At 36.6% G+C, this 114,300-nt stretch carries 127 protein-coding genes, 1 tRNA gene and 1 riboswitch (2 of these 129 cut by a window edge); of the genes, 39 read left to right on the forward strand and 89 right to left on the reverse strand.

Annotation, left to right across the window (positions count from 1 at the left end; genetic code table 11):
• The 6 genes from moaC to modA form a co-directional block, all read right to left on the reverse strand.
• Positions 1 to 354, reverse strand: partial view of a cyclic pyranopterin monophosphate synthase MoaC gene (moaC, locus tag AC4PG0_RS03195; RefSeq protein ID WP_003761589.1) — the 5' portion only. The gene continues 129 nt to the left of window position 1, outside the view; only the first 354 of its 483 coding nucleotides appear in the window; it begins with the start codon at positions 352 to 354; its stop codon lies off the left edge, out of view.
• Between the two features lie 12 nt (positions 355 to 366).
• Entirely contained in the window at positions 367 to 615 is a 249-nt protein-coding gene (gene moaD, locus AC4PG0_RS03200; RefSeq protein WP_003761587.1) for a molybdopterin converting factor subunit 1, read from the reverse strand.
• A complete protein-coding gene (locus AC4PG0_RS03205) occupies positions 599 to 1,021 on the reverse strand; it encodes a molybdenum cofactor biosynthesis protein MoaE (RefSeq protein ID WP_003761585.1) in 423 nt (140 codons plus the stop codon). The genes moaD and AC4PG0_RS03205 overlap by 17 nt, the downstream gene beginning before the upstream one ends.
• Complete coding sequence (gene mobB / locus AC4PG0_RS03210) at positions 1,018 to 1,503, reverse strand: molybdopterin-guanine dinucleotide biosynthesis protein B (RefSeq protein WP_492167441.1); 486 nt, start codon at positions 1,501 to 1,503, stop codon at positions 1,018 to 1,020. The genes AC4PG0_RS03205 and mobB overlap by 4 nt, the downstream gene beginning before the upstream one ends.
• Positions 1,482 to 2,705, reverse strand: a complete 1,224-nt coding sequence (locus tag AC4PG0_RS03215; RefSeq protein ID WP_492167440.1) for a molybdopterin molybdotransferase MoeA — start codon at positions 2,703 to 2,705, stop codon at positions 1,482 to 1,484. Before AC4PG0_RS03215 ends, mobB begins: the two co-directional genes overlap by 22 nt.
• Positions 2,706 to 2,799: 94 nt before the next feature.
• Positions 2,800 to 3,570, reverse strand: coding sequence for a molybdate ABC transporter substrate-binding protein (gene modA / locus AC4PG0_RS03220; RefSeq protein ID WP_492167439.1), 771 nt, complete (start codon positions 3,568 to 3,570; stop codon positions 2,800 to 2,802).
• A gap of 107 nt (positions 3,571 to 3,677) precedes the next feature.
• Between modA and AC4PG0_RS03225 the strand changes: the two genes are divergently transcribed.
• The 4 genes from AC4PG0_RS03225 to AC4PG0_RS03240 all read left to right on the forward strand — a co-directional run bounded on the left by AC4PG0_RS03225 (position 3,678) and on the right by AC4PG0_RS03240 (position 6,446).
• Entirely contained in the window at positions 3,678 to 4,349 is a 672-nt protein-coding gene (locus tag AC4PG0_RS03225) for a molybdate ABC transporter permease subunit (protein ID WP_003761575.1), read from the forward strand.
• 2 nt (positions 4,350 to 4,351) lie between these two features.
• On the forward strand, positions 4,352 to 5,014 hold the full coding sequence (locus tag AC4PG0_RS03230; RefSeq protein WP_003771289.1) for an ATP-binding cassette domain-containing protein: 663 nt from the start codon (positions 4,352 to 4,354) through the stop codon (positions 5,012 to 5,014).
• The gene (locus AC4PG0_RS03235) at positions 4,995 to 5,576 is read left to right on the forward strand and encodes a molybdenum cofactor guanylyltransferase (protein WP_492167438.1); all 582 of its coding nucleotides are present in this window, start codon (positions 4,995 to 4,997) and stop codon (positions 5,574 to 5,576) included. Before AC4PG0_RS03230 ends, AC4PG0_RS03235 begins: the two co-directional genes overlap by 20 nt.
• A gap of 66 nt (positions 5,577 to 5,642) precedes the next feature.
• Entirely contained in the window at positions 5,643 to 6,446 is an 804-nt protein-coding gene (locus tag AC4PG0_RS03240; RefSeq protein ID WP_045554621.1) for a DUF817 domain-containing protein, read from the forward strand.
• Between the two features lie 16 nt (positions 6,447 to 6,462).
• Here AC4PG0_RS03240 and AC4PG0_RS03245 read toward each other — a convergent pair whose 3' ends face one another.
• Complete coding sequence (locus AC4PG0_RS03245; protein WP_003771285.1) at positions 6,463 to 7,233, reverse strand: Cof-type HAD-IIB family hydrolase; 771 nt, start codon at positions 7,231 to 7,233, stop codon at positions 6,463 to 6,465.
• A 494-nt stretch (positions 7,234 to 7,727) separates the two neighbouring features.
• On the opposite strand from AC4PG0_RS03245, the gene AC4PG0_RS03250 reads away from it, so the two are divergent.
• The 3 genes from AC4PG0_RS03250 (at position 7,728) to AC4PG0_RS03260 (ending at position 10,685) form a co-directional block, all read left to right on the forward strand.
• Positions 7,728 to 7,937 carry a DNA-dependent RNA polymerase subunit epsilon gene (locus AC4PG0_RS03250; protein WP_003722652.1) on the forward strand — a complete coding sequence of 70 codons (210 nt, stop codon included), beginning with the start codon at positions 7,728 to 7,730 and terminating at the stop codon, positions 7,935 to 7,937.
• 6 nt (positions 7,938 to 7,943) lie between these two features.
• Complete coding sequence (rnjA, locus tag AC4PG0_RS03255) at positions 7,944 to 9,611, forward strand: ribonuclease J1 (protein ID WP_003722651.1); 1,668 nt, start codon at positions 7,944 to 7,946, stop codon at positions 9,609 to 9,611.
• Positions 9,612 to 9,719: 108 nt separating this feature from the next.
• A complete protein-coding gene (locus AC4PG0_RS03260) occupies positions 9,720 to 10,685 on the forward strand; it encodes an LCP family glycopolymer transferase (RefSeq protein WP_492167437.1) in 966 nt (321 codons plus the stop codon).
• A gap of 43 nt (positions 10,686 to 10,728) precedes the next feature.
• Here AC4PG0_RS03260 and AC4PG0_RS03265 read toward each other — a convergent pair whose 3' ends face one another.
• The 12 genes from AC4PG0_RS03265 to AC4PG0_RS03320 form a co-directional block, all read right to left on the reverse strand.
• Positions 10,729 to 11,580 (reverse strand): FUSC family protein, encoded by an 852-nt coding sequence (locus AC4PG0_RS03265; protein ID WP_045553418.1) that lies wholly within the window; start codon positions 11,578 to 11,580, stop codon positions 10,729 to 10,731.
• A complete protein-coding gene (locus AC4PG0_RS03270; protein ID WP_003771281.1) occupies positions 11,577 to 12,497 on the reverse strand; it encodes a hypothetical protein in 921 nt (306 codons plus the stop codon). Before AC4PG0_RS03270 ends, AC4PG0_RS03265 begins: the two co-directional genes overlap by 4 nt.
• A gap of 144 nt (positions 12,498 to 12,641) precedes the next feature.
• The gene (locus tag AC4PG0_RS03275; protein ID WP_003719245.1) at positions 12,642 to 13,301 is read right to left on the reverse strand and encodes a potassium channel family protein; all 660 of its coding nucleotides are present in this window, start codon (positions 13,299 to 13,301) and stop codon (positions 12,642 to 12,644) included.
• An 18-nt stretch (positions 13,302 to 13,319) separates the two neighbouring features.
• Positions 13,320 to 13,958 (reverse strand): response regulator, encoded by a 639-nt coding sequence (locus tag AC4PG0_RS03280; protein ID WP_003736192.1) that lies wholly within the window; start codon positions 13,956 to 13,958, stop codon positions 13,320 to 13,322.
• On the reverse strand, positions 13,955 to 15,013 hold the full coding sequence (locus AC4PG0_RS03285; RefSeq protein WP_003766331.1) for a sensor histidine kinase: 1,059 nt from the start codon (positions 15,011 to 15,013) through the stop codon (positions 13,955 to 13,957). The genes AC4PG0_RS03280 and AC4PG0_RS03285 overlap by 4 nt, the downstream gene beginning before the upstream one ends.
• On the reverse strand, positions 15,010 to 15,723 hold the full coding sequence (gene liaF / locus AC4PG0_RS03290) for a cell wall-active antibiotics response protein LiaF (RefSeq protein WP_003766328.1): 714 nt from the start codon (positions 15,721 to 15,723) through the stop codon (positions 15,010 to 15,012). The genes AC4PG0_RS03285 and liaF overlap by 4 nt, the downstream gene beginning before the upstream one ends.
• Before the next feature lie 135 nt (positions 15,724 to 15,858).
• The gene (locus AC4PG0_RS03295; RefSeq protein WP_492167436.1) at positions 15,859 to 16,731 is read right to left on the reverse strand and encodes a CvfB family protein; all 873 of its coding nucleotides are present in this window, start codon (positions 16,729 to 16,731) and stop codon (positions 15,859 to 15,861) included.
• A 79-nt stretch (positions 16,732 to 16,810) separates the two neighbouring features.
• Positions 16,811 to 17,506: a copper homeostasis protein CutC gene (locus AC4PG0_RS03300; protein ID WP_003761560.1), complete on the reverse strand. Its 696-nt coding sequence runs from the start codon at positions 17,504 to 17,506 to the stop codon at positions 16,811 to 16,813.
• A 112-nt stretch (positions 17,507 to 17,618) separates the two neighbouring features.
• Complete coding sequence (locus AC4PG0_RS03305) at positions 17,619 to 18,110, reverse strand: PTS sugar transporter subunit IIA (protein WP_045553421.1); 492 nt, start codon at positions 18,108 to 18,110, stop codon at positions 17,619 to 17,621.
• A 114-nt stretch (positions 18,111 to 18,224) separates the two neighbouring features.
• Entirely contained in the window at positions 18,225 to 19,127 is a 903-nt protein-coding gene (locus AC4PG0_RS03310) for a glycine betaine ABC transporter substrate-binding protein (protein ID WP_070753356.1), read from the reverse strand.
• A gap of 13 nt (positions 19,128 to 19,140) precedes the next feature.
• Positions 19,141 to 19,989 (reverse strand): ABC transporter permease, encoded by an 849-nt coding sequence (locus AC4PG0_RS03315; protein WP_003771275.1) that lies wholly within the window; start codon positions 19,987 to 19,989, stop codon positions 19,141 to 19,143.
• Positions 19,982 to 21,175 carry a quaternary amine ABC transporter ATP-binding protein gene (locus AC4PG0_RS03320; protein WP_010990716.1) on the reverse strand — a complete coding sequence of 398 codons (1,194 nt, stop codon included), beginning with the start codon at positions 21,173 to 21,175 and terminating at the stop codon, positions 19,982 to 19,984. The genes AC4PG0_RS03315 and AC4PG0_RS03320 overlap by 8 nt, the downstream gene beginning before the upstream one ends.
• Before the next feature lie 370 nt (positions 21,176 to 21,545).
• On the opposite strand from AC4PG0_RS03320, the gene AC4PG0_RS03325 reads away from it, so the two are divergent.
• Positions 21,546 to 22,391: a mechanosensitive ion channel family protein gene (locus AC4PG0_RS03325; RefSeq protein ID WP_003740536.1), complete on the forward strand. Its 846-nt coding sequence runs from the start codon at positions 21,546 to 21,548 to the stop codon at positions 22,389 to 22,391.
• 44 nt (positions 22,392 to 22,435) lie between these two features.
• Here the strand turns inward: AC4PG0_RS03325 and AC4PG0_RS03330 are convergent, their stop codons facing one another.
• The 6 genes from AC4PG0_RS03330 to AC4PG0_RS03355 all read right to left on the reverse strand — a co-directional run bounded on the left by AC4PG0_RS03330 (position 22,436) and on the right by AC4PG0_RS03355 (position 26,683).
• A complete protein-coding gene (locus AC4PG0_RS03330; RefSeq protein ID WP_003771273.1) occupies positions 22,436 to 23,551 on the reverse strand; it encodes an N-acetyldiaminopimelate deacetylase in 1,116 nt (371 codons plus the stop codon).
• Between the two features lie 62 nt (positions 23,552 to 23,613).
• Positions 23,614 to 24,324 (reverse strand): 2,3,4,5-tetrahydropyridine-2,6-dicarboxylate N-acetyltransferase, encoded by a 711-nt coding sequence (gene dapD, locus AC4PG0_RS03335; protein ID WP_003729819.1) that lies wholly within the window; start codon positions 24,322 to 24,324, stop codon positions 23,614 to 23,616.
• A gap of 47 nt (positions 24,325 to 24,371) precedes the next feature.
• Positions 24,372 to 25,250: a transcriptional regulator CcpC gene (gene ccpC, locus AC4PG0_RS03340; protein ID WP_003761543.1), complete on the reverse strand. Its 879-nt coding sequence runs from the start codon at positions 25,248 to 25,250 to the stop codon at positions 24,372 to 24,374.
• Positions 25,247 to 25,699 carry a cyclic-di-AMP-binding protein CbpB gene (gene cbpB, locus AC4PG0_RS03345; protein WP_003761542.1) on the reverse strand — a complete coding sequence of 151 codons (453 nt, stop codon included), beginning with the start codon at positions 25,697 to 25,699 and terminating at the stop codon, positions 25,247 to 25,249. Before cbpB ends, ccpC begins: the two co-directional genes overlap by 4 nt.
• Before the next feature lie 216 nt (positions 25,700 to 25,915).
• A complete protein-coding gene (locus AC4PG0_RS03350; protein WP_003719227.1) occupies positions 25,916 to 26,149 on the reverse strand; it encodes a YkuJ family protein in 234 nt (77 codons plus the stop codon).
• Between the two features lie 312 nt (positions 26,150 to 26,461).
• On the reverse strand, positions 26,462 to 26,683 hold the full coding sequence (locus AC4PG0_RS03355) for a hypothetical protein (protein ID WP_003726553.1): 222 nt from the start codon (positions 26,681 to 26,683) through the stop codon (positions 26,462 to 26,464).
• Positions 26,684 to 26,902: 219 nt separating this feature from the next.
• Here AC4PG0_RS03355 and AC4PG0_RS03360 point away from each other — a divergent pair, with 219 nt between their 5' ends.
• A complete protein-coding gene (locus AC4PG0_RS03360; protein WP_194319919.1) occupies positions 26,903 to 28,048 on the forward strand; it encodes an aminotransferase class I/II-fold pyridoxal phosphate-dependent enzyme in 1,146 nt (381 codons plus the stop codon).
• 38 nt (positions 28,049 to 28,086) lie between these two features.
• On the opposite strand, the gene AC4PG0_RS03365 is transcribed toward AC4PG0_RS03360, so the two are convergent.
• From AC4PG0_RS03365 to AC4PG0_RS03380, 4 genes are all read right to left on the reverse strand, one after another.
• Positions 28,087 to 28,947: an NAD(P)-dependent oxidoreductase gene (locus AC4PG0_RS03365; RefSeq protein WP_492167435.1), complete on the reverse strand. Its 861-nt coding sequence runs from the start codon at positions 28,945 to 28,947 to the stop codon at positions 28,087 to 28,089.
• 12 nt (positions 28,948 to 28,959) lie between these two features.
• Positions 28,960 to 29,994, reverse strand: a complete 1,035-nt coding sequence (locus AC4PG0_RS03370) for a YdcF family protein (protein WP_003761536.1) — start codon at positions 29,992 to 29,994, stop codon at positions 28,960 to 28,962.
• A gap of 112 nt (positions 29,995 to 30,106) precedes the next feature.
• A complete protein-coding gene (ptsP, locus tag AC4PG0_RS03375) occupies positions 30,107 to 31,825 on the reverse strand; it encodes a phosphoenolpyruvate--protein phosphotransferase (RefSeq protein ID WP_003761534.1) in 1,719 nt (572 codons plus the stop codon).
• Entirely contained in the window at positions 31,825 to 32,091 is a 267-nt protein-coding gene (locus AC4PG0_RS03380; protein ID WP_003719221.1) for a phosphocarrier protein HPr, read from the reverse strand. Before AC4PG0_RS03380 ends, ptsP begins: the two co-directional genes overlap by 1 nt.
• Before the next feature lie 308 nt (positions 32,092 to 32,399).
• On the opposite strand from AC4PG0_RS03380, the gene AC4PG0_RS03385 reads away from it, so the two are divergent.
• Both AC4PG0_RS03385 and AC4PG0_RS03390 read left to right on the forward strand, forming a co-directional pair.
• A complete protein-coding gene (locus AC4PG0_RS03385; protein ID WP_003771254.1) occupies positions 32,400 to 32,669 on the forward strand; it encodes a YkvS family protein in 270 nt (89 codons plus the stop codon).
• 103 nt (positions 32,670 to 32,772) lie between these two features.
• Entirely contained in the window at positions 32,773 to 34,239 is a 1,467-nt protein-coding gene (locus AC4PG0_RS03390) for a phytoene desaturase family protein (RefSeq protein ID WP_003771252.1), read from the forward strand.
• A 12-nt stretch (positions 34,240 to 34,251) separates the two neighbouring features.
• Here the strand turns inward: AC4PG0_RS03390 and AC4PG0_RS03395 are convergent, their stop codons facing one another.
• A complete protein-coding gene (locus tag AC4PG0_RS03395; protein WP_010990713.1) occupies positions 34,252 to 35,043 on the reverse strand; it encodes a membrane protein in 792 nt (263 codons plus the stop codon).
• 144 nt (positions 35,044 to 35,187) lie between these two features.
• Between AC4PG0_RS03395 and AC4PG0_RS03400 the strand changes: the two genes are divergently transcribed.
• Both AC4PG0_RS03400 and AC4PG0_RS03405 read left to right on the forward strand, forming a co-directional pair.
• Entirely contained in the window at positions 35,188 to 35,799 is a 612-nt protein-coding gene (locus tag AC4PG0_RS03400) for a CPBP family intramembrane glutamic endopeptidase (protein WP_003761525.1), read from the forward strand.
• 163 nt (positions 35,800 to 35,962) lie between these two features.
• A complete protein-coding gene (locus AC4PG0_RS03405) occupies positions 35,963 to 38,137 on the forward strand; it encodes an ATP-dependent Clp protease ATP-binding subunit (protein WP_112119738.1) in 2,175 nt (724 codons plus the stop codon).
• 15 nt (positions 38,138 to 38,152) lie between these two features.
• On the opposite strand, the gene AC4PG0_RS03410 is transcribed toward AC4PG0_RS03405, so the two are convergent.
• Positions 38,153 to 38,632, reverse strand: a complete 480-nt coding sequence (locus AC4PG0_RS03410; protein WP_010990711.1) for a methylated-DNA--[protein]-cysteine S-methyltransferase — start codon at positions 38,630 to 38,632, stop codon at positions 38,153 to 38,155.
• 186 nt (positions 38,633 to 38,818) lie between these two features.
• Between AC4PG0_RS03410 and AC4PG0_RS03415 the strand changes: the two genes are divergently transcribed.
• Positions 38,819 to 39,850: an acyltransferase family protein gene (locus AC4PG0_RS03415; protein ID WP_492167434.1), complete on the forward strand. Its 1,032-nt coding sequence runs from the start codon at positions 38,819 to 38,821 to the stop codon at positions 39,848 to 39,850.
• Positions 39,851 to 39,879: 29 nt separating this feature from the next.
• Entirely contained in the window at positions 39,880 to 40,248 is a 369-nt protein-coding gene (locus AC4PG0_RS03420; RefSeq protein WP_003761515.1) for a DUF4064 domain-containing protein, read from the forward strand.
• Between the two features lie 80 nt (positions 40,249 to 40,328).
• On the opposite strand, the gene AC4PG0_RS03425 is transcribed toward AC4PG0_RS03420, so the two are convergent.
• From AC4PG0_RS03425 to AC4PG0_RS03480, 12 genes are all read right to left on the reverse strand, one after another.
• Positions 40,329 to 41,654 carry a TrkH family potassium uptake protein gene (locus AC4PG0_RS03425; RefSeq protein WP_072218577.1) on the reverse strand — a complete coding sequence of 442 codons (1,326 nt, stop codon included), beginning with the start codon at positions 41,652 to 41,654 and terminating at the stop codon, positions 40,329 to 40,331.
• Between the two features lie 52 nt (positions 41,655 to 41,706).
• Positions 41,707 to 42,474, reverse strand: coding sequence for a TerC family protein (locus tag AC4PG0_RS03430; protein ID WP_033533196.1), 768 nt, complete (start codon positions 42,472 to 42,474; stop codon positions 41,707 to 41,709).
• Between the two features lie 101 nt (positions 42,475 to 42,575).
• Positions 42,576 to 43,343 carry a TerC family protein gene (locus tag AC4PG0_RS03435; protein ID WP_003761503.1) on the reverse strand — a complete coding sequence of 256 codons (768 nt, stop codon included), beginning with the start codon at positions 43,341 to 43,343 and terminating at the stop codon, positions 42,576 to 42,578.
• Between the two features lie 97 nt (positions 43,344 to 43,440).
• Positions 43,441 to 43,544, reverse strand: a riboswitch (yybP-ykoY riboswitch).
• Between the two features lie 79 nt (positions 43,545 to 43,623).
• Positions 43,624 to 44,985, reverse strand: coding sequence for an MATE family efflux transporter (locus AC4PG0_RS03440; RefSeq protein ID WP_492167433.1), 1,362 nt, complete (start codon positions 44,983 to 44,985; stop codon positions 43,624 to 43,626).
• A 52-nt stretch (positions 44,986 to 45,037) separates the two neighbouring features.
• Entirely contained in the window at positions 45,038 to 45,463 is a 426-nt protein-coding gene (locus tag AC4PG0_RS03445) for a MarR family winged helix-turn-helix transcriptional regulator (protein ID WP_003761496.1), read from the reverse strand.
• A gap of 107 nt (positions 45,464 to 45,570) precedes the next feature.
• On the reverse strand, positions 45,571 to 47,139 hold the full coding sequence (locus AC4PG0_RS03450) for a peptide chain release factor 3 (RefSeq protein WP_003727054.1): 1,569 nt from the start codon (positions 47,137 to 47,139) through the stop codon (positions 45,571 to 45,573).
• A gap of 81 nt (positions 47,140 to 47,220) precedes the next feature.
• Positions 47,221 to 48,075, reverse strand: a complete 855-nt coding sequence (locus AC4PG0_RS03455) for an ABC transporter permease (protein ID WP_194322352.1) — start codon at positions 48,073 to 48,075, stop codon at positions 47,221 to 47,223.
• Positions 48,068 to 48,979 carry an ABC transporter ATP-binding protein gene (locus AC4PG0_RS03460; protein WP_492167432.1) on the reverse strand — a complete coding sequence of 304 codons (912 nt, stop codon included), beginning with the start codon at positions 48,977 to 48,979 and terminating at the stop codon, positions 48,068 to 48,070. Before AC4PG0_RS03460 ends, AC4PG0_RS03455 begins: the two co-directional genes overlap by 8 nt.
• Positions 48,976 to 49,404, reverse strand: coding sequence for a DUF3021 family protein (locus AC4PG0_RS03465; RefSeq protein ID WP_045554610.1), 429 nt, complete (start codon positions 49,402 to 49,404; stop codon positions 48,976 to 48,978). The genes AC4PG0_RS03460 and AC4PG0_RS03465 overlap by 4 nt, the downstream gene beginning before the upstream one ends.
• Positions 49,401 to 49,856 carry a LytTR family DNA-binding domain-containing protein gene (locus AC4PG0_RS03470; protein ID WP_185324903.1) on the reverse strand — a complete coding sequence of 152 codons (456 nt, stop codon included), beginning with the start codon at positions 49,854 to 49,856 and terminating at the stop codon, positions 49,401 to 49,403. The genes AC4PG0_RS03465 and AC4PG0_RS03470 overlap by 4 nt, the downstream gene beginning before the upstream one ends.
• 136 nt (positions 49,857 to 49,992) lie before the next feature.
• The gene (locus AC4PG0_RS03475) at positions 49,993 to 50,469 is read right to left on the reverse strand and encodes a glutathione peroxidase (protein WP_003761481.1); all 477 of its coding nucleotides are present in this window, start codon (positions 50,467 to 50,469) and stop codon (positions 49,993 to 49,995) included.
• Positions 50,470 to 50,481: 12 nt separating this feature from the next.
• Positions 50,482 to 51,534, reverse strand: coding sequence for a M42 family metallopeptidase (locus tag AC4PG0_RS03480; RefSeq protein WP_010990702.1), 1,053 nt, complete (start codon positions 51,532 to 51,534; stop codon positions 50,482 to 50,484).
• A gap of 139 nt (positions 51,535 to 51,673) precedes the next feature.
• Between AC4PG0_RS03480 and AC4PG0_RS03485 the strand changes: the two genes are divergently transcribed.
• On the forward strand, positions 51,674 to 53,149 hold the full coding sequence (locus AC4PG0_RS03485) for an LM6179_1298 family efflux MFS transporter (RefSeq protein ID WP_003771221.1): 1,476 nt from the start codon (positions 51,674 to 51,676) through the stop codon (positions 53,147 to 53,149).
• A 36-nt stretch (positions 53,150 to 53,185) separates the two neighbouring features.
• Here the strand turns inward: AC4PG0_RS03485 and AC4PG0_RS03490 are convergent, their stop codons facing one another.
• The 3 genes from AC4PG0_RS03490 to AC4PG0_RS03500 form a co-directional block, all read right to left on the reverse strand.
• Positions 53,186 to 53,938, reverse strand: coding sequence for an ABC transporter permease (locus tag AC4PG0_RS03490; RefSeq protein WP_003761478.1), 753 nt, complete (start codon positions 53,936 to 53,938; stop codon positions 53,186 to 53,188).
• Entirely contained in the window at positions 53,935 to 54,699 is a 765-nt protein-coding gene (locus AC4PG0_RS03495; RefSeq protein ID WP_045553428.1) for an ABC transporter ATP-binding protein, read from the reverse strand. The genes AC4PG0_RS03490 and AC4PG0_RS03495 overlap by 4 nt, the downstream gene beginning before the upstream one ends.
• A 194-nt stretch (positions 54,700 to 54,893) precedes the next feature.
• Complete coding sequence (locus tag AC4PG0_RS03500; protein WP_003761476.1) at positions 54,894 to 55,913, reverse strand: branched-chain amino acid aminotransferase; 1,020 nt, start codon at positions 55,911 to 55,913, stop codon at positions 54,894 to 54,896.
• Between the two features lie 218 nt (positions 55,914 to 56,131).
• Between AC4PG0_RS03500 and AC4PG0_RS03505 the strand changes: the two genes are divergently transcribed.
• Both AC4PG0_RS03505 and AC4PG0_RS03510 read left to right on the forward strand, forming a co-directional pair.
• Positions 56,132 to 56,881 carry an alpha/beta hydrolase gene (locus tag AC4PG0_RS03505; protein WP_003761475.1) on the forward strand — a complete coding sequence of 250 codons (750 nt, stop codon included), beginning with the start codon at positions 56,132 to 56,134 and terminating at the stop codon, positions 56,879 to 56,881.
• Positions 56,882 to 56,897: 16 nt separating this feature from the next.
• Positions 56,898 to 57,335: a GNAT family N-acetyltransferase gene (locus tag AC4PG0_RS03510; RefSeq protein WP_003761473.1), complete on the forward strand. Its 438-nt coding sequence runs from the start codon at positions 56,898 to 56,900 to the stop codon at positions 57,333 to 57,335.
• Between the two features lie 35 nt (positions 57,336 to 57,370).
• On the opposite strand, the gene rpiA is transcribed toward AC4PG0_RS03510, so the two are convergent.
• A complete protein-coding gene (gene rpiA / locus AC4PG0_RS03515) occupies positions 57,371 to 58,045 on the reverse strand; it encodes a ribose 5-phosphate isomerase A (RefSeq protein WP_003761471.1) in 675 nt (224 codons plus the stop codon).
• A gap of 207 nt (positions 58,046 to 58,252) precedes the next feature.
• Between rpiA and AC4PG0_RS03520 the strand changes: the two genes are divergently transcribed.
• The 5 genes from AC4PG0_RS03520 to dltD are packed head-to-tail and all read left to right on the forward strand — an operon-like array spanning position 58,253 to position 62,685.
• A complete protein-coding gene (locus AC4PG0_RS03520) occupies positions 58,253 to 58,399 on the forward strand; it encodes a teichoic acid D-Ala incorporation-associated protein DltX (RefSeq protein ID WP_003761469.1) in 147 nt (48 codons plus the stop codon).
• Between the two features lie 37 nt (positions 58,400 to 58,436).
• Positions 58,437 to 59,969, forward strand: coding sequence for a D-alanine--poly(phosphoribitol) ligase subunit DltA (gene dltA, locus AC4PG0_RS03525; RefSeq protein WP_070753372.1), 1,533 nt, complete (start codon positions 58,437 to 58,439; stop codon positions 59,967 to 59,969).
• Entirely contained in the window at positions 59,966 to 61,150 is a 1,185-nt protein-coding gene (gene dltB, locus AC4PG0_RS03530; RefSeq protein WP_003771212.1) for a D-alanyl-lipoteichoic acid biosynthesis protein DltB, read from the forward strand. Before dltA ends, dltB begins: the two co-directional genes overlap by 4 nt.
• A 24-nt stretch (positions 61,151 to 61,174) precedes the next feature.
• Complete coding sequence (gene dltC / locus AC4PG0_RS03535) at positions 61,175 to 61,411, forward strand: D-alanine--poly(phosphoribitol) ligase subunit DltC (RefSeq protein ID WP_003761466.1); 237 nt, start codon at positions 61,175 to 61,177, stop codon at positions 61,409 to 61,411.
• Complete coding sequence (gene dltD / locus AC4PG0_RS03540; RefSeq protein ID WP_045553431.1) at positions 61,411 to 62,685, forward strand: D-alanyl-lipoteichoic acid biosynthesis protein DltD; 1,275 nt, start codon at positions 61,411 to 61,413, stop codon at positions 62,683 to 62,685. Before dltC ends, dltD begins: the two co-directional genes overlap by 1 nt.
• 31 nt (positions 62,686 to 62,716) lie before the next feature.
• Here dltD and fabI read toward each other — a convergent pair whose 3' ends face one another.
• The 4 genes from fabI to yjbM form a co-directional block, all read right to left on the reverse strand.
• Complete coding sequence (gene fabI / locus AC4PG0_RS03545; protein WP_003761461.1) at positions 62,717 to 63,505, reverse strand: enoyl-ACP reductase FabI; 789 nt, start codon at positions 63,503 to 63,505, stop codon at positions 62,717 to 62,719.
• 77 nt (positions 63,506 to 63,582) lie between these two features.
• On the reverse strand, positions 63,583 to 64,473 hold the full coding sequence (locus AC4PG0_RS03550; protein ID WP_003761458.1) for an RluA family pseudouridine synthase: 891 nt from the start codon (positions 64,471 to 64,473) through the stop codon (positions 63,583 to 63,585).
• Positions 64,474 to 64,491: 18 nt separating this feature from the next.
• Entirely contained in the window at positions 64,492 to 65,286 is a 795-nt protein-coding gene (locus AC4PG0_RS03555; RefSeq protein WP_003766243.1) for an NAD kinase, read from the reverse strand.
• A 31-nt stretch (positions 65,287 to 65,317) separates the two neighbouring features.
• Complete coding sequence (yjbM, locus tag AC4PG0_RS03560) at positions 65,318 to 65,986, reverse strand: GTP diphosphokinase (protein WP_003722788.1); 669 nt, start codon at positions 65,984 to 65,986, stop codon at positions 65,318 to 65,320.
• Between the two features lie 158 nt (positions 65,987 to 66,144).
• On the opposite strand from yjbM, the gene AC4PG0_RS03565 reads away from it, so the two are divergent.
• The 3 genes from AC4PG0_RS03565 (at position 66,145) to yjbH (ending at position 68,277) form a co-directional block, all read left to right on the forward strand.
• Complete coding sequence (locus AC4PG0_RS03565; protein ID WP_045553433.1) at positions 66,145 to 66,612, forward strand: tetratricopeptide repeat protein; 468 nt, start codon at positions 66,145 to 66,147, stop codon at positions 66,610 to 66,612.
• Between the two features lie 16 nt (positions 66,613 to 66,628).
• On the forward strand, positions 66,629 to 67,213 hold the full coding sequence (locus AC4PG0_RS03570; protein WP_003771206.1) for a CYTH domain-containing protein: 585 nt from the start codon (positions 66,629 to 66,631) through the stop codon (positions 67,211 to 67,213).
• 245 nt (positions 67,214 to 67,458) lie between these two features.
• Positions 67,459 to 68,277 (forward strand): protease adaptor protein YjbH, encoded by an 819-nt coding sequence (gene yjbH / locus AC4PG0_RS03575; protein WP_003761444.1) that lies wholly within the window; start codon positions 67,459 to 67,461, stop codon positions 68,275 to 68,277.
• Positions 68,278 to 68,318: 41 nt separating this feature from the next.
• Here yjbH and htpX read toward each other — a convergent pair whose 3' ends face one another.
• The 12 genes from htpX to AC4PG0_RS03635 form a co-directional block, all read right to left on the reverse strand.
• A complete protein-coding gene (gene htpX / locus AC4PG0_RS03580; protein WP_492167431.1) occupies positions 68,319 to 69,233 on the reverse strand; it encodes a zinc metalloprotease HtpX in 915 nt (304 codons plus the stop codon).
• A gap of 22 nt (positions 69,234 to 69,255) precedes the next feature.
• Positions 69,256 to 69,813, reverse strand: a complete 558-nt coding sequence (locus AC4PG0_RS03585) for a LemA family protein (RefSeq protein ID WP_003766234.1) — start codon at positions 69,811 to 69,813, stop codon at positions 69,256 to 69,258.
• Between the two features lie 82 nt (positions 69,814 to 69,895).
• Positions 69,896 to 71,122, reverse strand: a complete 1,227-nt coding sequence (locus AC4PG0_RS03590; protein WP_003771203.1) for a peptidase U32 family protein — start codon at positions 71,120 to 71,122, stop codon at positions 69,896 to 69,898.
• 13 nt (positions 71,123 to 71,135) lie between these two features.
• The gene (locus tag AC4PG0_RS03595; protein WP_003761437.1) at positions 71,136 to 72,044 is read right to left on the reverse strand and encodes a peptidase U32 family protein; all 909 of its coding nucleotides are present in this window, start codon (positions 72,042 to 72,044) and stop codon (positions 71,136 to 71,138) included.
• Positions 72,045 to 72,157: 113 nt separating this feature from the next.
• The gene (locus AC4PG0_RS03600; protein WP_003761435.1) at positions 72,158 to 73,213 is read right to left on the reverse strand and encodes a glycosyltransferase family 4 protein; all 1,056 of its coding nucleotides are present in this window, start codon (positions 73,211 to 73,213) and stop codon (positions 72,158 to 72,160) included.
• A gap of 134 nt (positions 73,214 to 73,347) precedes the next feature.
• Positions 73,348 to 74,070 carry a GntR family transcriptional regulator gene (locus AC4PG0_RS03605; protein ID WP_003771201.1) on the reverse strand — a complete coding sequence of 241 codons (723 nt, stop codon included), beginning with the start codon at positions 74,068 to 74,070 and terminating at the stop codon, positions 73,348 to 73,350.
• Positions 74,071 to 74,085: 15 nt separating this feature from the next.
• Positions 74,086 to 74,790, reverse strand: coding sequence for a glucosamine-6-phosphate deaminase (locus tag AC4PG0_RS03610; protein WP_492167430.1), 705 nt, complete (start codon positions 74,788 to 74,790; stop codon positions 74,086 to 74,088).
• Between the two features lie 15 nt (positions 74,791 to 74,805).
• Positions 74,806 to 75,939, reverse strand: a complete 1,134-nt coding sequence (gene nagA, locus AC4PG0_RS03615) for an N-acetylglucosamine-6-phosphate deacetylase (protein ID WP_003761429.1) — start codon at positions 75,937 to 75,939, stop codon at positions 74,806 to 74,808.
• A 187-nt stretch (positions 75,940 to 76,126) separates the two neighbouring features.
• On the reverse strand, positions 76,127 to 76,972 hold the full coding sequence (locus tag AC4PG0_RS03620; protein ID WP_112119725.1) for a PspA/IM30 family protein: 846 nt from the start codon (positions 76,970 to 76,972) through the stop codon (positions 76,127 to 76,129).
• A 15-nt stretch (positions 76,973 to 76,987) separates the two neighbouring features.
• Positions 76,988 to 77,302 (reverse strand): lmo0954 family membrane protein, encoded by a 315-nt coding sequence (locus tag AC4PG0_RS03625; RefSeq protein WP_003761425.1) that lies wholly within the window; start codon positions 77,300 to 77,302, stop codon positions 76,988 to 76,990.
• Positions 77,303 to 77,520: 218 nt separating this feature from the next.
• Entirely contained in the window at positions 77,521 to 77,745 is a 225-nt protein-coding gene (locus tag AC4PG0_RS03630) for a hypothetical protein (protein ID WP_003761424.1), read from the reverse strand.
• Positions 77,746 to 77,839: 94 nt separating this feature from the next.
• Positions 77,840 to 78,298 carry a DUF4064 domain-containing protein gene (locus AC4PG0_RS03635; protein ID WP_003761421.1) on the reverse strand — a complete coding sequence of 153 codons (459 nt, stop codon included), beginning with the start codon at positions 78,296 to 78,298 and terminating at the stop codon, positions 77,840 to 77,842.
• Between the two features lie 157 nt (positions 78,299 to 78,455).
• On the opposite strand from AC4PG0_RS03635, the gene AC4PG0_RS03640 reads away from it, so the two are divergent.
• Together AC4PG0_RS03640 and AC4PG0_RS03645 are read left to right on the forward strand one after the other, a co-directional pair.
• Complete coding sequence (locus AC4PG0_RS03640) at positions 78,456 to 79,277, forward strand: alpha/beta hydrolase (protein ID WP_185324908.1); 822 nt, start codon at positions 78,456 to 78,458, stop codon at positions 79,275 to 79,277.
• A gap of 19 nt (positions 79,278 to 79,296) precedes the next feature.
• Positions 79,297 to 80,199, forward strand: coding sequence for an alpha/beta hydrolase (locus tag AC4PG0_RS03645; protein ID WP_033533209.1), 903 nt, complete (start codon positions 79,297 to 79,299; stop codon positions 80,197 to 80,199).
• A gap of 9 nt (positions 80,200 to 80,208) precedes the next feature.
• Here the strand turns inward: AC4PG0_RS03645 and AC4PG0_RS03650 are convergent, their stop codons facing one another.
• Positions 80,209 to 81,255 (reverse strand): AI-2E family transporter, encoded by a 1,047-nt coding sequence (locus AC4PG0_RS03650; protein WP_160464014.1) that lies wholly within the window; start codon positions 81,253 to 81,255, stop codon positions 80,209 to 80,211.
• 121 nt (positions 81,256 to 81,376) lie between these two features.
• On the opposite strand from AC4PG0_RS03650, the gene AC4PG0_RS03655 reads away from it, so the two are divergent.
• Both AC4PG0_RS03655 and AC4PG0_RS03660 read left to right on the forward strand, forming a co-directional pair.
• Entirely contained in the window at positions 81,377 to 82,066 is a 690-nt protein-coding gene (locus AC4PG0_RS03655) for a FadR/GntR family transcriptional regulator (RefSeq protein WP_492167972.1), read from the forward strand.
• The gene (locus AC4PG0_RS03660) at positions 82,063 to 83,280 is read left to right on the forward strand and encodes a CynX/NimT family MFS transporter (protein WP_033533210.1); all 1,218 of its coding nucleotides are present in this window, start codon (positions 82,063 to 82,065) and stop codon (positions 83,278 to 83,280) included. Before AC4PG0_RS03655 ends, AC4PG0_RS03660 begins: the two co-directional genes overlap by 4 nt.
• A gap of 198 nt (positions 83,281 to 83,478) precedes the next feature.
• Here AC4PG0_RS03660 and AC4PG0_RS03665 read toward each other — a convergent pair whose 3' ends face one another.
• From AC4PG0_RS03665 to fri, 4 genes are all read right to left on the reverse strand, one after another.
• The gene (locus AC4PG0_RS03665) at positions 83,479 to 83,706 is read right to left on the reverse strand and encodes a DUF3006 domain-containing protein (protein ID WP_003761410.1); all 228 of its coding nucleotides are present in this window, start codon (positions 83,704 to 83,706) and stop codon (positions 83,479 to 83,481) included.
• A 9-nt stretch (positions 83,707 to 83,715) separates the two neighbouring features.
• Positions 83,716 to 84,846, reverse strand: coding sequence for an MBL fold metallo-hydrolase (locus tag AC4PG0_RS03670; RefSeq protein WP_045553438.1), 1,131 nt, complete (start codon positions 84,844 to 84,846; stop codon positions 83,716 to 83,718).
• Between the two features lie 114 nt (positions 84,847 to 84,960).
• On the reverse strand, positions 84,961 to 85,263 hold the full coding sequence (locus tag AC4PG0_RS03675; protein ID WP_003761406.1) for a HesB/YadR/YfhF family protein: 303 nt from the start codon (positions 85,261 to 85,263) through the stop codon (positions 84,961 to 84,963).
• A gap of 234 nt (positions 85,264 to 85,497) precedes the next feature.
• Positions 85,498 to 85,968 (reverse strand): non-heme iron-binding ferritin Fri, encoded by a 471-nt coding sequence (gene fri / locus AC4PG0_RS03680; protein WP_003761404.1) that lies wholly within the window; start codon positions 85,966 to 85,968, stop codon positions 85,498 to 85,500.
• 201 nt (positions 85,969 to 86,169) lie between these two features.
• Here fri and AC4PG0_RS03685 point away from each other — a divergent pair, with 201 nt between their 5' ends.
• The 5 genes from AC4PG0_RS03685 (at position 86,170) to AC4PG0_RS03705 (ending at position 90,503) form a co-directional block, all read left to right on the forward strand.
• Positions 86,170 to 87,975, forward strand: a complete 1,806-nt coding sequence (locus AC4PG0_RS03685) for an HSP90 family protein (protein WP_492167429.1) — start codon at positions 86,170 to 86,172, stop codon at positions 87,973 to 87,975.
• Between the two features lie 10 nt (positions 87,976 to 87,985).
• Positions 87,986 to 88,948 (forward strand): hypothetical protein, encoded by a 963-nt coding sequence (locus tag AC4PG0_RS03690; protein ID WP_492167428.1) that lies wholly within the window; start codon positions 87,986 to 87,988, stop codon positions 88,946 to 88,948.
• Positions 88,949 to 89,038: 90 nt separating this feature from the next.
• On the forward strand, positions 89,039 to 89,785 hold the full coding sequence (locus AC4PG0_RS03695) for an SMI1/KNR4 family protein (protein WP_492167427.1): 747 nt from the start codon (positions 89,039 to 89,041) through the stop codon (positions 89,783 to 89,785).
• Positions 89,786 to 89,797: 12 nt separating this feature from the next.
• Positions 89,798 to 90,256, forward strand: a complete 459-nt coding sequence (locus AC4PG0_RS03700) for a low molecular weight protein-tyrosine-phosphatase (RefSeq protein ID WP_010990686.1) — start codon at positions 89,798 to 89,800, stop codon at positions 90,254 to 90,256.
• Positions 90,257 to 90,341: 85 nt separating this feature from the next.
• Positions 90,342 to 90,503, forward strand: a complete 162-nt coding sequence (locus AC4PG0_RS03705) for a lmo0937 family membrane protein (RefSeq protein ID WP_003761398.1) — start codon at positions 90,342 to 90,344, stop codon at positions 90,501 to 90,503.
• A gap of 51 nt (positions 90,504 to 90,554) precedes the next feature.
• On the opposite strand, the gene nfsA is transcribed toward AC4PG0_RS03705, so the two are convergent.
• The 4 genes from nfsA to AC4PG0_RS03725 form a co-directional block, all read right to left on the reverse strand.
• Positions 90,555 to 91,295: an oxygen-insensitive NADPH nitroreductase gene (nfsA, locus tag AC4PG0_RS03710; RefSeq protein WP_003761397.1), complete on the reverse strand. Its 741-nt coding sequence runs from the start codon at positions 91,293 to 91,295 to the stop codon at positions 90,555 to 90,557.
• A gap of 12 nt (positions 91,296 to 91,307) precedes the next feature.
• Positions 91,308 to 91,817: a tRNA (uridine(34)/cytosine(34)/5-carboxymethylaminomethyluridine(34)-2'-O)-methyltransferase TrmL gene (trmL, locus tag AC4PG0_RS03715; RefSeq protein ID WP_003766193.1), complete on the reverse strand. Its 510-nt coding sequence runs from the start codon at positions 91,815 to 91,817 to the stop codon at positions 91,308 to 91,310.
• A gap of 20 nt (positions 91,818 to 91,837) precedes the next feature.
• On the reverse strand, positions 91,838 to 92,977 hold the full coding sequence (gene queG / locus AC4PG0_RS03720; RefSeq protein WP_003761394.1) for a tRNA epoxyqueuosine(34) reductase QueG: 1,140 nt from the start codon (positions 92,975 to 92,977) through the stop codon (positions 91,838 to 91,840).
• Between the two features lie 100 nt (positions 92,978 to 93,077).
• Positions 93,078 to 93,148, reverse strand: a tRNA-Gly gene (locus tag AC4PG0_RS03725).
• Between the two features lie 222 nt (positions 93,149 to 93,370).
• Here AC4PG0_RS03725 and AC4PG0_RS03730 point away from each other — a divergent pair.
• The 3 genes from AC4PG0_RS03730 to AC4PG0_RS03740 all read left to right on the forward strand — a co-directional run bounded on the left by AC4PG0_RS03730 (position 93,371) and on the right by AC4PG0_RS03740 (position 95,205).
• Positions 93,371 to 93,514: a hypothetical protein gene (locus tag AC4PG0_RS03730; RefSeq protein ID WP_171821150.1), complete on the forward strand. Its 144-nt coding sequence runs from the start codon at positions 93,371 to 93,373 to the stop codon at positions 93,512 to 93,514.
• A 13-nt stretch (positions 93,515 to 93,527) separates the two neighbouring features.
• Positions 93,528 to 94,475, forward strand: a complete 948-nt coding sequence (gltA, locus tag AC4PG0_RS03735) for a glycosyltransferase GltA (RefSeq protein WP_194316866.1) — start codon at positions 93,528 to 93,530, stop codon at positions 94,473 to 94,475.
• Positions 94,476 to 94,599: 124 nt separating this feature from the next.
• The gene (locus AC4PG0_RS03740) at positions 94,600 to 95,205 is read left to right on the forward strand and encodes a TVP38/TMEM64 family protein (protein WP_003761391.1); all 606 of its coding nucleotides are present in this window, start codon (positions 94,600 to 94,602) and stop codon (positions 95,203 to 95,205) included.
• A gap of 34 nt (positions 95,206 to 95,239) precedes the next feature.
• Here AC4PG0_RS03740 and lplA1 read toward each other — a convergent pair whose 3' ends face one another.
• From lplA1 to AC4PG0_RS03760, 4 genes are all read right to left on the reverse strand, one after another.
• On the reverse strand, positions 95,240 to 96,235 hold the full coding sequence (lplA1, locus tag AC4PG0_RS03745) for a lipoate protein ligase LplA1 (RefSeq protein WP_492167426.1): 996 nt from the start codon (positions 96,233 to 96,235) through the stop codon (positions 95,240 to 95,242).
• Between the two features lie 24 nt (positions 96,236 to 96,259).
• Positions 96,260 to 96,991, reverse strand: a complete 732-nt coding sequence (locus AC4PG0_RS03750) for an MBL fold metallo-hydrolase (protein WP_003761386.1) — start codon at positions 96,989 to 96,991, stop codon at positions 96,260 to 96,262.
• 119 nt (positions 96,992 to 97,110) lie between these two features.
• The gene (locus AC4PG0_RS03755) at positions 97,111 to 97,779 is read right to left on the reverse strand and encodes a class A sortase (protein WP_003766182.1); all 669 of its coding nucleotides are present in this window, start codon (positions 97,777 to 97,779) and stop codon (positions 97,111 to 97,113) included.
• Between the two features lie 107 nt (positions 97,780 to 97,886).
• Positions 97,887 to 98,510, reverse strand: coding sequence for a DNA-3-methyladenine glycosylase (locus AC4PG0_RS03760; protein ID WP_003771177.1), 624 nt, complete (start codon positions 98,508 to 98,510; stop codon positions 97,887 to 97,889).
• A 257-nt stretch (positions 98,511 to 98,767) separates the two neighbouring features.
• Between AC4PG0_RS03760 and ltaS the strand changes: the two genes are divergently transcribed.
• Positions 98,768 to 100,729 carry a lipoteichoic acid synthase LtaS gene (gene ltaS / locus AC4PG0_RS03765; RefSeq protein ID WP_003761379.1) on the forward strand — a complete coding sequence of 654 codons (1,962 nt, stop codon included), beginning with the start codon at positions 98,768 to 98,770 and terminating at the stop codon, positions 100,727 to 100,729.
• A gap of 30 nt (positions 100,730 to 100,759) precedes the next feature.
• Here ltaS and AC4PG0_RS03770 read toward each other — a convergent pair whose 3' ends face one another.
• From AC4PG0_RS03770 to AC4PG0_RS03830, 13 genes are all read right to left on the reverse strand, one after another.
• Positions 100,760 to 101,416 (reverse strand): TetR/AcrR family transcriptional regulator, encoded by a 657-nt coding sequence (locus AC4PG0_RS03770; protein WP_003761377.1) that lies wholly within the window; start codon positions 101,414 to 101,416, stop codon positions 100,760 to 100,762.
• A 19-nt stretch (positions 101,417 to 101,435) separates the two neighbouring features.
• Positions 101,436 to 102,551 carry an ABC transporter permease gene (locus AC4PG0_RS03775; protein ID WP_492167425.1) on the reverse strand — a complete coding sequence of 372 codons (1,116 nt, stop codon included), beginning with the start codon at positions 102,549 to 102,551 and terminating at the stop codon, positions 101,436 to 101,438.
• Positions 102,551 to 103,273 carry an ABC transporter ATP-binding protein gene (locus tag AC4PG0_RS03780; protein WP_010990681.1) on the reverse strand — a complete coding sequence of 241 codons (723 nt, stop codon included), beginning with the start codon at positions 103,271 to 103,273 and terminating at the stop codon, positions 102,551 to 102,553. The genes AC4PG0_RS03775 and AC4PG0_RS03780 overlap by 1 nt, the downstream gene beginning before the upstream one ends.
• Positions 103,274 to 103,388: 115 nt before the next feature.
• The gene (gene coaA, locus AC4PG0_RS03785) at positions 103,389 to 104,309 is read right to left on the reverse strand and encodes a type I pantothenate kinase (RefSeq protein WP_003761370.1); all 921 of its coding nucleotides are present in this window, start codon (positions 104,307 to 104,309) and stop codon (positions 103,389 to 103,391) included.
• Between the two features lie 88 nt (positions 104,310 to 104,397).
• Positions 104,398 to 105,237: a TIGR03943 family putative permease subunit gene (locus AC4PG0_RS03790; RefSeq protein WP_203575852.1), complete on the reverse strand. Its 840-nt coding sequence runs from the start codon at positions 105,235 to 105,237 to the stop codon at positions 104,398 to 104,400.
• An 18-nt stretch (positions 105,238 to 105,255) separates the two neighbouring features.
• Positions 105,256 to 106,296, reverse strand: a complete 1,041-nt coding sequence (locus tag AC4PG0_RS03795; protein WP_010990680.1) for a permease — start codon at positions 106,294 to 106,296, stop codon at positions 105,256 to 105,258.
• 121 nt (positions 106,297 to 106,417) lie between these two features.
• On the reverse strand, positions 106,418 to 107,989 hold the full coding sequence (locus AC4PG0_RS03800; protein ID WP_045553442.1) for a Vga family ABC-F type ribosomal protection protein: 1,572 nt from the start codon (positions 107,987 to 107,989) through the stop codon (positions 106,418 to 106,420).
• A gap of 290 nt (positions 107,990 to 108,279) precedes the next feature.
• On the reverse strand, positions 108,280 to 110,178 hold the full coding sequence (locus tag AC4PG0_RS03805) for a BglG family transcription antiterminator (protein ID WP_492167424.1): 1,899 nt from the start codon (positions 110,176 to 110,178) through the stop codon (positions 108,280 to 108,282).
• A 72-nt stretch (positions 110,179 to 110,250) separates the two neighbouring features.
• Entirely contained in the window at positions 110,251 to 111,702 is a 1,452-nt protein-coding gene (locus tag AC4PG0_RS03810) for a glycoside hydrolase family 1 protein (protein WP_203573692.1), read from the reverse strand.
• A gap of 11 nt (positions 111,703 to 111,713) precedes the next feature.
• Entirely contained in the window at positions 111,714 to 112,064 is a 351-nt protein-coding gene (locus AC4PG0_RS03815) for a PTS lactose/cellobiose transporter subunit IIA (protein ID WP_003761354.1), read from the reverse strand.
• 14 nt (positions 112,065 to 112,078) lie between these two features.
• Positions 112,079 to 113,347 carry a PTS sugar transporter subunit IIC gene (locus tag AC4PG0_RS03820; protein ID WP_045554592.1) on the reverse strand — a complete coding sequence of 423 codons (1,269 nt, stop codon included), beginning with the start codon at positions 113,345 to 113,347 and terminating at the stop codon, positions 112,079 to 112,081.
• Between the two features lie 4 nt (positions 113,348 to 113,351).
• Positions 113,352 to 113,657, reverse strand: coding sequence for a PTS sugar transporter subunit IIB (locus AC4PG0_RS03825; protein WP_003761350.1), 306 nt, complete (start codon positions 113,655 to 113,657; stop codon positions 113,352 to 113,354).
• 142 nt (positions 113,658 to 113,799) lie between these two features.
• Positions 113,800 to 114,300 carry the final stretch of an NAD-dependent succinate-semialdehyde dehydrogenase gene (locus tag AC4PG0_RS03830; RefSeq protein WP_267667663.1) on the reverse strand. Its footprint extends 966 nt past the window's final position, so 501 of the gene's 1,467 nt are visible here — the last part of the coding sequence; its start codon lies beyond the right edge, outside the window; the stop codon is at positions 113,800 to 113,802.

Consider the following 114,300-nt stretch of genomic DNA (forward strand, 5'->3'; position numbering starts at 1 on the left):
GGTCAGTGCTTCCATTTCTACCCCTGTTTTTCCAACAGTCACTACTTCTGATGTGATCGTTAATGCCGTCTTTCCATCATCATCAAAAGAAATATCGGCTTTGGTTGTCATGATTGGATGACACATCGGGATAAGTTCGCTCGTTTTTTTCGCGGCCATGATGCCAGCCACTTGTGCAACAGCCAAAACGTCTCCTTTAGCAATTTTACCAGCATGAATACGCGCTAAGGTTTCTTCGTTCATATGTATGGTAGCTCTAGCGATTGCACGTCGTTTCGTTTCTGATTTGCTCGTGACATCGACCATTTTCGCACGTTTTTCATCATTAAAATGGGTTAAATCGTCTTTATCCATCTAGTATCCTCCTTATCCACCGCTAACTGGTGGAATTACCGCGATTTCTGTTATTTCATTTGGCAAAATATCTTGATCGTGTTGAAATTCCATATTAACTGCCAACATACACGTTGCCAAATCCACAGCGATTTCAGGAAATTCACTACTAATGACTTCCCGAACTTCACCAACTGTTTCGCATTGCTGTAAATTTAACTTTACTTCTGTTTGCTTTGTTTTCTCAGCTAAAAAAGCGAAAAACTTAACCGTTGTGAGCATCTATGCCACCCCACCTTATTTGATCGACATCTTTTTCTTCTTTCCATATTGGTACTCGTTCTTTTAAACGTTCAATAATATATCTGGATCCTTCATAACAAGCAGCCCGGTGTGGTGTTGATACGCCGATAAACACTGCTATATCAGTTATTTCTAAAAGTCCTAATCGGTGGACGATGACTACATCTGCACCCCACTTAGTTTCTACTTCTGTGGCTAATTTATTTAACTCTTTTAACGCCATTGCTTCATAAGCAGTGTAGCGAATTTCTTCTGTTTGAATATCGCCAGTCCATTCGCGAATTGTGCCGACAAACAGATTAATTCCGCCGTGATTTTTATTGATTAGTTTTTCAGAAAGTGGTCCGATTTCAATTTTTTCGTGTTGTAAAGCTACATATTTCATTGTAAAAACTCCTTGATTAACGTTTCAGCAAACATGTTTAAAGCTTCTTCTTCTCCGATAAAAATTGCCTCTTCTTTTAAAGCTGGATTGTGCGTAGCGATTTTATGAACGGCTTTGCTATTTTTTAAAAGCTCGATTTCTGCTTTTTCTCGAATTAAAATGATTTTTGGAAAAGGTCCTTCTTTATAGCCTTCTATGAGAACAATATCTGAGTCCGGTAGTTTTTGGATGGCAGTTTTTAAATCGATGCCAGTTTGTTCCATGACAGCATATTGTCTAGAATTCGCAATCACAACAGCTTCCGCACCACTTTCTCGAAAAGAATACGAATCTGTTCCAGCGTGATCAACAGAAAAGTCATGCGCATCGTGTTTAATGGCAGAAACCGTATAATTTTCTTTGCGGCTAGCCCGAATTAGCGCGTTAAGCAAGGTTGTTTTTCCGCTATTTTTAAAACCGATTATTTGGAGGATAGTAGCCATGCTTCGACCTCTTCTCCTTGATATTTTCCAACCTTACCGCGTGGAATTTTAAATAAACAGGTTGTTAAATGAAGGTTTCCTAGCGCACTCGACATATCACTTCCTACCAATTCAACCAAATACTCTCCTTCTTCTGATAGATGATAGGTTCCTCGTAAAAATCGGTCAAAGCCATTATTCTTCGTGTAATCGCTCGCCATTTTTGCGCAGACTTTAGTAGTTGCCGTATTATCTTTTCCCATAAAGGTTGCGAGTACGGGTTCTACTAATAAATAAAAACCTGTGAAACATGCACCAGGGTTACCCGAAAGCGCGATAATAAGTGTCTTATTCAACCACATTCCAGTAGTCGGACTACCAGGTCTCATTTGAATTTTATTAAAAAGTAATTCGGCCTCATGTTTTGCAATATCCGCCATAAAATCATAATCTCCAACTGAAACACCACCAGTAGTGACAATTAAGTCCGCAATTTCCGTCAGCTCAAATAAACGGGCTTTTGTATCTTCATAGTTATCTGGTAGTTGTTCAGCCGCGCAGATTTCTGCATGGTGCACTGTTAGAAGATTTTCAAGTAGTGGTTGATTACTATTATAAATTTTGCCATCCGGAAGCGAATTTCCAGCAGGAACAAGTTCACTTCCTGTAGATAAAATAGCAACTTTTGGCTTTCTAATTACTTGGACTTCCGAAATACCAAATGATGATAGTAAACTTATCGAGCCTGCATTTAAAGTGTGTCCGCGGTCTAGGAGCAAATCACCTTTCGCAAATTCGGCACCGATTTCCGTAATATTACTAGATTTTTGCGTATTTATAAGAACAATATCATTTTTATTTTCAGCTTCTCTTGATTGTTCGAGCATAATAATTTTTGAGGCGTTATCAGGTACTTTTGCTCCTGTCATGATCCTCACTGTTTCGCCTGGTTTTAGTGGTTTATCATATGTTTTACCACAAGGAACCTCTGCTACGACATGTAAAGTAATCGGATAATTACCGTCATCTTCTTCTGTAATTGCAAACCCATCATAACCAGAACGTCTAAAATACGGCGCGGGAAACGGCGCAAAAATCGGTTCTTGTAAAACTTGATTTAACGCTTCCGTGACGTTTTTTCGTTCGACTGGAAGATGCGTTATTTGGTTACATAATACTTCTCTCGCTTGTTCCATTCTAATGGTGTTTCTTTTTTCAATCATCTGGGCGCACTTCCCTTCTATAAATCATGTATGCGTTTTCTTTAGTACCAATATACAGGAGTTTTACCGTTTTAAAAAGTAAAGCGACTTCTAATTAATCCGCTGCTTTAAATCCGTATTTTTCAAGTATTTTTTGTGCTTCTGATTTATTCATAAAGTCGAGGAATGTTGTGGTAGGTTCTTTTTTCTCTGAATCAGTTACTTGTGCGCTATAGTAGGCAATTGGGTCATGAAGTTTTGCATCAATTTTCGCTTTCACTTGTACTTTTTTACTTAAAATCGCATCCGTTTGGTAAACGAAGCCAGCATCTGCATTTCCCGCTTCGACATATGATAAAACTTGGCGAACATCTGTCGCAAGAACGAGTTTTGCTTTTTCAGTATTATAAAGATTTAAATTTTCAAGTGTTTGCTTAGCATAAGCGCCTGCTGGGACAGATTCCGGATCTCCAATGGCAATTTTATCGGCATTATCCAGTAATTGTTCTAAACTTAATTCTTCCTTCTGATCAGCATTTTTCGGTTCAATTAACACAAGGTCATTTCCGGCAAATTCTTTCATGTTCTCGGCTAATTTTTGTTTACTTAACGTATCTGCATCTTTTTTACTTGCTAAAAGGACACCATCAATTGGCGCACCACTTTCCACGCGTTCACGAATTTGACCAGAACCACCAAAGTCAAAAGATAATTTAATAGATGGATATGCTTTTTCGAAAAGTGGTTTTACGTCATCCATCGTATCTTTTAAGCTTGCCGCTGCTGAAATATGTATAGTTGTTGTTTTTATTTTCTCTGGGGTATTCGCGCAGGCACCCACAAGTAATAAGAATAAGCAGCTTATAAGTAACGCTATTTTTTTCATCGTTCATCCCCCTTTTTTATTTAGTTACATTGTACTTAAGTTTGACATTTTATACCAGAGAGAACGATAATAATAGAAGTACTAGAGGGTTATTCAGGAGGAGTTTTATGTTTACATCTGTTTGGCATACACTACTTGTTGCCACAATTTCTACGTTTCTCGCATTTATGACGATGTTACCACTGAGTTATTATTTTGCTGGTCGAAAATCACGCTTTCAGTTACTTGTGGAGATTTTAATTTTACTTCCGCTTGTTTTACCGCCAACTGTGGTCGGTTTAGTATTACTGAATGTGCTTGGCCGCAATGATTTTATTGGTGGTGTGCTTTGGGATACATTTGATTTTAGTTTTATCTTTTCCCTTAGTGGTGCTATCGTTGCGACGACGATTATTATTTTACCAATTATGTATCAAGGGCTTAAATCAGCATTTTTATCGATTGATCACGAACTTGTATGGGCAGCAGAGACTCTTTCAGCGAATAAAAAACAGATTTTCACAAAAATTATTTTACCGAACTGCTGGCAACCAATTTTAGCAGGAGTTTTGCTTAGTTTTTGCCGGGCGATGGGTGAATTTGGCGCAAGTTTGATGGTGGCCGGATACATAGAAGGAAAAACCGATACAATAGCTTCAAGCATCTATTTTATGGTTCAACAAGGCGACATGCGTACTGCGATTTACCTTGGACTAATTAACGTCATTATCGGCGTATTTGCGCTACTTGTCATTCATGTTTTGACCGTACGCCAAAGTAATTTAACGAGGGGGATGTAATTATGCTGAGATTACAATTTCATAAAAAACTTCCTTTTCATGATTTAAATATTGATTATACGTTTGAAAAACCAGTAACTGCGATGATGGGCGCAAGTGGTTCTGGAAAATCAACGTTATTCCAATGCGTGAGTGGATTAAAGAGCATCGACGGCGGGATTATCGAGTTTGATGGGACACCGTGGGATGATTCGAATATTTCCTTACACCTTCCAGTAACGGAACGAAAAGTCGGTTACTTATTCCAAAATCTAGCTTTATTTCCAAATATGAATGTTTATGAAAATATCGCGTTTGGCTTAAAAGTGAAAAAAAAGAAGAAAAAAGAACAAGCAGAAATCCAACAACAAGTAAGAAAAATGAGTGATTATCTGCAAATTTCGCACCTACTATATTCTTCTGTTCAAAAACTTTCTGGCGGTGAGAAACAACGGGTTGCGATGGCACGAGCGATGATTACTGAGCCGAAATTACTGTTACTTGATGAACCTTTCAACGGGCTAGATGAAGAAACACGTTTAATTTGTATGAAATTAGTTGGTCAGATGGCCAAAGATTTCCATATACCAGTTATTTTTGTAACGCATTATGCCTCGGAAGCAGAAATGATGACGGAAGAAATTTTAGTTATGAGAGATGGTCGACTTGAAAAACGCAAAAGTTAATGTGGGTATTGTATTAGCTGGTGGGAAGTCTAGCCGTTTTGGCAAGTCAAAAGCCCTTTTCCAGAATGAGGCGACTGGGAAAACATGGGTGGAGCTCACTGTTAATAAATTGAAACCATTTTGCGAAATGGTTTTTGTATCCGCAAATCAAGAAAATTATCAAAAATTAGTTGCGCTTTTTTATGAGGACTCATCTATTCAAATTATTCCCGACCAACTTGCATATAAAGATTTCGGGCCGCTTGGTGGAATTTACGCTATCATGACTCATAAAAATGCCTACCCCGAAGCTAACTACCTGATACTTCCTGTCGATATGCCTTTTTTAACTTCCAGCGAAATTAGTCGATTAGCTGCATTTCCAAATCACTTTGCAAAAACAGCAGAGGAAAATCACTATTTGGTTTTGAACATTCCCTACTCGCGTGAAATCTTACATAATTTATTGCAAAAAGAACAACATCGTGTTCGCGGCTTACTTGAAAAACTACAAACTAAGCCGTTAGAATTTGAAAATGAAGCACCATTTAGGAATATCAACCGCCAAAATGAACTTTTTTAACCTTTTCTTATGCTTTTCTTTAGTTATGTTTGGTAAACTAGAGAAAAGCATGAGAGAGGTTTTTTTATGAAATTTTTTCGCTTACTGTGGGTATTTACTTGGAAACAAGCACTTTGTTGTCTTTTTCCGGGCATTATTTTCATTTCACTCGCCCTTACAAAACTAATTGAAATTCCTTTTATTGCGCGCTATGACTTACTTTTAATCATTTGCCTCGTCACACAAATTGTCCTGATAAAGTTTGGGTTAGAAACTTGGGATGAACTTAAAGTTATCATGATTTTTCACTTGATTGGTCTGGGGCTTGAAATTTATAAAGTACATATGGGATCTTGGAGTTATCCAGAACCTGGTTTAATGAAACTCTTCGGCGTACCACTGTATAGCGGATTTATGTATTCAAGCGTGGCAAGTTATATTTGTCAGGCCTGGAAGAGATTTGATCTTAAAATGACAAATTGGCCAAATATTTGGTTAGTAAGTAGTCTTTGCATAGCGATTTACGCCAATTTTTTCACGCACCATTTTATAATGGATTTTCGGTGGATTTTGATTATTTTAGTTCTCCTACTATTCCGAAAAACATATGTTTATTTTAAAGTTAGCGCTACTCAGCTCAAAATGCCTTTATCTTTTTCATTTTTGTGTATTGCATTTTTTATCTATCTCGCGGAAAATATTGCTAGTTTTTACGGTGCTTGGGCGTATCCTGATCAGCTTGTTGCTTGGCGGCCAGTGCATGTCTCAAAAATAACGAGTTGGTACTTACTTGTGATTATTAGTATTATTATCGTCGCGCAACTTAAATTCATTAAACAGAAATGGGAACAGGAGCAAATAACAACAAAAAGCGAGGCTACACTGAAATAGTGGCCTCGCTTTTGATTTAAATTAGTTTTAGATGCTGAAGCGCTTTATAAACGCCATCTTCATCCACATGGTCAGTAACATAATCCGCAACTGCTTTCACTTCGTCGCGACCATTTCCCATTGCAACACCGGTGCCAACAGCTTGTAGCATCGCGATGTCGTTAAGTCCGTCGCCAAATGCATAAGTATCTTCCATCGAAAAGCCAAGTTTTTTGATCATCTGCTTAATACCTTCCGCCTTGGAACCGTCTGCTGGACAAACATCTACTGAAACATCATGCCAACGTAAGAAACCATATTGTTTAAATTCTTTGCGGTAATAAGCATCATACGACTCATCACAAAACAGTAAGCACTGATAAATATCTCGACCTTTGTAATAATTAGCATCTACTTTAGGGTAATCTCTTTTAATAGAATTCATTCCGATTGTAATTCGGTCATGATCTGGTAAATTCGCACGCATGGAATCTTTTCCAGAAAAAACAATTGGATGCTCATGCTCCGATGCCACCGTAATTAGTCGTTCTAATGACTCGGTTGGTAATGGTTTAGCGTAGATTTCTTTCCCTTCAAAAATAACATATTGTCCGTTATAACAAATGTAGGAATTAATATCTAGTTCTTTTCTTATTTCATCTAACATAAATGGGCCGCGACCCGTTGCAATAGCGACATAAACGCCATTTTCTTTCAATTTAGCAATCGCTTGTTTTGCTGAAGCTGGAATTTCTTTTGTTTCACCTACAAGCGTACCATCTACATCGAAAAATACAATTTTACTCATCAATTAAACGCCTCAATCCTCTATCCATTTTAAAATCACTTAGCTTAAATTATAGCAGAAAGCGACCAAAAAATCACAAACTGTCGGGCTTTGGCAAAATTAATTATACTTTCTAGTAGCAATTATCTGGATTTATGGTATATTAGAAAGAAGGATATAGATCGGATGAACATTTATAGAACAACAATGGAACGTGAAAAAAAGTTTATAATTACATCTTTTACTCGGAAATTTGTTTCAAATTCCCAAAATAAAGGTATGCAATTATAACGGATAAGAAAATTGTTATACGTGCACAGCTATTTTTATACATTAGTCTGTGGTAATTTTTCTTTGTCTTTTTTATGCCTAATTGTTAGTATCTCGTGCACCCATATCCGCTTGCTACTAAGTCCACAACTGAAAGCAAGCCAATTATTACTGAATAATTATTAGATTTTCGACCAGAGAATCTATTTTTAAAAACTAAACTTAAAATTTAAGGAGAGAAAAACATGATTTTTAAAGTATTTTATCAAGAAACACTTACAGAAACACCCGTACGCGAAAAAACACAATCTTTATATGTAGAAGCGGAAAGCGAAGTAAAAGTACGCCAACTTTTAAAAGATGAGCCTTTCCACATCGAATTTGTCGAAAAAATTAGTGACGCGCACTTAGCTTACGAAAAGGAAAACCCAGACTTCGCGCTCTGGGAAAAATAAGCCTATATGAAATTTGTAAAAAATAATGAGACAGCTGTTTTCGCCCTCGGTGGACTAGGCGAAATCGGTAAAAACACATATGGCGTACAATTTCAAGACGAAATTATTTTAATTGATGCAGGAATCAAGTTCCCAGAAGACGAACTTCTTGGGATTGACTATGTTATTCCTGACTACAGTTATCTAGTAAAAAATAAAGATAAGATTAAAGGACTTTTTATCACCCATGGTCATGAAGATCACATCGGTGGCGTTCCTTACTTACTTCGCGATCTTAATATCCCAATTTATGCTGGGAAGCTTGCGAGTGCTCTTATTCGCAACAAATTAGAAGAACATGGTTTGCTTCGTCAAACTAAAATTTATGAATATGAAGAAGATGACGTTTTTAAATTCAGAAAAACTAGCATCTCATTCTTCCGTACAACACATAGTATTCCTGATACGTATGGTATTGTTGTCAAAACTCCATCAGGTAACATCGTTCACACTGGTGACTTCAAATTTGATTTCACACCAGTTGGTGAACCTGCTAACCTGACAAAAATGGCTGAAATTGGTAAAGAAGGCGTCCTTTGTTTACTATCAGATAGTACAAACGCTGAGGTACCAAATTTCACAATGAGTGAACGCGTCGTTGGTGAAAGTATTAAAAACATTTTCCGCGACGTTGAAGGACGAATTATCTTCGCTACCTTCGCATCCAATATTTACCGTTTACAACAAGTAGTTGAATCCTCTATCGAAACTGGCCGTAAAATCGCTGTTTTCGGTCGTAGTATGGAATCAGCTATGGAAATCGGTAAGCAATTAGGTTATATTCAAGCTCCAAAAGATACATTTATTGATGTGCATCAACTTAATAAAACACCAGCAGGAAATGTGACGATCCTTTGTACAGGAAGTCAAGGTGAACCAATGGCTGCTCTTTCAAGAATTGCTAATGGTACTCACCGTCAAATCCAAATTCAACCAGGTGATACGGTAGTCTTCTCGTCTTCCCCTATTCCTGGTAATACGACAAGTGTTAACCGCACAATCAATTTACTTTATCAAGCTGGTGCAGAAGTTATTCATGGTAAAGTAAATAATATCCATACTTCTGGTCACGGTGGTCAACAAGAGCAAAAACTTATGCTACGTCTTATGAAACCTAAATTCTTTATGCCAATTCACGGTGAATTCAGAATGCAAAAAATTCATGCTGAATCTGCCGAAGAGTGTGGCGTACCAGAAGAAAATAGTTTCATTATGGCAAACGGTGATGTCCTTGCGTTAACAAGTGAGACAGCTCATGTTGCTGGTAAAATCCATGCAGCTAGTGTCTATATTGATGGTAGCGGAATTGGGGATATTGGTAATATCGTCCTGCGCGATCGTCGCATTCTTTCTGAAGAAGGACTTGTTATTGTCGTCGTTTCAATTGATATGAAAAACTCACGTGTCATGGCTGGTCCTGACATCATTTCTCGCGGATTTATTTATATGCGTGAATCCGGTAATTTAATCGGAGAAGCTCAAGGTCTTCTTACACGTCACTTAAATAAAGTAATGGAGCAAAAAACAACGCAATGGTCTGAAATCAAGAACGAAATTACAGATACTTTGCAACCTTTCTTGTACGAAAAAACAAAACGACGTCCAATGATTTTACCTATAATCATGGAAGTATAGTTTTAAAGACGATAAATGGTTTCAAAATCATTTATCGTTTTTTGTTGATTTCTCAGAAAGACGATGGTATGTTTAAACAAACTAAATAAGAAAGACGAGGAAAATTTTATGACAGAAACTAGGACAGAAACGAAGCAAAAAAAACCGTCCACTTTTACTAAAGTTATGAAAATTGCTAGCGTTACACTTTTAGGAATTCTCTTTTTCTCCATTACAGGTTTGGCAGCGAAGTATTACATCACCGTTCAAAATACTTTTACAAAAATAAATGTTCCTTTAGAAACAAGTAATAAAACAACAAGTGATTTAGATAAGAAAAAACCTTTTTCCGTATTACTTATGGGTTCTGATGCTCGCCCCGGTGAAACGAATGGTCGAGCAGATACAATTATCCTTGCAACAGCCAATAAACAACAAAACGCTGTCGAAATGGTCAGCATCCCTCGTGATACAAAAGTAGATTATGGAAATGGCGATATTGGAAAAATCAATGCTTCCTATTCGAACGGAGGCCCTTCAGGAACCGTTTCAGCAGTTGAAAAACTAATGCCAGGTGTTCCGGTAGATTATTTTATTTCTATCAATATGGAAGGCTTTAAAGACCTTGTTGACGCAGTTGGTGGTATTACAGTTTATAACGACATTGATTTAACAGAAGTAAATAGCAAATTTGTAAAAGGAAATATTACTTTAAATGGGACGGACGCTTTACAATATGTCCGTATTCGTCACGAAGATCCTCGCGGTGACTTTGGTCGTCAAGATAGACAACGCGACGTTATTATCGGTATCGCGAATAAAGTTATAAGTTCATCAGGCGTATCCAATTTCGAAAGCATCATGAAAGCTGTTGGAGATAATTTCCAAACTAATATGACGCTTACAGATATTACTTCTATGGCTACCAATTATTCTTCCGTTCTTAAAAACGTTGATTCGCAAGAGCTTAAAGGTGAAGGAGAAATGATTTATAGTGAGTCATACGGATTCGATTTATATTATTTTGCACCAGATGAAACCGACTTAGAACGTGTAATTAACATGTTTAAGAAGAGTTTAGATATAAACGAATAAAAATAAAAGATGACTGAGGCCCATTAAGCTTCAGTCATCTTTTTTATTGATGCTTCGTAATCAAGGTTTCCATTTCATTAATTACCTTTTTGCACGCTTGTTGATGATAATCAAAGACAATTTCATAATCAGGTTCTACCTCTTTATCTAAAGTCACATGATAAAGGATTTCAATATTGTTAATCGCCCGTTCAACTAATATGGTAAATTGGAGCATTGGTTCCTCTGAATTTACATCTCCAACAAAACTACTATCAGTAATAATTTGTTCTCGCGTTTTTCGTAGTTCAATTAATTGCTTCCATAAGCCTTTAATCTTCGGTGCGAGCGCTTTAGCATCTTCAGAATTAATCTCTAGCGCTTTAATGTTTGCCAGTAGGTCTTTTTCCTTAGAGATGAAAACTTGATTTAATTTTTTAGCTTTTTTCCGTGGATAAAGCGCATAAACAAGAAAACCAATCGCTAGGCCGATCATCGTATCAAATAAGCGATCTCTTAAAAAGACAATTGGCTCCCCGTCTCCTTTACCAACTAATACCATCACCGTAATAACAACAATAACCATCGTGAATTTTTTAGTGAAAAGATAGCTCAGCGCAACAGCAAGCGCCGCGCCAATTGGAATCATAATATAGTGATGGTTTGGTACTAAAAGATATACAAACGCTGCAAGTAACCCACCAACTATCGTCCCAACAATACGTTCAATACTAGATTTATATGTTGCCCCTTTTGTCATTTGAGCAGTGATATAAATGGCATTAAAGACATATGTCGGATAAACAATCCAATCGCCCATTACCGGGAAAAGCAAAATAGCTATTGTAATACTAATTAAGACTTTAGCAACGCGGGGATCAAGAGCAAGGCGCTCTTTCATTGAAATTTTTTTCATTTCTTGTCCCCTCCTTCAGCTAATTCAGCCATTCCTTTTTTTATAGCTAGAAAGTTTTCAACGAATTTTTTCACGTGAAAAGAAGCAACTGGGTTTGTTTCTTTGGCATTAATCTCAGTTGAAACTTCGACATTTATTGTGGCTAGCGCTTTTTTTGCTTCTTCCGACAAACCTACCCTACCAATATCCTCAAGCGTTTGCATATGAAAAAAGAGCTGTAAATAATTCGGCAGTAACGCTTGATAAATTTCCACATGACGCGGATTCATATTTTTACTAGTGCCATATTCTTTAATAAACATTTGCGACTGTACAAAAATGCTATACAGTGGTTTCGATACAAATTTCCCGTTATTTTTAAAAACGCTTTCCATTTCTTTATCAAATAGTCCCATTAATTGCTTCATAATCGTCTGGACAGTTTTTTCAAGCGGCAAATGGACGTACCTTACAACGAGTCTTACTAAAATAAAAAATACAAATACATCAACGAGTGCTACTATCACCATTACGTAAAGCGGCATTGGTAAGTCTTCTGTCCCAAGAAAATAAAGTGCTGTTCCAATTGCTAGCGTCATCACCATGTATTTTTGCGGCATCGTAAAATTCACTATTAAAATAACAATTAACATTACAAAATAATAAATATATACATTGATTGGAAAAAAGTAAGTACTGATAATAACGAATGCGCACGCTAACGTAAAAGCTATCGCAATTTGAGGAATGACTTTTCGAGTAATCCCATATGTAGGTTGCATGGAAATAATCCCTATTAAAACAACAATAGGTAAAACTCCAGCCAAATCAGGAAAAATAACAGTATGAACAATAACACAAATACTTGCATAAATAAATGCTTGCAACATTTGAATTAATCCTCGCGCCCCAATTTTATCTAGCAAAAATTTTTTCATCAGTTCCCCTCTCTTCTATCACGTTTACTTAAGCTCTGTAACTATAATAGAAAATAAATGATTAGATAGCAAGTAAACAATAAAAAAACCTAGGCATATAATAGATATTGTTGCACATCTTCATATATTGCATAGGTTTTGTGTTTATTGAATTTTTTCTTGTAATCGTTCAATATCGTCATCTGAACCAATAACGATTAAAATATCTCCTTCATGAAGTACATCATTTGCTTCAGGAGTAATAATCATTTGTTTGTCTTTTTTTATGCCGACGATGTTAACGCCAAATGAGTTACGAAAATCTAAGTCAACAAGGCTTTTGCCGAGGAAACGCGGATCAGAAACCGAAATCTCCACTAAGCTATATTCATCAGAAAGTTCTAGATAATCAAGCATGTTTTTCGATACGATATAATGCGCAATTCGTCGTCCCATATCCCGCTCTGGATGGACAACTCGGTCAGCTCCGATTTTATCTAGTAATTTAGCATGCTTATCATTTGTTGCTTTTGCAGTAACATATTTTACGCCCATTTCTTTTAAAATCAGCGTTGTTAAAATACTTGACTGAATATCTTCACCAATTGCGACAATAACATGCTCGAAATTTCGAATACCTAATTGACGAAGCGCATTTTCATCGGTGGAATTGGCGATAACTGCATGAGTAGCAATCGACATATATTCATTTACCCGTTCTTCATCAGAATCGATGGCAAGCACTTCCATTCCTTGTTCGACAAGTGAACGACAAATACTTCCGCCAAAGCGCCCAAGACCGATGACTGCAAATCCCTCTTTCATGTGTAGCTTACCTCCCTGTTACTTTTTTTCTACTAAATCATGTTTAAATGCATAGATTGCAGCTTGTGTGCGGTCTTGTACATCTAATTTGGATAAAATATTACTTACATGTGTTTTTACTGTTTTTAAAGTAATGAATAGTTCATCCGCGATTTCTTGATTCGATTTACCTTCTGCAATAAGAAGTAAGATTTCATTTTCGCGATTCGTTAAATCATCATGTAGGTTTTTTTCTGGTTTAGCGGTTAGTCTTTGCATCATTTTACCAGTTACTTCTGGTTCAAGGACAGAGTCACCGCCGTATGTAGCTCGAATCGCATCGGCAATTTCACTCGCTGTCGAGGTTTTTAACATATAACTGCTCGCTCCAGCTTCGAGTGCCGGATATACTTTTTCATCGTCAATAAAACTGGTGACGATAATAATTTTTGCTTCTTTCCAATTCTTCATAATTTCTTTCGTTGCTTCAATGCCATCCATCTCATCCATAACTAAATCCATTAAGATAATATCTGGACGCAACTCTAAAGCCATATCAGCGCCTTCTCGGCCGTTTTCTGCCTCACCAACTACTTCCATGTCATCTTGAACAGAAAGATAAGCTGACACGCCTATACGTACCATTTCATGATCATCTACTAGTAAAACTTTTATCATTCGTTTTCCACGTCCTTTTTCGCAACAAGTGGGATTTTTATTTCTACGCTAGTTCCTCGTCCTTTAAAGCTAATTATTTTAATGGTACCACCAAATTCAGCGACTCGTTCACGCATATTTTGTAAACCGTAAGAACCTTGACGAACATTATCCATATCGAATCCTACGCCGTCATCAACTACTTTCATTACGGCTAAATTATCCATTGTCACTAAACGTACTTCTAATAATTTTGCTTTAGAGTGACGCAAAGTATTCGATAGTAATTCTTGCACTATCCGGAATAAATGATCTTCAATACCTTTTTGCAAATTAATATCTTCAATTTGCCATTCGACTTCGATTGGTAATTTGGTTGTTAATTCTTTTAATAATTGTTCTATACCCGTTTTTAATGATTTTCCTTCAAGCTGCGTTGGTCGCAAATGAAGTAATAGTGCACGCATCTCAGATTGGGATTCATTGACAATAGACTCTACCATTTTTAATTGCTTTTGCATGGCTGGAGTTGCACTTTTTTCGCTTTGCTCATTTAAGGCAGATAATAGCATCATCGCTGCGAATAATTGTTGACTCACAGAATCATGTAACTCGCGCGCAATCCGGTGACGCTCTTCTGACAAGATAGCTTCTTTCGTTTGACCACTTGATTCAGCGCGATCACTTGCAAGCTTTTGAGTCAGAATCGTTTGTGCTTTCATCTTATCACGCAAACGGTCGATTTGCTTATAGACTTGCTGTACTTCTAAAAAAGTTTCATCTTCTTCACTAGTAATCTTTTTTTCTAAATCGCCTTGTCCTAGCAGCCGAATCGAAAAGTCAATCGACTCAAACTTTTGCTTAACAAAATAGCCAAGTAAGCCGCCAATAATTAAACCTATCGAAATAGCTGTCAGCGGAACAAAGACGATAAAAGGAATGTAAAATATTTTTTGTTCAATTAAGATTTTATACCAAGAACCTTCACTGAAAAAATAGTATCCTACCGTTCCAATGGCCGTTGCAATAAGGAGTAACCCTGAGCAAACTACCATCATTAGTTTCGAAAAACTCATAACCTGATCACCTCTAAATCTCCGAAGATTACAGAAGTCATGATTTTCACTTTTCGTGCGGAACTTTCGTAATTATCTGAGTAGACCTTGATGCTATTATTTTGGATAGAGGTGCTTTCTTTATCATATTGGATATTTCCGAAAATCGCGGAGTGTTCGATACAAATGCCAATATCAAATGGAACGAGGATGCGAATTTTCCCGGATACACTGCGAATCATAATAATACTTTCGCCAGTTGGAAGCACCGTATTTCCTAGATCAAGAATCGTATCGCCTATTCCTGTTTGAATATTGATGTCATCCCATTCGTACACGACGTCTAATATCCGCTGATTACCAAACCACTGATTACGAATAAATTTACCCGTGCGATCAATTTTACTGTCTGGCTCTCTCGTTTTAAGCATTAATAATTGGGGTGCCCGCTTCCGGCTTATATAATGAATAATCGCATAAATACCTGCAACAACAAGTCCAACTTTAAAAGTAGTTGTTAACAGCACTGCAATAATGATAAATACGATACCAATAAATAGTGAGTTTTTTGCGCTTTTTTTCGTGGCACTTGCTTTCCTTGATGTAAAAATGAAGAATATTCCGAGTGCAAATAAAATGAGTAGTTCCCACTGGAATAACATCTCAAGACCAACACCAACAATAATCGCAATTAAAAATATAAAAACAACCGAGCTTTCCATTTTTTTCAAGCTGACACACCTCCTTAAGCCATTCTTTAGACAAAGTTATTTCTCGATTTTTCGCTACTTTGTACAGCTGTGTTTATTATAGCGATGATTTGCTAGTGGAAACAAACCGCGCTAGTTGGAACAATCTCTACTACTTTAGTCGGATGCCTCTTCTGTTAACTTAGTAATTACTCCATTTTCTTGTGTAATCCGTCTTGCTTTTAAAAGTGTACCAATTGCGCGTTTAAATTGTGCCTTACTAATTCCGAATTTAGCACGGATTGCATCTGGATCTGATTTATCTCCAAATGGCATTTCACCACCAACACTTCGTAAGTAAGTTAATATCATTTCCGCATCGTCATTTAATACTTCATGGGCTCTCCCACGTAACGATAAATTAAGTGAGCCATCTGGTTTCACTGCAATAACACGAGCTTTTACACGTTCTCCCATTCTCGGTTCTGCAGTCCGTTCACTTTCATGAATAAAGCCAATATGGAAATCATCTGTAAAGACAAAGGAGCCAACTTTAAGTAATCGATAAATGGTTCCTTCTACATTTTGATTAAAAAGATCTTGATCTGCACGAAGCGCAATTGCGCGGAATTGTTCTTCTTCAGCGAGAACCCCCCACACGCGATTTTCTTCGTCTACGCGAAGTGCAATCATCACTCGGTCTTCTTTTTTCGGCCATAAGTGTGGTAGTGCAGGCAAATCATCTAATGATACAACGACGTCTTTTTCGATACCAATATCCACAAAAACACCTAAATGTTTGCGTACTTCGGTTACTGTGCCCCAGCCGTAATGTCCAACTTGAATTTTTGGAATAATTGTTGTTGCGCGGATTTCTCGATCGTAGTCAACAAAAATAAATGCTGTTACTTCATCTCCAACAGCAAGTTCTGTTTCATGTGTATTCGATTTAGATAAAAAAACAGTCACTTCATCTTTCTCTAGGAGCCAACCTGTTTCTTTAATTTCTTTTACTGTCATTACTTGGCTTTTGCCAATATAGTTATTCATTTTTTTCCACCTTTATTTTAAGAATAGTCTTGTTTCATTATAGCGTATCTAGACTCGTAAGGCTACCTGCTACGTAGAATCAATCTTGGTTAATATGCTGCTTTAAAATATTGATTTTTTCTTTTAAAATGTCTTTTGCGAAATCATTCGTTTCTCTAGCTGCACTTCCGACGTGATAATCTGTATGATTTAGTGTTTCTTGAAAGATAGCAATATTTTCAGGTTTAACGCCACTTCCAACTAGAATTTTAAATGAACTTGGATTTTCTTTACTGTCATTTATCCACCGTTTAAGGCGTGGCAAAGAATCAAGTGCACTAGCTGTTCCACCTGAAGTTAATAATTGATTAATGTCTTGGCCGTATGTACGTAAAACTTGGTAGCTTGCTTCAATATCTTTTGTTGCTTCTAGCGCACGATGGAAAGTAAGATCTAAGTCACCTTTCCACTCAATCACTTTTTCTAGAAGCTCTTGATCAATGTTTCCGTCTTCCGTTATTCCACCATAAACGATACCTTTGACCCCAACTTCTTTTGCAAGTTCAATATCTCGTTCCATCACAATTCTAGCAGGCTCATCGTATACAAACGAAAAACTATGAGGGCGAATCATCATCATCGCCGGAAGTTTTGAAGCACGAACGATTTCTTTAATAGCACCGTAGCTAGGCGTTAGGCCACCTTCACTTATAGCGGAAACTACTTCCATTCTATTTGCGCCATATTTTTCTGCTAAGTACGCATCTCTTGGGTTTTGAACTATCACTTCTAACATTTATTTTCGCTCCTTTTTAATACTAATTACCTTCATTCTACCCTTTTAACACGCAAATGAATACTAAAAAATCCATGAAAAGAAAATTGGCTTCTCATGGATTTTGTGCTTATTATTTTAAATTTGTAGTAAATACTTCTGTTTTCCCAGCAACCGTATTTGGAGTTCCAGCGAATTCAAAATCGTATTTGCCTTCTGAACTATTAGTTACAACCATTGGTACCACTGTGCTTGCGGCATTTTTCTTGATAAAATCAAAGTCCGCTTCAACGATTGGATCGCCTACTTTTACTTTATCGCCAACGTTTACTAACACGTTAAAACCTTCTCCGTTTAATGATACCGTTTCTAAACCGATATGAACGAGAATTTCCTGCCCCATATCCGTGCGAATACCAAAAGCATGTTTCGTTTCTGCAAGTTGAATAATTTTCCCATCAACTGGCGCTACGATTGTGCCGCTTTCTGGTTTAATTGCAATACCTTCGCCCATCATCTTTTGATTAAAAACTGGATCTGGAACATCTTCTAACGCAATCAGTTGTCCAGTCACATGAGCAAATACGGTTTCATTTTTACTTTTTTTCAAGAATTTTTTAAACATCCATCTTCCTCCTAGCAAATTCATCAATTAACTATTATTTTACCTTTTTAGTGAAGAAAAGGCACGGAGAAAGTATCAAGTATAGCTTGAACTTCTTCATGCCTTTTCCAAAGTTTATTTACTTGTTTTTAAATCTTCAATGGAGTTAATGTTTGTCATGTATTTTGGAACTGCTAAGCCGATTTTCGCACCTTTTAAGTTCGGTCCTAAATCTTCAAACTTTCCTTTGTAATCTTTGTAGTAGATTCCGGAAGTGTTTGGTAGCCAAGCAGCGACCATTCCATCTGCTGCATCTGTTGCGACAGACGCCCACATTGGTTGAATTTCCATTGCTTGAATGGTTGGTTTATAGCCAACTTGTTTCAAAGCTTCTGCAACAACATTCGTGGAGGCAATTTCTGAATCCCAAGCTACATAAGTAAGCTTGATTTCATCGCCGTCTACTTTTTCCACGCCATCGGTCCATTTTGCTACTTTTTCTGGATTGTTTTTAATCCACTTTTTAGCAGCTTCTTCTGGATCTACTCCGTCATTAACTTCTAGCATTACTTCAGACATATCTTCAGCAGTCCAGAAGAAATTATCTAGCACTTTGTAGGCAGAAGGTTTTTCTTCTTTCAAACCTTTGCGGACAATTGTGTGGATATTTTCAGCGTTTCCAAAAACATTTTTAGGATCATCTAAAAATTTCAAGTCGAATTTTGTAAACATCCAGTGAGGTGTCCAACCAGTCACAACAATCGGGCGCTTATCTTTCATCGCTTTTTGTAGTGTACTAGTCATAGCCGCAGTCGAACTTGTTTGTAACTGCCAATTGTCATCATCTAAATGATAATCTTTAATCGCATTTTGTGTTGCAAGCATAATTCCTGCTCCAGCATCAATTCCTGTGATTGTATAATTGATTTGTTCGCCTAAATCTTTTTTCGCGTCATAAGGAGCAAGGGTTGTCCCGCAGGCTGCTAAAGTGAAAATAAGCATAGCCAAAACTGCGGTGGTGATTAATTTTTTTAGCAATCTACTCTCCTCCTTATTCTGATTTCGCTTTTTTATTGAAAGCTTGTGTTAGACGGTCTAGGATAATTGCTACGATAACAATCGCAATCCCAGCTACAAATCCGCCACCAGCGTCATTACGTCCTACTGCAAAGTAAACACGTGTTCCAAGTCCCATTGCACCAATCATCGAAGCAATTACAACCATGGAAAGTGCTAACATGATACTTTGGTTAATCCCAGCCATCATGGTCGATTTCGCCATTGGTAGCTGTACTTTCCAAAGTTTTTGCCAAGGTGTTGAACCAAATGAATCTGCTGCTTCAACAAGCTCAGTCGAAACTTGGCGAATACCTAGGTTAGTCATACGAACAGTTGGAGGCATTGCGAAAATAACAGAAGCAACTACCCCTGGAACCATCCCAATTCCGAAAAATGCTACGGCTGGAATTAAATATACAAAGGCAGGCATTGTTTGCATAAAGTCAAGCACCGGTTTAAAGATGCTTTCAACGATACCGCTTTTCGCCATCCAAATACCAAGTGGAACACCTATAACAAGTGCAATTAAACTACTCGTAAGAACAAGAGTCAGCGTTTGAGTCATATCACGCCAGAAATCTAAGTTCCAAATTAATAGTAAACCGACAACTTCAAAAATAATTAATCCCCATTTTTTTCCTTTGCGGTTAACCCAGAAAGTCCCAAATACTAGTAAAATAATAAATAACCATGGTGGAACTAAGTCGAATACCCATTGGAATGCATCAACAATTCCGCCAATGATATTTGTAATTACATTAAAAAATCCTTCAAATTGCGTTAAGCCATCAACTAATTTATCAATCCAACTAGCTAATGGAATCGTTGGAATATTAGGCATTAACGTTCACCTCGTTTCCAGAAAGTGCGGCCAGAACGGATCCGCGAATAATAATTCCTTTTAATTTTCCATCTTCAGTTACAGCAATTGGAATCGTTGTAGTCGAGATAGTATCCATTATTTCTGCAAGTGGCGTATCTGGACCAGTTGTCGGTACGTCACTGTGTAAAGCAGTTTCAAGCGAAGTAATATTTTCTTTTACAAGTTTAGATACTTCTGCTGCATGGACAATTCCCACTAACTCACGGTTACGCTTAACAACAAATACACTAGATGTTCCAGCTTCACGCATCCGTTTTAAAGCGACACGAGGGCCGTCTTTTTCAAAATTAACGATTTCTGGGCGTATCATTACGTTGCTCGCTGTATAAACTTTGGAACGGTCTACATCTTCAATGAATTTTTCTACGTATTCATTTGCTGGATGTGCCAGAATTTCTTCCGGGGAACCAGTTTGAACAACAGAACCATCACGCATAATCATAATGTGGTCGCCAATACGAAGCGCCTCATCCAAATCATGGGTAATAAAGATGATTGTTTTCTTCATTTTATCTTGTAAATCTAGTAGTTGATCTTGCATGTCTTTTCTGTTAAGTGGGTCAAGTGCTGAGAAAGCCTCATCCATTAATAAAATATCTGGATTGTTAGCAAGTGCTCTCGCAAGCCCTACACGTTGCTGCATCCCACCAGAAAGTTGGGAAGGATATTGTTCACCGTAACCAGCTAAACCAACAAGTGCAAGCGATTCTGCTGCATTTTTCTCACGTTCTTCTTTGTTCATCCCTTGAATTTCAAGCCCGTATTCAACATTACGGTTAATCGTTCTATTTGGAAATAAACCAAAATTTTGGAAGACCATACTCATGCTTTTTCTTCTAACTTCCAAAAGTTCTTTTTTATTTAAACTAGAGAGTTCTTTTCCGTCCAGCCAAATTTTTCCGCTCGTAGGCTCAATTAGACGGTTTAAAAGTCGTACCAAAGTTGACTTCCCACTACCAGAAAGCCCCATTATAACGAAAATTTCTCCTTCTTCTACGCTAAAAGATGCTTTATTAACACCAATAGTCGCCCCTGTTTCTTTCAAAATCTCTGTTTTCGATTTCCCTTGAGAAAGTAAAGAAGATGCTTTAGAAGCCTTTTTTCCAAAAATCTTCGTTAGTTCTTCCACTTTAATCTTGCTCAAAATAAAATCCCCTTTCTTTTTTAAATTGAATTATTTACTAGGCAAAAATTCGGCCCATATCACTTTTAAAAAAAGCAATAACATTTATCATTGTACACAAGTTTCACATTAGTTTCACATCATACAGTTTGATTTGCGCTATTTCGCACATTTTAGAAAGCGCCTCCATCTTACTATACGAATGGCTAGCGCTTTTTTAAATTTTTTTTAATAAAATTAACTTTTTTTGTTGAAAACGAATCTTTTTCAGTGAAAAATTATTTCTTATAACAGCATTTTTGTGAAATTTTTGTTAGAATAGAAAAGGACATTTCATTAGGAAGGGGGAGATGAAATGGATGGAGAACTTTCAAAGGATGTGGACCAGAAGATGAATTTACTCAAAAAGTGGTTCAGTTCTATTGACTGGGACCAATTTTGGAATCATATTATTTCAGTTGGAATAAAAATTGCCATTTTAATTGCTCTTTATTTTATTTTCCGCGTGGTTGGTAATAAAATTATCCGTAGTTTCTTCCGCAAATATCGGCAACAACAAGCAGTTTCTGTTGGGCGCGCGGATACGTTAGAAAGCTTAATTTCTAATTTTTACGGCTATGTTTTATTCTTCACTTTTGCGATTTTATTATTACAGAACTTTATGGATGTTACAGCGATTATTGCAAGTGCTGGGGTGGCGAGTTTGGCCATTGCCTTTGGTGCTCAAGGGCTTGTTAGTGACGTTGTGACTGGATTTTTTATTCTACTTGAACGTCAACTTGATGTTGGTGATACGATTACCATTGGACTAGTTAATGGAACAGTAGAAGCACTTGGCCTTAGAACAACACAGGTACGTGATTTTGATGGCACGCTTCATTTCATTCCTAACAGACAAATTATGGTCGTTAGTAATCATTCGCGCGGTAATATGCGTGTGATGGTGGACATTCAAATTAGTCCACATGAAGATCCGGAAAAAGCAATTAAAATTATTGGTGAGGTTTGTGACGTTGCTGCAAAAGAAAATAAAAATATCGTTGAGCCCCCTGTTGTATTAGGCGTACAAAACATTGACGCAACAAATATGATTATCCGCGTAGTTGGTAAAGCAGTGAACGGCGAGCAGTATTCTGTTCAACGTGACTTACTCAAAGATATTCGCGAAGCACTCGCAGAAAACGAAATTGAATTACCACTTAATTTTGTTAGCACATTCGGACCAAATAATAATTAAAAAGACGCCAATTCGCTCCTTTTGAGAACGAATTGACGTCTTTTTTATTTGCTTTCCAAAAAGTTCACTAATACATCAATTGCAAATGGAATAGCTTCTTCTTTTGGACTTAGTTTCGCGTGATGCAAACTGTACTCGGAATCCACGCCTAACCAAAACATAAACCCTTTAATTTCCGATAAAAAGTAACCAAAATCTTCTCCAGTCATCGCTGAACGAGCTGGCACATAGCTTTCTGGATATTGTTCTTCCAAAAAGTGGATGAATTCTTCTGTTTCAACTGGATCATTGTCCACTTGATAGTAATCGGATCCAGGATGGAATTCTACTTCACATTGGTAGGCTTCTTCCCATCCTTTTGCTAATTGTTTTAAACGAGTCCAAACGATTTCCATTGTTTCTGGAGAAAGCGTTCGAATCGTTCCATCCAAAAAGGCAGTTTCTGCAATAACATTTTGGATTTCTCCGCCGTGAATGCGTCCGATTGTTATAACCGCGCTATCCATCGGGTCAATGTTCCGACTAATAATAGTTTGCATTTGTCCGACAAAAGCGCTTGCCGCCACAACCATGTCATTTGCCAAATGTGGATAAGCCGCATGTCCGCCTTTTCCTTTAAATGAAATAAAGAGTTCTGAAGTGTTTGCGAATAGTAAGCCTGGTTTAATTGCGATTTGGCCGACTTTATATTCTGGTGCAATATGAAGACCATAAATCGTATCGGGGCGCCACTCGGAAAATTCAGCACTTTCCATAATCGGTTTTGCTCCGCCTGGCCCTTCTTCAGCTGGTTGGAACACAAATAATAAGTTATCTTTTGCCGGTTTACTTGCAAAATGTGTTAACACTCCAAGCGCTATACTCATATGTAAATCATGTCCACAAGCATGCATATTCCCAGCATGTTTCGATTCAAATGGCAACCCAGTCTCTTCCGTAATAGGCAGCGCATCAATATCCGTACGATAACCGATTGTTTTTTCAGGATTAGTACCTTTTACTAAAACTAAAATTCCTGTGCGCCATTTCTTTATTTCTAAAAACTCGTTTGGTAATTTGCTAATATAATCGAGTAAATAAGCTTGGGTTTTTAGCTCTTTATATCCTGTTTCAGGAATTTGGTGCAAATCACGTCGAATGGCAATAAATTCATTTAACATGGTGCTCTCTCCTTCTAAAAAAGGACTGCTCCGCCAACAGACGAAACAGTTCCCTTTGATTTTTAAAGTTGGCGAAGTTCTTGCATAATTTCTGTTTTAGAAGCTGTTTTCGCATCTAATTTTTTAAGTTCACGTGCAGGAATTCCCGCTACGACTGTTCCAGGAGCTACGTCTTTAGTAACAATCGCGCCCGCTGCTACAACTGCGCCTTCTCCAATACGTACGCCTTCTAAAACAACAACATTTGCGCCCACTACAACATTGTCTTCAACAATAACTGGTTGAGCGGATGGTGGTTCTACAACGCCTGCAAGGACGGAACCAGCACCAATGTGGCAGTTTTTACCAACAGTTGCGCGGCCTCCAAGAACAACATTCATATCAATCATAGTACCATCACCGATAACAGAACCGATATTTATGCTTGCTCCCATCATAATTACAGCATTATCGCCAATTGTAACTTGGTCGCGAATAACTGCGCCAGGCTCAATACGAGCGTTAATATTTTTCATATCTAACAAAGGAATAGCAGAGTTACGACGATCATTTTCGATAACGTAATCTTCAATATTCGCTTTATTTGCTTCTAATAGTGGCTCAACAACTGCCCATTCTCCAAAAATAGTTCCCGCATTTCCAGTGATAAATGTTTTTACATCACTAGGAAAATCGATTTTTTCTAGGTCCCCTTTTAGGTAAACCTTTACTGGTGTTGCTTTCTTGCTATTTTGAATAAAAGAAATAATTTGGTGCGCATCCATTTGTTCCATGAATTTTTGTCTCCTTCCGATATGTTCTGCTTTCTATTTTGCCATAGCTATTTAACTTGTTCAAGGAATTTATCTGTTATTTCTAAAAACGCCTTCACTTGCGGTAGACCAAGTGACTGTTCATAGGTCAATAAGTTGGTTTCTCGGCTTAAAATCGAGCCATCTTTTTCTCTTAGTGGTATTTTATTGATTTTGTCCGTATAGCCTAACATCGTCACTTCTGGCAAAATGGCAAAACCAATACCGTTTAAAGCCATTTGTCTAGAGGTTTCCATTTGATCCATCAACATAGCTTGGCGCGGCATCTTCCCGAAATTTCTTTGCCAGTAATCTTGAATCACTTGATAGTAATTCGAATCACTACGGAATTGGATAAACGGACGATTTGTCTGGAAAACTTCTTCAATTTTAGTGATTTCTGTATCAACTAAAACGAGTTTATCGTTAAATAAGGGTTTTTGAACACTTTTCCATGTCGAGTTTCCGCGTACAATACCTATATGGACATTACCAGCCGCTAATTGCTGGGTCACTTCACTGCTCCAACCAGTAACAAGGGAAATCTGGACATTAGGATAAGCACTTGCAAATGCCTTTAATACACGTGGCAACCACATTTGAGCCACAACGCTCGCACAAGCAATGCGCAGTGTCCCGCGAACGACGCCTTCCATTGCTTCTAGTTTTTCTTGAATGGTATGCTCGCGCTCAATCACGCTGGATGCATGACGGACAATGGCTTCTCCTTCAGGTGTTAGAAGCAAACCTTTTTGCGTTCGAATGAAAATTTTTGTATTCCATCTGCTTTCAATCGTTTGCAGACGCTGGGACAACGCAGGCTGACTTAAAAATAATTTCTCCGCACTTTTACGCATATTTAGTTCTTCTGCCAAACAAACAAGAAGTTCATATTCCGTTACAATCATCTATTTTCCTCCACCTGTAAATGAATATAACGATTGACTTGTTTTAAAACAACGCGTCTTGTCACAATTCCTTCAAAATGGTGGTCTTCATCTACAACACAAACAAAAGGATGATCAACAAGTAAGCGTACAATTCGCTCGTTATTATTAAAATCTTTAATCACCGGGAAATCCGTTTGCATAACATCTTCCACTTTTAAATCTTCTAGTCGTTCAAATTCAATCCGTTCGAGTCCGAGAATGGCATCTGTTATCATTGCTGCGCTAATTAATCCATGGAGTTTAAATTCAAAGTCTAGTACTGGAATAACAGAATAACCGCATTTCGTTAATACAAGTAGCGCATGTTCGAGATTATTACCCAGTTGCACGTGAGCTACTTTTTCAGCGGAAATCATTGAATCAGCTAGTTCATTGTCAATAAATTGTCCAAATCTATTAGAGATCATTTAGAATCTTCCTCTTCCTTGTATTTTCAAGCTCTGCGAAGTTCCTTTCAACTTTAAAAAAAATAAAACGAAACTTTTCCATCTCCTATTCTACCATACTATTTAGTCTGATTTCTTTCATTTAGTGCTTGAAAGTGAATTTTTACATAAAAAAAACCGTGAATAAATATTCACGGCTTCTAAGTAAATAACCAGATTGACTGATTGTTTACCTTGTTATTCGTTTTCTTGTAACGTTTCAAAAATTTCGATTGCAGTCATATCAATATCATCAAATTGATATTTGCTATTGTCGCCATAGATTTCTACTTCAAATGAGTTAGAAGCTTGGAAAAACTTCACTTCGCACACAGGCGTACCATTTTTTTCAAAACGTCTTGCTTGTGTTTCAGCTGACTCATCTTCTTGCATTGCATGTAAACGTTGAATAATTCCCAGTAACTGAGACATCTTATACTCTCCTCTCAAATCCACCATCTGACGTGCAAAAAATTTGCTACCTTGCTGTAATTGTAATACGCGCGTGGCAATGCTTTTTTACATATTTCCTCATATCTGGTTTTTTCGCCATATCTTATTTCTTTCACTATACTACCAAATTTTATCGCAAACCGCACGTATAACGCAAGGGTTCTGGAAATATTCAGAAAAAGAAATTATTTTAAATTAACCAGAATGACACGATTTGTTCTATTTTCATGCTTATTTTATCTCAAAAAAAGACTATAAAAAAGTATTTATCTTTTTTACAGTCTTTGATAATTAAAATTCATTTTTTCGGTTTGCCGTAGCACTTATAATCATTTTTGTTGCTCGAACAATTGTTTTATGGCGATTAAATCCTTTGACACAAATCGTTTGGTCGCCAATTGTAGCAAATACTTCACCCCATGAACCACAGGGATTAAAGCCGTAAGCATGTATTTTTAGCAAGCCGTCTTTTGTTGGAAAAAAGAGAGCTTCGTATTTACCTGGTTTAGTCATATCCGGTGGCCCCTTCCACATTCAACCAATCATTTCTAACTGAAAATGATTATCATTATTAAAACTATCTTATAGCATTCTAAATAAAAGTGCAAGGCTTTTTAGTAATATTTTCAGATATTTTGCTTTTCTCCCTTTTTAAGCTATAATGGAATGAAATTATGAAGCTTACTCCCACCTGATTTTCACGGGATTTTCTTATAAAGAAAGGTGACAAAAATGACAAAATCCATTCGACCAGAATTGCGCGACATTGAAGTTAGTGGTATCAGAACATTTAATACAAGAGTTACTGGTATTCCTGATATGATTCGTCTAACACTTGGGGAACCTGATTTTCCAACGCCAGAGCATGTAAAACAAGCAGCCATCACCGCCATTCAAGAGAATTTCACCAATTACACACCGAATGCAGGTATGCCAGAACTACTCGAGGCGGCTTCTTCGTACTTTGAGGAGAAATATGACCTAACTTATAGTAATAAAGAAATCATCGTTACAGTAGGTGCTACAGAGGCTATTTCAGTCGCGCTACAAACTATCTTAGAGCCGGGTGATGAAGTTATCTTACCTGACCCAATTTATCCTGGGTATGAACCACTTATAACACTTAATAAAGCTCGTCCCGTCAAAGTAGATACAACGGAATCCAATTTCAAATTAACGCCAGAACAATTACGAGCACATATTACACCAAAAACAAAAGCACTTATTATTCCTTATCCGTCTAACCCAACTGGTGTCTCACTTTCTAAACAAGAACTAAGAGATCTAGCAGAAGTTTTAAAAGAAACAGGTATTTTCGTTATTGCAGATGAAATTTATAGTGAATTAACGTACCATGAAGAGCACGTAAGTATTGCACCAATGCTCCGTGATCAAACAATTGTAATCAATGGTCTATCTAAATCGCATGCAATGATTGGTTGGCGAATCGGCTTCCTACTAGCCCCAGAAATAATCACTACCGAAATGCTGAAAATTCATCAATATTCGGTGACATGCGCCAGCTCAATTTCTCAAAAAGCAGCCTTAGAAGCCATTACAAACGGAAAAGACGATGCGTTCCAAATGCGCACGGAATATAAAACACGAGCAAACTTCACACAAGATCGCTTAGAAAAAATGGGCTTTACAGTCATACCACCTGATGGAGCTTTCTATTTCTTTGTAAAACTGCCAGATGACATAACTGAAAACTCCTTTGATTGGGCTGTTAGACTCGCAGAAGAAGCCAAAGTAGCTGTCGTACCAGGAAATGCTTTTTCAGAAAAAGGTGACCGTTACTTCCGACTTTCTTATGCCACTTCCGTTAATAACCTTGCAGAAGCGTTAGATCGGATGGCTCAATTTTTAGCAAAATAAAGAAACACCCGCTAAATTAGTTAGCGGGTGTTTCTTATTTACCGATAATATTTAATGAGCGCCTGTGTACCTTCCTCGCTCAAACCTTGTTCTGCCAAAGTCTGATACATTTGCTCAGCCAAGGTAAGTCCGGGAAGCTCTAACCCCATTTGTTTTGCTTCAGATAAAGCAATTCCCATGTCTTTAATAAAATGTTTAATAAAGAATCCTGGTGAAAAATCATCTTCTAGTACCCGTGGAATCAAGTTTGTAAGTGACCAACTTCCTGCTGCTCCACCTGAAATAGAATCAAGAACGCGCGAAGGATTGAGTCCTGCTCTTTCTGCATAAATAATCGCTTCTGTCACTCCAATCATGTTAGAAGCAATCGCAATTTGATTTACCATTTTTGTATGTTGGCCAGAGCCAGCATCTCCTTGTAATATCACACTGCTACCAAGAATTTCAAAAATCGGTTTCACTTTTAAGAATACATCTTCGGCTCCACCAACCATAATCGCAAGCGTCCCATTTTTTGCTCCAATATCACCACCTGAAACTGGCGCATCAAGTACACCTATCCCTTTTTCGTGGCCCGCTTCAGCAATTTTTTTAGCTAATGCAGGTGAGGAGGTCGTCATATCAATCGCAACAGAACCTGCTTTCAAATTATCTAAGAAACCATTTTCACCTAAGTATAGTTGTTCTACATCTTTTGGATAGCCAACCATTGAAATTAAGATATCCACTTTAGCTCCTAGTGAGCCCGGATCAGATTCCCATAGCGCCCCTTGACTAAGAAGTGCTTCTGCTTTTTCTTTCGTACGCGTATAAATATGCACCTCATAGCCAGCCTCAAGCAGATGTTTAGCCATGCTTGACCCCATCACGCCAGTACCAACAAAACCTATTTTTTCCACCTAAAAAACCTCCTACCTAAATGTAATACCAATTATCGCTAAAAATACAAAGAACAATACAACTAAGCCAAGTAGTATCAAATGAACTTTTTTATACATTACGGTAATCGCAATAAATTCTCGAATCAAGGCATTTGGCATATAATAAAGTGCTGTTTTTGCACCAATCCCCTGACTTTTCAGACCAGCTTTTCTTGCGTATAAACCTGCTCGGAAAAGGTGAAAGTTATTAGTCGAAAATAAACTGTTATATGTCGGCATAATTGCATCCATTTTTGCTTTTGAAAATTGCATATTTTGAAGTGTATTAACCGATTTGTCTTCCATAATAATGAAGTTTTCATCAATACCTTTACTAATTAAATAGTCGCGCATCGCTCTTGCTTCTGAGACCGTCTCATTTGCGCCCTGTCCACCCGAAACGATGAAAGTAGCGCGTTTCCCTTTTTTGTCATATTGTTTCTCATAGAACGCGATAGCACGATTTAATCTGCTCGCGAGTAACGGTGGCACCCTATCCCCATCAATCAAGCCACTACCAAGCACAATAAGAAAATCTTGATTATATCTTGGGAAATTGAATTGATATAGGAACGTTGATAGAAGAAATGATAAAAATAAAAACGAAAAATATCCTACAAAGGCCATTACAAATACTACAACCATTCCAAGTATCGGGCTGCCGTTTTTCAAAATACTACCGAACCAAAAAATAAATAAAATGACGATAACTAAGCCAATAAATAACGGTAGCATATTAGCAAGTTTTCGTCCTTCCCGTTTTAACATTAAACGCCCATTCATAATTAGTGTTGTTGCAAGTCCAATTATAAAAAATGGAATAAGTAAGAACAGTAAAATCAACACCGTACTCATAATTGAAACAAACAACTCGTTCCCGTTTGAAAGAGTAACGTAAATAAGGGAAAGTAAAGAGAAAAATAGTGCAAGTGTTAAAACAATCCCGTTACTTATTCTTCGTCTATCTATAAAAGATAAAACAATGAAAAGCAGAAGAAAAAATCCTGCTAATGAATAGATAACCAATCTTGTTGCCTCCTTTTTAAGCTAACTGTATTTTTAATTATACTTTGCACACCCTTTTTTCACAATATAAAAAGACCTAGACAAAGAAATTTGTCTAGGTCTTCATCAGAGCTTACTCTGCAGTATATTTCTCAACTAATTCTACAACTTCTTCTGCTGTAGATTTATTTAAAGCTTCTTCCGCTAATTTCACCATTTCAGATTGATCTAAACGTTTGATTAACGAACGAGATTTAAGAATGCTTGAAGCACTCATTGAAAATTCATCTAAGCCTAAGCCTAAAAGAAGTGGTACAGCCGTTTGATCTCCAGCCATTTCCCCACACATACCAGTCCATTTGCCCTCTTTATGAGAAGCATCAATTACCATTTTTACTAAGCGTAAAATAGATGGATTGTATGGTTGGTAAAGGTAAGAAACGCGTTCATTCATACGGTCAGCAGCCATTGTATACTGAATCAAGTCATTTGTTCCGATTGAGAAGAAATCAACTTCTTTTGCAAATTGATCAGCTAAAACTGCAGCAGCAGGAATTTCAATCATAATTCCAAGTTCGATGGAATCAGATACTTCTGTTCCAGCAGCTTTTAGTTTCGCTTTTTCATCTAGTAAAATATCGCGCGCTTGGCGGAATTCATTTACTGTTGCAATCATCGGGAACATAATTTTTAAGTTACCATATACACTTGCGCGAAGTAGAGCGCGAAGTTGTGTACGGAATAATTCTTCATTCGCAAAACAAAGACGAATCGCACGGAATCCTAGGAATGGGTTCATTTCTTCTGGAAGTTCTAAATAAGGTAACGTTTTATCGCCGCCAATATCTAATGTACGAACTACCACAGATTTTCCGTCCATACCAGAAACTACTGCTTTATACGCTTCGAATTGTTCTTCTTCTGTTGGGAAATTGTCGCGACCCATGTACAAGAATTCTGTACGATAAAGTCCAACTGCTTCCCCGCCATTAGAAATGACACCTTCTAAATCATTCGGAGTTCCGATGTTTGCTGCAAGCTCAACGTGAACGCCGTCTTTAGAAACTGTTTTTTCATTTTTAAGTTTTTCCCATTCTGCTTGTTGTAAAGCAAAATCAGATTTAATTTTTTCATAGTGAGCGATTTGTTCTTCTGTTGGGTGGATGATAACATTACCTTCCAAACCATCAATAATAACAATATCGTTTTTCGCTACGCTAGCAGTTACTTCTTTTGTTCCAACTACTGCTGGAATTTCAAGAGAGCGTGCCATAATAGCAGAATGCGAAGTACGACCACCAATATCCGTCACAAAACCTTTAACAAATTTACGGTTAAGTTGTGCGGTATCAGAAGGCGTTAAATCAGCTGCGACAACAACTACTTCCTCATCAATTAAAGCTGGATTTGGAATAGTCACACCTAGTAAGTGAGAAAGAACACGTTTGCGTACATCTTTAATATCAGCTGCACGTTCACGCATGTATTCGTTGTCCATAGATTCAAACATACCAATAAACATGTCTGTCGTTTCTTGTAAAGCTGTTTCTGCATTCGTTTTAGCATTTTTGATGCTTTCTTCAATTGGTCCTGTTAATTCAGGATCGTTTAAAACTAGAAGATGCGCGTCAAAAATTTGTGCCTTATCTTCGCCTAAGTCTTTAGCTGCTTTTTCACGAATCGTTGAAAGTTCTGTTCTAGAAACTTCTAACGCGCTTTCAAAACGTTTTACTTCACTTTCAACATCCGTAACTTCAGTTTTTTCATAGGAAAGATCAGGTTCAACGAGCAGATAAGCTTTCGCAATGGCAATCCCATCAGATGCTGCGATACCTTTCAACTCTTTAGCCATTATTCAGCCAATCCTTCTTTCTTAAGAACTTCAGTTAGTCCTTCAATTGCTTCTTTTTCGTCGCTACCTTCAGTATAGATAGTGATGTCAGCGCCTTTACCAATACCAAGGGACATAACACCCATGATTGATTTAAGATTTACTTTTTTGCCAGTGTATTCAATTTGAACGTCAGAGCTGTATTTACTTGCAGCCTGCACCAATAGAGTTGCTGGGCGTGCGTGAATTCCTGTTTCATCGATTACTACAAAACTTGCTTGTTCCATAATTTACATTCTCCTTTGTAAAGAAATTTGTTGTAACCTTTTAAGCCGAAAAATTTTCAGCAAAAAAGACTATCCCTCAATTAAAAAGAGTACCATGTTTTACCTATTGTTACAACTATTTGATTAAAAATTTTTTAGAATGTTTTTTTCTATTACGGCTTCTTTCGTTCTTTTACAACTGGAAGAAAGGGAGCGTTTTCTATAATTTTGTCACTAAATTGTTGCATTTTTGATTTAAAATGCACTTTTTAAAGGCTTATAGTTGATTTTAATAGGTTTTTAGTGCAGAATTTAAGGAAGGTTCAAAAATGCATACATTCTTTTTCATCAAGATAAACGCAACACCGAAAATTGAAGGAGTGATAACAATGGCAAAGGCACATGTTGGAGACATTATTGAATTTAAGGATGGCTTAACAGGAATTGTTGAAAAGCTCAACGAAAATTCTGTTATTGTCGACTTAACTTATATGGAAAATTTTAAAGATTTAGGTATTGAAGAAAAAACAGTGGTAAATCACAAAAATTATCAAATTATTCATTCTGTAGAAGAAGACGAAGAAGAGACAGAAGAATAAAAAATTATTTCTAACTGCGCAAAAGTAAAGCATTTTCGTTTAACAATGCTTTATGTTTTTGCGTTTTTTATATGTTTAAAAACGGGAAAAGGAGCGTTTTAATGTGGAAAGTAAAAAGAAAATTGCCATTATTGGAGCAGGTCCGGGTGGTTTAGCTACTGGTATGCTTTTAAGTCAACTCGGCTATCAAGTAAGCATCTATGAAAAAAATGACCGTATTGGTGGTAGAACTGCACTGCATAAAATGGGTAAATATTCATTTGATGTAGGACCTTCCGCTTTAACAATGACGCATGTATTAACTTCTCTTTTTATGGATTGTAACCGTAATATTTTAGATTATGTTTCCCTTTTACCAATCAATCCAATACACACGCTTTATTTTAAAGATATTACTTTTCCGCTTTATAGCGATTATTCTGAAACAAAAACAGTTATTAAAACTTACTTTCCTGGTGAAGAAGATGGATTTGATCGTTTTATGAGAGAAAATACGAAAAAAATGCTTTATATTTCGCCGCTTAATCAATTTAACTACAGTTCCTTGTTTGATTTCTTTCGACCAACTACAATACGCGCACTTCCAAGTCTCACACTTGGGCGCTCTTTAATGGATGATTTGGCCAGATATTTTAATAGCAAATATCTTCGTATCGCTTTTTCCTTACAAATGCGTTATTTAGGAATGTCACCATGGGATATTCCAGCAGCATATAGTATTATTCCTTTTTCTGAGTATTATTTCGGCACTTTTCATCCAATCGGTGGGCAAAATAAAATTGTCGAAGCGATGCAACAAGTCGTTATGGAAAATAAAGGGAAATTCTACTTTAATTCTGAAGTAACCTCCTTTGAAACGAATGGAAAAGAAATTACTAGTGCAACTCTTGCTAACGGACAATCGATTGAAGCTGATTATTACTTTACTAATTTGGATTTTATTTATTCGTTAACAAGTAACACGAAAGTAAAGGAGAAAGAAAAAGAATACTCCTCTTCTGCTTTTATGTTGTACCTTGGTTTGAAAACAGTGCTTCCCTTTTCACATCAATCCATTATTTTTCCAGATAATTACCGAGAATTTGCGAATAATACCATCCATAAAAAAATCCTTTCTAAAGACTTAGCGATTCATATAACTAATCCTTCAGCCACGGATAACACAATGGCGCCAATGAATCATTCAAGCGTTCGGATTATGGTTTCTGCTCCAAATACTACTAGTGGCATTGATTGGAAAGAACAAACACCTGCATTCCGTCAATTAATATTAGATACGGTAAAGGCGAGATTAGAGATTCCTGATTTAGAGGATTATATTGAAGAAGAATATATTATTACTCCAACTGATTGGGAAGAAAAATATCATGTAAAATACGGGGCAATATTCGGTTTACAACATTTATGGCATCAACAAGGTTTCTTACATCCTGCGAAAAAGTCACCTAAGTTTAAGAACTTATTTGTTGTCGGAGCTGGAGCCATGTCTAGTAGCTCCCTCCCTTTCATTATTGAAAACGCACAAATTGCTACCAAGAAATTTTTGCAAAAAGAAAAGAAATCCGAGTAATCGATTAGCTGATTACTCGGATTTCTTTGTAGTCTTCGTTTCTTTTTCAAGGCTGAAGAAATAACAAGCTGTAAAAATAATATTTGAAACAATAATAATAGCAATCGAGGTCCATAAATCAAGATAAAACGATAAAAAGACAAAGAAAGCGATAATAATCCAATAAACGATAACAATTTCTGATTTTAAATCTGGATATTTAAGTCGTTCCCAACTATCCGTTAAACTTAAAATAAAATAAATCATTAAATGTAAAATCAGGCCTAAGAGCCACCAATTTATAAAATCAGATAGCTGTAAGATCGTAAAACCATTTTGCGTAATATATAGTTGTTTAGACTGCATTGTGATTGGTTCAATTAAGACTTCAAAAATCATCACCATCGTAGCTGCGATAAAAGAATAAATTCCTCCACGAATCCAATCAACATTGATTTTAAGTGTGATTTCACGTGCGATAATGTGTGTCCCGGCAATCATTCCGACCCAAATGAATCCCATCGTAATAGGAATACCATACAAACTCCCGCCTAGCGTAGAGCCAATATATTCATCCGTATAACTTAATTGCATCCATTCAATACAAGTACTGACAACAAAAATAAGTAGAGTAATAGCAGATCCAAGCCATTTGCCATATTGCATAATAAAGAAAACTGCTGCAAAAACTCCAGTAAATACTAAAAACAGTGACTGGATTGTTGTTAAACGCGGCGGAATAATGTGTAAAGAAACTAGCAATACACTACCTAAAAACCAGAATATATATACCCAAAGTAAAAATTTGTAGTTTTTTTCTAACATCTATGAACCACTCCTATTTTTTCATTATATAGGATTTATTAAATTGCACAACTTTTATCTTATCTTTTGTTTAATTGTTGCCAAACGATTTCATTTGTTTTAAAGTAGTATGAGAAGTATTTGTTAAGAAGAGGTGTAAAGTATTTGAAGAGCATCAAGATTGATTATAAACTCGTATTGGGACTTATTTTATGTGCCCTACTTGTTATATTAACATATCAGTTCCCACGTGTTTTTTGGTATTTATATGGAGCTGGGATGTTATTTTTACTTAGTTTTGTGATATTTAATGACGATTTAAAAAAGGAATTTTCGTTCGTTAAAGGCATTTTACCTGGAATTTTTTCCGGAATTGTCCTTTATATTATTTTTTACATAGGTGCCTTTATTATTAAAGTAATGCCAGGTGGTCTAGAACATTCTGTAGAAGCTGCATTTAATAAGTATTCCACCCACTCTTTAGTAATATGGTTGCTTTTGATTGTCGCGATTATCCCCGGTGAAGAAATTTTCTGGCGTGGATTTGTATTAAAACGTTTGAACCATTATTTTAATCATTGGTTCTCTAATATTTTTGCCGCCTTACTATGTATGGTCATGATGTTGCCTAGTGGTAATTTTGCCGCTATCATCGGTATTTTTGTTGCATCTCTTGTATGGAATGTGATGTACTCTTATCGCCCGAGCCTTCTCATGGTTTATCTGTCGCATTTGACCTTTGCCTTTTTACTACTCGCGGCATTGCCAATTTATTAAAAAACTTAGAAACATTCCTTTTTTATAGGAATGTTTTTTTATGAAAAATTTGAAGCAAAATACTTGAAAGTCAAAATAGGTCAGTATATAATTAATTCATAAGGTCAAAGATAGTCAAAGTCAAGACCTTTCATTTCTCATTTTTAAAAGGAGGAAATTAACTATGAACTGTGAAAAATGCAATCAAAATCAAGCAACAATCCAACTATATATGAATATTAACGGCAAGCGTGTAGAAATGCCGCTTTGTGCCTCTTGTTACGCAGAAGTTAGAAATCAAGCAAACTTTGGGGCAAATGAATTTCCAGGTGCTGGCGGTTCCCCGTTCGATGATATTTTCCGTCAACTAAGTGGCGCTGCAAACCAAGCAAGCCGTGAACAACAAAGTCAAAGAAACGCACAAGTACAAACACAAACTGGTGGCGCTGGAAACGGCTTACTAGATGAATTTGGAACAAACTTAACAGATATGGCGAAAAACGATCAACTCGATCCAGTAATTGGTCGTGACAAAGAAATTAAACGTGTCATCGAAATCTTGAATCGTCGTAATAAAAACAATCCTGTCCTTATCGGTGAACCAGGTGTTGGTAAAACTGCGGTTGTCGAAGGACTTGCAAATGCAATTGTCGCAGGTGAAGTTCCAAGTAAGTTAATGAACAAAGAAGTTATCTTACTAGATGTTGCTTCTCTCGTTTCTGGAACAGGAATCCGCGGACAGTTTGAAGAACGAATGAAACAATTAATTAAAGAATTACAAGAACGCAAAAACACGATCTTGTTTATTGATGAAGTGCACACAATTGTCGGCGCTGGATCCGCAGAAGGTTCAATGGACGCAGGAAATATTTTAAAACCAGCCTTAGCTCGCGGTGACTTACAAATGATTGGTGCAACAACGCTAAAAGAATATCGTACTATCGAAAAAGATGCTGCACTTGAGCGTCGTTTCCAACCAGTAACGGTGAATGAACCTTCTACCGAAGAAACACTTACTATTTTAAATGGCTTGAAATCCAAATATGAAGATTTCCATGAAGTTGTCTATTCTCCTGAAGCTTTAAAAGCAGCGGTTGAATTAAGCTCTCGCTACATTCAAGACCGTCATTTGCCAGATAAAGCAATTGATTTAATGGATGAAGTTGGTTCAAAATACAATCTATCTATTGAAAAATTGGATGAAAACACCGTTAGTGAACGTGTTGCTCGTTTAGAAGAAGAAAAAAATCAAGCCCTCCAAATGGAAGACTACGAAAAAGCAGCCAAAGTTCGAGACGAAATTACTCGACTTGAAGAAAATAAAACTAGTAACTCCTTTTCAGAACGGCCAGTTATTCAATCTTCTGATATTCAAGCGATTATTGAAGAAAAAACTGGTATTCCAGTAGGACGTTTACAAGAAGACGAACAATCCAAAATGAAAAACCTAGAAAGCAACTTAACCGGAAAAGTAATCGGTCAAGATGATGCCGTGAAAAAAGTAGCAAAAGCAATTCGTCGTAGCCGTGTTGGGTTAAAAGCTAAAAATCGTCCAATTGGTTCGTTCTTATTCGTCGGACCTACTGGTGTCGGAAAAACAGAACTTGGTCGCACACTTGCTCGTGAGTTATTTGGTACAAGTGAAGCGATGATTCGTTTAGATATGAGTGAATTCATGGAAAAACACAGCGTCTCTAAATTAATCGGTTCTCCTCCAGGCTATGTTGGTCACGAAGAAGCTGGTCAATTAACTGAAAAAGTTCGTCGTAATCCTTATAGCATCATCCTTTTAGACGAAATTGAAAAAGCACACCCGGATGTACAACATATGTTTTTACAAATTCTAGAGGATGGACGTCTAACTGATTCTCAAGGACGCACAGTAAGCTTTAAAGATACAGTGATTATCATGACAAGTAATGCTGGTACGACTGATACAGAAGCTTCTGTTGGCTTTAATACAGCAACTGACAATAAACTTGAAAAAGGCTCAGATATCCTTGCAAAACTAGGCGCATACTTTAAACCAGAATTCTTAAACCGTCTAGATAGCGTTATTGAATTTAAATCTCTCGAAAAAGATGATTTAGTCCAAATTATCGACTTAATGCTCGTTGACTTAAATACAATGCTCGCACAAGAAGGAGTAACTATAGACGTTTCTAAAGAAGTTAAAGAACATTTAATCGAGCTTGGATATGACCCTAAATTTGGTGCTAGACCACTTCGCCGCACAATCCAAGAACATTTAGAAGATGCGATTGCCGATAGTTTAATTGATCAACCAGAAGCGAAAAAATTAAATGCTACACTAAATGACGATAAAAATATCGTTATAACTGAACAAGTAACAGTTTAATAAAAAAGGCTTGCGTTAACTTAAACGCAAGCCTTTTTCTAATGCAAGTAAATATTGCTTCTTATCAATGTCCGCTCCGTTATACCCACCAAGCGCCCCATCACTTTTCACACACCTATGACATGGAATAAGTATAGGAATAGGATTAGCGCGATTAGCTTGTCCCACCGCTTGCACTGCTTTTGGACTCCCAGCAGCTATTGCTATATCTTTATAACTAACAACTACCCCGTATGGAATTTCACTAAGTGCTTGCCAAACACGCTGTTGAAAAGGAGTTCCTTGCAAGAAAATTGGTAAATCAAATACTTCCCGCTCTCCTTCAAAATAACCTGCTAGTTGTTCTAGAAGCTGCTGATATATTGCTATCTCGCCCTTCTCTCCCGCTAAAATTTCCCAATTAGTCGGCTCATCGTATGAAATCTTTGTAATATGCGCATCCTCTATAATGATAAACAACGTACCCACCGGTGAATCGCTTGTTTGTTTCAACATCTCCATACTTCCTTCCGAATATGATATTGCTCTAAAGATAGCACTTCTTTTAATAATGCGCAAACGTATGTCATCGCCTATTAATATTTGATACCTTTTGTTATCGAACTGTTGGATATTCGTTACAGATTCTAGGGTAAAATAAAACAAGATACTTCCAACTTAGAATAGAAAGGAATGTTTTTTATGGAGCAAACCGAGGTTAAACGGGAAAGTTACTTTGATAATGCTAAGTTTATCTTAATTTTCTTAGTTGTATTCGGACATTTTCTTCAAACATTTATTGCAGAATATGCTGGAGTTCGTGTCCTTTACATTTATATCTACACTTTCCACATGCCTGCCTTTATACTAATCTCTGGTTTTTTTGCTAAAAGTTTTGGTAAACCCGGATATTTAAAAAAGACGATGAAGAAATTAATTTTACCATATGTTTTTTTCCAACTAATCTACAGTATTTTTTACTATTTTCTTTTAAATAAGGAGAATCTTTCTATTAAATTTTTAGATCCAGAATGGTCGCTTTGGTTTTTACTCAGCTTATTTTTCTGGAATTTAATGTTGCTTATTTTTTCAAAAATCAAACCTTGGAAGTCTGTGAGTATTGCGCTTTTACTTGGACTAGTTGCTGGATACTTTGATATTATTGGTGGTTATTTAAGTTTATCTAGAACCCTTGTCTTCTTCCCATTCTTCTTAGTAGGCTACTTTTTAAAAAAGGAACATTTTTACTTTCTTAAAACGCATATAGCTTCTATCGTTGGGGGAATTTTCGTTGTATTATTACTGATTTTTATTACCATGCATCCGAATCTAAACGATAAATGGTTTTTAGGATCAAAACCATATGCTAACTTTGTCGAAGTGAAGTCGCTTGGTCTTTTCATTCGCGCGCTCGTCTACATGATTAGTTTTTGCTCTATCGCTGCTTTTTTCAGTTTTATCCCACAAAAAAGGTTATTTTTTACTAAATGGGGTAAAAATACGTTATATGTTTATTTGTTACATGGCTTCTTTATTAAGTTCTTTCGTGAAGGTGGCCAAACTGACTTTCAATATAGCCCGTCTACGTTTTTACTATTATTTGGAATTACTTTTGGTTTGACGGTGTTATTATCCAGTCGATTGGTAAAAACAGTTGTTCAGCCAGTGATTGAGCTGCGTGCTTCAATGCTCTATAACGTGTTTAGCCGATTAACAAAGCGGGAAAGTTATTAAACGTATAGATAGAAAAAGGAGGTTTTATTATGGGCTCAAGAAAGCCAGAAGTTATTATCGGATTAATTGGCTCCATCATTGGGATTGTAGTTGGTTTTTGGATTATTAATTATGGAGATTCAGTCACAGATTATATACAGACATTTACTTATTTACCAGGTGAACTAGGAAATGAGTTGGCAAATCTAGGGTGGATTACATTAATTGCCTCAGTAGTTGCATTAATTGCTTCTCTCTTAATTAAATCAGCTCCTCGTGGTTGGGGTGTTATCTTAGTAGTTATCGGTATCGTTTTATTCTTCGTTATTGGTACTGCTTGGATTGTATCAGGTATCTTAATTACACTAACTGGTTTAATGGGAATTTTCAGAAGACCAATTCCAAAATCAAAATATTAATTATTATCCCCTAATCAAATTGGTTAGGGGTTTTTAATGCCAAAAAAATCCTTTCCGCGTTTTGCAGAAAGGATTTTATTTTAGCCAGTAATAATTTTTTCTTTTGGTAATCGAATGGCATTTTTGGGTTGATTTTTATTTCTTAAACTAAGCATCGAATACATGATGCCAACCCGTCCAATGAACATCAAGACGATAATAATTAATTTACCTGGGGTGGACAAATCAGGCGTCAAACCAACTGATAAACCTGACGTTCCAAACGCCGAGAACACTTCAAAAATAACTGAAATGAGCGAGGCCGTTTCTGTCTGCATAAGTATGACTATAGCAGAAATACTGAGAAATCCTGCAACAAGCGTGACGGCAAGCGACTTGCGAACATCTTCTTGATGCAATTCTCGCCCAAAAATATAAACATGTTTCCGACCGCGAATAACCGAATAAATAAATAAAATGGTAATCGCAAAAGTAGTCGTTCGTATCCCACCACCAACAGAACTTGGCGAAGCTCCGATAAACATCAAGAACGACACAAGTAAAAGGGTAGAAACTGAAAGCGCCCCGCTGTCCATTGTTTGGAGTCCAGCACTTCTGGATGTCGCCGATAAGAACATCGAGTTAAAGAAACCAAAGTCCCAACTTTTGCCACTAAAGAAGTGATTGTATTCAAACAACCAAATGAGTAAGCCGCCGACAATCAAAAGTACAAAATAAGTAAGTGTAGTCACCTTTACAAACAACGAAAAACGAAACGGTATTAGCGTATTTTTCTCAAATAAAAATCGTCTTGTTTCCAGTAAAACCGGAAACCCAATCGCACCAGCAATAATTAGTAATATCGAAATAAATTGGACAAAATAATCATTTGCAAATGGTATTAGCGATTTACCTGTAATATCCACTCCAGCATTGGTAACAAGCGAAACTGAGTTATATAAGCCCTGGAACATCGCTTCCCAAAAATTAGGATACAGCGGGATAAAATAAATTCCTAAAATCAACGCGCCCACTAATTCAATTCCAAAAATCAAGACAAGAATTTCGCGCAACATCCGAACCATTCCACTCATCGTAAATTGATTCGTATCTGTCATAATAAGTTGGCGCTGTTTCAGTCCAATCCGTCTCTTCAAAATCAAATAGAAGAATGTGCTAATCATCATAACACCCAGTCCACCAATTTGGAAAATCGCCATTAAGACCCAAATTCCAGCAGTACTATACGTCTGGCTAACATCTACTGTCGCAAGCCCGGTAACACTAACAGAACTCGCCGCTGTGAATAGAGTATCAATAAACGACACCTTAACCCCTTTTTGTAAAGTGAACGGCAAACTTAAGACGATAGTAGAAATCGTAACCGCAATAAAATAATACGCGATAATTACTTGAACGGGTGTCATACGCGCTAACACCAGTTTTAATCTTCTGCGCAATTTTACTTCTTGATCATATTCAAACTCTTTTGGTTTTCTTCTCTTTTTTTCTCGCAATGATATAACCACCCAAACCTATAATTATCATAACCGACCAGAATGTCAGCTTCCAAACCGCTGAATCCGGAAAATCTTCTGGAATAATTGCAACAGATGGATGTGCTAGCGTTAAGACCGCCATTTTCACACCTACCCAACCGACAATTAAAAACGCTGCTGTTTCAAGTGTAGGGTAACGCTCTAATAATTTAACAACTTGTGTGGCTGCAAAACGAATTACAACAAGTCCTGCAATACCACCAAGGAACATCACGATAAATTGTCCACCGTTCATTCCCCCAATATCAAAATCCCCTAAATCTGGTAAAGTAACAACAAGTGCTGCTGCAGCTAACATGGAATCCAGTGCAAAAGCAATGTCAGTCAATTCCACACGAGCTACTACACCCCAAAAGGAAGTTGATTTGGCTTCTGATGCTTCTTTGACTTCTTCTTGCTTACCTTTTTTAAGGCGCCACATATGCTTAATTGCTAGGTACAATAAATAAACCGCGCCGATAGCTTGTATTTCCCAAATTTTTACTAAAAATGAAATTAAAAATAGTGCAACAAAGCGGAAAACAAAAGCACCAACTAACCCATAAAATAAGGCTTTTCGTTGTTTATCGTGCGGCAAACCTTTAACAATTACTGCCATAACTACGGCATTATCTGCGGAAAGAATTCCTTCAAGTACAACTAAAACAAGGAAAACTAACGCATATTCTCCCCAAATAGAAACATCCATTCCTCATTCACCATCCTTCTACTCTATCATAAAATTGTGTTTTCAGCATCTGGTTGTATGTAAAACCAGAAGTACACATTTGCACTTCTGGTCAGTTAAAATTATTTAGTTGTTTCTGTTTTTTTCTTACTACGGTAGGAAACGAACCATCCCCATAGAATAATCAGAATCATCACGCCCCAGAAAATCAATTTCCAAAGTGTTGATTCAGGGAAGCTGTGTGGAATTACGCCAAGACTAGGGTGTGCTAATGTGTAAATAACTAGCTTCACGCCTACCCAACCAACAATTAAAAATGCGGCTGTTTCGAGACTTGGATAGCTTTTTAGTAATTTAACAAATTGAGTTGCTGCAAAACGGATAATAATTAGGCCAACAAGTCCACCTAAGAACATAATCGCAAATTGCCCGGTATCAATTCCCCCAATGTGTCCCCATCCTGTTTCTGGAAGCGTAATGGCAAGGGCTACTGCCGCAAGCATGGAATCAATCGCAAACGCAATATCTGCAATCTCTACTTTTAGAACTGTCATCCAAAAACCAGAGCCAGCTTTTTCCTTCTTCTCTTTTTCTCCGTCTTTTCCTTTGGCATGTTTCCAAATGTGACTAATCGCGATATATAGTAAATATGCGGCACCAAGCGCTTGAACTTGCCAAACGTTTGCCAAAAAGGAAATTAAGAATAATGCGCCAAAACGGAAAACAAAGGCACCCATCAATCCATAAAATAACGCTTTTTTCTGTTGTTTATCTGGGAGATGTTTTACCATAACAGCCATAACTACTGCATTATCCGCTGCTAAAATCCCCTCAAGACCGATTAGGACAAGTAATACCCATCCGTACTCTAAAATCATTGCTGTATCCACTAATTCTTTTCCTCCTTTGTTCTATTAAAATGTCAAAGATCTCCTATTTTGAAGAAACAAAAAAGCGAGACCTGCCCATAAAGGCAAAGGTCTCGCTAACATTTAAAGTTAAATGTGATAAAACCGATGATATCTCTATCATGTAATGACGACTTTATCCTGATTAAAAGCTAATCAGCGCTACTCCCCTCTGACATTTGTCAAAGAACGATATATGATTACCTAGAGAATAATACCATAATTTAGAAGTTCTCGTCAACTAATTTTTCTCACAAACTTTTTAAACAGCCAAGTCTTTAGTTTTTGCGCTACTGGCTATTTTAATATTATGGATTGTGAATAGAATCACACCGATTAAACAAGTAAGAATTTCTGTTGTTGTTAAAGACCAAATCACGCCCATTAGGCCAAAATAATGTTGTCCCAAAATAATTACTGGGATAAAAATAATTCCTTGTGAAACAGACATAATCGTAGCCGGAATAGCTTTCCCAATCGCTTGAAAAGTACTCGTAAAGAGACCAGTAAAACCACTGAATAGAGAAGAAATCAGCATCGCAACCATAATATGCACCCCAAGTGATATAACACTTTGACTGTCACTAAATAGATGCATCACTTGGAAACGGAAAATAAATACAAAACTAGAAATCACAAGCACAATCAAGCCAATACTAACAGCTGTAAACCTAATCGCTTTTTCAAACCGTGCAATATTTCCCGCACTAAAGTTATATGCTAAGAGTGGAATAATTCCCATATAGAGCCCCATACAAATAAACTCTGGTAACTGAACTACTCGTAGTGCCACCCCAAAACCTGCAACAACGCCTTCCCCGTAAATCATTGAATAATGATTTAAAACAAGTGTAGTAACAATCAAGAATAATGATAAAAGTAGTTCTGAAACGCCAATTTTAAAAACATTTTGAACAATTTCTTTCGTTGCTTTAAACCATTTAAACCGAATGGATAAATAGTCACTTTTTTTCTCCAAATACCAGGCATAATAAATAAGTGAAACCGTACTTGCAAGTCCAATTGAAACTGCGGCACCTACAACGTTAAAATTAAAATACAAAATAAGCAGTGGATCAAACACTAAATTTACAATCGTACCAATAAGCATCCCATTCATAGAAATACGAGAAGCTCCCTCCGCCCGAACGACTTGCTCTAAAGCAAAGTTAGCAATAATAAACGGACTACAAATGAGAAGCGCCAATGTATAATTTTTCGTGTGTAAAAAACTTGTCGCGTCTGCTCCTAGAAAATGAGTAACTGGATTAATTAAAAAGCCTAATATAATCGCGCATATAATACCTAAAACCAAACTTCCATATAAAACAAAAGCCGATACTTGCTTTGCCTTAATCCCCTCTTCTTTCCCGAGTAAACGAGAAATGTACGTCCCGCCGCCAACACCAAACATATTCCCAATAGCCATTAAAATCGTAAACATTGGTAAACCGAGTGTCACAGCTGTTAACATCGACGTATCATGCAACAACCCTATAAAAAACGCATTGACGATATTATAAATAACCCCCACCGACATTCCAAGCATCATCGGAATTGATAAATGTGCTATCGCTTTAGGAATGCTCGCTTTTGTTAAATAATAGTTATCTGAGTGTTTCATTTTAATTCCCCCTAAAAATTAGTTAGAACTCTAACTATATAGTTAAATTTTTTTAATCTGTCTGATCGTCAATTTTACTAAGTAGTTCAATAAAGGTTTTATACTCGTCAGCGGAAAGGATTTTCTTCGCTTTATCATCTTCTCGTGGGAAAGAGGCATTAAATTCATCCACAATATCTTTGCCTTCTTTTGTTAACGTAACGACTTTTTCTCGGCCATCACGAAGGCTTGGCTTGCGTGAAATTAATTGCTTTTTCTCGAGTCCTTGAATGAGGCTAGTGATACTTGCGCCACGTGTTTGGAAGATTCGCTGAAGATCTTTTTGGATTATTTCGTTTGCAGCATTATCATTTAAAAATCCCAGAACTCTTGCTTGTTGTGTTGTCAGCCCAAACTGAGCTACTTTTGCGTCCATTTTTCGCTTGGATTTAATCATAATAGAACGTATTAATGTATCCATCGTCTTCTCTCTTCTCACGAGTATTCCTCCTTATTAATTAGAATTCTAACTAATTATAGCGCGTTTCAAAAAATTGTCAAGCAAAAAAACAACCTATTCGCGAAAGTACAAATAGGTTGCAGCTATTATAGTAATGAAGTTAATTCGATATCTGGATTTTTATCATTAAACCAATTAATCGCGAATTCATTTTCGAATAAGAATAGCGGTTGGTCAAAACGGTCTTTCACTAGCATACTTCTAGCGGTAGATAGTTTTTCATCCGCATCTTCTTCTTTCACCCAACGAGCGATTTTTTTACCGATTGGCTCCATCCGGATTTCAGAATTATATTCGCCGCGCATTCTGTGTTCGAATACTTCAAATTGCAACTGACCAACAGCCCCAATAATGTATTCTTCCGTGCGCCACGTTTTAAATAATTGAATCGCACCTTCTTGAACGAGTTGCTCTACGCCTTTATGAAAGTGTTTTTGCTTCATTACATTTTTTGCATAAACACGCATAAATAATTCGGGTGTAAACTGAGGAAGTTTTTCAAATTCGAGTTTTTTACTGCCATTCGTTATCGTATCGCCAATTTGGTAATTACCCGTGTCGTACAAACCGATAATATCACCAGCTACCGCACGATTAACAGTTTCCCGGTCATCCGCCATAAACTGCGTTGAGTTCGCAAGCTTCATACTTTTCCCAGTTCGCGTTAATGTAACGTTCATGCCGCGTTCAAATTCGCCTGAACAAATTCGAATAAAAGCAATCCGGTCCCGGTGAGCAGGGTTCATGTTCGCTTGGATTTTAAAAATAAAGCCAGAGAACTTCGGATTATCAGCTTCAATCACGCCTTCATTCGATTCATGGCTTGAAGGAGATGGTGCAAAATCAACAAATGTACGTAAGAAAGTTTCTACACCAAAGTTAGTTAAGGCACTTCCGAAAAATACTGGTGTTTGCTCGCCCGCAATAATGCGTTCCCGACTAAAGTCATTTCCCGCTTCGTCTAACAGCATGATTTCTTCTAAAGCTTGATCGTAATAAAGTGATTTTTGAATAGCGTGTGCTTCCTTCAAATCTCCATCTTCCCCAAGTGGTAAGAAACGTTCATCTTCTTCAGAGCGATATTGCTCAATAACGCGATGATAGCGGTCATAAAGTCCAGCTAATTCTTTCCCCATACCAATTGGCCAATTCATTGGATAAGATTCAATACCCAAAACTTCTTCTAATTCAGCAAGTAGTTCTAGTGGCATTTTTCCTTGACGGTCCATTTTATTAATAAAAGTAAAAATTGGAATTCCACGCATCCGACAAACTTTAAACAGTTTTAGCGTTTGGGCTTCGATACCTTTCGCAGCATCAATAACCATGACAGCACTATCAACCGCCATTAAGGTCCGGTACGTATCTTCACTGAAGTCAGAGTGCCCCGGTGTATCCAAAATATTAATTCTTGAACCATTATAATCAAACTGCATCACAGAACTCGTTACCGAGATTCCACGTTGTTTTTCAATTTCCATCCAGTCACTTGTCGCAAACTTGCCAGATTTCTTTCCCTTTACAGTCCCAGCTGAACGGATAACGCCACCGAATAATAGTAATTGCTCAGTAATCGTCGTTTTCCCAGCATCCGGGTGAGAAATAATCGCAAACGTTTTGCGTGAAGCAACTTCTTTTTGCAAATCTTGACTCATTGTTATTTTCCTCCTAGATTCATTCACATTCCATTAGTATAGCATAACTAGGAGAATTTCGGCTGTTTTTTTATTCAAAAATTATTTTGTTTGTCGTTTCATTAAGATGACAGATAAAATGCCAAAAAGTACTGCAAAGACGCTTAAAATCAGCAAACTGACTCCTGTCGTTACTGTTTTATCACCCCAATAAATAGTAATACCAATCATTTCTTTTGTCGCATCCATCGCCTCAGTATTACCTGCGAAAACTTGTTGTAAAGGCTCTTTTGTCATGATTTCACGAATAGTAGACGCCCCGTATGTGAAAGGAAAACATTTCATCGCCGTTTGAACCGCAGCAGGAAGCGAACCAATCGGCAAATAAATTCCAGCAATAAAACCGATAACAGTTCCAACAATAGTCGAAACCGAACTAAAGGCGCTCGCTTTTTTCACTAGGCTTGCGATAAAAAACATAATGCTACTACAACATAGAACATTAATTAAAATAATGCCGATTAAACTAACCCAACTTTCAAGCGGTAAAAACGCTCCTCCTGTTAACCAGATGTACATTTCACCAACAAAAAGGGTGATAACTGACAAAACAAATGAAGCAACTAAACCACTAACGATGTAGCTTGCGACAATTCGCCATCTGGAAGCTGGAGTTATTGCAAAACTTCTAGCAATGCTCTCCTCTTCATCGTGCACTTTTAATGAGAAAACAGCTAAAGAAACAGTGACCGGCGTAATAGACAAAATCCCCGCAATTACCCACGTATTCACTAATTCTTGTATTCCTATCGTTTTTCCAGAAGCCTGTTTAAACATTTCTTCCATATTATTTCCTAAAAAAATGGCATAGAGTCCGATAATAATTAAAATCGTGAGTAACGACATAAATACCGCAGTTCTATCACGAAAATAGATTTTTAAATTACGACTAATCATTTGAATCCTCCTTAATCATCGAGATAAATGCATCATCAAGATTTCCTTTTATTACTTCAAAAGAACTGTAAAACCCCGCTGTTTGATTCAAAATAGCCAAAATTCCGATATTTCCATCTGTTACGTCAACACGTATCGTTCCTTTTGACACTTTATAAGGTAAATTTGCTTTTTCAATAATTACCTGAAGTTCTTCCACATTTGCATCGTAAAAAAAGATTTTATCTACTGAAAAACGACTTCTAATATTAGCGGGGGTGCCTTGAGCGATAATATTCCCCTTATGAATAACTGCCAGCTGATCCGCATCCTTCGCTTCTTCTAAATAATGCGTCGTTAAAAACACCGTCATGCCGAATTCTTCTCGCAAATAATCAATAATCTTCCAAACGCTCACTCGAGTTTTCGGATCCAGCCCAGTAGTCGGTTCATCGAGTAGTAAAATTTCTGGATCATGCATAATAGCCCTAGCAATTTCAGCTCGGCGTTTTTGTCCCCCAGATAGTTTTTCAAAACGGCGATTTAAGATATCCTCAATTCCCATAATAGAAGAAACAAGCTCTAAACGTTCGGTAATTTCTGCTTTTGTTTTTCCATATAAACTGGCACGATTATACAGATTCTCACGCACGGTAAGTAAATCATCCAACACATTTTCTTGAAAAACAACGCCCAACTTTTGTCTGAAATTTTTCCTGTTTTTAAAGGTCAATTTTTCATCGTCAATAAAAATTTCTCCAGATGTTGGCTCGCTTTCTGTGCAAATCATGCTAAGAGTAGTCGATTTCCCCGCCCCGTTCTCACCTAAGAAAGCAAACAAAGAACCTTTTTCAACTTCTAAATTAATGCCTTTAACTGCTTCTACTTTTCCAAACGTTTTAACTACATTCGTTAATTTTATCATTTTGTCTCCCTTTCTCGCATTTCTGCTAGTTTTTGGTTAATTTCATTACTAAATTTCGCATCTCTAAAACTGAAAAACAGATGCATTACAAGAAAAGTCACGCAAATAAAGCCAAAAATAATCATAAAGCCAGTTAAGGAATGATACCAATCAAACAACCAACCAAGACCTAAAATTGCTGCACTAATAAAAAAGAAAAAAACAATTAAACGAATATAAAAAGCAAATTTCGTTTTTATCGAATTATTGAAAAGTAATTGCTGAACAAAAGTAGTAATAACACTAAAACCTAGCATAGTAAAAATATCGCGAATAGCTATCGTTTCAGATTCTCCAGTTGAGATATAGGAACAAATCATCGTGATAATTGCAGCTGTAAAAATAATACACGCTGATTGAATAAATTGAATTAATTTTGCGCTCATTTGCCCTTCCCTCCTAAGTTTAATTTTTGCTTTAAGACTTTGGCATATTGCCTAGAAATAATCACTTTTTCTCTATTAAAAAGGCTAGCTTCAAATTTCCCGTGGAAGCCAGGCGCAATTTTTTCAATCCATTCGATATTTAAAATCATGGATTTCGAACACCTGAAAAAGGAACTATCTTTAAATTTTTCTTCCAACTCGTATAACTTCCAAGTAGTTTCATATACGTCTTTTTCTGTATACACAAAAATTTTACTTTCTACAGCCTCAAAATATAAAATTTTTCTTTTAGCGATTAAATATGTCACTCCGTCTTTTTTGACAGAGATTTTCTCGGTTTGCTCTTCTAGCCCCATCACTATTTTAGTTACTTCTTCCAGATTATTTGGGTGGCAATATATGTCTACTTCGCCAATCGCTAAATTATTATTTTGCTTTACATGGAAATTCATCTGGTTGCCTCCCTTTTTTCTTTTTATTATAAACGCTACACTAAAAACTACAAGTTGATTTCTGTAACTTGCAAATTAACCTCCCTAAGATGCAAAAAAACTCGGTAGCGGATTATTCACTACCGAGTTTTACTATTTATTTTACTGCTGCAACAAGCGCTTCAACTTTGTCCTCAAACTCTTCTGGTTTCATTTTTGATGGGAAACGTTCAACAACTTCGCCATTTTCATCAATGAGGAATTTGGCAAAGTTCCATTCAACTTTTTTGCCTCCAGTTTGTTCAGTTAAATATTTATAAAGTGGGGCAGCGTCTTTGCCTTTCACTTTAATTTTAGAGAACATTTGGAAAGTCACGCCGTAATTCATTTGACAAAATTCTAAAATCTCTTCGTCACTACCAGGATCTTGACGTAAAAACTGATTGCACGGGAAACCAAGGATTTCAAAGTTATCTCCGCCAAGTTTTTTATACATTTTTTCAAGACCTTCCAGTTGAGGTGTTAAACCACATTTGCTCGCTGTGTTGACAATGAGTAAAACTTTGCCTTTATAGTCACTTAATGCTATTTCTTTACCATTCATTGCTTTTTCAGAAAAATCATGGACATTCATGTAGAATTCCTCCTATTTCAATATATTCGAAAATAAATAAGCATAAACTAATTTTTCTGTATGATAGAGTGAATCGCGGTGTGTTCGTTCGTATGCATGGCTAGCATCAATTCCCGGGCCAATTAAACCATGAACGATGTCATTACCAGAGTTAATCGCCGCACTCGCATCTGATGCATAAAACGGATAAATGTCTACTTTATAATCAATATTATTCTTTTTAGCTAGTTCAACTAAATGTTTACGCAAACCTAAATGATAAGGGCCACTGCCATCTTTAGCACAAATAGAAACAGTGTATTCATCAGAAGTTTGACCATCACCAAGCGCTCCCATGTCTACAGCTAAATATTCCACTGTTTCAGCTGGGATATTGGAATTACCACCATAGCCAATCTCCTCATTATTAGAAATTAGGAAATGAGTTGTATGTGGAAGCTCTAGTTTATTTTCATGAATATGGTTGATGAGTTGTAATAAAATCGCGACACTTGCTTTATCATCCAAATGGCGAGATTTAATATATTCATCATTAATAATTTGGACACGTGGATCAAAGGAAACAAAATCACCAACTTCTATTCCAAGTGCGCGAACTTTATCCGCATCTAGCGCTTTTACATCTAAACGAACTTCCATATTTTTATCATTACGTTCAGCCGTACCAGCATCTTTATATACGTGAACGGAGGTTTGATGCATGAGAATTGTTCCGCTATATAAATCGCCTTCGCTAGTTTCAATCGTACAATATTCGCCTTCAATCGCATTAAAACGATAGCCACCAATTAAAGTTAATAGTAATCTTCCATCTGCTTTGATTTCTTTTACCATCGCGCCTAACGTATCAACATGTGCCGTTAGCATACGATGTTTGGAGTCATCTTTTCCTGGTAGAGTTACAATTAATCCGCCTTTATTGTTCAATTTATATGGGATGTTAGAAGCTTCTAAATCCCTCACTAGTTTTTCAATGATTTGCCCTGTGTTCCCTGTCGGACTAGGGATAGAAGTTAACTCTTTAATTTTTTGCATCGTTTGTGTTGTATTTGGTTCGTAACTCAAAAATATTCCTCCTTTAGTTCGCTTTATTCTATTATATTATAGCGCTTATCTTCACCTAACGCATTTCTTAAGATTAATTTTTTTCCAAATCAGTCCTTTTATATGCTATAATTCGGTAGACGAAAAGGGAGGGAATTTTTTGGAACAAACAAAAGTAAAAGCCGTTACCATCGCCGTATTTGTCGCAACATTTATGGCAGCTATTGAAGGTACCATCGTGAGTACTGCGATGCCAACGATTGTAAGTCAGTTGGACGGCATAGAGTTAATGAACTGGATTTTTTCTGTTTATTTACTAACATCAGCAGTGACGGTTCCTATTTACGGAAAACTGTCTGATTTGTATGGACGAAAAAATATCTTTGTAATTGCGACAATTATTTTTATCATTGGTTCATCACTTTGTGGATTTGCACAAAATATGGAGCAATTAATTATTTTTCGCGCGATTCAAGGTATTGGAGCAGGCGGGATTTTACCATCTACTATGACGATTATCGCAGACGTCTACCCATTTGAAAAACGAGCAAAAGTACTTGGCTTCATGGGTTCTGCTTGGGGTATTGCAGGTGTTTTCGGGCCGCTCGTTGGTGGGTTTTTAGTAGACCAACTTTCTTGGCATTGGATTTTCTTTATTAATGTGCCAATCGGACTTCTAACTATCTTACTTATTTTGCTTTATTTACGTGAAGAGGTCGAACGAGTAAAATTACCAATTGATTATCTTGGGGCCTCATTATTTACTGTAGCACTTTTAGGATTATTATTTGCATTACAGCGTGCTGGAGAGTCCCTCAACTGGACAGAACCGCTCGTAGTCATTCTTTTTGCCGTTTCGATATTATTATTTGTTGCTTTTTATTTTGTCGAAAAACGTGCCAAAGATCCGATTATGCCATTTGTTTTATTTAAAAATCCAGTTGTTTTAATTGGAAACTTAATTGGTTTTCTAATTAGTGCCTTTTTAATTGGTATTAATGTTTATATTCCAATGTGGGCTCAAGGAATGCTTGGTCACGGAGCCACAATTGCTGGATTTATGCTTGCACCACTTTCCGTCACGTGGATTATCGGTTCATTTATAGGCGGAAAGCTTTTAATGACACTAGGAAATCGCCATACAGTCGGAATTGGCGTATTAATAACAGCTGCAAGTGGACTTATTTTAGCTTTATTCCCAGCTTCCACAAATGACATCTTCTTCTATTTAAATAGTGCCTTTATGGGATTTGGCTTTGGGATTATTTTTACTACTACAACTGTAACCGTCCAAGATGCTGTACCGAGATTCCAAACTGGTATTGCTACTGCTTCCAACACACTATTTAGAACTGTTGGTCAAACGATTGGTGTCGCTGTCTTTGGAACTATTTTCAACTCCGTATTAACCACACAATTTCGTGCAGCAGCTGGTAGCGAAGTAAATCGTAGTAATTTAAATCAGCTAATCAGCCCACAAACTTCAGGTAATGTTAATCCAAATCTAGTCGAACCGCTTAGAGATATTTTATATAGCGGACTCCACATGGTATTCTGGGTAATGTTTGCTTGTTGTATCGTTAGTTATTTTATCCATTTCATTTTACCGAAAAAACATATTTCTGGTGAAAATTAAAAAAAGGATTGGCTCCTTTGAGCCAATCCTTTTTTGTTAGATTGTTTTTTTATATTTTAGTACTGCAAAGATATAAGCTACGACTGTAATACCAACACACCAAGCAAGTGCAATCCAGATTTCATTACCAACGGATCCTGAATATAACAATGCTCGAATTGTATTTACAATAGAAGTTACTGGTTGATTTTCCGCAAATACCCGAACCGCAGTTGGCATCGTATCAGTTGGAACGAAAGCAGAACTAATAAAAGGCAAGAAAATCAGTGGGTAAGAAAAAGCGCTCGCCCCGTCAACCGATTTTGCAGTCAAACCAGGAATAACAGCCACCCAAGTTAAAGCTAGCGTGAAAAGTAGCAATATCCCAGCTACAGCAAGCCATTCTAAAATCCCAGCAGATGACCTAAATCCAATTAATAAAGCAACTAGAATAATCAAAACAACTGAAATTGCATTAGAAACTAAAGAAGTTAAAACATGTCCCCATAATACAGAAGAACGACTAATTGGCATAGAATGAAATCGTTGGAACAGCCCTTTTTGCACATCTGTAAATAATCGTACTGCCGTATAAGCTATCCCACTTGCAATTGCCATTAAAATAATCCCTGGTAACAAGTAATCAACATAGTTATCTGTTCCTGTTTGAATCGCTCCACCTAGTACATAGACGAACATCAACATAATCATAATGGGTATAATTGCTACTGTAATAATTGTATCTGGACTACGCAAAATGTGACGCATCGAGCGACCAAACAAGATTCTTGTATCGCGAATTGCTTTCATTTTACTCCCTCCTTACCATTAATAATTGCTAAGAAAATTTCTTCCAGTGACGGTTGTTTCTCGACATATTCAATTTCAGCAGGTGGGAACAATTTTTTAAGTTCCTCTAAAGTACCATTTGCAATAATCGTTCCGCCGTGAAGGATTGCAATTCTATCAGCAAGTTGCTCCGCTTCATCTAAATACTGTGTCGTCAGTAAAATAGTAGTTCCTTCATCAGAAAGAGCTTTAATCGTTTTCCATACCTCAATCCGTCCTTCTGGATCAAGACCTGTCGTCGGTTCATCAAGAAAAATCACATCCGGAGATCCCACTAAACTCATTGCAATATCAAGACGTCTCATCATCCCTCCTGAATATGTGTCTGCTCTTCGGTCTGAAGCTTTTTCTAAACCAAAACGGGCTAGTAAATCTTTGGCTGTTTGATCAGGATTTTTTTCTCCTCGTAATTTTGCAATGAGTAAAATATTCTCACGACCAGTTAGTAAACCATCTACTGCAGCAAATTGTCCTGTAAGACTAATATGCTCTCTCACTTTCTCTGGTTCTTTCGTAACATCTAACCCAGCAACACTCGCTTTTCCATTATCTGCTTTCAAAAGTGTAGTTAAAATTTGAATAGTCGTTGTTTTCCCAGCGCCGTTAGAGCCAAGTAAAGCAAAAATCTCACCGCGCCTTACTCCAAAATCAACGCCCTTTAAGACTTCGGTTTTTTTGAAAGACTTTCTTAACCCACTAGCTTCAATCATCCATTCGTTCATTTGAACTCACCCTTCCTTCCAATTTCCTATTTTATTTCACTACTTAGTATCACGGGTATTCTGTATCACTTATTACCACTATATAGTAACACTTAGTTGATATGCTGTCAACAAAAAACTTATATTCTTTTTTTTAAATAAATTAACTAAAATTAAGCATAAAAAAAACCGCCCGATAAACGGACGGTTTGTCATTATTTCACTTTATAAATCCAACCTTCTGGAGCTTCTACATCTCCAAATTGAATTCCACATAGTTCATCAAATAGGCGTTTTGTTACTGGACCTACTTCTGTTTCACTGTAAAACACATGGAAGTCATCTTTTGTTTGAATACCGCCAATTGGTGTGATAACTGCGGCGGTTCCACATGCGCCTGCTTCCTTAAATTCATCTAACTTATCAATAAATACATCGCCTTCTTCTGCTTTTAAACCTAAACGGTGTTCTGCCAAATAAAGTAATGAATACTTTGTGATACTTGGCAAAATAGAAGGAGAATACGGCGTAATAAATTTATCGTCTTTTGTAATACCAAAGAAATTAGCAGAGCCAACTTCTTCAATTTTTGTATGAGTAGCTGGATCCAAGTAAATACAATCCCCAAAATTACGATCTTTTGCGTTTTGACCTGGAAGTAAACTTGCTGCATAGTTACCGCCTACTTTTGCTGCACCTGTTCCATTTGGAGCGGCACGGTCAAAGTCAGAAACGATAAAGTTAGTTGGTGCCATTCCGCCTTTGAAATAAGGACCAACTGGTGAACAAAAAACAGAGAAAATATACTCTGGAGCTGCATGAACGCCAATATTATCACCTACGCCAATTACAAACGGTCGTAAATAAAGAGTTGCTCCAGTACCATAAGGTGGAACAAATTCTTCATTTGCACGAACAACTTGCATACAAGCATCAATAAATTTTTCTGTTGGAATATGAGGCATTAATAAACGTTCACAACTTTTTTGAATACGAGCAGCATTACGATCTGGACGAAAAAGGTTAATGGAACCATCCTTACAACGATATGCTTTCAAACCTTCAAAACATTGTTGGCCATAATGAAGTGCAGTAGAACCTTCACTAATATGAAGTGTATTATCTTCCGTCAAAGTACCTTCATCCCACGCTCCGTCTTTCCAATGTGAAATATAACGCTTGTCCGTTTTAATATAACTAAACCCTAAATTACTCCAGTCAATATCTTTACTCATTCAAAATCCCCACTTTCTATCGATAAATCAGAATTATTGTATGTTTCAGTATAGCACAATAAACGCTATTATTGCAGTGAAGTCCTATGAAAAAGAAAATTTTTTCTAATAAATAGGCAAAATGTTCTTTCTTTTAACGTAATTCATGCTAAAATAGAGTAACTTTTCAAAAAACAATCATCTTAGAAGGAAGGATTTCAAGAAAGGAGAGAATGAAAATGACAGCTCATAAAATGTTAGATGAGAAATTTTACAGTAAATTGCTAGGAGAGGAACTCGATTTAATTATTTGCTTACCACCTGATTTTTCGCCACTTTACAAATATCCTTTATTTATTGTACAAGATGGAAAAGATTATTTTCAGTTTGGTAAACTTGCGCGTCACTCGGAAGAATTAGCAGTAAACGAGCAGATTCAAAAAGCCATTTTCATTGGTATTCCTTACAAAACTGTCATGGATCGCCGAGAAAAGTATCATCCAGATGGTGAACAAAATGAAGCATACATCCGGTTCTTAGCATTCGAACTTGTTCCTTATCTTGAAGAACGCTTCCCTTCTTTCCAAATGCCAACGAGTAGATTTCTTATGGGTGACTCCCTTGGTGCATCTGTTTCATTAAAAGCCGCACTACTATTTCCGTTTACGTTCGGTAATGTTATCTTACATTCTCCTTATGTCGATGATGCAATCCTTACATTAGCAGAAAAAGCTGACCCTGCCAAAGTAAAAATCTACCATATTATTGGCGACCAAGAAACTGCAGTTGAAACTACTGGAGATGAAATACTCGATTTTCTATCACCAAACAAATCTTTAGAACAAATTTTAACCTCTCGTGGGTTTGATTATTATTTCCGCGTATTTAACGGCGATCATCGCTGGAAATACTGGCAGCCATTTATTAAAGAATCCTTACAATTTATGCTTCCAGTAAATACGTTTGATTTAGAAAGCATGCGCGCATAGGAAGGGACGGAACAACTTGACGGTAAAAAAAGTAACAGATGAACTAGGTAAACAAGCAGCACTAAAAATTCGAAATGACGTTTTCGTTGTCGAACAAAATGTAGATCCTGCATTAGAATGGGATGAATTTGATGAAATGGCTTCGGTGGATATGTTTGTTGATTACGCTGAAGACGGCACAGCGCTCGCGACAGGCAGATTTCGCGTAAAGGATGGTTACGGTAAAGTCGAACGCATTTGCACCCAAAAAATAGCCCGTGGCTCCGGCAGTGGACGTAGAATCATGGAAGCTATTGAACTGGAAGCTAAAACACGTGGATTAACAACACTAAAATTAGGCGCCCAGTTAACAGCAATCCCCTTTTATGAAAAACTTGGCTATGAAACGTGTTCTGATGTATTCTTAGATGCAGGAATTAAACATAAAGAAATGAAAAAAACATTAACTTATTAATAAAAATAGTTATTTCTTTCTAATAGAAGAAATAACTATTTTTTTATTATCTCTATTTCTCCTGATGCTTTGCCGCAAATAATTATATCTACATAATGAAGAAATAAGCCGTGCTCAAGTACCCCAGGAATGCCCGCTAACTTTTCATGCCAGGCTTCTGGATTAGTAAAGGTCTGATTTATAATATCTAAAATATAATTGCCGTTATTTGTTTCATATATTTCTCCTGACGACTGTTTGCGTAAAGTAGTTTCAACCCCGTCATTTTCTAGCATTCGTTTAATTTGCTTCCATCCAAAAGGAATCACTTCAAGTGGCAAAGGAAATTTTCCAAGCTCCTTCACAAGCTTCTCTTCCCCAACAACCCAAATATTCTTTGAACTAGCTTGAGCGACCATCTTTTCTCGTAAAAGTGCTCCTCCGCCCCCTTTTATTCCTTGAAAAGCTTGATTAATTTCATCAGCGCCATCAATTGTGACATCAATTTTCGTTACATCATTTAAAGATTTTAGCGGAATCCCTAATGTCCGAGCTTGTTGTTCTGTTTCTATAGAAGTAGCCACCCCAGTAATGTTTAAGCCTTTTTGCACCATTTCCCCTAATTTTTCAATCGTATAATAAACGGTACTTCCCGTTCCAAGTCCGACAACCATTCCATCTTTAATCCATTCACACGCTTTTTCACCTGCGATTTTCTTTTGATTAATCATTTATTTTCCTCCCAACTTAGCATTAAAGCATTGCGATATCGATATTTTCATTATACGCCACCTACTTTTAAGTTCAAAGTAAGTTTATTTTTCTAACCTTACAAAAATGTAATTAGACATTTAAAGACAGATGTATTACAGTAAGTAAGTATTAAGAGTTTAATTTTAATATTTGTAACATAACTGAAATAATAAAGAGGTGGATTTATGAATAAAGTAAAACTATTTTTGCATCATCCAGCAACAATTTTTACAATGAAGACTATTTTTTACTTGACTGTTTTGCTTGGGTTGCTATGGTTTTATGGTTTCAAAAACCCTGAAGGCGCCAAATTTATTTACAATGAATTTTAAAAAAAGAAAGGACTGTTAAAAAATGGGAATATCAATTATGACAACGAGTATCATTGAAAGAATTGATGCATGGGCAGAAAAGACACCGGATTTCCCTTGCTATGAATATGCTGGAACACGTCTTTCCTACAAAGAACTTAAACGGCAATCGGATGCATTCGGCTCTTTTCTACTAAATACTTTAAACTCTGACAAAGAAAAACCTATTATCGTGTACGGACACATGTCCCCACTAATGCTTATTGCGTTTTTAGGTACTATTAAATCAGGACGTGCTTATGTTCCTGTAGATGTTTCTATGCCAGTTGAACGTATAGAACAAATCAAAAAAGCAGCAGATCCTGCACTATTCATTTGCACAGAAGAGCTTCCAAACAACCTTACAATTACAGGTTGTCCCGTTCTAACACAAGACCAATTGATGGATGCTTTGGAAAAACATTTTGAAGAAGTGCCAGACCCTGCTGAATGTGTTAAAAATGATGATAATTATTATATTATATACACATCAGGAAGCACAGGAAATCCAAAAGGCGTTCAAATTAGCCAAAACAATTTAGTTAGTTTTAGCAATTGGATTTTACAAGATTTCTCGTTAAGACAAGGATTGCGCTTCTTAAACCAAGCACCATTTTCCTTTGACTTGTCGGTTATGGACTTATATCCAAGCTTACTTTCAGGCGGAACTCTTGTACCACTAGATAAAACAATCACTGCTAATATGAAAGATTTATATCGCGAAATACCTGCTCAAAATTTTGATGTATGGGTTTCTACTCCATCATTTGCAGACTTATGTTTACTAGATGATAATTTCAACCAAGAAAACAACCCTAATTTAACACGTTTCTTATTCTGTGGTGAAGTACTTGCTAAGAAAACAGCAAGTGAACTACTTGACCGTTTCCCAGATGCAGTCATTTATAACACATACGGGCCGACTGAAGCTACTGTTGCTGTTACACAAGTAAAAGTAACACGCGAGTTGATTGATGCTTATCCGAGCCTACCACTTGGAGTTATTAAACCAGATATGCGACTTCATATTGTCGATCAAGAAACTGGTGAAATACTTCCTGAAGGCGAAAAAGGCGAAATCATCCTAATCGGTGCAAGTGTTTCAAAAGGATATTTAAACGAACCAGAAAAAACAGACCAAGTATTCTTTGATTACAAAGGTTACCAAGCCTACCATACTGGTGACTCTGGTGTTATAAAAGATGGTTATCTCTTCTTCCAAGGTCGTCTTGACTTCCAAATTAAGCTTCATGGTTACAGAATCGAACTTGAAGATATTGAAAACAATCTAAAAAAAGTAAGTTACATCCAAAACTGCGCTATTATTCCTAAAATGAAAGATGAAAAGGTTGATATGTTGGTCGCTCAGGTCATCCCGTCTTCCCACGATTTTGAAAAAGAATACCAGCTAAGTGCAGCAATCAAAAACGAATTAAAAGAATTTATGCCAGCATATATGATCCCAAGAAAATGGATTTATAAAACGGAATTCCCGTTGACAATGAATGGCAAAATTGATCGAAAAGCACTTAACAGCGAGGTTAACAAGTGAGCACACCATACGGTACAATACTTTATTTTGGAGTACTTCTTCTGTTTTTCATTCCTATCATAGTAGCTGGTTTGTTAGGAAAAAGATTACCGATATATAACGCTTTTGTCACATTAGTATTTTTATACTTTTTATTCGCTGCAAATCCAGTCCAAGGAGTTACTTTTATCTTCTTTGTTTTCTGGCAACTTGCACTCGTACGACTTTACTTCCATTACAGGCAGGAGAAAAAACAGAATCATGGCGGCGTATTCGTCATAGCAGTGATTCTCTCCATTCTCCCGCTTGTAATCTCTAAAGTAGTTCCAATTTTAGGGGACCAAGTAACAATGGTTGGTTTCCTAGGGATTTCGTACTTAACTTTTAAAGCGACACAAATGATTATTGAAATACGCGATAACTTAATTAAACAGTACAACGCATGGGATTTTGTTAATTTCTTACTATTTTTCCCAACTATTTCATCAGGACCGATTGACCGGTTCCGTCGCTTTAAAAAAGACGTTGATAATCCGCCTAGTAAAGAAGCTTATGTTGCTTTACTGAATCGAGGAATTTTCCTTATCTTCCTTGGTTTTCTCTATAAATTCATTATCGCATACTTAGTAAACAAACATTTTGTTGTTCCACTAGACATCGCGATTACACACAATGTTGATACAACAACAAGTTTGATTGGTTATATGTACGCATACAGTATGTACTTATTCTTTGACTTTGCTGGCTACAGTGCCTTCGCAGTCGGAGTGAGTTATCTACTCGGCGTTCAAACACCAATGAACTTCAATAAGCCTTTTGCAGCACGAAACATTAAAGAATTCTGGAATCGCTGGCATATGACTCTTTCCTTCTGGTTCCGTGATTATGTATTTATGCGTTTTGTCTTATGGCTTACAAAAAAGAAATGGTTCAAGAGTAAGTTCACCATCGCCTATATCGCATATTTTGTTAACTTTTTCATTATGGGTGTATGGCACGGACTTCACTGGTATTACATCGTTTATGGTCTTTATCAAGCCACTTTAATTGTTGGTTTCGACCTAATCGAACGCTTTAACAAAAAGCACAAGTTCTATCCAAAAAACAAAATAACTTATGTAATCGGCGTTATCATTACATTCCAATTTGTTTGTTTCGGATTCCTGATTTTCTCAGGTATTTTAGATAAAATTAATTTTTAAAACTAACTAAAGGTGGTAATTTAAATGGCTTTTCGTGAAAATGTATTAGAAATCTTAGAAGAAATTACAGAAACTGATGAAGTAGTACAAAATACAAATATCAAATTATTTGATGAAGGTTTACTAGACTCAATGGCAACTGTTCAACTTTTAATTGAAATTGAATCAAGACTAGATATTACTGTACCCGTTTCAGAATTTGACCGCGACGAATGGGCTACTCCTGAAATGATTATTACACAACTTGAGGCGCTAAAATAATGAAAAAAAAGCTGTGGATGACATTTGGGCCTTTACTGGTCGCATTCGCGGTTTTCCTTTTCGTTCTATTTGGACCTAGCAGCTTATTTTCTTATGTGTCTTCGGAGACTGTAGAAAAGAGCGCTACGTCTATGAACGAATACGTCATCCAAGGCTTAGACATCCAGAAAGAAGCTTTAAAAGAAGGAAACTATTTACCAATTTATGGTTCTTCAGAGCTTTCTCGTGTCGACCCATTTCATCCTAGCGTAGTCTCAAAAAAATATGATCAAGGTTATACACCATTCCTATTAGGTCGTCCGGGTACACAATCATTAAGCCATTTTCTTGATGTAAATGCACTTGGTGATGACTTAAGAGGCAAAAAAGTGGCTGTAGTTTTATCTCCACAATGGTTCCAACCTAAAGGCGTTTCTGATCCATCGTTTGGTGCTAACTTCTCCCCTCTTCATGCTTATAAATTTGCACTTGAAGACGCGAAAAACACACCTGAACGCAGATATGCAGCAAAAAGATTATTATCGTTCCAAGTGGTTCAAAGCGACTCTACTTTAAAGAAATTACTTGAAAACATCGTCGCAAAGGGTCCTAAAAAACCTCATGATCCAAAACTTGTAAAACTTGCTGGTAATGTCGAACTGAAAATTTTAGAACGTAAAGACGATTTAGAATCGAAAACAGTTTCAGGTTCTAAACAAGATCGTATAGAAAAAGGTCTAAAAGATCTCCCAGAAAAATTAGATTATAAACAACTAGATGACCTAGCAAAAGAAACTGGTGAGAAAAGTATCGGCGACAATCCTTTCCAAGTGAAAGAAAAATATTATCAGAAAAAAATCAAACCAATTGAAGGTAAGTTAAAAGATAGCCGTAAAGATTTGCGTTACGATGAATCTCCAGAATTTGGTGATTTACAACTTCTAATGGACGCATTTAAAAAAGCTGGCGCCGATGTTATTTTCATCAATCCTCCTATTAATGGTAAATGGATTGACTACATTGGTATGAACAAACAAGGCTTAGATGGTTACTATGCTAAAACAAAACAACAAATCGAGAGTCAAGGCTTCCGTTATTACTCTCTAGAACAATATCAAAATGATTCTTTCTTTTTAGAAGATCCTATTCATTTAAGCTGGCGCGGTTGGGTAAAAATCGACCAAGTCCTTGCTGATTTTGTCAAAGCACCGGTTCAAACAAACTATAAACCAACAGTAGATGATTATTATATTAAAAGTCATCCAGATAATGGACCAAAAAAAATCCAGAAGTAGTATTTAAACTACTCCTGGATTTTTTTCATTGTTAGAATCCAATAATATGATAACCGCTATCCACATGAATTACTTCACCTGTTACGCCGCGAGATAAATTACTGAATAAGTAATAAGCTGTATCTCCTACTTCTTCTGCTTGTGTTGCACGTTTTAATGGTGCTCTTTCTTCTACAAGTGAAATCGAGTCAGAGAAGCCGCTAACGCCACGTGCTGAGACTGTTCTAATTGGTCCAGCAGAAATAGCATTCACACGCACTCCGATAGCTCCTAGGTCCATTGCAAGGTATCTCACGCTAGCATCAAGAGAAGCTTTAGCAACACCCATGATATTGTAGTTTTCTACAACACGCTCACCGCCAAGATAAGTTAAAGTAAGCAAGCTAGCATCTTCAGTTAACATATCTAAGTGTTTTAACGCACGCGCCACCGCTGTAAACGAATAAGCACTGATTTCATGCGCTTGTAAGAAGCTTTTACGATCTACTTCTAAATAGTCACCAGTTAAGTAATCTTTATTAGCAAAAGCAATACAATGTGCTAAACCACTAAGTTTGCCTGCTTTATCTTTAATTGTTTCAAATGTCGCTGTAATAGCGTCCTCACTTGTTACATCACATGCTAAAATAAGTGGATCTTGATTTATTTCGTTTAATGAAGGTACTAGTTCAGTAATGCTTTTTTTCGCACGATCATCCGCATATGTAAATACTAGTTTTGCTCCTGCTTCATTTAATGAACGAGCAATCGCCCAAGCAATACTGCGTTTATTAGCTACTCCCATTACAACATATGTTTTTCCCTCTAATGATAAATTCATGTTCTTTCCTCCTAATTTTGATGCGATTTGTTCGCTTCTTCCATTTTACATGACCAAATAACTTTTTAAAACACTTATTACTTCGATTTTTGAATTATCTGCTCCATATCTTCTGGTAAAGGCAAATCAAACGCCATATATTCTTCTGTGACTGGGTGGACTAAATGTAGATGACAAGAGTGAAGTGCTTGTCTTTTAAGTAGTACCTGATCCCCGCCGTACATGTCATCACCAATAAGCGGATGACCGATATAAGAAAAATGCACCCGAATTTGATGTGTTCGCCCTGTCTCAAGCTGGATCGCTAAATGATCAAACCCGTTATAACGCATGAGAACCTCATAATTTGTTTTCGCATATTTTCCTTCTGGAGTAACAAAACGCTCCATTATACTTACATCCTTGCGTCCTATTGGCGCTTCAATAGATCCTGCTTCTTCTTCCAGGGTACCTGAAGTGAAAGCTTGGTATCGTCTTTTGAGTAGTCCTTGTTGTAAAAAACTACTGAGCCTGGCGTGTGCGTATCTATTTTTGGCGATTAACATTAATCCTGATGTTTCTCGGTCAAGCCTTGTTACGATATGGATAGCACTTGTAAGCCCTTGATTTTCGTAGTGTCCTTTTACAAAATTTGCTACTGAACCGGTCGGATGATATTGAGACGGAATTGAAGCCATTCCGGCCGGTTTATTAATAATTAATAAAAAGTCATCTTCAAAAACTACTTCTAAATCTGTATGCTCTGCCAATAATCGTTCATTTTGTTGTTCTGTTGGAAAGGTAAGTCGAACTTTATCGTCAGTTTTAACATGATATAAAACATTTTGTTCTTCGTTATTAACTTCAATTTTACCATCCGCGCCAAATTTTACTGCGGTTAATAATTGTTTAGATATGTGCTTGCTTTTCAGAAAAGTTCTAAGCAACAACCCATCTTCTTCATTTTTTACTTGCCATTCTAAAAACACATGCTTCCTCCTGCTAGCTTAATCTTCAATAAATGAATCGTGTACTCGACGCCAAAATGGAAATGATCTGAATCTCGCAAAATGAACTTTTTTCGCTGATACTTCATAACGAATTTCCTGAACATCACGATGCAAAATACTTAAATGGTCCACAGAAATTTGAAAATCCTTGTCATTTACCGGTTGTAAACTAACTACATGATGCTTCGGAAAAACGAGTGGACTACCGATTGTCCGGTAAACTCGATTATTAATCGACGCCATTTCAGTTAATTGCATTGCTTCAATGGACGGATGCATTAGCGCTCCCCCGAGTGATTTATTATAGGCTGTCGTTCCGCTTGGTGTTGACATACATAAACCATCTCCGCGGAATCGTTCAAAATGGAGATCATTAATAACTACATCCACAACAAAAGGTCCACCTGAACTTTTTACGGTTGACTCATTTAGCGCTAAATACTCAGCTTCTTTTTTGCCAATGCCGTATTTTACTGTAGTTTTAAGCAGTGGATAAGAAACTTTTTGATATTCTCCTTTTGCTAATAACTTAACTAATTTATCTGCTTCAGCTGGGCGCCAATCAGCATAAAAGCCAAGATGACCAGTATGAATTCCGATAAAAGCAATTTCATCTAAGCGCTCTTCATATTGATGAAACGCAGACAAAAAAGTTCCATCTCCGCCAATAGAAATAACGATTTCAGGTTCTATCTCATCATATTCCATGTCATATTCCCCAAAACCAGCGATCATATTCAATCGCAGCAAATCTGACTTCTCGTCCCCTTTTGAAGTAATCATATATTTCATTATTTCTATTCGCCCCTATTCCTACGCTTAATTACTTATTTTTCTTTGGCATTACTTGATGCACCGCTTTTTTATCCTTTGATACATCTTTGTTTTGAGAAAAATAGACTTGCGCTTCTTGTATTTCTTCACGAATTTGCGACATTTCCTCATCTAATTGAAAAGCCGCCTCGGCAGCGCGTTTTAGTCGCTTATTAATCGCTTCTGGAAATTCGCCTTGGTATTTATAGTTTACCGAATGCTCAATAGTCGCCCAAAAATTCATTGCTAATGTCCTAATTTGGATTTCAGCTAAAATCTTCTTCTCACCTTGAATTGTTTCCACTGGGTATTCAATAACGACGTGATACGAACGGTATCCACTGGGTTTCTTATTTGTAATATAATCGCGCTCTTCCACAATCCGAAAATCATTGCGTTGCCTTAAAAGACGAACAACAACCTCAATGTCATCTACAAATTGACACATCATTCGCAGTCCCGCAATATCTTGCATTTCTTCCACTAAATGGTCAAGTGCGATATGTTTTTGATTAGCTTTGTCTAATATGCTCGCAACTGGCTTCACTCGTCCTGTAACGAATTCAATTGGCGAATGATTATTTTCAAGCTCAAATTGTGAACGCATTCCTTTAAGTTTAATTTTAAGTTCTTCTACTGCCTGTTTATAAGGCGCTAAAAAGTCTTCCCAATGATTCAAATCGCTCACCTCAAGTATATTCATGATTAAATTTATGCAACATCAGTTATATTTTAACACAAAAGTGATTAATCCACCTTGCTAAAAGTAACCTTTTTTTCAATCACATGTTAAAATAAAACTGAAGCGCTAACGATACAATGAAAAGGATGATGGAAATGATTCTTACTTTACTTCAAAATGGCGATTACGAAACTGCTCGACTAAAAGCTCTTGCAGAATTAAAAAACACCCCAGAAAATGCGGAACTAAATTATTTTGCAGCATGGGCACACGATGCGCTCGGTAAAGAAGATGCCGCTATCCCTTTTTATGAGAAAGCACTGGAGCTTGGTCTTCCTGATGCAGATAAAAAAGAAGCATATATTGGCCTTGGTAGCACCTACCGCATAACAGGTTCTCCCGAAAAAGCCGTCCTTCTTTTCCAAAAAGCGATAGAAGAGTTCCCAGAAAATAATGCTTTACGTACTTTTTTCATCATGGCTAAGTATAATCAAGGTAAGGAAAAAGAAGCCTTACAAGAAGCACTTCTGTTACTAACAAATACAACTAATGACAAAGATATTTTAAGTTACAAAAAAGCGATTCAATTTTATGCACAAGATTTAGATGCATTATTTCATTAAGAGGAGATGAATTTTCATGGTAAAAGAACTAGAAATAGAATTCCGCAATCTTTTGACAAAAGAGGAATATGATCGACTTATAGAGGATTTTCGAATTAAAGAAGATGATTTTTTTGAACAAACTAATTTTTATTTAGATACGGCAGATTTCGGCTTAAAAGAACGTAACTCTGCTCTTCGGATTCGTAAGTTAGAAACACAGTACCAATTAACACTAAAAACTCCTGAGGCTCGCGGTTTAATGGAAACAACTCAAATTTTAGCAGCAGATCAAGCAACAGCCATTACAGACGGAGCAAATATCCCCGTTGGTCCAGTGCGCGATACATTAAAAGAAATCGGTATTAATCATGAAGATTTACAAGTTTTTGGTTCCCTCAAAACAATTCGGGCCGAAAAAGATTACAAAAAAGGACTACTCGTATTCGACAAAAATTTCTATGGTTCTATTTCAGATTTTGATTTAGAATATGAAGTTTCTGATTACGATAAAGGAAAAGAAATTTTTGATAAACTACTCAAAGAATATCAAATAACGAATCATCCAGCAGAAAACAAAGTAGCTCGTTTTTATAATCATGTGTATAAAAATAATGACTAACTAACGAAAAACGTACTAATTTATAGCGAAATGACACAAATTCTTAAAAAATAACGAATAAATATATTAAGCCAATGACAATTATTTGTTAAATTTACATTACGCTGATAAAATAGATATGTAAGTTACAAAACCAAATTTTGTATCAGCTTTTACTTAGCAGTGAATTATTTCTTTTCACACTGGTACATTGAAATGAATATCTGCTTGAAGGTATTTAGAATTTGAAAATCAGGTGATAGCAAATGATTAACCAAAATTTATATTATCAGTCAGTAGCTAATTCCAAGCCCATTGAAATTTATCTATTTTTTGATCCCGCTTGTGATGACTGTTGGAATATTGAAGCGAACATGCTCCGGTTACAAATGGAGTACGGGAACTATTTTAAATTGCGCTATGTGCTGCATAATAATTTGCAGACATTTGTATGTAAACAAAAACGCGCTGGAAATAGTAACCTAAGCTTAAAAGAACAACAAATAGGGGCGCACCTTTCCTATATTTCTTGTCTTGCAGTCAAAGCCGCTGAACTCCAAGGAAAAAAACAAGGTATTACATTCCTGCGTAAGATTCAAGAAGCTTATTTTCTTGAGAATAAAGACATCGCTAGTGAAGAAGTACTCTATGAAATCGCTATTTCCACCGGTCTAGATCTTACTGAATTCAAAAAAGATTTAGCATCTACTGCTGCTAAGCGCGCCTATATTGGCGACCAAAAAGTAGCACAAGAAATGGAAATACGCGAAAATCCAACAGTAGTTTTCTTCAATAAAAATATAGAAGACGCTGGGTTAAAATTAAGTGGCCTACATCGTTATGAGGTCTACGTACATGTTTTATCCGAGCTTTTAAATGATTTCCCAGAACCAGAAGAACGCCCACAAATGGAAGAATATTTAGCTAAAGTAAAAGTTACTTCTTCTGCTTCCATGGCAGCCTTTTACGGGGTTTCTGAACAACAAATTGACCGCCAAATGAAGAAATGGCGCCTTCAACAAAAAGTAGAATTAATCGATGCTCCAGATGGCCAGCCTCACTGGAAATATATCGGTAGCTTATAATAAAAAAAGTAGCAGCCTAATCCTCGGCTGCTACTTTTTTATTACATGTTTTCCAACCGCTCAATTCGCGAACTAATCGGCGGATGGGAATCGAAAAGACCTGGTTTATCTTTTTTAGACTTCAATGGCGACGAAAAGTAAATGGACTCACTAGAAGCGCTAACTTCTTCCATTTTTTTCGTATCACCGCTAATTTTTTGTAATGCTTGGATAAGCCCATCTGGATTCCGAGTTAATTCTACTGCACTTGCATCAGCCAAATACTCCCTATTTCTAGATAAAGCGAACTGAATCGCCGTAGCAATAATCGGAGCTAAAATAACAAAAATTAGTGCTACTACATAGATAATTATCTGTGCCCCGCCACCATTATTATTGTCACTTTTGCGGCTATTTCTTCCGCCTGTTAAGCTACCCCAGAAAATCAAACGCATAGCTAAATCACTTAGGATAGCAATAACCGCGACTAAGGCAATCGCAATAGTCGACAAGCGAATATCATAGTTACGAATATGAGAAATTTCATGCGCAATAACGCCCTCTAACTCATATCGTTCTAATTTATTTAACAATCCTCTAGTGACAGCTACGGCGCCTTTTTCAGGAGAAATACCGGTTGCAAATGCATTCGGACTTGGATCTTCTACAATATAAACTTTTGGCATTGGGATACCAGCAACCATCGCCATGCTTTCAACAGTATCCCATAAAACTGGTGCTTGCTCTTTTGAGGTGACTTCTTTCGCATGATTCATCGCCATGACAACCGACGAACTGCTCATTACCATTATCAAAATATAAACCGCACCAATAGCCGCCGCAAGTATGAGTCCATTTAGATAGTTATTCCAAACAATTATACCTATAGCAGCCCCAACCATAAGAACGAAAATAAAAAAGCCAAGAATGATAAAAATAGTTTTTCGCTTATTTGCTGCAATTTGTTCAAATAGCATAATTTTCGCTCTCCTTCATGGCTTAAAACTCTACTTTTGGTGCAACACGCTCTACTTCTGGAATCGAAAGCATATCGCGTTCTTTAAAGTTATGCAGTTTTGCTACGATGTTTGTTGGTACTGATTGTACTTTTGTGTTATAAGTCATTACGGTTGTGTTATAAAGTTGGCGAGAATATGCCACTTTGTTTTCCGTAGTAGTTAGTTCATGTTGTAATTCGATGAAGGAAGTATTTGCTTTTAAGTCTGGATAAGCTTCACCTAATGCAAAAATAGATTTAAGCGCCCCACTTAGCATATTATCTGCTTCGATTTGCCCTTGACGGTTGTCAGCAGGAACTTCCATCATTTTGTTACGAGCTTCAATTACTTGTGTTAGTGTTTCTTTTTCATGTGTTGCATACCCTTTAACTGTTTCAACTAAATTAGGAATCAAGTCAAAGCGACGTTTTAATTGTACGTCAATTTGCGCCCAAGTTTCGTCAACACGGTTACGGTATTTTACAAGGCTGTTGTATAGACCGAAATAAATCAATACTAGAATTACAACAACAGCGATAGCAATAATCCATCCTATCATAATTAATCTCCTCCTTCATATGTACTAATCCCATTATACCTTACTTGGGGAGTACACGACAATCCTACTGCAGCATGAGATTCTATTTTTTCTTTCGCATAAAGTAAAATGGCTTAACAGGTCTATCTACCGGCATTTTTATCGTCATCATCGCATTTGGAGCACGGTCAATTTCTTCCCCGTCTTCATTCCAAAGAACTTCGACAACTTGTTTAAAACCAGTATCTCCCGGTCCATAAAACTCAATTTCTTCCCCGACACCAAAATTATTTCGTTGTTGTAAGGTAGCAATTTTTGTTTCTGCGTCGTATTCAAGTACTTGAGCGGCGAAAGCATATTGAGGTATTTTCCGAGTTTTCCCGAATAATTGCTCGTCCTCGGTTGGTTCTTTATAGAAAAAGCCTGTCGATAACTCGCGCTGTGCAACTTTCCATAATTCTTCTTCCCAGGCTGGATCAAATTCGTAATTCTCAGGGTCCGCGCAGTATGCATCTACCGCACGGCGATACACACTTGCTACCGTTGAGACATAATGAATCGATTTCATTCTTCCTTCGATTTTTAAGCTATCTACGCCAGCATCAACCATATCTGGAATATATTTAATCATAGATAAATCTACCGCACTCATCGAAAACGGTTCTTCGTCTGTATCAACTAAATTTTTAGAAACGCCATTATCTATCTCAAATAAATCATATTTCCAGCGACAACTTTGCGCACAACCTCCTCGATTCGCATCACGGTTCGCCATATGATTGGATAGAGTACAACGACCGGAATAAGAAATACACATCGCACCATGAATAAATGCTTCCATTTCGACATCCGTTTTTTCGCCGATTTCTTGGATTTCTTGCATACTTACTTCTCTGGCAAGCACCACGCGTTCTAATCCTTGTTTTTTCCAAAATTCTAACGTTTTATAATTGGTTGCAGATGCTTGTGTTGATAAATGGACTGGTAAGCCTGGCGCATCCTGAAAACAAATGCTAATCAGTGCAGGATCAGAAACGATGACTGCATCAATGCCAATATCCCGGAGTGTCCGGAAAAATTCACCAGCACCTTCTGTATCCCCTGCGTGCGCAACCATATTGGCAGCTACATACACTTTTGCATTTCGCTCATGCGCAAATGCGATACCTTCTTTCATTTCATCAAAACTAAAATTCCCTGCTCGTGACCGAAGCCCAAACGCCTGGCCACCAATATATACAGCATCCGCTCCGTAACGAATGGCAATTTTTAATTTTTCTAAGTTACCAGCCGGAGCTAGCACTTCTGGTTTTTTTAATACTTTACTCATTATGCTATTCCCCCTACTTCACATCATCCGGATTTTTCAAATAAAATCCTGCATCTAGTTTTCTTGTTTTAGGTTGTAGTTCCGTTAATTTATTCACAAAATATTCCGCAACAAATTGTCCATTAATAACGGCTTCTTTTGCCTCGACAAATAGAGTTGCAATTTGTACAAAATTATCCGATTCCGCAAGAACCCCGTCCAGTTTCCAAGTTTTCAAGCCTGCTTCATATAAATCAGCTAAGTATGGTACCAGTGAAACATCTTCTGAAGCAAAAATGTGCGTTCCAGATTCGTCCTCATAGATTGGTAATTGGCTCGTTTCATCATTAGGTTCGCGTAAATAAAGTCCACGTTCCTTCGAAGTATCATCTTCCATCTCAACAATTCGTTGGTAGTTAGTAACTAGTTTGCGTTTTGATTGATGGATGCATGTTGGTCCATAAACCAGTACTTCTACTGGAATAGTGAGACTTTTAGCAATTGCTTTTATTTCGTCTTCAGTAAGTTCTCTTGCAAGTACCGCTCCGACTGCTCCTTGTTTTTCCCAAAACGAGATTTGTTCTGCGCTAGTGACAAATGTTTGGGCATCGTAAATAAAAGGTATCGGTCGAGCCATTTCGCCAAGAAGCATAATCGCTCCAGGATCCCCGCATGCAACTGCATCCACTTTCATTTCAGCAAGTTGGTCTAAAAATGTTGGTAGCTCTTCCATATGTTCGTTGTGCATTAACGAATTTACAGCTACGGTTACTTTTTTCTTTTCTTGATGCGCTAAATGAACTATTTCACGTAATTCTTCGACAGAAAAGGAATGAGGTAATCTTAAGCCAAATTGGCTGTTACCTATATATAATCTGTCTACCCCCGCGCGAAGCAATTGTTCAGCTTGACTAATTGAATCTGCTGTCGCTATGATTTCCATGTTTTTCTCCTCATTTCTACTAAAAACGTTACTTGATAAATGTATCACAAGAAGACTTGTTACTCAATAAGAATTTTGGCATAAAAAAAGAGACTAACTAAAGTAGCTAATCTCTAATCTATTTTGTCTTCTTTCGTAATCTTAAATAAGTTTAATAATGGTCGATAAGTGCTTCCTACTAATCCAAGCGTTTCAATTAGCACTTCGATTAAAATTAAAAGTACTCCAATTAATATCATCGAACCCCACAAGGTCGACATCGTGAAAATGAATGCAAATAAGGAAAATAATGCTGCAATCGCGTAAATTAATATCACTGTTTGTCGATGCGTAAAACCTAACCGGAGTAAACAATGATGCAAGTGCGATTTATCTGCCATAGCAATAGGTTGTTTCGTAACCATACGGCGCACAATAGCAAAAACTGTATCAGAAATTGGTACCCCTAAAATTAAAATCGGTACAATTAAAGAGATAAAAGTGACGTTCTTGAAGCCCATAATAGAAAGTACCGCAATAATGAAACCTAAGAAAAGCGCTCCTGTATCACCCATAAATATTTTAGCAGGATTGAAATTATATGGTAAGAAGCCAAGAGTCCCAGCAATTAAAACGCTAGCAATCATAATAACAAGCGCATCCCCCATAATAAATGCCATTCCTAAAATTGTCAGTAAAGCAATAGTGGAAACACCCGCTGCCAGTCCGTCAAGCCCATCAATGAGATTAATCGCATTCGTAATTGCTACAATCCAAATAATCGTGAGCGGAATACTCAAAATGCCAAAATGAATTTCTCCACCAAAAGGTAAGTTTATAAAATCAATACTAATATCGCCCCAAAATACTATGATAAAAGCAGCGGTAATTTGACCAATTAATTTATATCTTGCCTTAAATTCCATAATATCATCTAACAGGCCAGTTATGACCATTACAAATGCAGCAATCAATAAAGCCCATAAGAATTCGTTTTCAATTGGAAGTAAAAATAAACCAATGGCAAAACTAATAAAAATCGCTAAGCCACCTAAACTAGGAATCGGCTTCACATTAATGCGTCGCTGATCGGGTTTATCAGTAATATCAAAATAAAGAGCTATCTTTCGAATTAGCGGTGTAAGTAACACGGACGCACCAAAACATATAAAAATTATCATCCAGCTCATGGTTAGTCCTCCCCGCAAATTTTTTACTCATCTCATTATACTTTTTTATTATCAAAAAGACAACGAAAATCATTATCCAAACATTTTCAATAAAAAAAGCTTGAAGCGCACGGAGCATGCTTCAAGCTTTCTATTTATTGTTTAATCCTAGCTACAAATTGAAATCTACTACCTACATATTGAGAACGTGTAAATTCAAATGGTCGACCATCTTCTAAAGTTGTAATCTGCCGAAGTTTCATAACCGGTGATCCGAGTTTCACATCAAGATATGGCGCAATTTTTTCTGATACTAAAGAAGCTTCCATCGTTTGTTCTGCTTCTCCGATTTTTTGACCAAGTTTTAATTCAATCGCTTTATAAAGGGAATCCATAATGTCTTCCTTTGTAAGCAGTGAAGCAATTTTTTCTGGAATGGCGGCAACTTCATAAAGAATTGGTACACGGTCGCCGTAACGAATCCGTTCAATTTTCATTACATTGCTGTTTTCTGGTAGTTGTAACGCTTCTTGTTCTTGCGTACTTGCCGGACGAATGCCATACGATACGATACGCGTTGAAGGAACTTTCCCTTCTTGCAACATCAAATTCGTAAAACTTGTGACAGCTTCTAGTCGTTCGGTTAATTTCTTTTCCGCAATAAAAGTCCCAGCGCCAACGCGTCTTTGCAAAATATTATCATCGACTAGTCCTTGAATGGCTTGTCTTACTGTCATTCGGCTAACGTGAAACATTTCAGCAAGTTGACGTTCAGCTGGAATAGAAGTGCCAACTTTCCAGACACCATCTTCCATTTTCTTTTTAATTTCACTTTGAATCTGAATGTAAATCGGTATTCCTGATTGTTTATCGATCATTTCCCCGCCCTCTTCTTATAGAAGTGACGCCGCCTCGTTGTCAAGAATCACAGTAACATCTGGATGATTTTGAAGAACAGAAGCAGGACAATTCACATCTACAGGTTCTTTAATAGTTTCTTTGATTGCTTGTGCTTTGTTTTCACCAAAAGCAAGTAGGATAATTTTCTTCGCATTCATGATTGATTTAATTCCCATAGAATAAGCATGTGTTGGAACATCTTCTTCTCTTTCAAAAAAGCGTTTGTTAGCTTCACGAGTGGAATCTGTTAAAACAACTTTATGTGTTAATGAATCAAAAGAAGTTCCTGGTTCATTAAAACCGATGTGGCCGTTTGTTCCAATTCCAAGCACTTGAATATCGATTGGATGCTCAGATAAAATTCCTTCATAACGTGCGCATTCTGCTTCAGCGTCAGTCGCTTCCCCGTTTGGTAAGAAACTTTCTTTAAATGCTTTTTTAGAGAATAATAAGTCATTCATATAGTAATGATAACTGTTTGGGTCGTCTGCTGCAAGACCTACATATTCATCTAGGTTAGTTGTTGTTACATTTTTTGTGTCAACGTCGCTTTTTACAAGCTCAGCGTAAAGTGTTTCTGGAGTGCTTCCTGTTGCTAGACCAAGTGTATTTACTTCACCTGATGTAATGCCTTTTTCAATAATTTCTAGTGCTTTTTTAGAACCTGCTAATTTATTTTCTGTTGTGATAAGTTGCATAATAATATCTTCCTCTCAAGAATGTTTTTTTCCGAATGAATATGTTGCTGTAATGTTTAAATCTTCATCTAGTAAGTTGAAATCTGCATCCTTACCAGCTTGGATTGCACCTTTTTGTGTTAAATTAAATTCGCGTGCTTGGTTACCAGAAGACATAAGAACTGCTTCTTCCACCGTGCATCCAGTAAATTTAATCATATTGCGGAAACCGTCGTCGTAAGTGAGTACACTTCCGGCTAATGTTCCATCTTCTAAACGAGCTTGTTTATCTTTCACGATAACTGTTTGGCCGCCAAGTTCGGATTTTCCTTCTGGCATACCTTTTGCTCGCATCGAGTCAGTAATAATGCATAAATGTTCTGGGCCTTTCATTTGGTATGCTAATTTCACCATATCAGGGTGAACGTGAATACCATCGACAATTAATTCTGCATTAATACCTTTTTCGAGTAAAACATGACCTGGAACACCTGGTTCACGGTGCGTCATACGGTGACAGGCATTATATAAATGTGTCGCATGTGTCGCTTTACTTGTTTTTAAGTGTTCGCGCACATCGTTGGAGTGACCAATACTTGGAACAACTCCAAGTTCAAAACACAAGTTTTCAAAATCAGCTGAAGTATCGTGTTCTGGCGCATAGGTAACTAATTTAATTAAGCCACCAGAAATATCAAACCACTTCTTGAAAAGTTCCAAGTCAGGTGCTTGAATGTATTCTTCTGGTTGTGCTCCTTTGAAGACTTTAGATACAAATGGACCTTCAAGATGAATCCCGCCAATAACAGGTTCAGTTTGAGCGACTTCATTAATAACTTTTAAAGCTTTTTCAATATTTTCATGTGATTGAGTCATTGTTGTTGGGAAGTAAGTAGTGATACCTTCGTTTAACATACCATTCACTTGTTTTTTAAGTGCTTCTGGATCTGCATCCATTGCGTCAAAACTATAACCACCATGAGAATGGACATCAATGAAACCAGGAACTAACTTTTGTCCTTTTGCATCGATTACTTCTTCTGCTTTTTCCGCTTGAAAGTCAGTCATTGAGCCAACTTCTAAAATCTGTTTATCAAATCGTACAAAAGCATTTTCTAGAACACCTTTACCAGTATAAATTGTAGCGTTAGTAATTACTTTATTAGTCATTACGTATTGCCTCCTCGTTAAATCGGTCTATACCAATTATTATAGCATGTATCCATTAAAATGCAACTTATCTTTTCCTATTTACCCGAAAAAAAGTAAAGTAACCAAAAAAGCCACGAGCATTTAAAAGGCCCGTAGGATTTCGTTATAAAAAAAGCGCAGAATGATTATTCTACGCTCGTTACTTTTATTTATCTGTTTCGTCTTCTTCTTCTTTTTTCTCTAATTCTGGAATGAGCACTTCTTTTTCTTCTTTTGGTTGTTCTTTAGCAGCCTCTTTTTCAAGTTCATTTAACTGATCTTCCATAGAAGCTTTTTCTGGTTTCTTGAAATTTTGTTTTTCGCGTTCAATAATTTCATCTACCATTGTTGTGAAATTTTGGGCTTTGTCTTTAATAATCTCTTTGCTTTTCTTGGTTTTCTTTTCTAGTTCATCCATTAGATCATCAAAAGATTGGGAAAGTTCTTTGCTCATATCAGCTTTCTTTTCAGCTTCTTCAGCTAGATCGCGTTGTTTTTGTGCTTCGTGATAGTCACTTACGCTACCCCAGCTCATATCATGGATAACTTTGTCCATTTTTTCGGAAGTTTCTGTTGCATTTTTTTCAGCCATTTCAGCTAAATGTTGTGTTTTAAGGTTTTTCCATTTTAAGCGCATTTCGTGCATACGTAGTTCTAATTTTTCAAGTTGTTCAGAAGCTTGATCATAATGAGATTTAGTTGCTTTTAATTGTTCTTCGTATTGAGCTACTTCTTCTAATGCAAAATCAGCTAATTTAGTTTCGCCAGCTTCTTTTGCAATTTCAGCTTGATGACGGCGTTTTTCTACATAAACTTCCATTTCTTTATATTCTTTATAGAAAAGAGATTTCAGTTCGCGTTGTTTTTCTACCATGCGTTCTGCGTCTTTCATTTCTTGTTTTGTTTTATCCATATAGTAACTTACCGAATTACGACGTTTTTCTTCACGTTTTTCGATTTTTTCACTTACTTCTTTATTCCATTGTTTCATTTTTTCAAAAAGGTTTGCCATTTTTTTCTCCTCCAATTATTTATTGTATGGGTAGTCGAATACATCATCATTTTTTCTAGGTTTATTTTTATTTCTAGTTAGGAAGTAAATGATTGCTCCAATGATTGCAACAACCAGTATTCCTTTTAAGTTAGCTAGAATGATTAAGGCACCTACGCCGATTAATACACCATAAACGATTTTTTCACCTACAGACCTTGCTTCGAGTAGTTTCTTAAGTGACCAAAAGCCGAGCACTGCGCCAATAGTTGCCATAATTGCTGGCCATAAGACGATAAGTATCATTGCTAAGAGTAAAACTATTAATACGCCAATCAAAATCGCTCTCATCTGTCTACCTCCTTATTTCCAAGTGTAGCTGAAATATTTTTCTTTTATTACTGTACCTATCATAACGCTATGTATCAAGTATAAGAACCCACTGTAGAAGGAAATTCACCTACAACTTGAGTCCTATTATCTAACTACAGGATAACATATTAAGAAATGTTTAACGAACAAAAAACAGCTTGCTTCTCGTGTAACACAAGATACAAACTGCTTTTTGGCTATTTTATTTTTTCTTCATATTGAAGAGATGAAACTCCGCCTTCAGAAATCATATTGTTTTCCTCTAGCTCTGTTTCTGAGATTTCTTTGTCCGCATAGCGTGTTCTAATATCATTTACTTCATCAAAAGGCGTGGGTGGCTGTTGCTTTTTCACCACATAAATTGCAGCACAAGCTACTACACCCGCAACAGCTCCAGCAATAATTCCTACTTTATTTTTCACACTATCAACCTCCTCTTGAAATCCACTATTTTATTCCCTAAAAAAAGCGAGATAAAACAAAAACGAGTTTGCATGATGCAAACTCGTTTTGATATTAGAATCCAGAAAAAGTGCTTTTGGGTTTACGAATAAAACATAGCATTGCCGCAATAACGAAAAGTAAAGCGGGAATGAAACCAATAAGTGCAGTGGATAAAAGTGACACAATACCGGCTGCTAAAAATAAAAATCCAGCAAGTATTGGGTTTTTATTCTTCATAATATAGTAAATGCCTGCTGCTCCAACAATTAAAGTGATTATCCCGCCAGAAAGTGCAGTCCAAGATAATGTATGTACAAAATCAAAGATACGATCCGGGTCCGGTATCTCATCTTTAGGAATTTCCCATTCGGTAACAGTTTGGTAGTAGTTATTGTAATAAGTTGTTAAGCCTTCTTTTCCTTTTGAGCCATTTACAAGTAATAGACCAATGACAGCAATAGCTGCTTGCATAAGTACACTAAAAATAAGTCCAATAATAGCGAGAACTATCTCACCAGTTCGTTTAATCATCAAAATATGCCTCCGTTTCTTCGCTTATTTTTCCAGTATACTATATGTTTTAGTGAGAATAAACTATTTAAATATTAGAAAAAGAAGACTAGTCGTGCGTTTTGCTTTAAAAAAATGTATAATTTGTTCATAACGAAATTTAAAGGGGCGTAAAATAATGCTAAAGCGCGTGTTCTTCTCGATTGTCTTACCTTTAGGGTGTTTAGTTGGAGCAATTTTTATTTTACTTACGATTAACACGACATATCCAAAAGCAGCTAATGATGCTATTCCAACTATATTTATACATGGTTACCGAGGAACTGATCGCTCACTTCATGGAATGATACGACGCTTCGACCAAAAATATAAGTGGGGCACAGAGTCATTAACAGTAAATGTAAGTCCAGACGGAAACATTTCTACTACTGGTACTTATAGTAAAAACGAAAAAAATCCGTTAATTAATATTGTTTTTGAAGATAACCGAGCAACCCTCCCTCAGCAATCGATGTGGACAAAAAAAGTAATGTCCTACTTACAAAAAAATTATGACATCAAAAAATTCAATGCAATTGGTCACTCAATGGGTGGCGGTGCTTGGGTTTCCTATTTAGCATCTTATGAAAAAAACAAATCTTATCCACAAGTAAATAAAATTGTCTTTCTTGCAGTACCATTTTACCCAGAAGAATATGTGAATGGTGATCAGCAAGTAGACATTAAAAATGCCAATAACGTTCATGCTAAGTTTGCTCAAAAAATGGCCAAAGTATTACCTGATAATACGGAAATTATGATTATCGGTGGCGACTTAGAAGACGGCTCCAATAGTGATGGTGAAGTAAAACTAAATAGCGTCTTATATGGTCAAAAGTTATTTGCACATCAGAAAGTCATTACTCACGTTATTAAAGGCCCCAAAGCAACCCATAGTAGCATGCATGAATCTACTGTCGTTGATAAGTATGTCGGTCAATTTTTATGGGGGCAGAAATAAAAGTTAAAGGATGTTTCGAATGAAAAAAGTTATACTCACGATTATCATCTTAGCCATCATAATTACAGGCTTTGGGATAATTTTCCTTCAGTTTGAACCTACTAAAAAAGCTGCTAAAGAACCTACTAACGCTACTGCACAAAAATCTTCCAAAAAAGCTAAAAATCCAGTTTCAGAAATTGCTGTACCAACGCTTTTTGTTCATGGCTATTCAGGGACAGCTAATTCATTTAAAGGCATGATTAATCGCCTTGCTGATGATGGTATCGTAACAGAATCACTTGTTATGACTGTTGCTGCTGATGGAAGTGTGAGCACAACAGGAAGTTACGATAAATTTAGTCATAATCCAACTATCCAAGTCATTTTTGAGGATAATAAAAGTTCGATGGTTAATCAAACTCAGTGGATACAAAATGTGATGAAAGAGTTAAAAAATAATTATCATATTGAAAAAGTAGATGCGGTTGGTCATTCAATGGGCGGAGTTAGCCTAACGAGTTATATTGAGAAAGTTGGTAGTGATAAAGCCTATCCAGTTCTTGAAAATCTAGTTTTAATTGGCGCACCACTTAATGGGCTAGTTGTTGGTGATAATGGTGTAACTGCCTACGATTTAACGGATGAAGGACCAAAACAGTCCTCTGATCGTTATAGTGAATTTATGAAAAACAAACAAAAAATCCCTACTAATGTACAAGTATTAAATATTGCCGGTGATATGCTAGACGGAACCAAAAGCGATGGTAGCGTATCGGTCGCAAGCGCGCTCTCTGGTAAATTTATTTTTGAAGGACAAGCCAAAAGTTACGAAGAAAAAATCTTTACTGGAAAAAAAGCAGCTCACAGTAAACTACATGAAAATACAGATGTAGATGCCAAAGTAGCTAATTTTTTATGGGGAACTGAAAAAGTAGATTAAGCATTAAGCTTAATCTACTTTTTTCTTACGTCCAAATATAGTTCGTTTTTGAATGTCATCAGAATTTCGTACATCTAGAATATCCAGTAAGAATACAAATACTGGGATACCAACAATTAAGCCCCATACGCCAAAGAAAGTTTCTGAAAAAATTAAAATGATAAAGGTATAAAATACAGGTAAATTCGTTTTGGAAGACATTAGTTTCGGATTTAAAATATATGTTTCAATCGCATGAACGATAACTACCGTAATTAAAATATAAACGACATCTTGAAAACCACCAACAGAGTATGCAATAAGAACAAGTGGAACACATGAGATAATTACACCAGCCACGGGAATTAACCCTAATACAAACACCATTATGGATAGGCTAAGTAGTTGAGGGAAATTCATTAAATATAGTGCTATCGTTGTAATGATTGTATTAACAAGCGCAATCATCAATTGTGCCTCTAACACCACCCCGAAAGTCGCAACAAATTTTTTCCCAAAAAACGCTGCTTCTTTAAAAATAAAGCCTACTTTACTTGTTAAAAATTGCCCTGTAAAAGAAGTTACCCGTTCTTTTTCTAAAGAGAAAAACAAACTAAGGATTAAAGCTAAGAAAAATGATAATCCAACTGAGCCGATTCCTGAAAGTGAAGCAATAATAAAGTCAACGCCAGTTTGGAGGTATTTTTGAATATTCGATTCCTTCAAAAATCCGACAATCCATTGCACAATCTTATTATCACTCGGGTTATTATAAATTTTTACAAGAGAGTCTACAAGTTGTGATATTTGGTCAATTAAAATTGGTAAGAAATGAACAATTGCAACATATAAAAACATTGCTACTAAACAATATAAAACGATAACGATTAATTTTCGTGGTATTCGTATTCTTTTTAAAATTACATTTTCTAATCGCGTAACTAAAAATGCAAAAATAAATGTTAGTAATATTAAATCTATCATGCTTCTAAGTAAATATAATACAATCCCTAGAAGAACAAACACTAGCACCCGTCTTGCCGTGTCATTTTCTTTTAGCTTCTCCAACCAATTCATTTCCTCACCAGCCCTTTTCTTTCTTCATTTTATCATAAATTAGTTAAATAGGGTTTACAAAAAAATTTTTCTTCTGTAGAATAGAACCAATCATCCTACCTTTAGAAAGGGGAGTTTTTTTGTGGTAGAAAAAATTGAGCGGAAATCTTTAGCTGAGCAAGTCTATGATCAGATAAAAGCTGAAATTACTAGTGGCGCTTGGAAAATCGGCGAACGAATTCCTAAAGAAGCTGATTTAATGACTCAGTTTGGCATCAGTCGAAATACGTTACGTGAAGCAATCCGTGCGCTGGCCCATATTGGTTTACTTGAAACAAAGCAAGGAGACGGAACTTTTGTACGCAATAATAGTGAACTTCATGCTATTATGCAAAAACGCGTGCGAGAATCCTCTGTTCAAGAAATTCTAGAAATGAGGCATGCGCTAGACCGAGAAGCAGTTATTTTAGCTTGTGAACGGCGCACGGATGAAGATTTAAAAATGCTAAAAAAATATAAGCAACTTTGCTATTTAGCTAATAAAGATAATGATGTAACTGCCTTTGTAAAAGCTGACTCAGCTCTTCATCTAACAATTGTAAAGGCAGCGCACAATGATTTATTGTTAGATATGTATGTAAATATTTTAGAGGAAATACAGTTTTCGATTACGAGTACAACAGAAATGAATCCAGCTGTTAATAAGCATAATGGCCATGCAACTCTTGTATCAGCGATCGAAAAACGAGATAAAGAAGGAGCAGCACATGAAGTAACTGAGTATATCACGCTCTTCAAACAAATTGCTGCTAAGAATGGAGATACCAAATGAATTCAGATTTAACAAATAAAAAAATCCTGACGCGTTCAAGTCGGGTGATGCTTATTGTCGGCATTATTTTAATTGCAGCAAACTTGCGTGCACCAATTACGTCAGTTGGACCTTTACTTGGAATGATTCAATCAGATTTACATTTAACAAACACGATGGCAGGATTACTAACGACGATACCACTACTTGCTTTTGCTGGTTTATCCCCTTTTGTTTCGAAATTAAGTCGTTCACTAGGGATAGAAGTACTTATTTTTATCGCACTTTTAACTCTTGTTATTGGTAGTTTACTTCGACCTTTTGGAGGCGAATTCTATTTATTTGCTGGGACATTTATGATTGGACTTGCTATTGCAGTGGGAAATGTCATTTTACCTAGTTTGATTAAGAAGGAGTTTCCTTTTAAATTAGGATTAATGACTGGGGTATATTCGATTTCAATGAATTTATGTGCGGCACTTGCTGCTGGTTTGACGGTGCCGATTGCGATGAATAATAAATTCAGCTGGCATGGAAGCATGGTTTTTTGGGCAATGCTGGGTGTTTTAGCGTTAGTTATCTGGCTACCACAGTTAAGATATAACCAACGCAGCTCAGAAAAAATTGCCACACATTTAGTTACTACTTCGGTGTGGAAGTCCCCTCTTGCTTGGAAAATTTCATTATATATGGGTTCACAGTCCGCGATTTTTTATATTTCGATTGCTTGGTTACCGAACATTTTAGCAGATCAAGGATTATCAAGTACTTCTAGCGGTCTTATGCTCTCACTAATGCAGTTTGCTGTTATGCCGATTACATTTATTATTCCTATTATAGCTGGGCGAATGAAAAATCAGCAGTTGCTCGTTGGGATTTCTGTTTTATTATTCTTGATTGGGATTTTTGGGATTATGTTCGCTTCTGGTAATCTATTTATTTTAGCTACTGCGATTATTTTATATGGGATTGGTTCGGGGATGTCATTTAGTCTTTCGATGATGTTCTTTAATTTGCGAACAACAAGCGCTACCGAATCGGCGGATTTATCTGGAATGGCGCAATCAATAGGTTATTTGTTTGCTGCTTCCGGTCCAATATTATTTGGTACACTCCATGATGCTCTTGGCAGTTGGCAACCAACGTTATATGTTCTGATCGGCATTACCCTAATTATGCTATATTGCGGCCTAGATGCTGGACGCAATAAATTTCTCTTTCCACAGAAAAAGTGATTTTTGCGCATGAAAAAACTAGTGCGGAAAAAGGGAGTAAACCGCACTAGCTAAAAGGGAGTTTGGGATTTTCATTCTAAAAAGGGAAAGAAATGAAAATGTTTTGCTTGTTGTTAGCTTATACATATAATAACTTTCCTAAAAAAGAATGTGCTGAAAGAAAGATGAAAATTTCATGAGAGTTTAAAAAAGTTTTTCTCAGTTTTTTCCTCTTAGTCTTTCTAGCTTTTCCGCAATACGTTTTTTCATTTCATCAGTTTCTTGGGGGTGTTTCATTATTTCATTTGTTTCTGAAATAGTGACGACATCCCCTTCTTTTATAGAGGAATCAAGTTCTTCTTGATTTACTAACCATTCTGTATGGTTTGGTTCGATTAGAAAAACGGCTTTTCCATCCTCTATACGATCTAATATTGCTTTTTTCACCCTTTTCACCTACTTTGTTACGGCAAGGCCTTGTTCTTTAATTTGGCGCACAATTCCATCACCAATGCCGTTAATTTTTTTCAATTCATCTATGGACTGATACGGGCGCTCGGCAATGATTTTTTCTGCCAGCGCTGGGCCAATAAGTGGTAATAGTTGTAATTCTTCACTAGATGCTGAATTCAGATTAATACTTTCAGGCAATTCTTCTGATGTGGCATCTTCTGTTTTTTGTGTATTATTTTCTTTGTTATAGCTGCTACCGGGCTTAGGTGTACCTTCTTTTTCGGTTTGGACATGAATTTTTTCGCCGTCAGTTTCGATTGTAACTGTTCCATTCACATCTGTCCCGTAAGTTTTAATATCTCGTTCTTTTAACCATTCCAATACTTCTACATGTGGATGTCCATAACTGTTGGCCATTTCAGCGGAGTAGACAGCCACTTGAGGTTTCACTTTATCTAAGAAAAATGGTTGATTAGAAGTCGATGAACCGTGGTGTCCTAAGTCTAAAATATCTGCTTCTAAATTGGTGCCACTATCTGCCATTTCTCGTTCCCGCCCTTTTTCCGCATCACCGGTGAAAATGGCAGAAATATCTTTGTATGCCATTTTGACTGCAATGGAGTCATTATTGGCGTCGTTTTGAAGTTTATCTGGGCTTAGGACTTCTATATCAAATGGACCAAAAGTCGCTTTATCACCGCGTCTTGGTTCTTTATATTTCGCATTTGAGGCCAGTGCTGCATCAATTACCTTCTCATAAATACTGCTTGAAAAAGTTAAGCCATCCATCCAAATTTCTTTTGGTTTATATGTAGCAATGACTTTGTCGGCATTACCAATATGGTCGGCATGTGGATGTGTCAGTAATAGCAAATCTAGCTTTTTTATATTTGCTTCTTTTAAATAAGTTAAAATCCGGTCGTCGTCTTGTCGACCAGTATCAATCAAAATAGTCGTACCGTCTTCTGCTTGAATAAGTGTGCTGTCCCCTTGACCAACATCAAAAAAAGTAAAGCTTGCACCATTTAAGGTTTTTTCTGTGATGTTAGTTGGTTTAGTGGATGGTTCTGAAAAACTACAACCGCTTAAAAATATCGCGATTAAACTAATACAAATTACTAATTTCTTTGTCATCGTTCTCCTCCTGCTCTCTTAGTAGAATAGCAAAGGAATAGAGAACAGTAAAGCTTTTAAAACAAAAACCGCATGAAATCAAAATCGATTTACACGCGGCAATTTATGTTGTATTCATTTCACTTTTTCTTTAAAGGAAAAGGATACTTCTTCCGTTTTTGGTTCATAGTCAATTTTCCAGTCGTGGTCTTTGAAATACCAATAATCATGATCTTCAATAAAGAAAGTTAAGTCTTCTTTCTTTTCAGCGACTGCTGCTTCTTGCGGTTTTTCGGCAGCTAAACCGATAGAGAAACCAGGATGCAAGGAACTATTAGAACCACCATATTTGGCAAAAAGTCGAATTCCATTACCATCAGCTACATCAAATTCATCATGAAACCATTTATTTGCTTGGTCCGTTACCTCGATATTCATACTTTTCACTCCTCGTTTCCATTTTTTGTACGTATTGATTATTACTCAAGAATAGCAGATTTTACATCGAATTTCACTTTTTCTGCTTTTTGTTATGCAGTTAGTATACCTCTTTCTAATAAAATTCAAACCACTATGTATTAAAACAACCTTAAAATAAGGATATTGTACTATAACAGATTTGAGATAAAAAAACTGTGTGAGAAATAAATCCCACACAGTTTTGATTGCATCTTATTCTAATGGAGCTTTTCCAAGGAATGCTTTGAACATCCAGATATGTTTGTCAATGCTAGCTTTAAATGCAATTAGCATATCGTTTGTTACATCGTCGCCTTCTTTGTCAGTTAGCTCAATGCCTTGTTTATATTCGTCTCTAAGTAATTCTAATGTACCAACTAAGTCTTCCATTAATTGATCCATAGTTTTAGGTTTTGTATAAGGAGCTTCTTCTACACTCGCATTTTCTAAAAACTCTTTTAAAGTCGAGAATGGGCTTCCACCAATGGCAAGTAAACGTTCTGCTACTTCATCCATTTGTTCACCGAATTCGCTATATAAATCATCCATTTTTTCATGTAAAGTGAAGAAGTTGTGGCCTCTCATATACCAATGAATTTGATGAATTTTTACTGTGAATACGTTTAAATTCGCTACTTGATGATTCAAAAATTCCTTTGTGTCTACTGAGTTGATTGTTTTCATAATTATCTTCCTCCTATTTTGTAATGATTATCACTTAATAATAAGTATAATCTATTTCCACTACAATGTCCAGTGTGGAAACCATCACAAAGTATTTACCACTGATATGATTTTTTAAACATCTATTAATGTTTTTCCAATATTTATCTCTTCTTTTATGATAGAATAAAAATGATATTTACACAACTAGGAGGATAGACAATGGAAAATTATTCTCACCGCTTTCAGGTGAACTTGGCTGGTATGATTGACATTCTCTCTAATCATCTTTATGACGAAAAAGATGTTTATATTCGAGAATTATTACAGAATGCTACAGATGCAATTAGAGCTAGGAAGAAAATAGAGCCTACTTTAAATGGAAAAATCCATGTTTCATTATCTGGTGAAAAAAACAACAAAACTTTAATTTTAGAGGATAATGGGATTGGTTTAACGGAAGATGAAGTCCATGCCTTCCTTGCAACTATTGCTAATTCATCTAAAGGTGAAAAAAACTTTGATGGTCAAGATACCAATGATTTTATTGGTCGCTTTGGGATCGGTTTACTTTCTTGTTTTATTGTTAGCGATGAGATTGTAATGATTTCTACCTCACAAAAAAACGGAGAAACGACTGAATGGCATGGAAAAGCTGATGGTACTTATTCTGTCCGTAAAATTAAAACCGAAAAACGCGAACCTGGTACTCAAGTTTATTTACGGTTGCGTCCTCATATGGATGAACACCCTGAATGCGAAAAAACGGAATACTTGATTAATACATTAAAAAAATACGGCTCTTGTTTAGAAAGCGCCATTTTAATAGAAGCAGATGGTTATGAACAAGAGATTAACTCGTGGACCAAGCAATTTGCTGATAAAGAAATACTGTTCAGTCTTCCGAGGGAGCAAATTCTTCGCTACGGGGAACATTTACTCGGCACTCGCTTTCAAGATTATTTCTTAATTGAAAATGAATCTGGACGTACTTTTGGAATCGCTTTTATGATTCCTTATACGGTGCAAATGAATGCGGTGCGCAAACAAACGGTATTTTTAAACAATATGTATGTGACGAGCGAAGCGAATAATGTTCTTCCTAACTGGGCTTTTTTTGCTGAATGTATACTTTGGACAGATGAGCTTCAGCCAGTCGCTTCACGGGAATCTTTTTATAAAAATGAGCGCCTTGAAATCGTATCTAAGGAGCTAGGTGTGGCGCTAAAAAAAGGAATTGAAACGTTACCTGAGAGCGCACTAACAAAGTTATTATCGACGCATTATCTTGGTTTTAAAGCATTAGCTAGTGAAGATGCACCGTTTTTAAAATTAATTTATTCTTATCTACCGTTTAAAACTTTGAATGGTGAAGAAAAATTAGCAGATATAATGAAAGAAACGACGACAATCTACTATACTTTTTCGGTGGACGATTTTAGACAGATAACTGATATTGCTCGCTCTAGTGGTATGACATTGATTAATGGCGGTTACTCCTACGATACACCAATTTTAACGATGCTAAATCATTTAGTGGATGAAGCTGAGTTTATTTTAATTCAACCAGAAGAAATCACCAATAAATTGTTACCGATGTCTGCTGAAGAAGAAGTAACTTATCAACCAATCCTAGCTGAAATGAATAAAATGATGGCGGAATTTGATGCCGATATAACAATTAAGCATTTTGAACCCAAAACGCTCCCTATTATTTTTATACATTCTGCCGCTACACAGGCAAGCAGAGAACTGGAACGCTCTTTAGAAGAAACAAGTTCTGTTTTCAGTGATATTTTAGAGAGTATTCAGCAAGAACAAGCCCCTGCTCCACTTGCCCATTTGTATTTAAATTTAGATAATGAGCTTATAAAAAAACTTTTCACGTCTGGTAAATCTATTAATGAGTTATCGGTGATTGTTAATGTTCTTTATATTCAGGCTTTACTGTTAGGACATTACCCGCTCAAACGGAAAGAAATGGAATTAATGAATCAAAATATGTTACGAATCTTAGAAATGCTATAGGAGGAAAAAAATGGATTATTTGAATGATATTGAAGAAGCTTGGGGTATGGACGACAATGCTGAAAAAGTGAAAATTCTTGAACGCGCCATTGCAAGTGCAGATATGTATAACGATGTAGAAAATGGTATTGAGGCACGCGATATGCTGATTGATACTTGCTTAACTGCCGGATTTCCAAAAAAACAATTACAAGCCTTTAGTTGGTTAGTAAAAAAATGGGAAGATGATGCGGCATATATTGACGCTTACGATCTACTATGGAAATATAAATGGATTAGCGAACATGTCCCTACTTTTGATGAAGTATCCAAAGCGCAAATAGATGGGCTTTTGAATGATATGAAAGTAAAATTCGAACAGCAAAATTATTCCTTGCGCCCTTACTATAAAGTTTGTACCCTTGCTGCCATTCGAATGGGCGAAAAAGACAAGGCAGAAGAACTCTTTGAAAAATGGAATAACACCAAAGCAGATTATTTAAATGACTGCCCTGCTTGCGAAACAAATGATAAAGTTCATTATTACTGTTTTATCAAAGATTTTGAAAAAGCGAAGAAAGCTGCTGCTCCAATTATTAAAGGGAAACAGAGCTGCGCAGAAGTCCCTCATTTAACTTATGGAAATATGGCTTTAGCGTATTTAGAACTTGGTGATGAAAAAATGGCGCAAGAATGTTTTGATAAAGGCTACCCTCTTGTGGAGAAAGAAAGTTCATTAATTCCACCACTTAGCCATTTGCTTAAGTATCTAGTGCTTACAAACCAAACTGAAAAGGCTAGAGAAGTCATTGATGCGAATAAAGAAATCGTCCTTAAATCAGAAAGCGGACTAGATCGATTATTATTTTTACAAGCTGCTTATCCTCTTTTGGATCGTGAAACAGAAGCAGACTTGGTGGAAATAGCCGAAACTTTAACCGCAAAATTTGATGCACGAAATGAAAATAGTTATTATCAAGATCGTTTGAAGTAACATTTGGAACATAGCTAGTTTTTCTAGTTATGTTCTTTTATTTGCGCTATTTAGTATTTTTTAGGATAATACAGGAAGGAGTTGAAGATGATGACGATTTGGGTTAGAAATGGGAATAACGCTGCAACTGAGCAAGAGATTTCTGCAAAAGAAACGGAACTAGGTTTATTCTTACCAGCTGAATATAAAGAGCTGCTTTTGAAGCAAAATGGTGGATTGATTCGAAAAAACCATTTTCCAACGAACGAGCCAACGTCTTACGGACTTGATGTCGCGGAAATTTATTATTTAGCTAGTTTAAATGAATTATTAACGGACATTCCGGAACAAAATGATGTTGATCTTGCAGGCAAACAAGTTTATTTTCACCGAGATGAATCGCGCTATATCGGTTTTTCCTATTTAGATAATAAGTCCCTGCCTAGCATTATATATGTTGATTTTGAAACGCTACAGACCTTAGTTGTTGCAGAAAACATGGCTGAGTTTTTGGAGGCACTATATTTCAGCCCCTTCCCAGTAGATTTCGCGGAACAATTTCCAGTAAAAAAACTAGACCAAATTCTTGCTTCAAGTAATGTCAAAAAAACCAAGCAATTACTAGAGTTATTAGAGGATTATCCAGATAAAAAGTGGTATTTAGAAACACTCATTCGTTTACTTCAAAAGAACGAAATCCCCTATAATATAGTCGTCTATCAATCCTTTGAAAATCAATTGCTCTATTTCCGGAGAAAACTTGTTCCTGAACTTGTGGAAAAGATTTTCGCGATGCTTAAGGACTGTGATGGAATAGATCAAAGTGCTACTACTGAATTATATAAAGAGTGGGAATAAGGAGGAATTCAATTGGTAAAAGTAGTATTTGTATGTTTAGGAAATATTTGCCGTTCTCCAATGGCAGAAGGACTTTTTCGAAAAGAAGTTGCTAATGCAGGGTTAACGGATGAAATAGAAATTGATTCTGCGGCAACGGGAACATGGAACTTAGGAAAACCACCGCACCGTGGTACAAGAGAAGTTTTGAAAAAGCACGGTATTAATTATGAAGCAATGCGTGCTCGGAAAGTAACGGATGCCGATTTTGAACAAGCTGATTATATTATTGGGATGGATCAAAATAATATAGCTGATTTAAATGCTCTTAATAAAAACAAAGACGTAACTCTTCGTTCACTGATGTCCTTTGTTTCAGGCAAGGAAGAGGAAGAAATTCCTGATCCTTATTACACTGGTGATTTTGATGAAACAGAGCGAATGGTAACGGAAGGAGTCAAAGCCCTTTTAGCTTTTATTACAAAAAAATAGCCTTTTTTATCCCTAACATGTTTAGAGGCTTGTCACTCGGGAATATATAAGAGTACAATCAAAAGATTAGAAAGAGGTTTTTTATATGTTAGGAATTATTTGGGGAATTATAGTTGTTTTATTAGCAGTTTGGTTACTTGGAATTATTTTCCATGTAGCGGGCGGATTAATTAATATCTTGCTAGTAGTAGTGTTAATACTCGTTATTTGGAACTTAATTCAAATGGCTAGGAATAAACGTAAATAACTGAAAAAAGAGTGGTTTGGCGCATTACGATAATGCGCCAAACCACTCTTTTTATTTTTGATTTAAATGTTGCTTTTGTAAAAAATCTTTTAAGTCTAACCGGCTTTTTCTTCCAAGCCCGCGTGCAATCTGCTCGGACCAGCCTTCTACTCGTTTTCCTGCTGTTCGTTCATCGTAGTAAGTTTTTATTTGTTCATCGTATTCTGCTAAAGTTGCTGGATTCATTTTTTGATAAGTATTTTCGTGATAAACCAAATCTTGCGGTAATCTAGGTTTGGCTTTTTCTTTGCCTTTAATCGGGTGGCCTATTGTTAAACCAAATAACGGCATCGTATATGGTGGCAAATCAAGAATTTCGGCAATTTGCCCTACGTCATTACGAATTCCTCCGATAAAGCAAATACCAAATCCTAACGATTCTGCGGCAACAGCCATATTTTGCGCGGCAAGTGCGGCATCAATAATGGAAACAAGCCATTTTTCTGAAGTTTCTAGTGCGGCTGTGTCTACTTGATGTTCTTCTAGGATGGCTTGGTGTCTCGCTAGATCAGCAACAAAGATAAATAATTGCCCTGTTTGTACAGTATATGGTTGATTTCCCGCAATAGCAGAAATTTGTTCTCGAATTTTTTTATCTGTTATTCCGATTATAGAGTATGCTTGAACAAAACTAGATGTAGATGCGGCCTGCGCACTTTTAATAAGTAAAGCTAATTCTTCTTCTGTTAAAGCTTTATCTTCAAAGTTCCGTACTGAATAATGACCTAAAATGGCATCTATCGCCTGATTCACCCTAACTCCCCCTTAGTCTTTAAAGATTTTCCGATCGTAATTTGGTTCTTGTAAAAGCGCGCCAAAACTCTGTTGACGTAACGCTTCATATGCTAAAACTGCTGCGGTGTTAGATAAATTTAAAGATCGAATATGATCAGTCATTGGAATTCGTAAACAATTTTCCTCATTTGCTTGTAAAAGTTCATCAGGCAAACCAGTAGTTTCTTTTCCAAAAACAAAGAAATAATTTTTATTTGGATCACTATAATCAACGTCACTATAAACATGGCGTCCGAATTTAGTAATATAGTAGAATTCTCCACCAGCATTTTTTTCGAAAAACTCATCTAGGGAATCGTAATAGGAAAGTTTCACATTATCCCAGTAGTCCAGTCCAGCGCGTTTTAACATTTTATCATCTGTGGAAAAACCAAGTGGACGAATTAAATGTAAATAAGTATCTGTTCCAGCACATGTTCTTGAGATATTTCCTGTGTTTGCAGGGATTTCTGGTTGATATAGTACGATATGGTTTGGCATTTCTTTTCACCTGGTTTCTATTAATTTGGTATTGCTGTTAATTCTTGGAGTACTTGTTCATCTTGTTCGTTTTGGAGCGCTTTTTGGACAGCTTCTTCAGCTTGTTCCCCGCCGATTTTACGTAAGGCCCATCCAGCGGTTCCGCGAATGACTGGCCTCGGATCATTTTCCAAGCAATCAATTAAGTCTGGTACTGCGGTTTTATCTTTATAACGAGCTAAAATAATTATCGCATTTCGTTGGATTGGCTTTTTCCCGCGCCATGAACCAGCCATATCGCCAAACTGCTCTTTGAAAGCGCGATTTGAAATATGTAGCAGTGGCTTTAACTCGGGACGAACAAGTTCCGGGTCCGGCTCCATTTCCTCATGAAAATGAAAATCATGACCGCGATTATATGGACAAACTACCTGACAAGTATCACAGCCATACAAACGATTATGCAATACTTCGCGATATTTTTCATCTAGAAAGTCTTTTGTTTGGGTGAGGTAGCTTAAACATATTTTCGGATTCATTTTCCCTTCACCTAACAAGGAACCTGTTGGACAAGCTTTTACACATTGGTTGCAGCTGCCACACAAGTCGCTAGCAGGCGTATCTGGTTCAAAAGGAATATTGGTTATCATTTCCCCTAAATAAACCCAAGAGCCGTACTCTGGCGTTATAAGCAGCGTGTTTTTCCCGCGCCAACCAATGCCAGCTCGTTCTGCCACAGCCACATCCGATAATTCACCGGTATCTACCATAGATTTCATTCGTACATCAGGCAAACGTTCACTTAAAAATTGTTCCAGTAGAGCTAATTTTTCTCGTAAAACAGTATGGTAATCGATGCCCCACGAAGCTCTAGCAAAAACGCCACGTCTTGCTTCTTTTTTGCTGGTAGGCGCTTCTTTTAATTTAGATGGGTAAGCAAGCGCAATAGCAATAATCGACTGGGGTTCTTTGAAAATAAGCTCTGGATAAACACGCTCATCAATAACCGGATGCTCAAACCCTGTAAAAAGATCTAACGCTTCAGCTTCTAATAACCGTTCCTTTAAAAATAAAAAAGGGTCTGCTGTCGTAAAACCAATTTTTTGAATTCCAATTTCATGTGCATAAGCAATTAGCTCTTCTTTTAGCGCTGCGTAATTTGATTCTGGCTTCACTATCATCATTCCCCCTTTCCTTATTTTCAGGCAATAAAATAAACGCAATGCTTCGCTTAGAAAGGTCGAAACACTGCGTTGATAACAGGATTTATAAAAAATATAAAGCGGGTGATGGGAATCGAACCCACGACAACAGCTTGGAAGGCTGTAGTTTTACCACTAAACTACACCCGCACAGTAAGTAGTTCTTAGTGTTTTAACAACTTTTATATAATACCATTCTATGTTAGTTTTGACAAGACTTTTTCTGGAATTTCTTTGTAAAAAATAAAATCCTACTATATTTATGATTTTCAAGGCTTTTTACTAACTTGCTTATATGCTGTGAAATAAATATTGATTCTCTCCCTTAAGTAGTAAAGCTTCTGAACCAAATGTGGTAAAATGGATGAAGAAATGGTAAAGAGATCGCTTGCTTTAAGTGGCATTGTCCCACTTTTTTCAAACGACGATACTACTTCTAGTGCATCACAAACTATAGAAGTAAGAACAACAGGGATAAATGGTACTAGTGGCGGGACGCTTTATCAACTTAATTAAGGATGTGTGAAATATGGAAAAAAATATTGAATACTCCTGTATAGTCCCTGTTTTTAACGAAGAAGAAGTTCTACTAAAAACATACGGGAGACTTACAGAGGTCATGCAGACACTTGACGGTCCCTACGAAATTATTTTTGTAAATGATGGTAGTCGTGATTTAACGAAGAGTATGTTGCAAAAATTAAGTGTGGAAGATAGTTGTGTAAAAGCAATCCATTTTTCGAGAAATTTTGGGCATCAGATTGCTATTACTGCTGGCGCCAATTATGCGCATGGTAAAGCAGTTATTGTTATCGACGCAGATTTACAAGATCCCCCTGAGTTAATTATTGAAATGGTAGAGAAATGGAAAGAAGGCTACCAAGTTGTTTACGCCCAACGTCTGAAACGAAAAGGGGAAACTTTCTTCAAAAAACAAAGTGCTTCTCTCTTTTACCGTATTTTAACTAAATTAACGGATATTAATATTCCGGTTGATACTGGTGACTTCCGACTCATGGATGCGCAAGTTTGTCGAGAGCTAGCTGGATTACATGAAAAAAATCCTTTTGTTCGCGGGCAAGTTAGTTGGCTTGGATTTAAGCAAACAGCTCTTCACTATGAACGCGATGAACGCGCGGCTGGAGAAACAAAATATCCACTCAAAAAAATGATTAAATTATCTATAGACGGAATTACATCATTTTCTTATCGTCCATTAAAACTCGCAAGTTACCTTGGGGTTTTAACAGCTTTCATTGGTTTTATTTACTTAATTATTGTGCTTTTCCAACGGTTCTTTACTGATACAACATTAACTGGCTGGACTTCTATTATTATTTTACAACTTGTTTTTGGCGGGACAATTCTTTTCATTCTTGGCTTAATTGGTGAATACATTGGTCGAATTTATGATGAAGTAAAAGACCGCCCGCTGTACATTATTGAAGAAGAAAACGGTTTTTCTGACCAAAAATAATAAATAATTAAAATCCTGGTTGATTTACTAGGATTTTAACTATATTCAAGCTGTTTTATTAGCGCTTTATCATTTTTATGTGAGAAAATAAAGTATGTTTTTAAAGACTACTGGAGGCTTGCTTATGACATTTTGGCAGGATATGATGAATTTCTTTTCTTATGATAATTTAATGTACTGGCTAAGTGAGTATCGGAATTTAGGTCCACTTTTAGCTTTTTTCTTACCTTTTATTGAAGCGTTTTTACCTTTTTTACCATTTATTGTTTTTGTTGTAGTTAACGTTAATGCATACGGACTGTTTGGCGGCTTTTTAATATCCGTTACAGCTGCAATTGCAGGTAGTTTATGTGTTTTCTTGTTAGCTCGAAAATTTGGGCAGACTCGATTTTTGCGATTTATTTCCGGACATAAACAAATTAAACGAGTAATGGAATGGATTGATAGACATGGTTTTAGTCCGATTTTCATTTTACTTGTAATGCCTTTTACACCATCTTCTGCTGTAAATATCGTTGCAGGTCTCTCTAAAATAAAAGTTTACCAATTTATCTTAGCGCTTGTAGGTGGGAAATTAATCAAAGTCTTTGCGATTAGCTATATTGGTTATGATTTCGTAGACTTAATTCACCAACCACTTAAACTGGCTATTTTAGCTGTTTCTGTCGTTATTTTATGGTTTGTCGGAAAACGGCTGGAACATTGGATGTCAGGAAAAAATCTTAAATAAAAAAGAAAGCACGCGGAATGCGTGCTTTCTTTTTTTAATAAAGTAAATCTAAAAATTCATCTTTTGTAATGTTACCAAAGTATTCTTTTACTTCTATATCTGCTAAAGCTTCGGCCAATGCTTCACGTTTATAAGTTGTGTTGACTAATTTCTCCTCAATATCCGCCACATTTTTTACGCCAAAGAAATCACCGAAAATCTTAATTTCTGTGATAACTCCTTTTTGTACGTTTAAGCGAACATCGACTGCTCCAACTGGAAAACGTTTTGTCCGTGTTAAATCGAATTTTGGAGATTTTCCATAGTTCCAGTCCCAATTGCCATAACGCTTAGCAGAAATTTCATGGATTTTTTCCCAATCTGGAGCGGTTAATTTGTATTCTTTCACATCTTCTACTTTATCCACGTTAAAAATGTAAAGCAATAATAAATCGCGGAATTCTTCGGTAGTCATTTCTTGATCCATAAAATCAGAAATATTCGCAACTCGACTACGAACGGACTTAATTCCTTTTGATTCAATTTTATCTTTACGTGGTTTTAGTGATGCAGCGACATTATCTAAGTTCAAATCATACATTAAAGTACCGTGCGAGAACATTTTCCCCTTCGTTGCAAATTGCGCATTTCCTGATACTTTAAAACCATCGATTAATAAATCATTACGTCCTTTTAATTCCGCATTTACGCCTAAACGTTTAAGAGCTTCCACAATCGGTTGTGTAAACTTCGCAAAATTATGGAACGATTCGCCGTCGTCATCTGTAATAAAACTAAAATTCAAGTTACCTTCATCATGATAAACAGCGCCACCACCTGAAAGTCTACGCACCACAATTAAGTCATTTTTCTCGACATATTCTGTATCGATTTCTTCTACCGTATTTTGATTCCGACCAATAATTATCGATGGCTTATTAATGTAAAAAAGCAAAACCGGTTCATCTAACTTCAATTCGGTTAAAATAAATTCCTCAACTGCTAAATTAATACGCGGATCTTTTTCATTATTATTATCTATAAAATACATACCCCAAACCCCTTTTCTTCTATATTAAAATGTTTTCGTAAATCCTTTTGATGCGAGTGCAATTTCTCCGGTGTAAATAGCTGCTGCTTCTTGTTTCAATACTTCTAAATCACCAACTTCTGGCAAATGGCTAAGGAGTAACGATTTCACATTTGCTTCTTTAGCAATTTTTGCGACTTCGGTACTTGCCATATGAACTTTTGTTTTCCCAGCTAAATCATGGAAAAAGTTCGTATCTGTTACGAGTAAATCTGCGTTTTCTGCAAAAGGAATAAAACTATCTTGATAAGCGCTATCCGCGGTGTATACAAAGATTTTTCCAGCTGCTTCAATTCGCATGGCATAACAAGGTACTGGATGAACTGTTTTTAAGAAGGTTACTTTAAACGGTCCGATTTCAAGTGTGTCATCTGCTTTATACTCCACTGCTTTTGTTACATTCGCCATTTCTAAATAAGAATAGCCACGTTCATCTTCTTTATGCCCGTAAATAGGTAAGACAGGTGGTTTTTCCTTTTTTTGCGACAACAAACGAATGTGCTGCAAAATTCCTACGTCTGCTACATGATCTGGATGGTAATGAGAAATTATTGCGGCATCAATGTCATCAGGATCAATGAAGTTTTGCATGATGGAAACGGCACTTGCCCCCACATCAATTAATAACTTAAATCCAGCTTCTTCTAGCAAATAACTTGATGTTCCTTCGTTCGCTACCGGATATCCGCCCCAATGTCCAAAAACGGTTAGTTTCATTACTGCACTTCCTTTCTCAAAATAAACCTCATTTATATGATACAACATTTATAATAAAAGGAGAAATTATCCAGAAAAAAAGACAGCTAAGAAAATCCGCTGCCTTTTTAAAATTTTACTTATTTACTAGGGAAATATTTATTCTCTAGTTCTTTTGTTAGTTTTTCTGTTTTATCTAGCTCACCAACTGCAACAAATCGTTTCGTCGTTTCCGTTGGCTTGTCACATGTGATTAATGTGATTCTAGCGTCTTTCGTATTATCTATCACGCTTACTTCTGTTTCATCAATTGTTTTTGTTTCAGTAACTGTATATTCATATAAATTTACGAGGTCAGTCAGGTAAATCTTGTCGCCTTCTTTTACCTTCATAATTGGGCCAAATAGCATTGATTCATTGCGCATATGGTGCCCCGCTAATGGATAGTTGCCTTTACCCATTACTTGGTCAGAACGCATGGTTGTTGCTCCTGCAAGTAAATTAGCAGTGTTGGTTCCTTTAAATACTAGTAAGTTAACGTCTACAGAAGGAACAGCTATCGAGCCAATAACGGCATCTTTGTCATAGTCTGCTGCACCTTTGATGACAGAGGTCATAGATGGAAGTTGTACACTTTCAAAATCAAATGTAGCATCTTTTTCATTGTTTTTCTTTAAATCGGATGCATTGTATTGATCGATTGTTTCATGGCCACTCATATATTTTACAATGCCGTTTTTAATGAATGGGGAAAAAATTAATAGTAAACCGATGATTAAAATAACGATTGCGATTGTTTTCTTTAACATATTATTCCTCCTTGTAACTATTTCATTATATAGTAGCTACTCTGATGAAGCAAAGGAAATCAGCCGCCTTATTGAAGTATTTTTGCACCTGTGACAAATTTGTAAAGTTATTCCCAAATATAGTCTGAAATTTGTCTTTTACGTTGCGCTGAAATATACGGGCTTCCTTTAGCTGTGAACCTTAGAGGATAATGGGTCGCGATACCTTTATTTGGAACACCAATTCGATTAGTTGCTTCTATTATATGTGGCACTTTTGCCCTTTCTAACCAAATATTGCTATCAAAAAGAGTTTTCCCATAATCTTGCATACTTAATCCTAAAGCTTGCGTTAATTTACCCGGGCCGTTTGTTAATTCAAAGCCAGTTTTCAAAAAACGATTTTGTTCCATTTGCTCGATGGACTCTTTCGTTGGTTCTAATGCTCTAATTAAAACAGCTTCCGGAATGCCTTCTCGCATCGTAATAAAGTTTAATAATACTTGCTGGTGCATTTGATACGTATAAATCGTTCCTGGAGTGCCGAACATTACTTCAGTCCGTTTGGTTCGTAAGTTTTTAAAACTATGGGCTGCCATATCTGTTGCCCCGAGATAGGCTTCCGTTTCAACAATGTAACCAGAAAGAGTATAATTACCTATTTCATGCACGAGTCTCATCCCTATTATATCTCTAGCTAATTCAATAGTGGTTCTATTTTCAAAAAAAGTTGGAGTGATTTTAGCGTTCATTTTATACCTCCTATTTCACTTTTTATTCTAGCAGAATTCTATCTAAAATGGTTCTTTTTTGACTAGTTAAATAAGCCTATTTGTTAATAAATCCTACTTCAGACGTATGTGTTATAACTTGCCTTTTATTAATCTTGTGTTAGAATTATGTTAAAGTGGGTGCTGTATGAAATTGTTTTTTTACATATTACAGCTTCTTTTTTTCATTTCAAAAACAACAATTAAAACGAGTAAATAGTGTGTAGGAGAGGTGTTTCATGAAGGATTGGAAAATAAAAATCCAAACGTTTTTAAGCAAAAATTATGGGTTTTTTGTTCTAGCCGTCATTCTTTATTGGCTAAAAACGTATATTGCATATCAACTTGAATTTAAACTTGGTATTGAGAACCTTATGCAGCAAATTTTGCTGTTCATAAATCCATTGAGTGGGGCTGTTTTCTTCTTAGGTCTCGCACTTTTTGCTAAAGGACGTCGTTCATTTATCTGGATCGTTGTCATTGACTTTTTAATGAGCTTTATTCTTTACGCAAATATTGTCTATTATCGATTCTTTAGTGATTTCATTACGCTTCCGAATCTAAACGCAAAACAAATGCAAAACATGGGCGACATGGGTAGTAGTATCACAGCGTTACTCAGCTGGCACGATATTATTTACTTCGCGGATATTATTATTTTAATTGCACTACTTGCTTTCCGCTTTGTAAAACCTGATAAAACTGCTCGAATCCGTGCTAGAAAAGTTGTTGGTGTTTTAACGCTTGGTATCGCGATGTTCTTTGCTAACTTAGGACTTGCTGAAATCGATCGTCCACAACTTTTAACAAGAACTTTTGATAGAAATTATATTGTAAAATATCTTGGTATGACTAACTACCAAATCTATGATGCAGTGAAAAGTACTGAGTCATCTACACAGCGTGCACTTGCTGATAGTAGTGATGTTACGGAAGTACTTAACTACACTAAATCAAAATACGCCGCGCCAAATCCGGAATATTTCGGTAAAGCAAAAGGCAAAAACGTTATTTATATTCATTTAGAAAGTTTCCAACAATTCTTAGTGAATTATAAACTTAACGGAGAAGAAGTAACGCCGTATATTAACTCTTTCTTTAAAGATAAAAATACACTGAGCTTTACGAACTTCTTCCACCAAACAGGTCAAGGTAAAACAGCTGACTCCGAAATGTTACTTGAGAACTCGCTTTATGGCTTGCCTCAAGGTTCTGCCTTTACTACAAAAGGACAAAACACTTATGAATCAGCATCAGCTATTTTAGGTCAACAAGGATATACTAGTGCTGTCTTCCACGGTAACTATAAGAGCTTCTGGAATCGTGATGAAATTTATAAACAATTTGGTTACGATAATTTCTTTGATGCTAGTTACTATGATATGAATGACGCCGATGTTTCTAACTATGGGCTAAAAGATAAACCTTTCTTCCAAGAATCTGAAAAATATCTTTCATCCTTGAAACAACCATTCTATACGAAATTCATCACGCTAACCAATCACTTCCCTTATCCAATTGATGAAAAGGATGCTTCGATTGCTCCAGCGACAACTGGTGATTCTTCGGTAGATACGTACTTCCAAACAGCTCGTTATTTAGACGAATCTGTGAAGAGCTTTGTTGATTACTTGAAGAAAACTGGTCTTTACGATAACTCTGTAATTATTATGTATGGTGACCACTATGGTATTTCCGATAACCACGAAGAAGCAATGACAAAAATTCTTGGCAAAGACTATAACACTTTCGAAAATGCCCAAGCGCAACGTGTACCTTTAATGATTCATGTTCCAGGTGTTGAAGGTGGAGTTCAAGAACAATATGGTGGTCAAGTTGACTTACTACCTACCCTGCTTCACTTACTTGGCGTGGATAACAAAGAATACTTGCAATTTGGTACTGACTTACTTTCAAAAGATCATAAACAACTGGTTCCATTTAGAAATGGTGATTATATAACACCAACTTACTCTATGATTGGTGGCAACATGTATAACCAACAAACTGGTGAACCAATTGCGACAGAAACAAAAGAAATGAAAGAAACAAAAGAGAAGGTATCCAAAGAATTAGAGCTTTCTGATTCTGTGTTACAAGGAGATTTATTACGATTCTATGCTCCTGATGGCTTCAAAAAAGTAGATCCAAGTAAATACAACTATAATAAGAAGAAATCAACTGATTCTTCTACTAAATAAAAAAGAGTCCAGCTAATGCTGGACTCTTTTTTATTTACCTAAGCCTCTCATAATATAAGAAACTGTATCATCTATTTCTTTTGCGTCGTTCCAGTTAGCATCTGGCATCACAACAAACCTTGTCAACATAAAGCCGACTATATTTGTAATAAGCGCCCTCATAATCGTACTATTTGGCATATCGACAATTTCTCCACGTGCCTTATAAAAATCAATCATTTGGTCAAACTGCCCTTTTACATGCGTCATAAAAATTTGAGAAAACTGCGCTCTAAGTTCATCATGATAAAATAATTCCATAAAGTATATTTTGATGACTTTACCATTCTCTTTTGCAAATTCAAAACGGTTAACAATAATTTCGCGAATAAACGACTGGAAATCTGGATACTCACTTTCAAAAACTTCTTTAACAAAGCTTTGAGCTAAAAATGGGATAACTCCCCCAATCAATGTTGGCATCGTGATTGCCATCAATAAATCTTTTTTTGTTTTATAATGTCTGAAAATGGTTCCTTCAGCTACGCCCGCTTTTTTTGCTATTTCATTTGTAGATGTTCCAGCATAGCCTTTTTCCGCAAACAGTTCAATGGAAGCTGCTACAATTCGGCGTTGTTTATCGCTCATTTTAGTTTCTTTTTCCGTCAAATCAAGCATTTGACGCAAGATATCTCCTTCTGCATCCACTTTTTTTCTTCCTTTCTAATTAAACTTTCCGGTATTTTTTTAATGCAAAAATATTTAGTACGACAAAGATGATTACAAATCCTAGCAAAATATAAAAATCATTTGCAAATGAGACAAATCCTTCTCCTTTTACCATAATGGATGTTAGTGCATTTGCTCCGTAGTATAGCGGCATAATATGTGCAATCCATACGAGCCAATCTGCCATGCCATCGAGCGGGAAAATCCCACAGAATAACACTTGGGGCACAATAACAATGGGGATAAATTGCACGATTTGAAATTCATTATTAGCAAACGTTGAAAGTAAGATACCTAGTGCGAGTGACACCATTCCGAGTGTTAGCGTAATGAGTAAAACATAAAATAAGGATCCGTTTTGCATCATGCCGAGCACTTGGATGGAGAAAACTGCGACTAAGATAGACTGTAGTAAGGCAAATATGCCAAAACCTATCAAATACCCTAGTTCTAGTTCGATACGTTTAATTGGGGTTGCCATGAGTCGTTCAAGCGTACCTGTTGTTCGTTCTCTTAAAAAGGAAATCCCAGCGATTAGAAAAACGAAGAAGAATACGAAAAAGCCAATGAAAATCGGGCTAATTGTATCAAAAAAGCTAGTATCTTTATCGCCATAAACGTAATCGGTTGAAATGGTTAGCTTTTCAGGGCTGTTTGTAAGTGCGGGAAGCGAGTTTGGATCAATTCCAGCTTTGGCAAGAGCTTCTCCTGTTGTTTTGGCTTGTTTCTTTACTTGAACTTGTTGCTCGGCCATCAATGCTTTTTGTAGTTTTAAACCGATTTCTTTACTTAAGCTTGGTTCACTATTTTCGTATGTCACTTTGATTTTCTCGCCATCTTGTTGAAAAAACGCGTCAAGATCAGCGTCTTTAATTTTCGCAGTTGCGTTCGTGTTGTCTGGGTAAGTCTTAATTGTTAAATCATTTTCTTTTAGTTCTTTTACCATGGAACTCGAAAGTCCGTTCACTCCGACAACTGGCTTCACTGTATCGCCTTCAAATAAGTAAGTTAGTAATGTAATAAGTAAAAGTGGCGCAAGAAACATTAAAGCAAGCGTCCGTTTATCACGCCTGAATTGGTTGACGATCCGTTTAACGATAGCTAAAATTCGCATTAGTCCTTCCCTCCAAACTCTAAAAAGGCATCTTCTAGTTTGCCAGATGAAGTTTTACTTGAGAGCTCTTGTGGGGTCCCTATGGCGATTATTTTTCCATTTCTTATCATTGCAAGTCTATCGCATTTTTCGGCTTCATCCATCACGTGCGTCGTCACAAGGATGCATTTGCCGTTTGCTTTAAGATCATCCAGTTCTTCCCAAATGGTTTTTCTTAGTTCTGGATCAATACCGACAGTTGGCTCATCTAATATTAAAACATCAGGATCTGCAAGGACAGAAATAGCGAGAGACAACCTGCGTTTCATTCCACCTGAAAAATTATTCACTTTTTTTGTTAAATCGGTTTGTAAATTAACCAGGTTCGTCGCATAGTTGATTCGGTCTTTTTTAGCAGCGCCCTTAATAGAATAAAGTGAAGCAAAAAAATCTAGGTTCTCTTTGGCCGTTAAATCAGTATACAGTGCATCTGACTGAGCCATATAACCGATTTTGCTAATTACTGGCAAGTTCGGCATTACATTTCCTAATACTTTGGTTTGGCCACTTGTTGCTTTTTCCATACCGATGATGGTTTTAACAAGAGTTGTTTTACCAGCGCCAGACGGACCAATTAAGCCGAATATTTCGCCCTTCTCTATTTCGAGAGACATATCTGATAAAATTGGTTTCTTGCCGATTTTTACATCTAAATTCGAAACATCAATTGCTATTTCTGCCATTAGTTTCCCTCCTTTTTAAAAATGAGTGATTACTCACTTTCCATTGTACTCGGATTTTTTTAAATGTAAAGGAAAAACCGAACGCATCAAGAAGTTTCCTTCTATCTGCACTCGGTTATTTTCGTAAATAAATATCTGAAATAAGGTGATCTGTTCCTTTATGAAGAACTAAATCCGCTCGGTACTTTGTTTTCTCGATGTTTTCTTTTAAATTGACGCCATTGATTGTATCCCAAACACCTAACGCAAATGTTTCTGCTTCTTTTTTACTGATTTTCGTATATGGGTGGAAATACGAGCTTTCGTCTTGGAAAGCTGTTTCGCGAAGCATGAAGAAACGTTCTAAATACCAGTTCTTAATATCTGCTTCATTAGCATCCATATACACGGAGAAATCAAAGAAATCACTCGGATATAGGCTCTCATGTTGGTCAGCTTGAAGGACATTAATCCCTTCAATAATAACAATATCCGGATTATGCATCATGCGAGTTTCGTCTAAAACATCGTAGGTGAAATGCGAATAAAGTGGTACTTCAACGTCTTCTTTATTTGCTTTTAAGTCGGTTAGAAACTTAGCAAAGCGGTCGCGGTCGTAGCTTTCGGGGAAACCTTTTTTATCCATGATACCGCGTTCTTCTAAAACCTTATTAGGATAGAGAAATCCGTCTGTTGTTACAAGCTCGACTTGCCTTGTTTTAGAAAACCAACGATCTAGCATTAATTTAAAAACACGCGCGGTTGTACTTTTCCCCACTGCCACACTACCTGCTAAGGCGATAATGAAAGGGGCACGTGATTCTTTTTTCTTTAAGTATTCCATTTTTTCACCATGAATAAAAATTGCTTCATGGTACTGGATTGCAATTAGTTTGATTAGTGGTAAATAGATTTCAGAGATGTCTTGTAAAGAAATTCGGTCATTTAAACCACGTATTTCTTCCAGTTCCTCTGCAGTTAAAATTTGGTCCTTACTCACTTCCAGCTTGCGCCATTCTTCTCGTGGGAAATGAAAGTAGTGGTTGTAATCATTCATTCAATGTTCCATCCTTTTATTCATTCGTGAAAACGTAAACAGCTTTATTTAAGGATAACTCAAGCCGCATAAATCCGCAAGTAGCGATTTAATATTTACGATAGACATAAACTGATTTTGGTTTTGCTACTTCTTTATAGCTATCTACTTGTACAGATGGGATATTCATTTTAAATGGTGAATAGTACTCTTGAGTGATCGTTCCTTTTACTGTAAGCCAGGTGTCGTTTTTAAAATTGGTCTTTTCGGGCATTTGGACAAGCATGCCAAATACGCCAGAGTCCGCTACACAATGAATAATTCCAAATCGAAATAAGAATAAATTATTATCTTTTGTCACTTCATCGTTATAGACAAAACCGGTAAATTCGATTTCTTTACCAGTAAACTCACCAGGATAGTTATAGAGAATTTCCATTGTCATTAAATAGTTGCTATCGGTTACTTTGATTGGATTTTGATCAATGATTTCGGCTTTTTCTTTCGCCATCATTTTTTCATAATCTGTTTCTCCAAAATAACCACTTGTATCAGGTCTTAAAAACTGGTTTTGGGCATAAGGGTCATCGCCCGCAGCATTATTTTTCGGAAAATGAAAGCCTTTCGCGGAAACGATGGTTGAATCAAGTGTTGCGACTGGAAATAAAAATCCCGCAATTAATGCGTAAGAAAGTAAACCGTAAACCATGATTTTTTTCAAAATAGTATTTTCACCGTTATGGGTATGCCCCATATGCTCTGTTTTTGCGCCAATATCTTCATCACGAAAAACCATAATAAGCTGAATAATTGCAAGTAAAAATGCGGCAATCATTGCTGAAAAAGATAAATAAGCGTATTTCATATTAATATATTTACTGATGTCACCAGAAATATGTAGCTGCATCAAATAAAAGCCAAATCCAAATAAAATAAAAACTCGAAACATGTGTTCACCTGCTTTCTGTTAAATAACCAAGGCGTATAAAAAGACGACAATCGTTACACTTGTAACAATTAATAAGACAAATTTTGCTTTAAATGCTCCTAACATCATCATTAAATTTTTAATATCGAGCATCGGGCCAAATACTAAAAATGCAACGATTGATTGCGTGGAAAATACACTACGGAATGAAGCGCCAATAAATGCATCTGCTTCAGAACATAATGATAAAACAAATGCTAGAACCATCATTAATAAAATAGATAAAATCGGGCCATGTCCAATGGATACAAGTGTCGAAGTTTTAATATATGTTTGCATCGCTGCGGCAATTAAAGCACCAAAAACTAGATACTTGCCGACAGAAAAGAATTCGTCAACTGCATGCTGTACGGTATGCCAAACTTTTTGACTAAAAGACATTTTTTCATGTGTATGCTCTTCACCGTGATGATGGTGCGCATGGTCGTGCTCTGGTTCAGCCTGAGCTCCTTCTGTTGCTAGAACTTGAAATTTCGTTGTTGTTACGTCTCCACTTGGACCTCCTGCAAGGGCTAAGTTTCCAGCTGGGACAGCAACTTTTTCACTGGCAGCTTCATATTTTAAAAACCGTTCTTTCAAACCAGTTCCTTTATAAAAATAAGCGATAATATTCCCGACAACGAGTGCTACTACAAGACTTCCCGCAACACGCAAAAGCGGAACTTCCCAAGTACTTCCAAATGCAACATAGGTGGAAAATAAGACAACGGGGTTAATAATTGGAGCTGTGAGCATGAAGGCAATTCCAGCATGAAGCGGTACCCCTTTTGCAAGTAGATTACGAACGATCGGCACAATGCCACATTCACAGGATGGGAAAAATACACCAATTAGCGAGCCAACAATGACTGCTAGGAATTTATTTTTTGGAATAACGCGAGCAATAAATTTTTCAGAAATGAACATTTGAATAAAACCAGCAATAAATACGCCAATTAATACAAACGGCAGCGCCTCTATCAAAATAGAAATAAAAATGGTATTCATTTGTAGGAATGAATCCGGCAAGTGACTAAACATAGGATTCCTTCTTTCTTTACTCTTTTTAATAACTATTTGATTCTAAGCCTATCTTTTGAAGAAATCAAGTAAAAGATAAATGACTATATTTTTTATTTTGCACGAATAAAAAGACAACAATCTAACTAAATTGTTGTCTTTTTGTGATAATTTCTTGATAATCTTGTTCGAGAATTGCCTTTTCTGCTGGTTTTAAATTCGGTTGCATAAGTTTCGCAGCAATTTCTGACATTCGCATTTCTAAAATCAATTTATCCTCTTCTGTTACACGACTTGGGGCTTTACTTTCTTCGTATTCTGAGAAGGTCATTCTGTGGAAAGTCATTTGGTTGTTTTCAATCACGAGTAATTCTTCTGCAACTTGATTTACAAACGTTCTATCATGAGAAACAAATAACACTGTTCCGGTAAATTGTTTTATGAGCATTTCCAGAGCTTCCATTGCATAGATGTCCAAATAGTTGGTCGGTTCATCGAGTATCAGGAAGTTCGCATCACTAACAAGAAGCATACTAAGAAGTAATTTCACTCGTTCTCCACCAGAAAGCATCCCGACTTCTTTATGCAAATCACTTTCTTTAAAATGCATACTTCCAAGCACATCTCTGTTTACTTGTTGTGTTTGAACGCTCCTATCTGTGATGTTTTCTATGAGCGTCTTCGCTAAATCTAACCCTTTTAATTCTTGATCAAAATAAGCGATTTTAGCTTGATTGTTACAAGTAATAGTTGGATTTTCTTGGATAATTTCTCTTAAAAAAGTGGTTTTACCGCTAGCATTTTCACCGATAAGCGCTACTTTATCTCCTGCTTTAATCGAGAATGCTTTTGCTTCAAACAGTGTTTTTCCTGCAATTTCGAAGGTTGCTTCTTTTGCGCTTAATATCGTACTGCCTTTTTTTATTAGTCGATTATCGGGTGTGACGATTTTAATTGGCTTTGTAGTGCGTGGTTTTTCGACATTGCCAAGCCGTTCAATCCGTTTTTCTAGCGCTTTAATTGTACTATGTTGTTTCTTTTGTTGTGTGCCTTTTCCAGCTTTAAAGGCGCTTGCTTCTTTGTTATTTAGTCGTTTTCCTGGTTTTACAATTCGTCCCGCTTCAATTTCGTGATGGTTTTGTGATGCTTGTAGTTGTTTCTTTTTGTTTTTAAATTCTTTGTAGGCAAGTTCTGCTTGGTTTTCTTGTAGTTTTTTTTGTTCTAAATAAGCGTGATAGTTTCCTTTGTAGACATGGATTCCTTGATTTTTAATTTCCCATATTTCTGTGCAAAGTGCATCTAAAAAGGCGCGATCATGGGAAATAATCATTAGGGCACCGTGAAAATCGCTCCACTGCCGTTCTAAATGTTTGACGCTTTCGACATCTAGGTTGCTCGTCGGTTCGTCTGCTAAAAGTATGCTTGGATTTTGGCGCATAGCATGTTGAATTGCTTTTCTTGTTTTTTCCCCGCCGCTTTGTGTGCTTTTATCAGTGTGAAGTTGTTTGATATAAGCGAGTTTTCCGTATGAAGTAATGTTTCCTGATGTGGCTTCTTTAACGCCAGCGATTACTTCCATGAGCGTTGTTTTTCCTAAGCCGTTTTGACCGATGATGCCGATTCTTGCTTTTTTATCTACTAACAGGTGAGGGATTTCTACTAAAGTTCTGTCCCCTATTTCTATTTTTAATTGGTTTATTTCGATTATTGACATAAAAAATAACCTCCTGAATATTTTCAGAGAGGAATCCGCGAAACTACGCCAAAAAAGGCTATAGCTAGAGTTATCATGCGAAATGAACATACGAATCCCGTCCGAAAAAATAGTTTCTACCCAAGAATTGGATAGCTTTCTTCATTTTTTCATATAATACAGGATTAGAATTTCATTGGCTTAAGATAACACTCCTTTTCGTTTGATGTTTTCATTATAGCTCAATTTAGTAAATCCTTCAAGCTAAAAAAGCCGTGCAGCTTAAATTACACGGCTTAATTTGTGACCATTTATTCACTTTCTTCCACCATCATTTTTAGTTTTTGGATGAACTCTGTGAAACTTTCTGTCATCGATAAGCGTTTGGCGTTGATTGGTTCAGAAACAATTTCCACAAATTTTTCAAAGAAATCGTTAAATTCGTTGGCATCTTTTTTGCTGATGGCGACGAGGGCAATCATTTTTACTTTGACGTCGTTCCAATAAATCGGTTCTTGGAGCGTCATCATCGAAACGCCACTGCGAATGGCATCGTTTTTGATTGAATGGGGTATCGCAATGCCTGACGGGAAACTGGTTGGTGCCATTTGTTCTCTTTTTTCAACTTTTTCTTTAAAATCTGGTTTTACAAAAGCCGCCTTTTCCATTTTAGACACCATTTGTTCTCTTATTTTTTGAGGGGTGAGTTCTGAGGGGTCGATTTGATTAGAATAGAGTGACGGGACGATATAGCGGTCAATTTGTTGTCCAAGTAGGTTGTTTTCAAGCATTTTTTTCTTGGTATGGATTCTGCTTGTAATTTTTTTAATGTCTTTCGCTGTGAGTAATGGGTGAATAAAAATGGAACCTGCTTTTTCGAGAGCGGTATCTCGGTTTGTCGTTAAAATAATATCGTATTGTTCATCGCATCTCTCATTTTCAATGACTTCTATTGTCGCATCGTTTTCAAATAAGGTGCGTAGTTTTTTTAGCATATTGGTTTTTAAATCATGGTAGTCGTCAACAAGAATACCGATTTCTAGTTTGATATAATCACGATTTTCGCTTTCTAAAAAAGAACCGATATGTAGCGCGATAAAAGATATTTCGTCTTCGTTAAAGTCAATTGCTAGTTTTTCTTGTAGTAAAGAGGAAATGTAAACTGCGATGTCAAAGGTTACTGGATAAGAGGTTTTAATATCAAGTAAACTTAAATTTCTTGTATAAGCTTTGTAACGCGAACGGTAATATAAGCTTTGTACATGGATGGCAAGTTTAATAAAAAGTTGCTCGTTTTGAAGATCAATGAGGTACATTTCTTCCACATTGGTGAGTACTATTTTAAGTGCTTCAATGATTTTTTTATCGACAAATTGTTCTAATTCAGCTTGGTTGGCATTGGCTGCTTGCTCGTTTTGAAGCCCAACATAAAGAAGGCCAAGTTGCTTTGTTTCTGCTTCTGAAAAATGTATTTGGTATTCTTCTGAGAGGATTCCGGCTATTTTTTTTGAGATTTCATATTCTTTAGAGTGTTTTCTAATAAGCGTTTTTTGCGTTTCGATGAGCGTATTACCTTGTTGGATCCGGACGATACTGATGGCGTAATGCAACACAATATTCATCATCGAATATTGATTAGTTGTAATAGCTTCTTCTGCTAGAACTTCTTTTACGATACTTTGGAGTTTATCAATCGAAACTATTTCTAGCATTTCTTGGATGTGCCCTTTGATGCTTTCACGGTAGCCGCCTTCTTCATACAATAAGGAAATCATATACTTTCTTTTGGCGCGTTCTTTTCCGACAAGTTTAATTCGATTTTTATCAATGCCAATCTGTACGTTTGCTTCTTTCAGTTCGTTTTTTAATTGTTGAATATCTTTTTTTAAAGTGACTTCTGAAATAAAAAGAATATCTGCGAGATCAAATAAATCGACGCCTTTGGTGGAGTTTTTAATTAATTCTAGTAATAATTTAGATTTTCGTTCTGAAACGTCGCTTTCTGCTTGAAAATCGAAGTGAATCGCTCGGTTAATTTGATACCCTTGTTTGGTTGAATTAATTAAATTTGGCGTTGCTTCATTTATTTTGTAGATATTATTGCGAATGGTTCTTGTTGTACACTCGCAAAAATCTGCTAACTCATTTGAGGTAACCCACTTGTCTTCTTGTTTATACAAATAAGCTAGTATTTCTTTTTGAGTATCCATTCCTGTTACCCCCTATATATCGAAAGCCAGTTGTTTTAGCTATCAACTACCACAACTGGCGCTTCTGTTACATTAAACTTCTAGGTCTTCCCCATTAGACTCTATTACTTTTTTATACCATGAAAAGCTGTCTTTTTTAATTCTTTTGCCTGTACCGTTCCCTTCGTTGTCTAAATCAACGTAGATGAAACCGTATCTTTTTTCCATTTGCGCGGAAGAACAACTAACGATGTCTATTGGGCCCCATGCACAATATGCGATCACTTCTACCCCGTCATACATCGCGCGTTTCATTTCTTTTAAATGGGCAGATAAATAATCAATGCGGTAATCATCATGGATTTCGCCATTGTCTAATTCGTCGTACATTCCGAAGCCATTTTCTGCAATAATGATTGGTTTATGGTATCTATCCCAGTATTGTGACAGAGCATTATATAGCCCTTTCGGATCCACAGCCCAGCCCCACGGATTTGCTTTTAAGTGCGGATTTGGGGTAATCGAAGCGGGATCCAAATCATTTTTCTTGGAATCGACCATTTGCGAATAATAATAGGAAATTGCTAGATAATCCATCGTGTTTTTTTGTAAAATAGCTTTATCTTCTTCTGTGATTTCAATTGTAATATTATTTTCAGCAAAATAATTAAGCGCATATTGTGGATATTCTCCCTGGAACTGCACGTCTGCGAAGAAATATTCCATCCGATTACGTTTCATTGCAAGCACAATATCGTCTGGATCACATGAGTATGGATACGCTGTGCAATCTGCCAGCATCGTACCAATCATTAAATCTGGATTTAGCGCTTTGCCGTATTCATAAATTTTCGCACTAGCGACAAATTGATTATGAACTGCTTGATACGTTGCTGATAAGTAATCATCAACAGCATCATATGGAATGGCAGTGGAGTTGAATGGTTCAAATTGGATTAAATTAATTTGGTTAATAACAATCCAATATTTCACTTTTTTATTGTAACGATCAAGGACGGTTTTGCCGTATTTTTCAAATAAATCGATAACTTTTCGATTATGCCATCCACCATGGTTTAAGACAATTTCTACTGGAGTTTCATAATGCAAAATGGTAATAATTGGTTCCATACCAAGTTCGATTATTTTGTCGATTAATTGATCGTAATAATTTAAACCTGCTTCATTCGGTTCCTCTTCTTCTCCAGTTGGGAAAATTCGAGTCCAGTCAATCGAAGTTCGAAATGTTTTAAAACCCATTTCAGCAAGAAGAGCTAAATCTTCTGGATAAGTATGGTAAAAATCAATACCGTGGCGTTTCGGATAATAGTTTACTTTATCTTCTATACTTGCTTTAATATCAGCTAAACTTACGCCTTTATGTTGTTCTTCGCTAATTTCATCGTTTGTTTTACCTTTATGATATTTGTGTAAATCTGCTAAACTAATTCCTTTTCCATCTACTTTAAATGCACCTTCTGCTTGGTTGGCTGCGATAGCTCCACCCCATAAGAAGTCTTTTGGAAACTGATAATTTTCAAACATACTTGTACCTCCTATTTTTTCGTAAGTTCGGTCATTTTTTTGAATAAACGTAGCATATGTTCGCCGATTAGTATTTCACTTTTTGCTGTCATTAGAGTATCTTGGGCATGACAGAATAGAGTTGAATAGCGGATTTGGTTGCCTGAAGCTTCTAGTTGTAATGTATCTGTTTGCAGACTATGCGCAATGACAATTTCTTTTTTGGCAGAGGCGATTAATTCCTCGGCTTCGTTAAATTCTAATTCTTCTAAATGGTTGAGACCTTTTACTAAATCATTTCTTGCGTTTCCTGCATGGATTAAAATATTCATGGATAGTTCATTTAAACTATCTGTTTCTTCAACATAGTCTTGCTCTGACATTTTAGTTCCTCCAATCAATTTGTTACCATTTCTTTCTCTGCTTCTACTGCATCTAGTTTTTCTTGTTTTAGTAAAGAGTTATCGTATGCTTTAAAGAATGGCAGATAGACGAGCCATGTGATGACGATAATCGCTAGACAAGCAATAACCGCGCGGAAGTCTTGTGTTGCGAGATAAGATGTTACTGGGTAAGGCATGTACCATAGCAAGAATGATTGCGCGGGGATACTCACTAAGTTCATCGACATAACGAAATAGGCGATGCTTGGAACTAAGAAAGCATTAATCCACGTTGGAATCATTAAGTATGGATTGAAGGCAATTGGTGCTCCGAAGAATAATGGTTCATTGATGTTAAAAATTGACGGAACAATAACTGCTTTTCCGATTGCTTTTAGCTGTAAAGATTTACTTAAAATCAGCATCATAATCGAAAGTGATAAGGTTGTCCCCACCCCGCCGATTGAAATTAAAGCGTAAACTGTTTCTTGTGTTGCGATGTTTGATGCACTTGCGCCATTTGCTACGGCTTGTGAGTTTTCTGCGAGTCCTGCCATATAAACAGGATAAATCGCTGGCATCATTACCCACCCAGAAATCCCGAAAGTATAAAGAAAAGCGGGAATGAAAACCGAAAGCACAAAGCCCGGATAAGATTGTACAATCGATGCGAGTGGGCTAAACACAGCCACAATAACTTCAAAGAAATCGATATTAAATTGAACTGTAATTAACCAACCAACGATTAAAATAAAAGTAATTGGTAGTAAACTGTTAAACCAACCGACAACGAAATCAGGTATTGGCGTATCTTCACTGAACAGCGAACGTTTCGCTGCAAAATTCATTACACAACCAACAAATAGTCCCGTTGTAATCGACAAGAACATTCCTGTTGCCCCAAATCTAGATAAAATGAAAACTGCGTCTCCGTTTGCTGAAATAGTCGGAAATAGTAACATTAAAAATAATACAAGTCCAGTAGCTCCAGAAATTAGTTTTTGACTGCTATTCCCTTTTTTCTCCATCAGATAATACGGGATTAAAAATGCTACAACTAAACCGAACATCCCAAACGAAAAATTACTTATCATTGAAAAATCAGGCATACCTGGAAATAAATTTTTAAGAAGTGAAACGATGGTTACTAAAGAACCGACAAAAACGAGCGGAAGCGCAGACATAATTGCATCTTGAATTGCTGATACCCAAGGATTTTTAACAACTTTATTTACTTTTGGAGCAAATTTATTTGTCATAAAATCCATCACTTTGTTGTTCATCGTTTTATCCCTCCATATTTAAAATGAGATCAAGTGCTTTTTCGCCATTAAGTGTGCCGTATGTTGCTTGTGGAATGACTGATACTAAAACATCTTTATCAGCTACTTTTTGCTTTAAATCATCTAACATATAGGCTAAATGTGGTCCGATGAGTAAATAGTCGATTTCGTTTATTCTTTCATCAATTTGAGACTCACTAGCTGCTTTCACGGTTACTTTTTCTCCGCGTTTTTTTGCGGCTTTTCTAATTGCTGCGGCCATAAATCCACTTGAAGCTCCTGACCCACAAATGAGTAAAATGTTTTTCATTTTGTATCCTCCCTTTCCTTAACTTACTTTTATTATATAAATGACTGAATCCGCTTACAAATATACTTTTTTCCTACTGGTAGGAAAGTACGTAAAAAAGAACCCCTTCGCTTGATGCGAAGGAGTTCCATACTCGTTTAATTTAATCACGATATTTTAAGTTAATGAATTTCACTTGGATGTATTCTTCCATTCCATAATGACCATTTTCGCGGCCAAATCCTGAATGTTTCACACCACCAAATGGAGTTTCTGGATTGGATATGGCGATTTCGTTTGCACCAACCATACCATACTCTAGAGCTGCACCGACTTTTTCAACGCGTGCTAAATCTTTTGTATAGAAATAAGATGCTAGACCGAATTCGCTATCATTCGCCATTTCAATTGCTTCATCTTCATTTTCAAAAACGATAAGTGGAATTACGGGACCGAATGTTTCTTCATAAAAGATGTCCATTTCACGAGTGACGTTATCTAAAACAGTTGGTTTATAGAAATTACCTTTGTCGTAGTCAGAACCAGTTAAACGTTCGCCACCAGTTAGGACTTTGGCGCCTTTATCTGTCGCGTTTTTAAGTTGTTTGTCGATTTTGTCGATGGCATCTTCGCGAATAAGCGGACCAACATTTACGTCGTCTAA

It is taken from the genome of Listeria sp. MAN/IMW/UF464 (assembly GCF_058683955.1).

Coding starts and splice junctions, on each gene's coding strand:
- moaD (WP_003761587.1), bottom strand. CDS start 615: ATGCTCACAACGGTTAAGTTTTTCGCTTTTTTAGCTGAGAAAACAAAG.
- AC4PG0_RS03205 (WP_003761585.1), bottom strand. CDS start 1,021: ATGAAATATGTAGCTTTACAACACGAAAAAATTGAAATCGGACCACTT.
- mobB (WP_492167441.1), bottom strand. CDS start 1,503: ATGGCTACTATCCTCCAAATAATCGGTTTTAAAAATAGCGGAAAAACA.
- AC4PG0_RS03215 (WP_492167440.1), bottom strand. CDS start 2,705: ATGATTGAAAAAAGAAACACCATTAGAATGGAACAAGCGAGAGAAGTA.
- modA (WP_492167439.1), bottom strand. CDS start 3,570: ATGAAAAAAATAGCGTTACTTATAAGCTGCTTATTCTTATTACTTGTG.
- AC4PG0_RS03225 (WP_003761575.1), top strand. CDS start 3,678: ATGTTTACATCTGTTTGGCATACACTACTTGTTGCCACAATTTCTACG.
- AC4PG0_RS03230 (WP_003771289.1), top strand. CDS start 4,352: ATGCTGAGATTACAATTTCATAAAAAACTTCCTTTTCATGATTTAAAT.
- AC4PG0_RS03240 (WP_045554621.1), top strand. CDS start 5,643: ATGAAATTTTTTCGCTTACTGTGGGTATTTACTTGGAAACAAGCACTT.
- AC4PG0_RS03245 (WP_003771285.1), bottom strand. CDS start 7,233: ATGAGTAAAATTGTATTTTTCGATGTAGATGGTACGCTTGTAGGTGAA.
- AC4PG0_RS03250 (WP_003722652.1), top strand. CDS start 7,728: ATGATTTTTAAAGTATTTTATCAAGAAACACTTACAGAAACACCCGTA.
- rnjA (WP_003722651.1), top strand. CDS start 7,944: ATGAAATTTGTAAAAAATAATGAGACAGCTGTTTTCGCCCTCGGTGGA.
- AC4PG0_RS03260 (WP_492167437.1), top strand. CDS start 9,720: ATGACAGAAACTAGGACAGAAACGAAGCAAAAAAAACCGTCCACTTTT.
- AC4PG0_RS03265 (WP_045553418.1), bottom strand. CDS start 11,580: ATGAAAAAAATTTCAATGAAAGAGCGCCTTGCTCTTGATCCCCGCGTT.
- AC4PG0_RS03270 (WP_003771281.1), bottom strand. CDS start 12,497: ATGAAAAAATTTTTGCTAGATAAAATTGGGGCGCGAGGATTAATTCAA.
- AC4PG0_RS03275 (WP_003719245.1), bottom strand. CDS start 13,301: ATGAAAGAGGGATTTGCAGTCATCGGTCTTGGGCGCTTTGGCGGAAGT.
- AC4PG0_RS03280 (WP_003736192.1), bottom strand. CDS start 13,958: ATGATAAAAGTTTTACTAGTAGATGATCATGAAATGGTACGTATAGGC.
- AC4PG0_RS03285 (WP_003766331.1), bottom strand. CDS start 15,013: ATGAGTTTTTCGAAACTAATGATGGTAGTTTGCTCAGGGTTACTCCTT.
- AC4PG0_RS03295 (WP_492167436.1), bottom strand. CDS start 16,731: ATGAATAACTATATTGGCAAAAGCCAAGTAATGACAGTAAAAGAAATT.
- AC4PG0_RS03300 (WP_003761560.1), bottom strand. CDS start 17,506: ATGTTAGAAGTGATAGTTCAAAACCCAAGAGATGCGTACTTAGCAGAA.
- AC4PG0_RS03305 (WP_045553421.1), bottom strand. CDS start 18,110: ATGTTTAAAAAATTCTTGAAAAAAAGTAAAAATGAAACCGTATTTGCT.
- AC4PG0_RS03315 (WP_003771275.1), bottom strand. CDS start 19,989: ATGCCTAATATTCCAACGATTCCATTAGCTAGTTGGATTGATAAATTA.
- AC4PG0_RS03325 (WP_003740536.1), top strand. CDS start 21,546: ATGAATTTACTCAAAAAGTGGTTCAGTTCTATTGACTGGGACCAATTT.
- AC4PG0_RS03330 (WP_003771273.1), bottom strand. CDS start 23,551: ATGTTAAATGAATTTATTGCCATTCGACGTGATTTGCACCAAATTCCT.
- dapD (WP_003729819.1), bottom strand. CDS start 24,324: ATGGAACAAATGGATGCGCACCAAATTATTTCTTTTATTCAAAATAGC.
- ccpC (WP_003761543.1), bottom strand. CDS start 25,250: ATGATTGTAACGGAATATGAACTTCTTGTTTGTTTGGCAGAAGAACTA.
- cbpB (WP_003761542.1), bottom strand. CDS start 25,699: ATGATCTCTAATAGATTTGGACAATTTATTGACAATGAACTAGCTGAT.
- AC4PG0_RS03350 (WP_003719227.1), bottom strand. CDS start 26,149: ATGTCTCAGTTACTGGGAATTATTCAACGTTTACATGCAATGCAAGAA.
- AC4PG0_RS03355 (WP_003726553.1), bottom strand. CDS start 26,683: ATGACTAAACCAGGTAAATACGAAGCTCTCTTTTTTCCAACAAAAGAC.
- AC4PG0_RS03360 (WP_194319919.1), top strand. CDS start 26,903: ATGACAAAATCCATTCGACCAGAATTGCGCGACATTGAAGTTAGTGGT.
- ptsP (WP_003761534.1), bottom strand. CDS start 31,825: ATGGCTAAAGAGTTGAAAGGTATCGCAGCATCTGATGGGATTGCCATT.
- AC4PG0_RS03380 (WP_003719221.1), bottom strand. CDS start 32,091: ATGGAACAAGCAAGTTTTGTAGTAATCGATGAAACAGGAATTCACGCA.
- AC4PG0_RS03385 (WP_003771254.1), top strand. CDS start 32,400: ATGCATACATTCTTTTTCATCAAGATAAACGCAACACCGAAAATTGAA.
- AC4PG0_RS03395 (WP_010990713.1), bottom strand. CDS start 35,043: ATGTTAGAAAAAAACTACAAATTTTTACTTTGGGTATATATATTCTGG.
- AC4PG0_RS03405 (WP_112119738.1), top strand. CDS start 35,963: ATGAACTGTGAAAAATGCAATCAAAATCAAGCAACAATCCAACTATAT.
- AC4PG0_RS03410 (WP_010990711.1), bottom strand. CDS start 38,632: ATGTTGAAACAAACAAGCGATTCACCGGTGGGTACGTTGTTTATCATT.
- AC4PG0_RS03415 (WP_492167434.1), top strand. CDS start 38,819: ATGGAGCAAACCGAGGTTAAACGGGAAAGTTACTTTGATAATGCTAAG.
- AC4PG0_RS03420 (WP_003761515.1), top strand. CDS start 39,880: ATGGGCTCAAGAAAGCCAGAAGTTATTATCGGATTAATTGGCTCCATC.
- AC4PG0_RS03425 (WP_072218577.1), bottom strand. CDS start 41,654: ATGACACCCGTTCAAGTAATTATCGCGTATTATTTTATTGCGGTTACG.
- AC4PG0_RS03430 (WP_033533196.1), bottom strand. CDS start 42,474: ATGGATGTTTCTATTTGGGGAGAATATGCGTTAGTTTTCCTTGTTTTA.
- AC4PG0_RS03440 (WP_492167433.1), bottom strand. CDS start 44,985: ATGAAACACTCAGATAACTATTATTTAACAAAAGCGAGCATTCCTAAA.
- AC4PG0_RS03450 (WP_003727054.1), bottom strand. CDS start 47,139: ATGAGTCAAGATTTGCAAAAAGAAGTTGCTTCACGCAAAACGTTTGCG.
- AC4PG0_RS03455 (WP_194322352.1), bottom strand. CDS start 48,075: ATGATTAGTCGTAATTTAAAAATCTATTTTCGTGATAGAACTGCGGTA.
- AC4PG0_RS03460 (WP_492167432.1), bottom strand. CDS start 48,979: ATGATAAAATTAACGAATGTAGTTAAAACGTTTGGAAAAGTAGAAGCA.
- AC4PG0_RS03465 (WP_045554610.1), bottom strand. CDS start 49,404: ATGAGCGCAAAATTAATTCAATTTATTCAATCAGCGTGTATTATTTTT.
- AC4PG0_RS03470 (WP_185324903.1), bottom strand. CDS start 49,856: ATGAATTTCCATGTAAAGCAAAATAATAATTTAGCGATTGGCGAAGTA.
- AC4PG0_RS03475 (WP_003761481.1), bottom strand. CDS start 50,469: ATGAATGTCCATGATTTTTCTGAAAAAGCAATGAATGGTAAAGAAATA.
- AC4PG0_RS03490 (WP_003761478.1), bottom strand. CDS start 53,938: ATGAAAGCAATTCGCGATACAAGAATCTTGTTTGGTCGCTCGATGCGT.
- AC4PG0_RS03495 (WP_045553428.1), bottom strand. CDS start 54,699: ATGAACGAATGGATGATTGAAGCTAGTGGGTTAAGAAAGTCTTTCAAA.
- AC4PG0_RS03500 (WP_003761476.1), bottom strand. CDS start 55,913: ATGAGTAAAGATATTGACTGGAGTAATTTAGGGTTTAGTTATATTAAA.
- AC4PG0_RS03505 (WP_003761475.1), top strand. CDS start 56,132: ATGACAGCTCATAAAATGTTAGATGAGAAATTTTACAGTAAATTGCTA.
- rpiA (WP_003761471.1), bottom strand. CDS start 58,045: ATGATTAATCAAAAGAAAATCGCAGGTGAAAAAGCGTGTGAATGGATT.
- AC4PG0_RS03520 (WP_003761469.1), top strand. CDS start 58,253: ATGAATAAAGTAAAACTATTTTTGCATCATCCAGCAACAATTTTTACA.
- dltA (WP_070753372.1), top strand. CDS start 58,437: ATGACAACGAGTATCATTGAAAGAATTGATGCATGGGCAGAAAAGACA.
- dltC (WP_003761466.1), top strand. CDS start 61,175: ATGGCTTTTCGTGAAAATGTATTAGAAATCTTAGAAGAAATTACAGAA.
- dltD (WP_045553431.1), top strand. CDS start 61,411: ATGAAAAAAAAGCTGTGGATGACATTTGGGCCTTTACTGGTCGCATTC.
- fabI (WP_003761461.1), bottom strand. CDS start 63,505: ATGAATTTATCATTAGAGGGAAAAACATATGTTGTAATGGGAGTAGCT.
- AC4PG0_RS03555 (WP_003766243.1), bottom strand. CDS start 65,286: ATGAAATATATGATTACTTCAAAAGGGGACGAGAAGTCAGATTTGCTG.
- AC4PG0_RS03565 (WP_045553433.1), top strand. CDS start 66,145: ATGATTCTTACTTTACTTCAAAATGGCGATTACGAAACTGCTCGACTA.
- AC4PG0_RS03570 (WP_003771206.1), top strand. CDS start 66,629: ATGGTAAAAGAACTAGAAATAGAATTCCGCAATCTTTTGACAAAAGAG.
- yjbH (WP_003761444.1), top strand. CDS start 67,459: ATGATTAACCAAAATTTATATTATCAGTCAGTAGCTAATTCCAAGCCC.
- htpX (WP_492167431.1), bottom strand. CDS start 69,233: ATGCTATTTGAACAAATTGCAGCAAATAAGCGAAAAACTATTTTTATC.
- AC4PG0_RS03585 (WP_003766234.1), bottom strand. CDS start 69,813: ATGATAGGATGGATTATTGCTATCGCTGTTGTTGTAATTCTAGTATTG.
- AC4PG0_RS03590 (WP_003771203.1), bottom strand. CDS start 71,122: ATGAGTAAAGTATTAAAAAAACCAGAAGTGCTAGCTCCGGCTGGTAAC.
- AC4PG0_RS03595 (WP_003761437.1), bottom strand. CDS start 72,044: ATGGAAATCATAGCGACAGCAGATTCAATTAGTCAAGCTGAACAATTG.
- AC4PG0_RS03600 (WP_003761435.1), bottom strand. CDS start 73,213: ATGAGCTGGATGATAATTTTTATATGTTTTGGTGCGTCCGTGTTACTT.
- AC4PG0_RS03605 (WP_003771201.1), bottom strand. CDS start 74,070: ATGATCGATAAACAATCAGGAATACCGATTTACATTCAGATTCAAAGT.
- AC4PG0_RS03610 (WP_492167430.1), bottom strand. CDS start 74,790: ATGCAACTTATCACAACAGAAAATAAATTAGCAGGTTCTAAAAAAGCA.
- nagA (WP_003761429.1), bottom strand. CDS start 75,939: ATGACTAATAAAGTAATTACTAACGCTACAATTTATACTGGTAAAGGT.
- AC4PG0_RS03620 (WP_112119725.1), bottom strand. CDS start 76,972: ATGGCAAACCTTTTTGAAAAAATGAAACAATGGAATAAAGAAGTAAGT.
- AC4PG0_RS03625 (WP_003761425.1), bottom strand. CDS start 77,302: ATGAGAGCGATTTTGATTGGCGTATTAATAGTTTTACTCTTAGCAATG.
- AC4PG0_RS03635 (WP_003761421.1), bottom strand. CDS start 78,298: ATGATTAAACGAACTGGTGAGATAGTTCTCGCTATTATTGGACTTATT.
- AC4PG0_RS03640 (WP_185324908.1), top strand. CDS start 78,456: ATGCTAAAGCGCGTGTTCTTCTCGATTGTCTTACCTTTAGGGTGTTTA.
- AC4PG0_RS03645 (WP_033533209.1), top strand. CDS start 79,297: ATGAAAAAAGTTATACTCACGATTATCATCTTAGCCATCATAATTACA.
- AC4PG0_RS03650 (WP_160464014.1), bottom strand. CDS start 81,255: ATGAATTGGTTGGAGAAGCTAAAAGAAAATGACACGGCAAGACGGGTG.
- AC4PG0_RS03660 (WP_033533210.1), top strand. CDS start 82,063: ATGAATTCAGATTTAACAAATAAAAAAATCCTGACGCGTTCAAGTCGG.
- AC4PG0_RS03670 (WP_045553438.1), bottom strand. CDS start 84,846: ATGACAAAGAAATTAGTAATTTGTATTAGTTTAATCGCGATATTTTTA.
- AC4PG0_RS03675 (WP_003761406.1), bottom strand. CDS start 85,263: ATGAATATCGAGGTAACGGACCAAGCAAATAAATGGTTTCATGATGAA.
- fri (WP_003761404.1), bottom strand. CDS start 85,968: ATGAAAACAATCAACTCAGTAGACACAAAGGAATTTTTGAATCATCAA.
- AC4PG0_RS03685 (WP_492167429.1), top strand. CDS start 86,170: ATGGAAAATTATTCTCACCGCTTTCAGGTGAACTTGGCTGGTATGATT.
- AC4PG0_RS03690 (WP_492167428.1), top strand. CDS start 87,986: ATGGATTATTTGAATGATATTGAAGAAGCTTGGGGTATGGACGACAAT.
- AC4PG0_RS03695 (WP_492167427.1), top strand. CDS start 89,039: ATGACGATTTGGGTTAGAAATGGGAATAACGCTGCAACTGAGCAAGAG.
- AC4PG0_RS03705 (WP_003761398.1), top strand. CDS start 90,342: ATGTTAGGAATTATTTGGGGAATTATAGTTGTTTTATTAGCAGTTTGG.
- trmL (WP_003766193.1), bottom strand. CDS start 91,817: ATGCCAAACCATATCGTACTATATCAACCAGAAATCCCTGCAAACACA.
- queG (WP_003761394.1), bottom strand. CDS start 92,977: ATGATAGTGAAGCCAGAATCAAATTACGCAGCGCTAAAAGAAGAGCTA.
- AC4PG0_RS03730 (WP_171821150.1), top strand. CDS start 93,371: ATGGTAAAGAGATCGCTTGCTTTAAGTGGCATTGTCCCACTTTTTTCA.
- gltA (WP_194316866.1), top strand. CDS start 93,528: ATGGAAAAAAATATTGAATACTCCTGTATAGTCCCTGTTTTTAACGAA.
- AC4PG0_RS03740 (WP_003761391.1), top strand. CDS start 94,600: ATGACATTTTGGCAGGATATGATGAATTTCTTTTCTTATGATAATTTA.
- lplA1 (WP_492167426.1), bottom strand. CDS start 96,235: ATGTATTTTATAGATAATAATAATGAAAAAGATCCGCGTATTAATTTA.
- AC4PG0_RS03750 (WP_003761386.1), bottom strand. CDS start 96,991: ATGAAACTAACCGTTTTTGGACATTGGGGCGGATATCCGGTAGCGAAC.
- AC4PG0_RS03755 (WP_003766182.1), bottom strand. CDS start 97,779: ATGTTAAAGAAAACAATCGCAATCGTTATTTTAATCATCGGTTTACTA.
- AC4PG0_RS03760 (WP_003771177.1), bottom strand. CDS start 98,510: ATGAACGCTAAAATCACTCCAACTTTTTTTGAAAATAGAACCACTATT.
- ltaS (WP_003761379.1), top strand. CDS start 98,768: ATGAAGGATTGGAAAATAAAAATCCAAACGTTTTTAAGCAAAAATTAT.
- AC4PG0_RS03775 (WP_492167425.1), bottom strand. CDS start 102,551: ATGCGAATTTTAGCTATCGTTAAACGGATCGTCAACCAATTCAGGCGT.
- AC4PG0_RS03780 (WP_010990681.1), bottom strand. CDS start 103,273: ATGGCAGAAATAGCAATTGATGTTTCGAATTTAGATGTAAAAATCGGC.
- coaA (WP_003761370.1), bottom strand. CDS start 104,309: ATGAATGATTACAACCACTACTTTCATTTCCCACGAGAAGAATGGCGC.
- AC4PG0_RS03790 (WP_203575852.1), bottom strand. CDS start 105,237: ATGTTTCGAGTTTTTATTTTATTTGGATTTGGCTTTTATTTGATGCAG.
- AC4PG0_RS03795 (WP_010990680.1), bottom strand. CDS start 106,296: ATGTTTAGTCACTTGCCGGATTCATTCCTACAAATGAATACCATTTTT.
- AC4PG0_RS03800 (WP_045553442.1), bottom strand. CDS start 107,989: ATGTCAATAATCGAAATAAACCAATTAAAAATAGAAATAGGGGACAGA.
- AC4PG0_RS03805 (WP_492167424.1), bottom strand. CDS start 110,178: ATGGATACTCAAAAAGAAATACTAGCTTATTTGTATAAACAAGAAGAC.
- AC4PG0_RS03810 (WP_203573692.1), bottom strand. CDS start 111,702: ATGTTTGAAAATTATCAGTTTCCAAAAGACTTCTTATGGGGTGGAGCT.
- AC4PG0_RS03815 (WP_003761354.1), bottom strand. CDS start 112,064: ATGTCAGAGCAAGACTATGTTGAAGAAACAGATAGTTTAAATGAACTA.
- AC4PG0_RS03820 (WP_045554592.1), bottom strand. CDS start 113,347: ATGAACAACAAAGTGATGGATTTTATGACAAATAAATTTGCTCCAAAA.
- AC4PG0_RS03825 (WP_003761350.1), bottom strand. CDS start 113,657: ATGAAAAACATTTTACTCATTTGTGGGTCAGGAGCTTCAAGTGGATTT.